Origin of the sequence: Synechococcus sp. UW86, assembly GCF_900474085.1 — a bacterium.
Classification (GTDB): Bacteria; Cyanobacteriota; Cyanobacteriia; order PCC-6307; family Cyanobiaceae; genus Parasynechococcus.
The window spans coordinates 54,860-163,160 of sequence record NZ_UCNU01000010.1 but is presented as its reverse complement, the minus strand read 5'-3'; the positions used below and the strand labels follow the sequence as shown (position 1 = coordinate 163,160).

The window sequence follows — 108,301 nt, the reverse complement described above, 5'->3', positions numbered from 1 at the left end:
CACGGAAATCACGCCACGGGCCTCCAGCAGGTTGAAGGTGTGGCTGCACTTCAAAACGAAATCCAAGGCCGGTGCCGGCAGCTGCTTCTCGATCAGATCTGCCGCTTCTGCTTCATAGATGGCGAACAACTGCTTGAGCCGCTCGGGGTTGGAAGCCTCAAAGTTGAAGTGACACTGCCCCTTTTCAAACGGCAGCCAGATCTCGCCATAACTGCGCTCGCTGTTCCAGCTGAGGTCCCAGATGCTTTCCACGTCTTGGAGATACATCGCCAGCCGCTCAAGCCCGTAAGTGATCTCAATCGAAACGGGCTTGCAATCGATGCCGCCGCATTGCTGGAAATAGGTGAACTGGGTCACCTCCATGCCGTCGAGCCACACTTCCCAGCCCACACCCCAGGCGCCGAGGGTTGGGGACTCCCAGTTGTCTTCGACGAAACGGATGTCGTGGTCAGCGGCCTTGATGCCCAGCGCCTCCAGTGACGCCAGGTAGATCTCCTGGATGCCATCTGGGGATGGCTTGATCAGCACCTGGTACTGAAAATAGTGCTGAGCCCGGTTGGGGTTGTCGCCATAACGGCCGTCGGTGGGGCGACGGCAGGGTTCGGGATAGGCCACGGCCCAGGGCTCAGGGCCAATCGCTCGGAGCACCGTGTGGGGGCTCATGGTGCCGGCACCCTTCTCGGTGTCGTAGGGCTGCAGCAACAGACAGCCCTGGTCCGCCCAGAACCGGTTGAGCGTGCTGATGATGTCCTGAAAATGCACTGGGCCGGGGCGTCCTGGGTTCCGATTCTGCCCAGTGGCCGGTCAGCCCTCCAAAGCCAGGCAACGGTGGAGGTGCGCGATGGCGTGATGGCGATGCGGATTGTTGCCGCTTGGACCAATCATTCCGAGCCAGAAACTGCCATCCCCCTGAAAGACCAGGACGGGCTTTGCACCCCCCTTGCCATGGCAATCCAGCAAGGACATGCAGAGTTTTTCAGCCACTTCCGGCCCCTTGGGGCGCTGGCGCAGGCGACGCAACAGTGGGTCCACCTGCGAGAAAGAGACGAAACAGGCGCGGGCGGAGTCGGTGATCAGGATCAGACCATCCAGCCACTGCACTTCCTGAAGCAGCTCTTCGATGCGGGGCAGCAGCTTCGGCAGCGGAAACGCCAAACCGGAACCCCCCTTAACGTTCTCTTCAGCTCTCCTACGTCAGCAGCGGGGTGTGTCGCAAGCGACGCAGGTGAAGATTCATGCCCTAAGCATCAAAACGCCCATCTGCCCGGCCACGAGCGAGCGGTGGTTCGCTTCGGCAAATCCCGCCTGCCGTGCCAGCCGCTCCTGTTCAGGCCCCGCAGGAAAGCGCTGCAGGCTTTTCTCCAGGTAGGCGTACTCCTCCCGTAAACCCACAGAGGCGGCAGCGGGCACCACCAGGCGACGCAGGTAGAAGCGCTGAAACGCAGCCGCCGCGCCGCTTTGGGGCAGACGGTTGAAATCCAGCACACCGGCGCGCCCGCCGGGCTTCAACAGCCGGCGCAGTTCCTTCAGCCCCTGCAGCGGGTCAGCCAGATTGCGCAATCCGTAGGCCATCACGGCACCATCCACGCAGGCTGTGGGCAAGCCGGTTTGCAGAGCATCCCCTTGCTGGAAGGTCACCGGCAACCAGGGCTGCTGGCGCTGGCGCTGGCGGGCGCGCTCCAGGGGAGCAGCGGCGGCATCCAGACCGGTTACCGCACCAGCGGGGCGAACACAGCGGCCCAGTTCTAAGGCCAGGTCCCCTGTTCCGCAGCACAGATCAAGCCAATGCTCGCCAGCCACCGGCTTGAGGGCACGCACCAACTGACGTTTCCACTGGCGATGCAACCCGAAACTGAGCACATCGTTGAGGCGGTCGTAGCGGGGAGCGACAGCGTCAAACAGCTGTTCCACCGCCGCGGGATCACCAGGCTTCATGGACGGATCGTCAGGCCACGTGAAAGCAGATCTTGCTTGATCTCTTCCACGGTGAGGACACCGTCGTGCAGCAACGACGCCAGCAAGGCTGCAGACGCATGGCCTCCCTCGGGACCCACGTCCAACGCCTCAGCGATGTGATCGAGGCAGCCGGCGCCACCGGAGGCGATCACCGGGATGGGGACCGCATTTGAAACGGCCCGTGTCAGGGCGAGGTCGTATCCAGCCTGGGTGCCATCACCATCCATGGAGGTGAGCAGGATCTCTCCAGCACCGAGGCCAGCCACCCGCTGGGCCCACTCCACAACATCGAGGCCCGTGTTCTCGCGGCCTCCCTTCACGTACACATCCCAGCCACCGGCATCCCGCCGCCGGGCATCAATGGCCACGACGATGCACTGGCAGCCGAACTGATCGGCCCCCTCTCGAACCAGCTCAGGCCGCCGCACCGCCGAGGAGTTGAGACTCACCTTGTCGGCACCGGCCCGCAACAACTCGGTAATTCCCTCAACGGTGCTGATCCCACCGCCAACCGTGAAAGGAATCGTGACCGATTCAGCTGTGCGACGCACCATGTCGATCAGGGTGCCGCGCCCCTCATGGCTGGCTGCGATGTCGAGAAACACGAGTTCATCCGCCCCTGCACGGCTGTAACGGCAAGCCAGCTCCACTGGATCACCGGCATCGCGCAGGCCAACGAAATTGACACCTTTCACCACCCGTCCCCGGGCGACATCCAGGCAGGGAATCAGACGCAGAGCAACCATCGATTCGGCGCAAAAGCGACTGTTAAGGTTGCGCCACTCTCCAAGCCTCGCAGGCCATGTCCCAGGCTGACGCCATTTCGATCGGCTCCAAGGTTCGCGTGACCCGCGTGCGTGATCGCATTCCCCAGGCCATGGTTGACCTTCTGAAGAAGGACGCCAACGGCACGGTGAAGGATTTCCGCACCGTCGACGGCAAAGGAATCGGTGTGGTTGTTGAGCTCAGCGATGGCTCCACCAGCTGGTTCTTCGAAGACGAAATCGCCGCCGCCTGAGGACTGTCTCTGTGAGCGACGCGCGTCAGCTGCTTGGGATGAAAGGTGCCTCAGGCACCACCAACATCTGGAAGCTGCGGCTGCAGCTGATGAAACCGGTCACCTGGATCCCCTTGATCTGGGGTGTGATCTGTGGTGCCGCAGCCAGCGGCAACTTCGAATGGCGTGTGGACCATGTGCTCGCCGCCTTCGCTTGCATGTTGATGAGCGGCCCCCTGCTGGCGGGCTTCACTCAGACCATCAACGACTACTACGACCGCGAAATTGACGCGATCAACGAGCCTTACAGGCCGATCCCCTCGGGAGCGATTCCCCTGGGGCAAGTGAAGCTGCAGATCTGGGTGTTGCTGCTCGCCGGTTTGGGAGTGTCCTACGGACTCGACCTATGGGCCGGCCACTCCACGCCTGTGGTTTTTCTGCTGGCCTTGGGAGGCTCGTTTGTGAGCTACATCTACTCAGCCCCGCCGCTGAAGCTCAAGCAGAACGGTTGGCTGGGGAACTACGCCCTGGGTGCCAGCTACATCGCCCTGCCCTGGTGGGCTGGCCAGGCTCTTTTCGGGCAACTGACCTGGGGCACAGCTCTGCTCACCCTGGCCTACAGCCTCGCGGGTCTTGGCATTGCTGTTGTCAACGACTTCAAGAGCGTTGAAGGCGACCGAGAACTTGGACTTCAGTCGTTACCGGTCGTGTTCGGCATCAAACGGGCCAGTTGGATCAGCGCCGCAATGATCGATGTTTTTCAGCTGGCGATGGTTGCCGTCTTGATCGGGATCGGCCAGCATTTTGCAGCGGTTCTGCTGGTTCTCTTGATCGTTCCCCAGATCACCTTCCAGGACATCTGGCTGCTGAGAGACCCCGTGGCCTTTGACGTGAAATATCAGGCCAGTGCCCAGCCCTTCCTGGTGCTCGGCATGCTGGTGACCGCTCTGGCCGTGGGCCATAGCCCCTTGACCCAGGTGATGTGAACCGTTCCCGCCTGCACTGGGCACTGATCGCTGGCACAGCAGCTGCAGTGGGCGTGGGCGCTGCTCTAAGCATGCGCGCCCTGACGGAACTGGTGGATGCCACGCTGCCTGATGCCCGGGGGATAGCCAGCTTCAATCGGCCGGGAACGATCACCCTGCTATCCACCAACAGCAAGGTGATCCAGAAGCTGGGGCCAGCCACGCGGGAGAAGGTGAAACCCGGTGCGATGCCGCCAACGGTGGCTGAGGCCTTTATCGCGGCCGAGGACCGTCGCTTTTATCAGCACGACGGTGTTGATGGCTGGGGCATCGCCAGGGCCATCGTCACCAATGTCCGCCAAGGGGCGGTTCGGGAAGGGGCAAGCACCATCACCCAGCAGCTGGCTCGAACCGTCTTTTTGAGCCAAGACCGCACCATCACGCGAAAACTCAAGGAAGCGGCTCTGGCCATGAAGCTGGAGCGCCAGCTGAGCAAGCAGCAGATCCTCGAGCAGTACCTCAACTACGTCTACCTGGGCTCCGGCGCCTATGGCGTTGCCGATGCGGCCTGGATCTACTTCTCCAAAACCCCGGAGCAGCTCACGGTTCCTGAAGCAGCCATGATCGCTGGGCTGCCGCCGGCGCCATCGTTTTACTCACCCCTGGTGAACCCTGATCTGGCCGAGGAGCGGCGTTCGATCGTTCTGGATCGCATGGCCCAGGCCGGATTCATCTCCGCCAGCGAGGCAGAGCGCGGTCGCAACAGCCCCCTCGGCCTGAAGCCCGCAACACCCAAGTACTTCAACAGTTCAGCGCCTTACTTCACCACCTGGATTGCCCAGGAGCTGCCCAAATTCTTGACGCCCGAACAACTGGAGGTGGGCGGGGTCAAGGTGCGCACCAGCCTGAATCTCGACTGGCAAAAGAAAGCTCAGCAGGTGATTCGAGCCAATGCCCCCTTCGACACCGAAGGCGCGATGGTCTCGATCGATCCCGGCAACGGACTGGTGCGTGTGATGGTGGGCGGCAAGGATTTCTCCAAGAGCCAGTTCAACCGCACCATCCTGGCGCTGCGCTCTCCGGGCTCCACCTTCAAGCTGTTTCCCTACGCCGCGGCCATTGATCGGGGCATGAAGCCCGAAACCAAAGTGTTTGATGCCAAGCGGTGCTGGAACGGCTACTGCCCCAAAAACTTCGGCAACAAGTATTACGGCAACATCTCCCTGGCCGATGCCCTCAAGAACTCACTCAACACGGTGGCGGTTCAACTGCAGGACATCGTTGGATTTGATGCCGTCATTGAGATTGCCAACAACTTCAACATCGGCACCGATCGACCTCTCGGTAAGTACTACCCCATGGCCATCGGGGCCTACGAGCAAACCATCCTCGACATGACCGCCGCCTATGCCGGCATGGCCAACCGCGGCGTGTTCTTCTCACCCAGCCCCTTTGAGGAAATCCGAGGACCGAAGAATGAGCTGCTTTGGAGCCGGCGCCTGAGCGACAACCGAGGCAAGCAAGCGATTGATAGTGATGTGGCGGACACCATGAACTGGATGCTGCAGCGGGTAGTGACCGGCGGCACCGGCATCGCCGCAAAACTCGATGATCGACAGGTGGCCGGCAAAACCGGAACGTCAGAGAACACCCGTGATCTTTGGTTCATCGGCTCGATTCCTCAGCTCACAACGGGCGTCTGGTTCGGATACGACGACGACCGCGCCACCAAGAGCACCAGCGGCGAGGCGGCATGGGCTTGGAAGCAGTTCATGCTCCAGATCAAGGACGAGATCCCCGTCCGCAACTTCCCCGACAAACCGAAGCTGAAACGCAAGGTGCGTTTGGCTGTCGACCCGAAAACGATCGCCAAGCCACCGAAGACCAAACCAGAGCAGGAGAAGGGGAATGGCAGCGGCGATCCTGATGGAGCTCAACCGACGGGGCAGACCGGCCTGCCCGATCTCACGCCCTTGGCGCCTCCGCCTCGCCAGACCCCCTATCTCTGGAGAGATAGCTCGCCAGGCAGAAGCGTTGATCGCCAGGGACGTCGCTGGAACCGGGATTGATCCAAGGCCTTAAGCCCGCTTCAGCACAGCCGAATAGAAGCCATCTCCTCCGCTGGCTTGATCCGGCCAGAGCTGGCTCTCCTGCTCCAGGCAGAGCGATGGATGTCGCTTCAACAACGCCTGGATCTGTTTCTGATTTTCATCGGGATGAATGGTGCAGGTGGCGTACACCAACACGCCTTGGGGAGCCAACAACGGCACAAGCCCGTCCAGGAGAGCTTGTTGTTGGGGCAAAAGACCACGAATGGATTGTGGCGTCACCCGCCAACGGGCATCGGGGTGACGGGCCAAGGTTCCCAGCCCTGAGCAGGGGGCATCGATCAGGATCCGCTGGAAGGATTCACGCCATTGGGGGCGCTGCTCCAAAAGATTGGCAGCATCCGCAGCCAGGGCATTGATGGAGGCGAGGCCAAGCCGGGCGGCATTGGCTGCAACGCGCTTCAGCCGTCCGGCTGAACGGTCCACAGCCCAGATCTCCGCCTGATCTCCCACCAACTCCGCCACATGGGTGGCTTTGCCCCCCGGAGCCGCACAGGCATCCAAGATGCGATCTCCCGGCTGGGGATCGAGCAGAGGTGCAATCGATTGCGCCGAACAATCCTGCACACACCAATGGCCCTCGGCATAACCAGGCCAGTGGCGCAGATCGCCGCTGTGGTCTGAGATGCGCAGGCCGTCGGGACAACCAACGATGGGCTCGCTGTTGATGCCAGCGGCAGCCAGATCCTTCTGCACCTGCGAAGGGCTCGATCGCAACCGGTTCACCCGCAAATCCAGGTCCGGCACACGGTTGCAGGCGCTGGCCACCGCCGCGGCCCCCTCCGCCCCGCGCCACTCGATCAACAACTGGGTGAACCAATCCGGCAGGGAATGGGCCTGGGCGAGCTGAGCCGGCAAATCGTTGGGCAATGGCAGGGTTTCGCCGGCCTCACGCGTCCGCAGCGCCGCCCGAAGAACCCCGTTCACCACAGGGGCCAGCCGGGCCAATCCCTTGCTGGTTTTGGCCAATTCCACAGCGGTGTTCACCGCTGCTGAATCTGGAATCCGCTCCATCAACAGCAGTTGATAGAGCCCCACATGCAACAGCCAGCGCAGCTTGGGCGGTTGCTTCTCGGCCGGCACCTTGCCCAACCGATCCAACCAGGCATCGAGGGTGCGCCGTTGGCGGATCGCGCCATAGGCCAGCTCGGTCACCAATCCCCGATCAGAAGGCTTGAGGTCCCGCTCCCGCAGCACCCGCTCCAGCGCCACATCGGCATAGGCCCCAGCCGCAACCGCCTGCAACACATCCCAGGCGAGACGGCGCGGCAGCAGTCCAATCGGAGCCGAATCAGACAAGAGCGACACGCATCAGTCCCCAGCATGGGCGTCCGGGAGCCAGAGGAACTGACGCAGCGGCAAGCGTCCTTCCTCATCCACCGGAATGCCCTCAGCCAGCAGAAGATCCCGCTGGATCCAGTCACTGCCCTCACGGCTGAGGCTCATCGAAATCCGGCCCTGAGCGTTCACCACGCGGTGCCAGGGAACGCTGGACGGGAGCTTGAGCCGCCGCAAGGCCCAACCCACCTGACGCGCACAACCAAAGGCACCGATCAAATCAGCGATCTGGCCGTAGGTCGCCAACCGGCCGTAGGGAATACGGGCCACCTGGCTCCAGACACGCTGATCAAACGTGCCGCCGGAGACGTACGGTTCAACGGAGGGATCCTTGGGCGGGATCTGGATGGCCACGGAAGCGCTGACTTCTTGATTGTCGTTCCAGACCCCAAAGCATGGAAGGACCCCACCTGTTGCTCTCTCCCGACTGACCGCCCATGCCCCTGCTGCCGCGACGGTTTGAGCGGCTGAAATCCGTGCTCAACCACCGCATGGCGGATCTCACGGTGCTGCTCGAACACGTGGAGAAACCGCACAACCTCTCCGCCATCCTGCGCAGCTGTGATGCCGTTGGCGCGCTGGAGGCCCACGCGGTGAGTTTTGACGGGCGACCACGCACGTTCAACAGCACGGCCCAGGGCAGCCAGAAATGGGTGCCTCTGCACGACCATCCCGACACCGAAACAGCCATCCGCCATCTCAAAGCGAAAGGGTTCCGGCTCTACGGAACCCATCTCGGGGTGGATGCCAAGGACTACCGGGAGTGCGACTTCACCGGCCCCACCGCCTTCGTGCTCGGGGCCGAGAAATGGGGGCTGACCGATCAGGCCCGGGACCTGATGGATGAAGCGCTGTTCATCCCGATGCGCGGCATGGTTCAGTCCCTGAACGTTTCGGTCGCCACCGCAACCCTGCTGTTTGAGGCGCTGCGCCAACGCCAGGTGGCCGGACTCGCTCCAACCCAGGGCGAAGGTCTGAAGCCAGAGCAGTACCAACAGTTGCTGTTTGAGTGGTCCTACCCCGAGGTAGCCCGCTGGTGCCGGGAGCAGGAACAGCCCTACCCCGCCTTGAGTGAGGAAGGAGAGCTGATGGAGGAGTTGCCGCGAACTGTGAAGCTGCGCTGCTGATCCAAGGGAAGACTTGTATCTCTGTGAACCCTGGGCCATAACCAAAGCAGCGGATTGTCAGCAATGGACAACAAACAGCTGCACCAGTACGCGGTCACCTACCACTGCGGCAACGAATGGGGCGAAGAAATGCTCCAGTCAGACGATCTCAGCCATGCCGTGGAAGCGGCCCACGCCATCTTCCCCAGCTCCTGCCGGATTTCGATCCGTGAGGTGAAGGCACCGAAACCAGCCTGAGATCAGCGCGGTCGCCGCGGCACTCCAGGCAACTGAACCGCGGCGATCAACACCGCCGTTTCCAGTAGCAGATTTCGGCTGACCAGCACCACTACCAACATCAAGGTGGTGGCCAGGATCCGCTCGAGCAAGGCGATCACGTCATCGGTGCTGTCGCAGCTTTTTTTCCAGAGCAGCGCGGCCATGCTCAGCAACAGCAAGCTGATCCACCAGGCCATCACACCCGTGCCGATGGGATCAGTCTGACGCGGGTCGGGCTTCTGCGCCGCTCACCCAGGCCTCAATGCCTTCCCCAAGGAAGGACAGCCCCAGCACCAGCACAAACATCGCCAAGCCAGGGAACAGCGCGGTCCACCACACCCCTGTGGGCACTGCGGCAAGAGCCAGGTTGAGATCACCACCCCATTCAGGCACGGTCTCCGGCAGACCCAGGCCGAGAAATCCCAATCCGCCCAGCACCAGCACTGCATCGGCGGCATTGAGGGTGAGCAGCACCGGCACGGAGGTGATCACGTTGCGGAACAGATAGCGCCGCAGGATCCAGAGCGGGCCCGCCCCGAGGCTCTGGGCCGCCTCCACAAACAGCTCGCTCTTCACCTGGGCGGTTTGATTGCGCACCACGCGGAAATACTGCGGCACGTACACCACACAAAGGGCGGCGGCGGCATTGGGAATGCCCTTGCCCAGCAGAAAGGCCAATACCACCGAAAGCAACAACACCGGCAGCGTGTAGAGCGTGTCCATCAGCAGCACCATCAGGCGATCGACGGCGCCGCCGAAATAACCACTCACCATGCCCAGGGGCACACCCACCAGCAGGGCCACACCCACCGCCAGCAACACCACCTGAAGCGCCACTCCACTGCCGGCCATGGTGCGCACACACACATCCCGGCCGAGCCGGTCGGTGCCGCACCAATGGGTCCAGCTGGGAGCGGAATAGATCGGGTTCTCCAGGCCGGCATTGGCGTCCGGAAGGACGCCAGCACTAACCAACAACGGCGTGATCAAGGCCACCAGCAGATAGATCCCCACAATCACCAGGCCCCAGCGGGCCATGCGGGTGGAGAGGCTGCGGGTCACAGGCAGGTTGGCCTCAGGCAGATGCATTGTCTCCCGAACCGCGGAAGAATGAAGCCATGGCGTCTCGCTACCGCTAGCGACAACAGCTGCTTGGCAGCCTGCAAGGGCAGCTGCAGCTGGCCACCTATCTGGTGGTCTTCCTCGGCTTCAACGGGGCCTCATCGGTGGGGCAGTTGATCGGTCAGCGCCAACTGCTGGCCAACGACCAGCAGTTGGCTCGCCAAAGCATCGCGCTCTGCGACAAAGCCATCCGTGGCCTGCAAGACGACATCAGTTAAATCTGCAGATAGGAATGGAGGGAGGGGATCAGCTCCCCCCTCCATCGTTGAGTTTGAGCACCGCCATGAAGGCCTCCTGGGGCACATCCACCTTGCCCATGGCCTTCATCCGTTTCTTGCCCTTGGCCTGCTTCTTCAGCAGTTTCTTCTTGCGTGAGATATCGCCGCCGTAGCACTTAGCGAGCACATCTTTACGGATGGCACTGATGCTGGTGGAAGCAATGATCCGGCTACCGATGGAGGCCTGAATCGGAATCTTGAACTGCTGGCGAGGAATCAGCTCCTTGAGTTTTTCCACCAACGCTTTACCCACGTTGTAGGCCTTGTCTTGGTGAACGATCGTGGTGAGGGCATCGGCCCGCTCGCCGTTGATCAACACGTCCAGGCGCACCAACTGGTTCTTGCGATACCCAATCAGGCTGTATTCCATCGAGGCATAGCCCTGGGTGCGCGTCTTCATCTGATCGAAGAAGTCGGTCACCACCTCCGCCAGCGGCAATTCATAGATCAACGTCACCCGATCAGTGGTGATGTATTTCATATCGATGTAATCCCCGCGCCGTTCCTGGCAGAGGCCCATCAAGGCGCCGTTGTAGTCGTTCGGCGCGTAGATCTCCATGCGCACATAGGGCTCTTCGATCGACTCGCGCTTCTGTGGATCCGGAAGTGTGGCGGGGTTGTCCACCATCACCTCTGAGCCATCGATCATGTTCACCTTGTAAATCACCGATGGAGCGGTGACGATCAGATCGAGGTCGTACTCGCGCTCGAGCCGCTCCTGCACGATCTCCATGTGCAGCAGGCCAAGGAAGCCACAGCGGAAGCCAAAGCCCATGGCGCTGCTGGTTTCCGGCTCATACTTCAACGCGGCATCGGAAAGCTGCAGCTTGTCGAGGGCATCGCGCAGATCCGGATACTGGTCAGCCTCGGTGGGGAACAGGCCGCAGAACACCATCGGCTTGGCCTCGGTGTAACCGGGCAAAGGCTCATCCGCGGGTGCATTCACCAGGGTGATGGTGTCACCCACACGGGCATCAGCCACGGCCTTGATCGATGCCGCTAGGTAGCCCACCTCGCCGGCGTGGAGCTCATCCACCTTCTTCTGATCCGGCGCCATGATCCCGATTTCATCGAGCTCATAGGTCTTCTTGCTGGCCATCAACAGCACCTTGTCTTTGCAGTTGATCCGGCCGCTCATCACCCGGAAGTAAACGATCACGCCCCGGTAAGGGTCGTAATAGGAGTCGAAAATCAGGGCCTTGGTGGGTTCCTCTACCGCATCCTTCGGCGGGGGCACGCGGTCCACCACGGCCTGCAGGATCTCGGGCACACCCATGCCGGTCTTGGCCGAACAGGGAATGGCATTGCTGCAATCAAGGCCGATGATCGCCTCCACTTCCTCTTTGATCCGATCCGGATCCGCACCGGGCAGGTCGATCTTGTTGAGCACTGGAATGATCTCGAGATCGTTGTCCAGCGCCAGATACACGTTGGCCAGGGTCTGGGCTTCCACGCCCTGGCTGGCATCCACCACCAGCAGCGCCCCCTCACAGGCCTGAAGGCTGCGGCTCACCTCATAGGAGAAATCGACGTGGCCAGGAGTATCGATCAGGTTGAGGACGTACTCCTCCCCATCAGCCGCCGTGTAGTTCATCCGGGCGGCCTGGAGCTTGATGGTGATCCCCCGCTCCCGCTCCAGGTCCATGTTGTCCAGGAACTGGTCCTGCATGTCCCGGTTGGCCACGGTGCCCGTGTCCTGCAGCAAACGGTCGGCCAGGGTCGACTTGCCGTGGTCGATGTGGGCAATGATGCAGAAGTTGCGGATCCGTGAGACGGGGGCGTCGGTCATGCAGCGGCGGAATCCCGTCTCGGGTCCAGAAAGCGTCGTTGCCACAATCCTAAGGAGCGGCACCAGTGGTCATGAGCAATCCCTGGACCCTGCTGCTGCTGGCGATCAGCGCTGAGGTGATCGGCACCTCCTGCCTGCGCTTGTCGGAGGGCATGACCCGACCGCTGCCCACTCTGCTGGTGTTCAGCGCCTACGCCCTTGCGATGGCTCTGCTCTCCAAGGTGGTGCTGAGCATTCCGTTAGGAATCACCTATGCCCTCTGGAGCGGCATCGGCACTGTTGTGATCGTGCTGGTGGGCCGGTTTGCCTACAGCCAGATGCTGCAGCCCACCCAGTTGATCGGCATCGCTCTGATCACCGCCGGAGTGGTGTTGGTGAACCTGGGGGAATGACGCTCAGGCGGCGAGCCCCAGCAGGGCATCGCTGCGTTCCCGCATCCGGTTCAGCACCTGCGGATCCTGCTGCGGGTCTTCATGGATGCTCGGCAACAGCGCCTGCAACCGCTGCTGCCAGGCGTCGCTGTCGAGCCGTTGCTTGAAGCAGCGCTGCAACACCTCCAACATGATCGTCACCGCTGTGCTCGCTCCCGGGGAGGCCCCCAGCAGCGCCGCCAGGGAGCCATCTCCGGAAGCCACCACCTCGGTTCCCAGCTGCAGCCGTCCGCCCTGCTTGCTGCGTTTGATGATCTGCACCCGCTGGCCCGCCACCGAGAGGGTCCAGTCGTCGGCGCGGGCGGTAGGCATGAACTGCTGCAGCGCTTCATGCCGCTCGGCTGGGCTCTGGCGCAGCTGATTGATCAGGTACTGCACCAATTCGAAATTGGTGGCCCCCACCTGCAGCATCGGCAGCAAATTGGTGGCCCTCACAGAAGCAGGGAGGTCCAACAGGGAACCCTGCTTGAGGAACTTGCTGCTGAAACCGGCAAAGGGGCCGAACAGCAGCGAGCGTTTGCCATCGATCCAGCGGGTGTCGAGGTGTGGCACCGACATCGGAGGGGCTCCCACAGCCGCCTTGCCATACACCTTGGCCCGCTGACGATCCGCCAGTTGGGCATCACCGCAGACCAACCAGAGGCCGCTCACCGGGAAGCCCGCGAAATCAGCGGCCTCCGGAATCCCGGAGCGTTGCAGCAGCGGCAGGGCCCCACCCCCGGCACCAAGGAAGACAAAGGGTGCACGCACTTCTTTTTTGCCGGAGGGCCCTTTAAGCACCACGCGCCAGTCGGCCTCAGTCATGTCGCTGTGGCGCAGGCGTTTGAGGTCTTGAACCTGGGTGCCGTACTCCACGCAGAGCGCTCCGCTCTGCTGCAACGGCATCAGATAGGCCCGGGTGAGGGTGCCGAAATCCACATCCGTGCCCCGATCAATCCGGGTGGCCGCCACCGGCTGCTTGAGATCGCGGCCCGCCATCACCAAAGGCATCCATTCGGTGAGCTCGGCCTGGTCTTCGCTCCAGCGCATCCGCGCAAAGGCCGGTAGGTCTTTCAGTTGGCCAAAGCGCTGACGCAGAAAGGCGATGTTCTCCGGCGTCCACACGGCGCTGATGTGTGCCGCCTGGTGGAGGAAGCTGCTGGTGTCCAGATCGCCCCGCTCCTGCAGCGAGCTCCAGAACTCCAGGCTGCGTTCAAACGAGGCATTGATGGCCACCGCTTTGGCCGTCGCGACGGTGCCATCCGCCTGGATCGGGGTGTAGTTCAGCTCACAGTTGGCGGCATGGCCGGTGCCGGCATTGTTCACCGCTGCGCTGCTCTCCAAAGCAGGCGCTTCAAGGCGCTCCACCAGAAGAATTCGCAGCTGCGGGTCGAGTTCGTGCAGCAGTGCCGCGAGCGTGGCACTCATGATTCCGGCGCCCACCAGCACGGCGTCGTAACGGGCCTCTGCGTTGAACGAACCGTCGTGCTGCACCGGAGCTGGAGGGTTAACCGCTCTCGTCACCCTATGGGGCCACTCCGTAACCTTGAGCCTTGATGTCTGGTTCATCCCGATGAGCACTGAAACCATGGCCCTCACGCTTGAGAACGTGGAGAAGGTGCTGGATGAGCTGCGCCCCTTCCTGATGGCCGACGGCGGCAACGTTGAAGTGGTGGAACTGGACGGACCAATCGTGAAGGTGCGTCTGCAGGGAGCCTGCGGCAGCTGCCCCAGCAGCACGATGACCTTGAAGATGGGCATCGAACGCAAGATGCGCGAGTCGATCCCCGAAGTGAGTGAAGTGGTGCAGGTGCTCTGAAGCGCCTCTTCGTCTACGGATCACTCAAAAGCAACGGCAGCGCCCATCACTTGCTGAAGGGCGCCAAACGAGACAGCGACGGCATCGTTGACGGCTTCATCGAGATCCAGCACCGGGGCTACCCGATGCTGCAGCAAGGCAATGGGGCCATTTCAGGAGAGGTGTATTGGGTGCCCGAGCCCTGCTGGCCCGCACTGGATGATTGGGAGGACGTGCCTGATGTGTATCACCGCAGCAGCGTGACCCTCAGGGATGGCCGCAGCGTGTGGCTCTATGAAGCAGCCCCAAAAAATTAATTAATCCAGAAAATTAAAATCAATAAAGCGAAATTTTTCGCACTGCACATTTACAGAAAATAAAAAATTCATGCCTTAGACCATTGGCATGCCTAGCGAGGCAAGCCAATGCAGGCAGCGCCCAAGCCAATCAATGAAGCAGCCAGGCTGAGGTCCCTCAGTGAATATCGGATTCTGGGAACAAAGCCTGAGAAAGCCTTTGACAACATCACTCGGATGGCATCAGAGATCTGCCAGTCACCGATTGCCCTGATCTCTCTGGTGGATGAAAAGCGTCAATGGTTCAAATCGAAGGTGGGCCTTGAAGCCAGCGAAACCGACAGGGACATTTCCTTTTGCGCCCACACGATTCTCGATTCCAAGCCTCTGGTGGTGGAGGACGCGCTGTTTCACGAGAAATTCCGCGACAACCCCCTCGTTCAGGAAGAACCCCACATCCGGCTTTATGCGGGCTTCCCCCTGAAAACAGACATCAACCACCGCATTGGAACGCTTTGCGTGATTGATCGCATTCCCAAATCGCTCACCAATTCGCAATACAAGGTGATGGAAGGCCTGGCGGAACAGGCCACCACTCTGTTGGAACTCAGACGCCGATCCCTGGCTCTGATGGATGAGTTCTGCCAAATGCATCACGCTCAAGGCTTAATCAGCACCTGCAGCTACTGCAAGTCGATCCGCGACAGCGAGGGGTTCTGGCAGCCGATCGAACGATTCCTGATGCAGCACAGCACGCTGAATTTCAGCCATGGCATCTGCCCCGAATGCATGAACGAGCACTTTCCCGACGTGCAAAGCAGTCGAGCGGAGACGTCGAACAATCAGCGGTGAGGCAATTGGAACTGGGCACTTGATTCAGCGCCATCACAGACTTGACATCGCCGGAAAATAAAAGGTAGTTCCAGTAATGCGTCATGCGAATTGCAGATTTTCTGTATCGCAAGCTCGGGCTGAATATCTTCAAGGCCGCACCACACCTGAGGACACAAACACCTGAGGTTCCAGCCCCCGCCGAGGATGAGCCGGAACTTCTGGAGCAACCAACCCCAATCAATGCATCAAGCACCGATGTGATTCACATCGGGCCACGGGGTGGTCGCTACAAGGTGGATGCCAATGGCCGCAAGGTCTACCTCAAAGCCAGTTGATGTCGTCCAAACCGACAGATTGGACGACAAGCTGAGTTGAAATACTGATCAATTTGGTTCGGTAGCAAACACAACCACCATCGGTTGAACCCCTACGACAAGGTTGAATCAAATGGGGAGCGCGAGATGAATGCTGGTCCTGCTTGCCCCATCCGGTTTGGCAGCACGCACAATCAAAACGAATCCCTTGCGGATCAATGTCTGACGGCCGCAGAAATCGAATGGCGACGTTGGTCGGGCTGGCAGATGGAACGAACAGCGGCAAAACAGTTCAGAAAAAAGTGGGTCTGAGTCGTTGACCAAGAAGCGAAGACCCTGAAAAACAACGCAGCCTTGCCAACGTGGTGGAACCGATCCTTTGGCTCACGCCATTGCCGTGACCATGCGCGACCTCTGCCCTGCCCTGGAGAACAAGACCTACTTCAACTAGGACGCACTACTCATTGCACAAGCTCAGATCGCATGCAGCGCAATGGTTTTCAAAGAGGAGACAAGAAAGCTTTAGTCACACCTTTAGTCACGGAATTGGTCGACACAGTCAGCCGACAACACCCTGAGCCATGACACAAAAAAGTAACAAACAATACATAATTCGAGAGGGAACGTAACCGCACGAACACGTTCACTGGGTTACAAAGAGGCTGCTATTGGCTCTTCTGTCATGTTCGAAAAGCTTGTTGTCATTCAGCTTGGCGCTCTTCTCTTCGCCAACACTCATGATCACGGCACGGAATGGGTGAAGTGGGGAGGCATCGTGGTTTCTATTGCGACTGTTGTTGTGGGGGTAGCCACTGGAGGCTGATCAACAATTGATCGACCAATCCTGAACAAGAGCGCTAGGCCGTCTCTTCCACCTAGGAGGGGCGGCCCTCCTTTATGGCCCTTGTGCAGCAGGCAGCTGGCACTGCAATCGAAGCTGGGTTGGCTTGGAAGAATGCTGGTACAGCGACTGAGCCACTACCCAGTCCTGCGAAATTTCAAAAACAGGAGGGGCATGGGGAGCTTTCAGGTCCATGCCAGTACGTAGACGGGCCTCAGAAATTTCTGCTGGAGTTTGGACGGGGTGGCGAGACGATTGAGGCGTCTTCAACTTGGTAAACGCTGATCTCATGACTCACATCTGCACGAGGATCTGAACCGCTGGCGTCATTGCCACAACGGTTGGGACAAATGTCACTCCGGAAGAGCTTTGACTCGTTCGCACCGCAGCACAAGCTGTGGGATGCAGAAGAGGCATATGAGCAGAACGTGAGTGACCTGAAGAGGGAGATGGATTTCCTATTCCGGAAGGTTGAGCATTACCGGCACTGCCTCTATGCAAGCAAGTCATTGGAGGAGTATCTGGAATATTCCGCAGCTTCTGCTGATAGGCGTTGCCCCAAGCCTGCTTGGGTCTGATTTGAACGCTGGCGCCGTATCAAATGACGTCACCCGGGCCTGATAACGCCGTTAGCTTCATCGGCATGAAACCTCCTATCTCCTACATCGCTGGCAGCGTGATCGTCGCGATCATGTTCTTGGCTGTTTTTGTTGGAGGCGCCAACGCTGTTGACTGCACTCGTGGCCAGTCAGCTGAGCTATTCGCTGCGAAAGGCCACCACTGAGCCTGATCCTGCCAAGGGTCAGAATTGCTACCGCTGACATCCTTACCTCCGGCCTTAATGAGCCAATGAGAAGGCGACACTGGATTCCCTCAGCTCTGCTTGTTGTCGCGGGTGGCCTAGGAGCTCGGGCTTACTACAGCCATGCAGAGGCGTTCCTCTCACCAAAGTCGGCTAGAGATGATGCTGCTTCTTCTGCTCTAACCGACAAGCAGGGGAAAGCCCACTTTGATTTCAAAAGTGCAGGGATCATCTCTGACTTCAAGAGGTGCGACTGGACTCGTGTCCAACTCAACAAGGCTGAACCGGGAATAGGAGACAAACATTTCAAATGCGAAGAGCTCAAGGCTTATGTGGAGCCTGCTGAAAGGTTGGAAGCCGCTTCCCGTCAGCGCTTGGTTCAAAACTGTGAGCAGGCAATCAAAGCTGCTCTCTGGGATCCAGGGAGCTATGTCTTCGTAGATCACCTGTACTTCGCCAACGACATCAACGGTGTCGATGTTCGTTTGACCTACTTGGAAAACAACGGTTATGGCGGTCTTGATCAGTGGCAAACAACCTGCAGCTACCAACTGTGATCCAACGTCGATCAAGTTGGGCATTACGCACTCCAACTGATCTGGCGACCCACTTCCTTCCCCGCTGCGTAGTACAGAAGTAAATGGGCTGGGCGCCAGAAGCGAGATCAAGGCACAATCAGAGGTATGAAGAGACTTCTGCTGCTTCTGCCACTGCTGTTGCTAGCTGCTTGTAAACCCGCGGAACCGACAGCCGCTCAGGTGGCAGAGAAGCTTCAAGGGCAAATCAACGAGCTTCTCGAAGAAGTGGACGAGAGCCTCGAGGAGGTCGCAGACCTTGACCTCGATGGGCTGTGCGCCAACAGCGGAAGGATCACTGCAGGGATGGACTTGCTTGTTCCTCGATACCGAGCATTTGCAGTCTTGATGGAGGAACTAGGAGATATGCAGCAAGCCTTACTCGCAGGGGGAGCAGCCAATCAGTTTGCAGTGGATGTCCAAAAAATCAGACGCGACTGCGCCACCAGGGTCGCAGCCCCTTCAACTCAACCTGAGTCTTCAGTAAGTCAAGCGACGGATAAACCGGTCTCAGAGGTAGAGGACATGGCCTCTGAGACAAGTACTGAGGAGAACCCTCCAGAACAGTCTTCAGCTTCTGACCCAACCTCGCGCCGTACATCAGGTCAATCTCAATTTTGACGTCAACCCGCCTCAGGAACGCAGAATTCAGGCTCTCGGAACAATGTGGGTAACGAGGTCAGCGTTAACCCAGTTAATGAAGCCTGTTTAGCTGGTTTCCCAAGTCACGATGACCGCCATGGCGGCGAAGAAAAGGAACGTCAACCAGTTACCGCCAGCAGCGGTTACAAACATTGCCGCAATGAGCACCGCACTCATTGCGACCTTCAAGCGGTCGTCCATACAAAGCTGATTCCTTATCTCAGTTTCGCGTGTGGCATTGGGCCAGTAGGCGTTAGAAGGACATACGACGACTTTCTGTAGCCATCGCGACCTGCTTATCGGAGCTTCACGGAAGAAATTCTTGATCCCAAAATTCTCCGAAAAATGGTGTGCAGCACCACTGGAGACTCCCTATCAATGGTTCCTGCGACATCTCCTCTTACGGCTGAGTGAGCCATCGCAGCAGCACGGGAGAGCGACCCGTGGCTGGCAGATAATCCAGCCCCCATCCCACGGCAACTGTGGATGGGGCTGGCTTTCTGCGCTCAACCCCGTCTTCCAATAACGGGAAAGATTCAGTGCATTGCACTTGATTGCACAACTGCTCGCCAGCGTTAGGGAACGGACCGCATCGCTCGGGGCGAACATCTTTCTCCTCGCGGTTCCGTAGTCCCGCATCTTTAATTCGGCAACGGCTGTTGGAAGTCAGCCCCGCCGATAGAGGGGACTGACTTCACGCAATTAATCAGACATCACTAGGGTCTTGTCCCGCAGAGCTGCGGATTCTCTGGACTGCATCATCAGGAGAAAAAGACGGATGAGGCAGGGGGTGAGAACCCTGCCTTTTTATTGCGAGGGCTCATCCCACCTCAGGAACCCAGCCCATCTGCTTTTGCTACGACGGAGCCCAGAGCTTGTACTTCTCCTTCGTGGGCTCGCCTCACGGGCGTAGCCCTCTACGCGAGTGAATTCGTGGTGCCCCTTATGACCAGCTTGCTCGTGCTTTTCGCAAACCATCCACATCTCATCCACCTGGGAGGGGCGGCCTCCCTCCTTGTCCTCTTTGCTGCGATGCAGGACGAAATCACATAACCGCGACCGGTGCCAGCTCTGGTGCAGATGGAGCCGGGGGGATGCAGACCCCTCGGGCTTTACCTTCGTGCCCTGAATCGCTACCTTCCACTGAGACTATAAAGCCATGTTGTTGCGATGAAAATTTTTCTAACTTTATTTGCCGTATTTGGGATTTCAACATTCACACCCACATCAGCTCAATCAGAACAAAAAACAAGTGAAAACGATACTTTCAATTCGTTTTGGTCTGGGGCTTCGCAAGCCGGTGCAGGAGTGATTTGTCACGCATATAAGAAAGGAATGATTGAGGTAGATCAAGCTCTAGATTTGATATTTAATGAATATCTTGTCGCATACAATTTCGAGATGGATTCATGGGATCCAGGAATTGACTGGAAAGGTCAAAGCTTGGGCAGCTCTTTTGTGGCTTCTTTTCGCAAGGAGCTTGATAGGGCTGGATGCGAATCTCTGAATGCTCCTAACTATCTTTTTGCTACTGATGGGGACAGCAATGCAGTCACTAAATCTATTCAAAAATCAGCTGAAAGACGTGCTGGAGGCTTCTAAGGGGTCCTTTGGATAGAAATGCTTGCGGGTCACCCGAAGTCGTGTTGTTTGCCTAGGCAGGACCGTTTGAAATTTGTTTGGTCGGGATTAGTGGCTATTACGCGGTGCTACCTCTACCCCATTCACTTAAGCGGTCATTGAGAAGAGCAAAACTCAATTTAAGTAGCAAGTGATACGCAGGGTGCTGGGTCTCCAAAGTTATGACATCGGTGCTCCAGTTGATTTGCACCTCTGAGAGCGGCGATATCACCTCTGTGTAGGCGGTGGTTTCGCTTGTCAAAAGCTGTGATTCAACATGCAGTGGGTGACGCTGCGGCACGTGATTGAGCTGGCTGAGGACAGCTAACGCCTGCGTCGCACTTTGGCTTTTAAGGCTCGCTTGTTGCGCCATACGGCGAGATAACCGCCGAGCCCTAATCCGACCAGCAGGAGAAGAGGACTCATGCGTGCTCAGAGAGCATTAACCACCATCTACCTGACAGCCGACCATTGCTCCTGCTGCAGCTCCAACAGGGACTCCCACCCAACGGCCTTTGTCCCTGGACAGAGCCGCGCCTAATCCTGCTCCAAGCAATCCACCAATCACACTCCCTTGGCTGCAGTCGTTGTTGTCGACATCGACTTCTTGGGATTTCTGCGTAGAGGCCTGAGTCGAGCTGCCAGAGCAGGCAATCTCTACCTTTTCAGTCCAATTCCGTACGTATCCAGGCCTGTCTTTTGTACCAGGTACGTATTCCTCCCTGTACTCGTCCCGAAAACACTTCGTACTACGCGAATAACCAGGCTGGGAAACGGTTTGGGCTTCTACGCCTACAACGCCAACGAGCGGCGTAGCCGCTGTGCCAATCAGCAGAGACACAAGGAAAGGTTGGAGCGAGGGCATCTTGATTGTTCCTCTATAGAAAAGCTACTCCCATAGAGACGCCAAGCGCAGCTGATTGGAAGACACCGAAATGGGAAGTTATGGAACGCCAATGAGCCAAGTGAAGAAAGCTACCGAGCGCCTTTCTCATCAACCTTCAGGTCTCGACTACTAAACCCAAACGGGATTAAATATTATTTCACCAAATCACTCAAGTGATGTTGCTGGGCTGGCGAACTGCAGCGCTGATGCGCCAAAGACTTGTAGGCGCTCTTCTCAACCCTACTCAATGATCTCCATCTCCCCTGGTCTAACCATTCTCTTAAAGCCACATCGACGCAGCTTTTATATCCTTCGTCGCTGTCAAACCTCTCCCAAGCAAAAGCTGAGGGAGCCGAAATGAGCAGAACAGAAAGGAGCACCGGCAATCGTTTCACGTAAAACCCTCGAACCACAGTTCAATATGGCTTGAAATATCCTAGGCCGCAAAAGGATCGCAACTTTCACTAAGCGCCATACAATACCAAGAGTTGAAGAGCGGCTGAACTCCGAGCATAAGAAAAAGCTATGTCACTTTGTGTCGAACACAGCAAAGGTGTACGAGCAATGGATAGACATCAGGGACTACAGCTTGGTTCTGTCCCGCCCAATTCATGTCAAGGTGATCCGCTGCAGCTCATAGAGCAGATCACCTGAGCCAAGACCGCCATTTTCCTGGCCATCTCGTCTCACTTGCATTCATAGCAATGAATCGTGAATCGCGTCTACAACACTGGCCGGAGACGCAGCTCTGCATCCGCAAGCCTGAGAAGATCAATCATATAGATGGAGAAATGGGCGCTACTACAGAACCAATTGATCCTTCTGGCCAAGAGGAGGTCCAGAATGAGTGATAACAAAGTGATCCGAAAACGCCGATGACGAGTAGTAGGGCCAAAAAATGGGACTGGCGAACGAACAGCAAAGAAATGCTGTCCTGGATTGCCGAGGCTGTCGTTGGTAGTTCATCAGCGTGGGACGAAACTGATGACGACGAGATCGACCCCATCGCAGTTATGGGGAGAACGGATACTCGGTCTGACTGGGTTGGTGCAACTACACCAAAAGGGAACCGTGGAACAAGATCGCCCCAGCGGCCCGATCTGGCACGGCGCTACTTCATCAGCCGTGAACAATCACCTGTAGGCAACTTCTTCGAGAAAAAGAAACCAGAGTGGACGCGCGAACAGCAGATTGATGCATACCGCGACTACGTCTGGGATGAGTGGCTCCAGAAAGGGAACATGCCCGACGGGGCTGACCGTTGGTTACGTGCGCGTGCTGCAGAGGTAATTGCAGGCAAAACCATCGACTTGATTTCCGACTCCCGCGAGTTCAGCCGAAAAAATGGAGGGGGCTTCATCGGAGAAGGAGCTCCTTATGACTGCCACGGCCATGTCGTCCGAGCCTTAATCCTGATCAAGGCAGGACGGATCACGAAAGAGGATTACTTCGCTAGCCAGGCTGAATATCTCCTGAAGATGGAAGGCGATCCGATTGGATTGGCCTGGAAGCAGGAGGCCAAGGAAATCATCGCGGCACGTGAGGCGGCCCAAGAGGAATCCAAATCGGACCCATGGTCTGAGTAAAGCTGCTCTCAAATGATCTTTGTCGGGGCTTACTCGATACGGTTGAGCCCGTTAAGCCGTCCAAGGTTTTGTGACGAACCGAACGTTCTGTCTCTGTCTACTCAGTCAAGACTAATCCTGCTGCCTAGTTATTGGGTCAGCTGGAACCCATGACATGAGAGCAACCAAACTCACCACCGCTCCACAAGGCTTCGAGTACTACAGGGTCTGCGACAAAGAAGGTGTATGCCGCGTAGTCCGTGGGGTGTGGGCAGCCCAGCACCTCATAGAGGACATGCCTCACTTAACCGCCACCAAGACAAAACTCTTTCCAGTGGACTGGAGTTAGCGCTCAAGCAAAGCAACGTGGCATTAGCTAGTGGGTAGAGGCCGTTGCATCCAAAGCCAATTCCCCTTAAAAAGTGATCCACAGCTTCTGAGTCGCAATGGCCCGGGTCAAGTGGGACCAGATGACTGACGAAAGTCAGGCCATGGTTAAGAAGGTCGGACTGATCAGCCTTGGTGGAGTCATCCTGTTGGCCTTCAGCAAGATGATTTTTCCCCTAGTCCTGCTTGGTGGCGGCAGCTATGTCGCCTGGCGAGCCCTATTCAAGAAGTAGGTCATGGCTGATTCCCTGACCTGCTTGCTGAGGGACTGAGCCAAATTTATTGCATTATACAAATAGCAATTACATATTCACTTAGATTCGGGTTGGGAGGTGTTGCCGCAGGCTCCGCCTGTAGCACTCACTCCGCAAACACGAATCAAATGAATACTCCATAGAGGACGATTTCACTTGAGTTCATGGTGGTGCCGCTGTGTTAGGGCGTCACGCTGACGGGATCAGATAACGGGTGCTACTACAAGCTGCCTGAAGGCTTGTTCTCCCTGGCATCTGACAACGCGGATGACGACTTACTCCCGAAGGTATTCAGAGTCACCCATTTCTTTTACGTGGATTCCAATCCACGAGTTTTTCAATCATCTTTTCTTTGATGATGGTGGAAAGCACTGAGCTGTTCCCCGTTACAATGTCCGATTACTCAGAGGCCCCTGGAAGCGCCTACAACAAGAGATAAGCGCCGCATGATGAATTGATCATTTGACCAAGAATAGAGGCCTTAGAGGAGCTTTACGGCGCGTTTCAGCTCACTCCATGGCGCAGCGCCATAGGAAATTGAAATTGAATTGGGTGTATGCCCAAGCAATGAAACGACAACCGCTTCATTCATATTATTGGACCGCAATACTGTTGCAGCACGGTCTCTAAAACCTTTAGGAGTAATTCCAATTATTTTTCTACATGGCTTTGAAAGGTTGACACCCCAACGCTGATTTAAATCCTGATACTGACCTGGCCATAAATGTCCCTCCTTCTCACGAAGCTCTACAGCCAAAGACTTAAGCCTTGGATGAATCGGAATAGATCGTTCAGAGGATGAGGTTTTAAGAGGTCTCAACACGTTTGGGCGAATAAGAATCCGATCTTCAAGCAAGTCCTCCGCTTGCAATCCAGCAATCTCGGCAAGCCGAGCACCCGTAAAAAACAAGAACTGAAAAATCTCCATCTGTTCTCCTGTCCCCAACCACTGCGATGGATCGATGATGGTGATGTCAGGCTTTCTAGCCTTGACGACCTTGATTCGTTTATTCAGACCTCGAAAGACATGCGTGGAATCAGGCCGCAACTCACAAAGAACTGACCAAAGACCGCTCAGAAAGGCGAGTTGCGTTTTGACAGTTGAAGGATTGAGGCGTTCCAGCAACCAGGATCGATAGGCAATGGCGTGTTGCTTGGTGGCAGCGGTTGGGTGAGTGACCCCTGCGTGTTTCAAGAAACCGTCTAAAGCACTCTTCCAACTCATCTCGGTCCGCGCTGCAGGCGACTTAAGGGCCTTGGCCTGCTGGATCAACTCGTCCTTCGAGAGGTGTTGTCGAGGCGGCTCCTCCCCCCTCAGCACAGCTCTGTACCTGCTCTCTTGCTGGGGAGTGATCAGGCCTTCATCGACGGCGACACCAGAGCCTTCAAGCAACAGATCGACAATTTCAAACTCTTTGAGGTCAAACCGTTGAGGCAGCGAATCAATCAGCTCCTCACCCGTGAGCAACACCTCATTTCGGGCCTCAGCAATGAGCCGATCGGTCTTGGCCGCAAAAGCTGGCGAGAGACGCTGGGCGACCCGATAGGTCGACCCCGCAGCTTCAACCCAAATCGTTTTGCCTATGACTGGCTGAACGTCCTTCGGGACGCCACGCTGCAACTGGTACCCATTGCGTGCTTTGCGCACGTATGTCGGATGCTTCCGAAAGGGCACCTTTAGTCACAGCTTTAGTCACACACTAGCCAGCCAAAAACCAGATGGGCACAAACGAGTTGCGATCACTGTGTCCTGCCCTGCAGAACAAGACCTACTTCAACTACGGCGGCCAAGGTCCTTTGCCCGCTCCATCTCTGGAGGCGATCACAGCAAGCTGGGCGCGCATTCAGGAGTTGGGGCCATTCACAGCAGATGTTTGGCCCTACATCGCCAAGGAGGTGAACAGCACCCGCCGCCTTCTGGCCCAGTGCTGCGGTGTTCCGCCCCATCGGCTTGCCCTCACCGAGAACGTCACCAGCGGCTGCGTGCTGCCGCTCTTGGGGTTGCCCTTTACCGAAGGGGACCGGCTACTGATCGGCGACTGCGAACACCCAGGTGTTGTGAGTGCCTGTGTGGAACTGGCCCGGCGCCAGAACCTCGCCATCGATGTGCTGCCGGTGAAGCACTTGCGGGGTGATCAGACCCAATGCGATGCCGCCGTGGTCGAGGCGATTGACCGAACCCTCACCCCCCGCACCCGTCTGGTGGTGCTGAGCCATCTGCTCTGGAACACCGGTCAGGTGATGCCGATAGTCGCCGTCGCCAAGCAACTCCATCAGCACCCCCAACAACCTTTTCTGTTGGTGGATGCAGCCCAAAGCTTTGGACAGATCCCCGTCGAAGATGCCGCTGCAGCAGCGGACATCTACGCCTTCACCGGGCACAAGTGGGCCTGTGGACCGGAAGGCCTGGGGGGCGTGGCGCTTTCAGAGCGTGTGGTGGCCGAGGCGTCTCCAACAGTGATCGGTTGGCGCAGCCTGCGTGATGAAAGCAAGGTGGATCTGAGCAGCACTGATCTGTTTCATCACGACAGCCGCCGCTTCGAAGTGGCCACCAGCTGCGTTCCCCTGATGGCCGGCCTGCGCTGTTCACTGCAGCTACTGGAGAAAGCAGGATCAACCCAGCAACGCTGGGACCACATCCGAGCCCTCAGCGGCAAGCTCTGGCAAGCACTCCAGGGGCTGGAGGCCGTCAAGCCCCTGCTGGATGTGCCGCCCGCCAGCGGACTTGTGAGCTTTCAGATCATTAGCGATATGACCCCTGCAGAGCATGTGAAGCAGCTGGGGGGCCAGGGGTTGTGGATTCGCGATCTGGCGGACCCCAGTTGCTTGAGGGCCTGCACCCACATCACCACAACAGACGACGACATCAACTCCCTGGTGGCCGCGATCAGCGCACTTTGATCGGCTCAGATCAATCGCGATAGAGCACTTGTCTCAAGACAACCTCAAGCGCAAAGCGCGTTCCGCTTCCTCGCGATCGTCGAAGTGCACCTTTTCGGTGCCAAGAATCTGGTAGTCCTCATGCCCCTTACCGGCCACCAGCACCAGATCGTTCGGCTCTGCTTCGGCAATAGCTGAGGCAATCGCCTTTGCTCGATCAGCCTCCACAAGCAAATCGCTACCCGCCGGAATCCCCGCCACCACGTCATCCAGGATCTGCTGAGGATCCTCGGTTCGGGGGTTGTCGGAGGTGACCACCACGCGGTCAGCCAGGCGTGCTGCAATCGCCGCCATCTGCGGACGCTTGCCCCGATCCCGATCACCACCGCAACCGAACACACAGATCAGCCGCCCGGTGCAGAACGGACGCGCTGCAGAAAGCGCGTTGTCCAGGCCATCGGGAGTGTGGGCGTAATCCACCAGCACCGGCGGCAAATTCGCTGCATCCACTCCGTTCAGGATCACCCGCTCCATCCGGCCGGGCACTCCGCCGAAACGGCCGATGGCCTCCAGCAACACTGACAAGGGCAGCTGCTGCTGAAGCAGCACCCCCACCGCCTGCAGCAGGTTCATCAGGTTGAAGCGACCCAACAAGGGCGAACGGAAACGACCCTCGCCCACAGGACTGATCAAGCGACCCTCCACCCCAGCAGCCGTCATCTGCAGGTCGCTCATGTGCAACTCCGCCGATGGATCTTCAAGAGAGCAGCGCCAACAGGCGGCCCCGAGCCGTTCGGCCAGGCGCGACCCCCAGGGGTCATCGCTGTTGACCACCGATCGCACGCCATCGGCAAGCAGCAGAGGATCCGCAAACAGCGACGCCTTGGCCTCGAAGTAGTCCTCCATCGAGGCGTGGTAGTCGAGGTGGTCCTGCGTGAGGTTGGTGAAAACTGCGCCCGCGAAGCAACAGCCCGCCACCCGCTGCTGCGCCAAGGCATGGGAACTCACCTCCATCGCAGCAAGGCCACAGCCGGCGGATGCGGCTTCGGCAAGTTGCCCCTGCAGAAGATCGGCAAAGGCCGTGGTGTGGGTGGCCGTGATGCTGTGGCCCGGCCAGCGGTTCACCAACGTGCCGAACAAGCCCACCGATTGGCCTGCTGAAGCGGCCAGATGCTCGATCAAATGGGTGGTGGTGGTTTTGCCATTGGTGCCGGTCACACCAATCAGGGCCATGCGCCTGCAGGGGTGATCCCAGTACGCCGCGGCGATCTCACCGATCCGACGCGCCACCGGCTCCTGGATCACCACCACAGGGTCGTCAGCAGCTGGCGGGTGCGCAGCTGCGGCTTCAGCTCCAATCACGGCAGCGGCGGCCCCAGCCTCAAGGGCTTGAGCCCAGAAGCTGCCTCCATCCACCCGTTCGCCCGGGAGACCGAGAAACAAGGTTCCAGGGCCGACGCGACGGGAATCGGTGGTGATCGCCTCCAACCCAGGGTTCACCAGGCCCGGCGGCACTGCGATGCCTGCGTCACTCAACAGGGCATGCAACGCCTGCGTCATCCCATCACCCCTGTGCTTGGGGGAGTTTTAAGCCGTTCAGAGCGCTGTGGACAGACAGCGTTGCAACCAATTCAACAGTCCCTCACCCGTGAGACGCGGGGAAACCCGCGGAAGTTCAGACCCATCGAGCGCGAGTACGGGCACCTCAAGGTCGTAGCGGGCCTTCAGCTCCTGGGGGGTGCCTTGCGCATCGATATCAATTACCGCCAGCTCGATCGAAAGCCCCAACAGATCGAGGTCGCGCAAGCGGGATTCCAAACCTTCACAGAGGCAGCAACCAGAGCGGCTGTAGAGGGTGAGCTGCTTCATCAATCGGGCACCGGGTCACATCCGCAGGGCGTGAAGGGATGACAGCGCAGCAGCCGTTTCACAGTGAGCCACCCCCCCTTCCACGGTCCATGCTTCTGGATGGCCTCCAGGCCATAGGCGCTGCAGGTGGGCGTGAAGCGGCAGCGAGGCCCGATCATCGGGGAGATGAAACGCCGATAAAACCCAATCCCTGCCAGGAGAACAGCCGCCAGAGCCTGGTTCAATGCCTGTCGCAGCTTGGCCATCGGGCCGCCAGATACAGTGGCTGATTCGTGCATCGCGGCAGATGACTGGAGCTGTTTCGGTTCCAGCATGGCCAACAACAGCACGAACTCAACACACACCTTCCCACCTATGTCTCGTTACCGCGGCCCTCGCCTGAGGATCACGCGGCGCTTGGGAGACCTCCCCGGTCTCACCCGGAAGGCCGCCAAACGGTCCTATCCCCCCGGTCAGCACGGCCAAGCCCGTCGCAAGCGCTCTGAATACGCGATCCGTCTCGAAGAGAAGCAGAAGCTTCGCTTCAACTACGGCGTCTCCGAGCGTCAGCTCGTGCGCTACGTGAAGAAAGCGCGCGCCCAGGAAGGTTCCACCGGAACCAACCTGCTCAAGCTGCTCGAGAACCGTCTCGACAATGTTTGTTTCCGCCTCGGCTTCGGTCCCACCGTGCCCGGCGCCCGTCAACTGGTGAACCACGGCCACGTCACCGTGAACGGTCGTGTGACCGACATCGCCAGCTACCAGTGCAAGCCTGGCGATGTGATCGCCATCCGCGAGCGCAAGTGCAGCAAGAAGCTGGCTGAAGCCAACCTCGAGTTCCCCGGTCTGGCCAACGTGCCCAGCCACCTCGAGCTGGACAAGTCCAAGCTGAGCGCCAAGGTCACCGCCCGTTGCGAACGCGAGTGGGTTGCCCTGGAGATCAACGAACTGCTGGTGGTGGAGTACTACTCCCGCAAGGTCTGATCCAGATCCGCAGTTCACAACCCCACGATGCGCAACCCTGGGTTCAGGGTTGCGTTTTTTTTTGGCTGATCCCCAGGCACTGCAGTCGCTCACCGGCCACGACTGGCTGGGATTGATCCACCCCGTGCTGATGATCCTGTTCGTCTACCCGGTGGTGGGCGCCACGATCCGGCTGGGAATCCTGGCGCGAGAAAAGCGGCTCAAGATCAACCCAATCGCCGACACGGTGCCGGTGGAGCATGCGCAGCATGGCGCCTGGGTGACCGGCGGAGTGCTGGTGGCGGTGCTGATCGGCCTGAGCCACAGCCTCTGGAGCAGCCATCCCCTGGGTCTGATCGTTACCGGCAGCGCTGTGCTGTTCAGCTTCGGGCGCCTGCTAACGACCCGGCTGGTCTGGCAGCGCTTTCTCTGGGCTATCGCCAGTGCCTGCGGCCTGCTTCTGCTGGGGCTGCATCCGGCCGTGGAGCGGTTCAGCGATGTTCCCTGGAGCCCCCTGTTCTGGCAGTCCCATTTCTGGATGGGAATGTTGCTCACCGCCCTGTTGCTGAGCTCAACGGCGCTGCAGCCCTTGATTGGTCATTCCGTGCAGGCCAGGCGCATTCACATCAGCAGCAATCTGCTGGTGGCTTTGCTGCTGGCCATGCAAGCGATCTCGGGAACGCGAAATCTGCTGCTGCACTAAGCCAACGCTGAAAGCTGCTGACGCAACCAGGGAAGGCTCAGGCCGATCACGTTGGAATAACAGCCATCCAAGCCATCGATGCAGAGGCCGCCGCGGCCCTCGAGGGCAAAACCACCAGCGCATTGCAGCGGTTCTCCACTGGCCACATAGGCCTCGATCTCGGCCTGGCTGAGCGGGGCAAAGCGCACCACCGTGTCCACGCAAGCCAACAGCTCAGGTTGTCCGCGACGGATCAGGCAATGGCCCGTCAGCAGAGATCCGCAGCCGCCAGCCATCCGCTGCCAACGCTCGATCGCTTCGCCTGGCCCTGAGGGCTTGCCGAACACCTGCCCTTCAAAACTGAGCACCGAATCACAGCCCAGCACAGCAGTGATCTCGGCATCGCCCACCCGATCAAGCGTCTGGGCGACAGCTGTGGCCTTGGCCTGAGCCAGCAGTTTCACCAGCTCTGCGGGCTCCGCATGCTGGATCTGATCTTCATCCACACCGCTGACGCGCACCTGATGCGGGATTCCCGCTTGCTCCAGCAAACGGCGACGCGCCGGCGAGGCGGAAGCAAGCATGAGCACGGGAACACACCGCAGAACAACGCTCCGTAGGCTGCCAGGGACGGAAGGCTTCGCCATCGCTCACCCCACCGACCTGCTGGATCGACGCAGCCGTGACCGGGCCTGCCGGGCCATGGGATGCCTGCCCTTCTCTGAAGCGCTCTATCGGGATCTTCAGCAGCAAGGCTTGGATGCCGGCGACCTCTGGAGCGAACCCAGCCGCTACGGCCGCAAAACACGCTGGTTCCGCAACAGCGAAGCCCTCGAAGACGACCTGCGTTGGCTGATCAGCGTGGGCGTGCTGCGCCGGGAAGTGGATGGGCAAGGGCTGACCAGCCGTTTCAGGCTCACGCCCCTGGGTCGCCAGCTGCTCGATGACGACCCCGCACTCCTGCAGCGTTCGATTCCGGTGTTGGAGCGTCTGCGTCACGGCCTGCGTCGGCACTGGCCGCTGTGACCGGCACCACGCCGCGCCCCCTGATGGTGCTGGGCACCTCCAGCGGTGCCGGCAAATCGCTGATGACTGCGGCGCTGTGCCGGGTGCTCCAACGCCGTGGGGAACAGGCGCTGCCCTTCAAGGGGCAGAACATGAGCAACAACGCCTGGGTGGATGCCGATGGCGGCGAGATGGCCTACTCCCAGGCCATGCAAGCCTGGGCGGCGGGCCTTGAGCCCTGCTGCGCCATGAATCCCGTGCTGCTGAAACCACGGGGAGACAGCACCAGTGAGGTGATCCATGGGGGCCAGAGCGTGGGGATCGCCCGCGCCGAGCACTACTACCGCGACTGGTTCCGCCCCGGTTGGCAGGCGATCCGCACCGGCCTGATGCAGCTCCAGCAGCAATGGCCTCAAGGCCGGCTGGTGCTGGAGGGGGCGGGAAGCCCGGTGGAAGTGAACCTGCAACGCCGCGACCTCACCAACCTGCGCCTGGCCCAGTACCTGCGGGCCAACTGCCTGCTGGTGGCCGACATTGAGCGCGGCGGTGTCTTCGCCCAGATCGTTGGGACGCTCGCTTTGCTGCGCCCGGTGGAGCGCCCGCTGATCAAAGGCATCCTGATCAACCGCTTCCGCGGCCGTAGGGAGCTGTTTGATGAGGGTCGCCAATGGCTGGAAGCCAACACCGGGGTACCGGTGCTGGGGGTGATGCCCTGGCTCAACGAGCTGTTTCCACCCGAAGATTCCCTCGATCTGCTGGAACGCAAACCCACCCACGGGGCCACCGATCTGGAGATCGCTGTGCTGCGGTTGCCCTCCTTGAGCAACTTCTCCGATCTCGATCCGCTCGAAGCCGAAGCCAGCCTGAAGCTGCGCTGGATTCAACCCGGGGAACCCCTGGGTGAGCCGGATGCGGTGATTCTTCCGGGAAGCAAGCAGACGCTGCGGGATCTCGAAGCGTTGAACAGCTGTGGACTGGCCGATCAACTCAGGGCCTACGCCCAGGCTGGGGGGTCCGTCCTGGGCATCTGCGGCGGCATGCAGATGCTGGGCAAAACGTTGGACGATCCGGAGGGACTGGAGGGCACCGATCAGCGGGGACCCCAGAGCGGCTTGGGCCTCCTGCCCCTGGAAACCACCTTCAGCGGAACGAAACGGCTGAGCCAGCGCAGCATCTATGGCCTCTGGCCCATGGAAACACCGCTGAACGGTTTTGAACTGCACTACGGCACCACCACCCCAGATCCCGGTCTTCAGCCGCTAAGCAGCGACCCTGGTTTGGGGTGGTGGGCTCCCGGGCCCAAGGGTTCGAGCGTGGTGGGCACCTACCTGCACGGCTTGCTCGACAACGGCCCCTGGCGACGGGCCTGGCTCAACCGGCTTCGCGAGCAACGGGGATTGCAACCGCTGGCCAACGATCCCAAGAACCACAGCGCCCACCGTGATCTGTTGCTCGATCGCCTCGCCGATGCCTTCGAGCAACATGTGAACCTTGCTCCATTGCTCCAGCCATGACGTCGATTCCTGTGCGCTGGCCCGATGGGCGCATCACCCACGAAACCATCGGCGAGGACTGGTTGGTGGCCGCCAGTGGAGCGGGCATCAGCATTCCCACCGGCTGCCTGGGGGGCAGCTGCGGGGCCTGCGAGATCGACGTCAACGGCAAGACGGTGCGCGCCTGCATCAGCACCGTTCCGGCGTCGAAATCAGCAAAACTCAGCGTTGAATTCGCCACCGACCCGCACTGGTGACTCGCCTTCGCCTCAGCCTGATGGCCCTGCTCACCGGCACCCTGAGCGGCGCCGGTGTGGCGGTTGTGATGGGCTGGATCGGCGCCTTGAGCCAGCTGCTCTGGGGAGATCCGGTGCTCGAGGGCTTGGATCGCGGCCTTCCCCTGGGCTGGTCGCTGCTGATCTGCGGCGGCAGCGGCTTGACCCTCTCGCTGCTGCATCGCCCCGGCCCCACCACGTTGCTACCGGAACTGCGGGACACCCTCAGTGATCTGCGTGATCCAGACCAGGCTCCAAAACGCGATGAAGCTCGCGGCCTTCTCGGAGCGACGCTGGCCCAGGTCGGGGGAGGCTGCATCGGGCCTGAAGCCCTGATGAGCCGAATGGCAGCCCTGATCAGTCAACGGATCTGGCGTGGTCGTGACCAGAAGCTGCAGGAGGCAACAGTGGCAGGAAGCCTTGCCTTTTTCGGAGCTCCACTGCTGGGGGGTGCTGTGGTGGGCGAGGTCTCTCACCCAAAAAGCCGCAAGCAGACCTTCCTCGACCGCTGGTTGCCCGGCAGCCTTGGCGGTGTTGCCGGGTTTGCTGCCTTCAATGGCCTGGGAACCGCCAGCGGTGGATCGCTGCAACGGCTCCCCTACATCTGGCCCAGCACCCTGGGGGAAGACCTCGGCAGCCTGAGCGCAGGGGTGCTTGGAGGAGCCATTGGCTGCGGCCTCGGCTGGTTGTTGCTGCAGTGGCGAGGCTGGCTGGAGCAGCGCCAATTCCTGGCCCGATGGCCCTGGTGGCCGCTGCTGACCGGCCTGCTGTTAGGGGCCTGCATGCACTGGTTGCCGTTGGTTCCCTTCGCCGGAGAAGACCAGCTGAGGCCCCTGCTGGAAGGCCAGAACTCAAGTGAGGCCTGGGTTCTGCTGCTCTCCGCGATCGTGAAACTGCTGATGCTCGGCCTTTGCCTGGAAACCGGCTGGCGCGGAGGGGTGTTCTTCCCCTTGTTCCTGGTGGCCTGCGCGCTTGGGATGGGACTACACCTGCTGTTGCCCGATCTGGGCAGCCTGGGCAGCTGGTGCGGCTCCCTCACAGGTGCGTTGTACCGCTTCATGCTTCCTGCACCCTTGGCAGTTCTGGTGCTCGGGGTTGCCCTCCTGCAAGGCCACGGAGCCGCTGGCCTGCTGGTGGGCCTCGCCATGGCCCACCTGATCAGGTCTCGTGCTGAGCGGGATGGTGGCCCTCCACTTCGCCCTTGAACACACGGCTGGCCAGGATGTCTGCCGCCTCAATCGTGGTGAGATCCTGTTTGGTGAGGGCTTCCCCCATCCGCGAAAACAACCGGTTGGCCTGACGCAGACGGGCCCGGTCCAACGCATTGCGAACCGATCGCGCATTGGCGAAGAAAGGCAGCTGCCGCCGGCGCGAGACGTAGTCGGAGAACGCCGTCTCGGCCTCGGCACTGAACTGGTAGTGCTGGGCCTCGAGGAGCAGGCCTGCAATCGCCATCAGCTCGTCGTCGCTGTAGTCGGGGAAATCGAGATGGTGCGCCACCCTTGAGGACAGGCCTGGATTGGAGCTGTAGAAGGTCTCCATCCGATCTCTGTAGCCGGCAAAGATCACCACAACGTCGCTGCGCCGGCTCTCCATCTCCTGCAGAAGAATCTCAATCGCTTCGGCGCCGTAATCGCGTTCGTTGTCTGGCTTGTAGAGGTAGTAGGCCTCATCGATGAACAGCACGCCACCCTGGGCACGCTTGAGCATCTCCTTGGTTTTTGGGGCGGTGTGACCCACGTACTGACCCACGAGATCGTCGCGGGTGGCCGTCACCACATGGCCTTTGCGGAGGTAACCCAGGCGATGCAGGATTTGCGACATCCGCTGCGCCACGGTGGTCTTACCCGTACCGGGATGGCCGGTGAACGACATGTGCAAACTGGGCGCGGTGCTGGGCAACTCCAGTTGCTGCCGCGCCTGATCCACCAGAAGAAGCGCTGCAATCTCCCGGATCCGCGTCTTCACCGGCGCCAGGCCGATCAGTTCACGGTCCAGTTGGTCCAACACCTCAGCCACACCGGAATCGGCGTAGGCCGAAGCCAGATCAACTGAGGAGGGCATCGATCTCTGCGGCAAAGGCGCGATCGGCTTCGCTCAGCTGGGCCTCAGGGCCGTCATCCTCCGGCCGGATCGTGATGTTCACGTAAGTGCGCCCAAAGCTGATGTCGGGAAAGCGCTGGGTCGCCTCGCTGTGGTCGCCGAGCTTGTCGAGAAAATCCCTGGTGGCGTCGTAGCTCTCGAACTCGAAACGACACTCGAGGCATACGGGTCGTTTCCGCTCCTGCCACTGATTCATCAGAGTCCCCGTTCAGCCTGAACCTGCTGAAAACCTAGAGGAGCGCCACCCGCTGGCAGCCCATCAAGCGCCCAGACCAGGCCTCGGCGTAGGCCCGATTGGCGGCCTGCTGCTCGGGGTCATCGGTGTCCAGCGGATGCGGCATCGTGCCGGCGATGGCGGCATTGGTGACGCAGAACATTGACTTCTGGAAGCTGACGCAGATCTGCACGTGCACATCCGTTTGGCCACGACCGTTGTCGTCGTACCAGAGGCTCAGTTCCTCGGGCAGGTGGCGGTACATGTCCTGCATGCAGAGGCTGGGGGGAATGCCCGCACCCATGCTCGGAATCGGGTCGGCGTAAAGGGCGCCGTACTTGAAATCACTGATGTCCGGTGAGATCTGCCGGGCCTGGGCGTTGTACGACACCGTTCCAAGGAAAGGCATGCCGCGAAAGAAAACGGCCTCCACGTAGGGCACTGCCACATCCACCAGGAACGTGAGACCCGCCTCGGGGGGAAGCACCCAGATGTCTTCACCACCGATCGTCACCTTGTATTCAATCGGGCTTCCGGCAGCCGCCACCAAGCCATCGCGGATGTGATGCACAACATCGTTGACGCAGGTGACTTCCTTGATCGCGTAGCGGCGGGCCAAGTCGACAAAGATGTCGCTCATCACACGCCAGAACAAGCCGAGGCAGTAGATGGTGGTGAGCGAACGGATGGCCTCAGGGGCGAAATCGGGATAGAGGCGGTTGTTGAGGGCCAAGAGAGGATCCCGCGCCGACTTGCGCTTGATGATCCGTTGGCAGGCCTCGGCGAATTCAGGCGTGTCGAGGTAGGCATCCAGCCCGCCGGTGCCATGCCAGAACATCGCCTTCTGGCAGTACTCGGCGTACTCGAAGTTGATGCGATCCCCCATCAGATGGGTCCAGAGGCGCTTGAAGCTGAAGCCCTCGTGGAAAAAGCGGAACACCGGAAAGGGATTCAGCATCTGCTGCTCGCCCTGATCCACCAGGTTCTTGCTGTAGGCATCGAGAACAAGCCCATAGCTCTCGAGCACATTCACCACCTGCAGCAGATGGTCGGGGGTGTCCTTGAGCAGCGGCGTATCGCTGAGCAAACGACGGATCAACTCCTCCTGATCAGGAAGCACCGGGGGTTGAACGGGGGATGCGGATGTCGGGGTCATGACAGATCTCCAGTGATCAGGCTGAGGCCCGTGGTGGCCGCCTCACTGAGGTTCGAAAGCAGCTCCGGAGCAAGGCCAAGCACCAGCACACCGAGGCTGAGGGCGATGGCTGGAGCCTGCTCCCGCAGCGCCACGCGGTTGAGGATATGGGGATTCACCACCTCGCCGGGGGCGATCGCCAGGCGACCGAAGAAAGCGCGGTTCACCAACAGCAGGAAGTACACCGCCGTCAGTCCCGATCCCACCATGGAAAGCAGCGTGGCCAAGGGGAAGGGCTGCAGGCTGCCGCGGAAGATCAGGAATTCAGAAATGAAGCCGGCCATGCCGGGAATTCCGGCACTGGCCATCACCCCGATGATCATCAAAGATCCGGTGAGCGGCAGGCCGCGCTGGGGGTTGAGAAGGCCACGCAAGACGTTGAGGTCGCGGGTGCCGGTCTGGGCGTAAACGACACCCACCACCAGGAACAGCACCCCGGAGATCAGGCCATGGCTCACCATCTGGAACAGGGCTCCCATCAACCCGAGCGGCGTGGCGGCGGCGGCGGCCAGCAGCACGTAGCCCATGTGGCCCACCGAGCTGTAGGCCACCATGCGCTTCATGTCGGTCTGGGCAATCGCCGCAAGTGATCCGTAGAGCACTGAGATTGCAGCCCAGCCAGCCAGCCATGGAGACGCCAGCTGCCAGGCATCGGGGAACAAACCAAGGCAGAAACGCAGCAGGCCGTAGGTGCCCAGCTTGAGCAGCACACCTGCCAGAAGAACCGACACCGGTGTGGAGGCCTCGGTGTGGGCATCCGGCAGCCAGGTGTGGAAGGGGAAAAGGGGGATCTTGATGCCAAAGCCGATCAACAGAGCACCCATCAGCAGAAGCTGGGCAGTCATGCCCAGTTCACCGGCAAGGATCGGGCGCAGGCTGAAGTCCATGGTTCCGGTGACCAGGGCAATACCAAGGAAGGCACCCAGGATCAGCACGCCAGAGACGGCGGTGACGATCAGAAACTTCGTGGCGGCGTAGGCCCGGTTGGCACCACCCCATACAGCGATCAGCATCCAGAGGGGGATGAGCTCCAGTTCGTAGAACAGGAAGAAGAGCAGAAGGTTCTGGGCCAGGAAGGCACCATTCACCGCTCCGGAAATCACCAGCAACAGGGCGAAGTAGACCCGGGGGCGGTTTTCGATCGTGCGCGACGCGATGGCCGCCACCAGGCAGAGCACCCCATTCATCAACACCAGCGGCAACGACAAACCGTCCAGCGCCAAGGCGTAATCCAGGCCGATGGCATGCACCCAGCGGGCCTGTTCCACCAACTGCAAACCTGCGTCGGCGGCATCGAAGGGCAGCAGCAGGGCGAAGCTCGCCAAGCACTGCACCACCAGCAGCACGATGGACACATCGCGCAGGCGTGCACTGGACGGGGATCCCGGCCAAAGGATCAGAGCCAGAGCCCCGAGGAAGGGAATCAGAAGCAGGAGGGAAAGAAGCATCTCGGGGCGATCAGGTGAGGAACCAGCTCACCGCGGTGAGGAAAAGAACGATGGCCAGGAGCACCGTCAGCACGTACGACTGGCTCTGGCCGCTGACGCTGAGCTTGAGGCTGTCGGCACTGGCCAGGGAGAAGCGCGCCACTCCATTGAGAAGACCATCCACCACATTTCGGTCGAACCAGGAGGCCAGGCGAGAGAAGCCAGCCACCACGTTGACGATGGTGAGGCGATAGAAGCGCTCGGTGTAGAAGTCGTAGGCAAGCAGGTCCTGCCACCAGCGCAGCACAGGATTCAGCGAGCGGGACCAGGCCTTGCTCAGGGGGAGAACGGCGCCAGCGAGCAGGCCCAACAGTCCGCTTCCCACCACCAGAGCTGCTGCCCAGAGGGGGAAGGCCAACAAACCATCGAGCGACTCAAGCCGCACCAGCAACAGCGGAGTGATCAGCACGATCACGGTGAGCGCCACCATCGGGAACGCCATCTGCCAGTTCACCTCGGCAGCCCGGCGGGACTTGATCAGGGAATTCCCCATGAACACATGGCGGAACACCCGCACCAGACCCATGGCGGTGAGTGCGTTGGTGAGCAGGAACACCGCCATGAACGGCACCGAGCGCACGCTCAGCAGCTCAATCGACTGGGCCAGGGCCAGGAAGCCACCCAGGGGCAGGAAGCCCACCAGACCAGCACCACCCACAAGAAACGCCGTGGTGGTAGCCGGCATGCGGCTGCCCAATCCCCCCAGCTCGGTGATGTCCTGACAGTTGGTGGAGGCAATCACGCCGCCAATGCTCATCGACAGCAGCGCCTTGGACACGGCATGGGTGAACAGCAGCAACAAGGCCAGAACAGGGATCTGCAGCGCAATGGCGATGAAGACAAGGCCCATGTGGGCCGTTGTGGAATACGACAGCGTGCGTTTGATGTCCACCTGAGCCAGGGCCACCAAAGAGCCACCGATCGCACTGATGCTGCCGATCACAAGCATCACGCCGATGGCGATGGGCGAGAGCTGAAGGATCGGCATCACCTTCAGCAGCACGATGGCGCCGCAGGTCACCACCACCGAGTTCCTCAGAATCGAAGCAGGGTTCGGACCCTCCATGGCTTCGTCCAGCCAGAGGTGCATGGGGAACTGGGCGCATTTGCCCGTTGGGCCTGCAACCAGGCCCAAACCCAACAGCGTTGCCGCCAAGGGAGAGAGGGTGTCTTGAGCCGCCCAGGCGTAGAGGTCGTTGAACCCCATCACCCCGGAATAGCTGCAGAGCGCCACCACACCCATCAGCAGCAGCACATCACCAACGCGCTTGGTGAGGAAGGCATCCCGGGCTGCTGTGACCACCAGGGGTTGGGCATACCAGAAACCCACCAATAAATAAGTGGAGAGCGTCAGCATCTCCAGCAGGAAATAGCTCTGGAACAGGGAGTCGCTGAGCACGACGCCACTCATCGCACCCTCGAAAAAACCAAGCAGGGCAAAGAAGCGGGCCAACGCCCATTCCTTGTCCATGTAGCCCAAGGAATACACCTGCGACAGCAAGCTGAGGCCCGTGATCAGTTCCAGGGCCACCAGGTTGGTGAGCGACAGGCTAAAGCTGATGTTCAGCTCCAGATCAGCCACGCTGAGCCAGGGGAAGGCCAGATCCACCGGCCCTGATTGGTACACCTCCTGCAGGATCAGGCTTCCGTGGGCGAAGGCCAGCAGGGTGAGAAGAATGTTGAGGTAGGCCGCCGGTCGATGGGCATCTCGGCGGAACCAGCCACAGGCCCAAGGGAGAGAAACCAGCATCCCGATGAACCCATAGAGCGGGATCAACCAGGCGGTCTGGATGGGAAGCGAAAGCTCCGGGGTCAAAACGGCGAGCGGGATGGTGATCGAGCTGGTCGCTGGTTGGCCGGCGAATCTAGGAGCCGGTCAGGAGCAAAAGGGCTCTTTGTGAACGGCTGTGAGGAGGCTTTTATGCAATCAGCTGCGGCGAGCTGCACCACTGCCGGCCAACACCGGCTCCACCTCTTTATGAGGACGGGCAATGATGTGAGCAGCGACGAGGCCGTCGCCCACGCGCTCGCAGGCATCGGCACCGGCACGCACAGCGGCATTCACTGCACCGGTTTCGCCACGCACCATCACCGTGACGTAGCCACCACCCACGTACTCACGGCAGATCAGGCTCACCTCAGCAGCCTTGGTCATCGCATCGGCTGCCTCAATGGCAGGAACCATGCCGCGGGTTTCGATCATGCCCAATGCCACACCGGGAACGATGGGGGAAGGGGTGGCAGCGGGCTTGGTCACGGCTGAGCCGCCTCCGGATCCGGTGTTGGAAGCGCTGCTGCGACGCGTTGTGGTGGACGCGCGACGGGTGGTTGAAGCAGGAGCTGCCTTGGCGGGAGTCGACGCGGGAGCAGGAGTGCTGGCCACAGGCTTCACGTCCACAGTCTTGTTCGCCGCGGCGGTGCTGCGGGTGGTGCGACGACGGGGGGTGGGGGAAGGAGTGGCCATGGATTGGTAGGTGTGGAAGCGGAACGGAAACGGCGGAGGGAAGTGAAGGATCCCTATCCGTCCGGATTCCAGAAATCGATGATGCCACCGATGGTGAGATCGGTGAGAACGGTGTTGTCAGGGCAGGCATGCCGGGCAGCCGAACCGCTGGCGGTGAACACCCAGTTGCCCTCACGGGCACCCACGGGATCAACAGCCACCAGCTTCTTGCCCTTGTTGTTCTTGAGAATGCGCAGGTGCATGTGATCCAGACCGGCAACCCGGTAGGAGCAGACCAGCGTTCCCATCACCTGCATGATCTCCATCAGCTGGCCTTGCCTCCCGCGGGTTTGCTGGGGCTGGGGGATGAAGAGGGGGCGGAGGTCTTCGGGGGGTCGGGTTCCCAGTGGTCAATGATCCCCACGATCGTGAGGTCACTGGGATACGACTTGCTGCCGGCGGCTTCACGGGCGGCCGAGCTGCTGACGCAGATCACCCAGTCTCCAGGTTTCGCACCCACCGCATCGACGGCCACCTTCTTGGTGCTGCCATCCAGAACCACCTGGAGGTGTTTGTGCTCGAAATCGGGAATCCGGTTGGTGGAAACGAGCGGCTTGACGACCTTGACGATGAGCATGATCAGTGAGCCTCCGGAAGTTGCGGGTCGAGCGTGGAACCGACGACCTCGGCCGGAGCCGTTTGGTTGCGGTCGCGAATGGTGAGACAAGTGTGGAGCAGACCCTCATCAACGAGAGCTGCGTAGCGATCAGCGATGGCCTGGTTCACCCGTTGGCAATCAGCGATGGCCCGTTCCCGAGCACCGGGCACGCGGCCGGAATAGTCGAAACGCACCACAACCGGAATCGGCAGATCCCGGGACACATTCAGACCCTTGAAAATTTTCACGCCCACATCGAGATCGGGGGCGCCCTCCTCGACGGTGTCGAGGTGAGCGAAATACGTGAGGTTGCGCAGATGCACCTCTTTAAAACCAATGCCAACGCCAATGAAACGCTCGGCGTGCCCGGCATCCGGGTAGGTGCCCCCGTGAAGATCCTGCACGTAGTCGATCTGGGAGAAGTTATTGGCGAGCAAACGGGTCAGGAACGACACCATCCCGGCATCCATGGGGCCAGGAGCAGAGCTCTCAACGGCTTCAGCAATCTGTGCCATGGCTTGATCGGCACTCATCGATGCCGTGGCGGCATGCAGTTCCCTGGCGCAGAGCCAACGGTCGAGCACCATTTCGCTGTCACGGCTTGGGGGATGCACCCGGATGGCATCGGTGTCGGTGTCGAGGCCGATCAGCAGAAGATCAACGGAGGCACCGCAACAGAAGCTGTTTTCCACCGACTCACGGAAATCGAGCAGGCGTTGATGACCCGCCGCTGCCGCCAGTTCGTCATTGCTGCCATGGGCAGCGCAGCCCTGATGGGAGGGATCGAGAGAACTGAAGTGGTACGTCACCACCTTCAGGTAACGGGTCGGTTCCGTGGAGGGATTGGGTGAACCTTCGCGGTAGCGACGGTGCTCGGTTTTGACCCAGCGGTTCACCGTGTTCTCCACATCGAACATGGCGCCAGCGTGGGAACGGCGACGCACAGCGCTGAAGGGAATGCGCAGGGCATAGGCCACGGTATGAGCCAACCGACCATCGGCACAGGGCGTCAGGTCGAGCAGATGGATCCCACAGTCGAGCAGGAACTGTTCGAACTCCCGGGAGGCAGCACTGCCCGTACCGGCATCCAGAGGATCGTCCTGGAAGAAGCGGTCACTGAACAGTCGGTGGCTTTCGAACACACACCATGCGAACAGGGCGCGCATGTCGAGGGGGCGAACCCAGGCCCGCTGCAGGATGTGATCCGGCAGATCAAAGCCGAGTTCGGCCCGGCACAACCGCTGGGCCTGGGGAATGAAATCGGTTTCGTGCTGAAGCGCTGAAACCTGCTGCAGCAGGGGAACAATCCGATCAAAGCGCCCCTTGATCTCCTGCTCATAGGCCTGAAGACGGGCATTCGACGCTGCATCCGTCAACGGATGGCGCCGGTGGGTGATCGGGAGAGAGCTGCGGCTCAGATTGACAGGAACCGCCCGGGTGGCTGCCTTTTCACGGCGGACCCAGCCTGGCTGAGTGGGAGCGGGACGCTGAACGTCCTTGCTGGAGCGAATCCGACCACCACCAACCGGGGCGCCGCCCAGTTGAGCGGCCTTGCCCGCGGTGGTGAGGGCACGGCGCCGATCCAGAGCGGCCTTGCGGGTGGAGGACTCCACGTCAGACGTGGTCTGAATGGAATCAGACGTTGTAGCCAGCTGTTGAAGCTGACGACGGGTGGGTGCCGAGGGGGCCTGAGGTCGCCCGCCACGGAGAGGCTTGGAGCGAACCATCAATGGATCAGCCCCGTGCGCCGCCGGAGACGGTGATCAGGGAACCTTTCGCGGTGTTGCCGCTGGAACCGGTCACACGGCTCACAGGCCATTCGTTCTCCTCGTTGCGCTTGCGCTCGAAGGGAGACATGGCACTCATTGGGCCAGGACGGCTGGGATTACGACGGCGGGCCGAAGCACCCTCAGTACCGGTCACGTGTTCACCACGATCCCAGTCATCACCAGTGATCTTGGTGGAGGAGCCCTCGCCGGTCACCCGGGATGCAGGCTTCTCGGAAGGCTCGCTGACCACAGCCACGGTGGGCTGGAACTGGCGCTGCTGACGGTTCTGGAACTCGCGGTTGTCGAAGCGGAACTGCTCGGTACCGGTCACCTTGCCGCCAGCCATGTCAAAAGGGCCGGTGATGCGATTCCCCTGCTCATAGGAGGTACCCGTCACACCGGACGCGGCCTCACGTTGCTGCTGAGCAGCACGGGCTGGAGACACCACGCTGAAGCGGGTCCAGGCGGCACCCTCAGGAGCTTGGCCGTGGGTGTCGGTGCCAGCAGGAGCGTCAGCGCCGCAGGCAGCGGCCAACTGATCAGCACCCACGTAAGGCGTGCCGGTGACGGCTTCACAAGCACCACGCTTGTCGCCGGTCATCACACCACCCACACCAGGCTGGATGCCGGTCATGGCAGCGGAAGGGGTGCCGACACGCACAGGCGTGCGCTCACGGATGGCCTGAACTGCAGGGGTGCCGCAGTGCTGGCCGGCCTGCTCAAGACCTGCATAGGGGGTGCCGGTAACAGCCTGGCAGCTGCCGGGCTCATCGCCAGTCACGTTCTCTGAACGGCCCGTACGGGTGCCGCTCACAACCTGGTTGCGGTTGGTGACGCTGAAACCCACTTTGGCTGCTTCGGGTTCGGGCTTGGAACCACAGAAGGCATTCACCTGCTCGGCACTGATGTATTGATCACCCGTCACGCGGTGGCAGGAGCCGAACTCATCGCCGGTTACCTGAGCCGAACGGCCCACCATGGTGCCGGTCACACCAGTGCCGGAGAGAGTTCCGGAAAGGCCCACCTTGGCGGCAGGACGACCTTCGGACAGGGGATCTGAGCCGAGGTACTGATCGCCGGTGAGGCTGCGGTTGGCACCGGCTTCATCGCCAGTGACGCTGGCGGAGCGACCCACCATCACACCACTCACAGGACGGCCCTGTTCGGTGAGGCTGTGGCCCACCTTGCGCGGGGAGGTCAGCCCACCACCGCAGTAGGCAGCGGACTGGTTGGCGGAGATGTACTCGGTGCCGGTCACGCTCTTGCAGGTGCCGGGCTCATCGCCGGTGACCTTTTCGGAACGGCCGACTTCATTGCCGGTGACGCGGTTGCCGTGGCTGGTGGCGGTGACGCGCACCTTGGCCGGAGTGGTGGCAGCGGGAGCGGTCTGGCAGAAGGTCTGGAAGACTTCGGCGCCCAGGTACTCGGTACCGGTGATCGAACGGCAGGTGCTGGCCTCGTTACCGGTGGTTTTCACCGAGCGGTTGGCCTGGGTGCCGGTCACGGTCTGGCCGCTTGTGGTGGTGCTTTCACCCACCTTCCAGTGGGCATCAGCGGCAGCGGCTTGCTTGGCGCCGTGGCGGTTGGGACCGGTGGGGCGAGTCACACCAGCGCTTTGCTTGTTGCGAGCACCGGCCTTGGTGCGCAGCTCACGCACCTGTTGGGCCAACTCACGGCTGGTGAGGTCAGGGTTGGCCTGACGGGCAACGGCTGCTGCGCTGGTGGGTTGCTTGCCAGCGGTTTTGCCGTGCTTCGACATGGCATCACGACGGGCCAACACCAGCGCGCGGCTGGGGTTCTCGATGGCACGACGCTTGGGAGTGGCCGAACGGCGCTCGGTGCGGGCAGACAACTTGGGAGCCGGTGCACTGAGGGAAGCCTTTTCAGCGGCACGCTTACCACCGCAGCCACAGCTCTTTGTGGTTTCAGCACGTGCAGCTGCAGGAGCAGCGGCCTGGGTCTGACGGGCAACATCAGCGCGGTTGCGATCGCGGCTGGTGTCGGCGGTCTTACCGCGGCGGGACAGGGCATCACGACGGGCGAGCACCAATTCGCGGCTTGGATCGCGATGCGGCTTGACCTGGGAGCTGCGGTTTGCAGGAGCAGCTGTGAAGGATGTGGCCCGCTGCGGAGCTACAGCAGCGGGGGTGGCAGGTGCAGAGGCAGGCTCAGCAGCTGCGGCCGCGTTGGTGCGGGTGGGACGGGCATCAGCAACGGTGCGAACACGGTTGGCGCCATCACCAGCCGCTACCGAGGACTTCTTACCGGAAGTGGTCAGCGCCTTGCGGCGTTCAAGTGCGAGTTCGCGACTGGAGAGTCTTGCCATGTCCGCCCGAGGATGTCGTCGTGAAGTGGAAGGGCACTTGCCCCTCCGGAAAAAGCTGGAGCCCTGATCAGGTCAGGGCTCGGAACCAAGGGTTCGAAGGATCAGCGTCCTTCGAAGACCACGAAGCAGGCACCCTGGCTCTGGGTGTAGGCGTCGTAACCGACGATGCGCACGTGGTGGTCGGGGTATGCGCGGTGGCAAGCCTCGAGCTCACTGACAACGACGTTCAGATCCTTCTCACCGAAGAAGGGGAGCTTCCAATACGACCAGTAGGTGGCCATGGAGTTGCTGGGGTGGACGTGCTCGACGAGCGGGCTCCAACCCTGGGCAATGATGTAGGCGATCTGGTCGTAGATCTCGTCCTGGGTCATCGGCGGGAGGAAGCCGAAGGTCTCCAGGGTGGCGACTGTTTGATAGTCACCCACGGTGCTCTGGAAAGGCATGGGGATCCTGGGTGTAAGAAAAAGGGGTGGCCGGTTGCATCAACCGGCCGTTGAGACGATCAGTTCTGGACGTCGAGCTTGTCGACGGTGTCGAACTCGAACTTGATCTCCTTCCAGGTCTCGAGGGCGATGGCCAGCTCGGGGCTGTGCTTCGCGGCTTCCGTGAGGATGTCGCGGCTCTCTTTCTCGAGATGACGGCCGGCGTTGCGTGCCTTGACGCAGGCCTCGAGGGCCACACGGTTGGCAGCAGCACCTGCAGCGGAGCCCCAGGGGTGACCGTGGGTACCACCACCGAACTGAAGAACGGAGTCGTCGCCGAAGATGGTGACCAGGGCGGGCATGTGCCACACGTGGATACCGCCGGAAGCAACGGCGAACACGCCAGGCATGGAACCCCAGTCCTGATCGAAGAAGTTGCCGCGGCTGCGGTCTTCGGGCACGAAGGATTCGCGCAGCTGGTCGATGTAGCCGAGGGTGGTCTGACGATCACCTTCCAGCTTGCCGACCACGGTGCCGGTGTGGAGCTGGTCACCACCGGACAGACGCAGACACTTGGCGAGAACGCGGAAGTGGATGCCGTGCTTGGGGTGACGGTCGATCACCGCGTGCATGGCGCGGTGGATGTGCAGCAACATGCCGTTCTTGCGGCACCACTTCGACAGACCGGTGTTGGCCGTGAAGCCACCGGTGATGAAGTCGTGCATGATGATCGGCATGCCGAGTTCCTTGGCGAACTCAGCGCGCTCGTACATCTCCTCGGGAGTGTTGGCGGTCACGTTGAGGTAGTGACCCTTGCGCTCGCCGGTCTCCTGCTCGGACAGCTTGATGGCTTCCGCAACGAATTCGAAGCGGTTCTGCCAACGCTGGAAGGGCTGGGAGTTGATGTTCTCGTCGTCCTTGGTGAAGTCCAGACCGCCGCGCAGGCACTCATAGACAACACGGCCGTAGTTCTTACCGCTCAGGCCGAGCTTCGGCTTGATGGTGCAACCCAGCAGAGGACGGCCGTACTTGTTCATCCGGTCGCGCTCGACCTGGATGCCGTTCGGCGGGCCGTAGCAGCTCTTGATGAACGCCATCGGGAAGCGGATGTCTTCCAGACGGAGGTGGCGCAGAGCCTTGAAACCAAACACGTTGCCGACCAGGGAGGTCAGAACGTTGGTGATGGAACCCTCTTCGAACAGGTCGAGGGGGTAGGCGATGAAGGCATAGAAAGACTCCTTGTCCCCAGGGACGTCTTCGATGCGGTAGCAACGGCCCTTGTAGAAGTCGAGATCGGTGAGGAGCTCGGACCACACAGTGGACCAGGTGCCGGTGGAGGATTCAGCAGCCACAGCAGCGGCAACTTCTTCCTTGGGCACACCTTCTTGGCCAGTGCACTTGAAGCAGGCCAGCAGGTCGGTGTCGAGGGGGACGTAATCAGGAGTCCAGTAGGTATCCCTGTACTCCTTGACCCCAGCGTCGTACTTCTTGCTCATGGGAAAACTCCGTTAGGTCGGTGAAGAGATTGAGACGTTCGCGTGCCTCGTCAGAGGCTCAGCGGAAGATCTCAGTCCTTCTGACCAAGGAAGTTGCCGTTGCCCAGTGCAGGCTCCACTTCGCGGTGGGGGCGGGCAATGATGTGAGCGGCGACCAGGCCGTCACCGACGCGCTCGCAAGCGTCAGCGCCAGCGCGCACAGCAGCGTTGACAGCGCCAGTTTCGCCGCGAACCAGAACGGTGACGTAGCCGCCGCCGACGAACTCACGACCGATCAGGCGCACTTCGGCAGCCTTGGTCATGGCATCAGCTGCCTCGATGGCGGGGACCAGACCGCGGGTCTCGATCATGCCGAGGGCGATGCCCATGGTTTCGTTAGCCATTGCCTACCGGGAGAAGGGATGGAATGTTCGCTGGGGACATTGCTTCGCCAGAACCCTTCCCGTCAAGCGATTTGGACGACTTTCTCGATCACTGTCCATAGTGAACCAAATAAGCCGGGCTTATCACCCTGTGCCTCACTGTTCCGGTCTGCTGTGGTGGTACGTGTGATCACATCCCCACAAGACGTTGTCGGCACCGGTGAAGCTCCATAGATTCACATTGCGTCACCTTCCCAAAGCCTTGCTGCGGGGTGGAATGTTCAACCCAAATGGGTGTCGCTGGGTCGAATTCAGAGATTGTTAGCTCCTAGCCCCAACCAGCCCGCACAATGGAAGCCCTCTTTTGATAGCCCTCCTTGGCGCTTCAGCTCACCATTGCCACGGGCAACCCGATCAAGGTTGCCGAAATCGAGGCCATGCTGGGACCGCTTCCTCTGGACGTGCAGCGTCAACCTGCCGATCTGGACGTTGAAGAGACGGGAAGCACCTACCGCGATAACGCTGAGCTGAAAGCCAGCGCTGCAGCCCTGCGCACCGGTTGCTGGGCCTTGGCCGACGATTCAGGGCTTGAGGTGGATGCCCTTCAAGGGGCACCGGGTCTGTATTCCGCCCGCTACGCCGAGGGAAACGACGCCAAGGTGCAGCGGATCCTGGAGGAGCTGGTGGGATCGCCTTATCGGAGTGCCTGTTTCCGCAGCACGATGGTGTTGTGTGATCCCTCCGGCAGCTGTCGTGCCGCCGCGGAGGGCATTTGCTGGGGCGAACTCCTGAGTGCCCCGGCCTACGCCGGCGGCGGATTCGAATCCCTGCTTTGGGTGCGGGAAGCCCGTTGCACCTACGGCGAACTGAATGCGGCTCAGCTCAGCCGCCTCGGCAGCCGCGGGAAGGCAGCGCGAGCTCTGGCACCCCAGATGCGTGAGCTGCTGAACCTGAGCTAACCCGAACTGATCTGAGCGCTCAGCGCAGCCTTGCGTTGCTGTTGATGTGGTCGATGGCGCGCATCGCCGCCGCGGCCGCTTCTTCCACATCACCTTCCCGTCCCGCCAGGGTGAGACGTCCGAAAGCACCCACCGCTTTCACGTCCACCAAGGTGATGTTGGAGGCTTTTTCTGCTTCGTTGGCAGCGATCAAGACGTATCCGGCCGGCTCCGTCTCCAGAATGAACATGCTCATCCCGGCTTCAATCATTGAGCCGCGTCGGTTCTGCCGGTTGATCAGCACGGCATGGTCGGGCGTAATCGCCCGGATCACCTCCGTCCAGCTCACATCAGCTGGAGAACGCTGATCGATGGTGCTCCCGATCGCTTCCAGCACCACATCTCCGGAATGGAGCACCGTGCTCTGGTCGCGGTGATAGAGGGCCATCGAGCCGAACGCCCGCTCCACCACCATCTGGCCGAGACGAACGTTGCTTGCCTTCAGGGCGATGTCCGTCACCCGGTGCACCGCCATGCCCGGTGACACCTCCATCCAGAGGCAGGCATCTCCTGGGATGGGCAGAAATCCCTGGCTCACCGAACCCATGTAGGCCGCGAGTTGCGGCTGTAGCGAGTCGATGAAGACGTGGGTGCGCAGTTCGATCGACTGCACATGGCTGTTCTGCCGCAACAGCCTGGGCGACTCCGAATCCGTTGTGACAACACAGCTCGCCCCCCCCTGCTGGGGGGTCACCTCAGTGCCGGTGACGAGAGCACTACCGCCGCGTCGCCGCTCCCGAGCATCGAAGCTGGCAAAACGGGTCATGGCGGGGAGTGTACCGGACGAATTCAGCTCAAACGGGCCAATAAAGAGTTAGAGCCTGCGGTCTTGCGCCTTGAAAAACAGCCGATAACTTCCGGAGAACCCCTCTAGAGATCTTGCAATGACTGAGCAGTCTTCTTTAAAGCCAGTGGATCTCAACGCTGATCAAGCCCTTGGGATGGTGAGCTTCGGCCTGATGCAACGGCTTGCGCAGGATGGCCAGGTGGATCTGCCCTGGCTGGAGGCATCAGGAAACGCAGACAGTGAGCGTCTGCGCCAGCTGCGTCAACGGCTGGAACTGACGTCGTTGGCCATCGAAACCGGTGCGCCCCTCACCACCGCGGAGGTGAGCATGCTGTTGGGGGCCCGCCCTGGAACGGAAAAGGTGGAACGCGGTGGCCTTATCGCCCGCCGGGTCAGCCGCAACGTCTGGCGCTTGAGCAAAGCAGAGGAGAGCGATCGCTCCGATCGCTACGACGGATTCCGCCGCCGCCTTTGAACTCAAGCCAGGGCCTGCCTGGCCGGAGCGATCCCAAAGAGTTTGAGCGACATTTCCACTCCTCAGCGGATTTTTTCGCAGCTTGGAGAGGTTGATCATCAAGGGAGCGGCCGATGGCCGGGCCAACGCTGCTGAAGGAGTCGGGGCCGCGCGAGGTGTTCTGCGGCCTCACCTCGATTGTGTGGCTGCATCGGCGCATGCCCGATGCCTTTTTTCTTGTGGTTGGGTCACGCACCTGCGCCCATCTGATCCAGAGCGCCGCAGGGGTGATGATTTTTGCCGAGCCCCGTTTCGGCACAGCCATTCTCAGCGAGCGGGATCTGGCTGGCCTCGCCGATGCCCACGACGAACTCGACCGGGTCTGCAGGGAACTGCTGCAACGCCGCCCCGAGATCCGCACGCTGTTTCTGGTGGGGTCCTGCCCCAGCGAAGTGATCAAGCTGGATTTGGCCCGGGCCGCCGAACGACTCAACGACGAGCTGTCCGGCCGAGTGCGGGTGGTGAACTACTCCGGCAGCGGCATTGAAACCACGTTCACCCAGGGGGAAGACGGGGCGCTGGCGGCCTTGGTGCCCCTGCTCCCCGCCAGCGATGAGCGTCAGTTGCTGCTGGTGGGAACCCTCGCTGATGCTGTTGAAGACAGGCAGATGCACCTGTTCCAGCGGATGGGCATCGAGACGATTCGGAGCCTGCCGCCACGGCAATCGACCGACCTGCCCGCCGTGGGACCGGGAACCACGGTGCTGCTGACCCAACCCTTTCTCACGGAAACTGCGCGCCTGCTCAGCGACCGCGGTGCGACGGTGCTCACGGCTCCCTTCCCGCTGGGGGCCGAGGGAAGTCGCCGCTGGATGGAGGCTGCTGCTGCTGCCTTCCATCTGCCTGATGAACGGGTCGCTGCTGTGCTCGATCCGTTGATGGAGCGCGCCCAGAGCGCCCTGGCCCGCCATCGCGCCGTGCTGGAGGGCAAGCGGATCTTCCTGCTTCCCGAATCCCAGCTGGAACTGCCCCTGGCCCGGTTTCTGCAACGGGAATGCGGCATGGAACTGGTGGAGGTGGGCACGCCTTATCTGAACCGCGAACAGATGGCTGCCGAGCTGGCCTTGCTCCCCGATGACGTCCCCGTGATGGAGGGGCAACACGTGGAGCAGCAACTGGACCGGGTTCGCGCCAGCCAGCCCGACCTGGTGGTGTGCGGGATGGGCCTGGCCAATCCGCTGGAGGCCGAAGGCATCGCCACCAAATGGTCGATCGAACTGGTGTTCAGCCCGATCCACGGCATCGACCAGGCCGGCGACCTAGCGGAACTGTTTTCGCGGCCGTTGCGTCGCCGGCAACTGATTCGACCTGGCCTCCACCCCAGCAGCCCCGACCCAACCGTGCACGCCTGATCCCATGCAACTCACGCTCTGGACCTACGAAGGGCCACCCCATGTGGGGGCCATGCGCATTGCCGCCTCCATGCGCGGCGTTCATTACGTGCTCCATGCCCCCCAGGGGGACACCTATGCCGATCTGCTGTTCACGATGATTGAGCGGCGCGGACAGCGTCCGCCCGTCACCTACACCACCTTTCAGGCCCGGGATCTCGGCGGGGACACCGCCGAACTGGTGAAACGGCATGTGCGTGAAGCGGTGGATCGCTTCCAACCCGATGCCCTGCTGGTGGGGGAAAGCTGCACCGCGGAGTTGATTCAGGATCAGCCCGGTGCCCTGGCCCAGGGCATGGGGCTCACCATGCCGGTGGTGAGTCTGGAGCTGCCGGCCTACAGCAAAAAGGAGAACTGGGGAGCCGCAGAAACCTTCTACCAACTGGTGCGCAACCTGCTGAAGGAGCAGGCGCCAGCCAACAGCCAGCACGACCCCAGGGCATGGCAACACCAGGGCCGCCGGCCCCGGGTGAACCTGTTGGGCCCCTCCCTGCTGGGCTTCCGCTGCCGGGACGATGTGCTGGAGGTGCAGAAACTGCTCACCCTGCACGGCATCGATGTAGGCGTGGTGGCACCGCTAGGGGCAGGCGTGGAGGATCTGCAGCGGATCCCCGATGCCGATCTCAACGTCTGCCTCTATCCGGAAGTGGCTCAATCCAGCTGCAGCTGGCTGGAGCGCAATTTCGGCATGCCCTTCAGCCGAACGGTGCCGATTGGCGTGGGTGCCACCCACGATTTCCTCGTCGAAGTGCACGAAATGCTGGGGATGGAGCCCCCCGCCTCCGACGAGGGCTACCGGCGCTCACGCCTGCCCTGGTATTCGGAATCCGTGGACTCCACGTACCTCACGGGCAAGCGGGTGTTCATCTTTGGCGACGGCAGTCACGCCCTCGCCGCAGCCAGGATCTGCAGCGAGGAACTGGGTTTCACGGTGGTGGGGCTAGGCACCTACAGCCGTGAAATGGCCCGGCCCGTGCGGGCCGCCGCCAAAGCCCTGGGCCTGGAGGCCCTGATCAGTGACGACTACCTGGCAGTGGAAGCGGCCATGGCCGAAGCGGCACCGGAACTGGTGCTGGGAACCCAGATGGAGCGCCACAGCGCCAAGCGGCTGGGGATTCCCTGCGCGGTGATCAGCACGCCAATGCACGTGCAGGACGTGCCCGCCCGAATGAGCCCCCAGATGGGCTGGGAAGGGGCCAACGTGATCTTCGACGACTGGGTGCACCCGCTGATGATGGGCCTGGAGGAACACCTGATCGGCATGTTCCGCCACGACTTCGAATTCGTGGATGGGCACCAGAGCCACCTGGGCCATGCCGGTGGTGCCGGCGCCGCCGACAGTTCCGGCTTAAGTGATGTTCCAGGGGAGGGCGATGGCGCTCTGCAGTGGACGGCCGATGGGGAAGCCGAGCTGAAGAAGATCCCCTTCTTCGTACGGGGAAAGGTGCGACGCAACACGGAGGCTTACGCCCGCGACGTGGGCTGCAGAGAGATCAGCAGTGAAACGCTGTATGACGCTAAAGCCCACTTCAAGGCATGAGCATTTGCACTCATTTCTTTTTATTTAGTTGAAAGAAATTCTGCTTTTGCGCCTCAGTCCAGAGTCAGATCTTTCATTTCTTGGTGAAAACCAACCACTGCACATCTGCTGCTGTTGAATGAAATCGACTTCTCTCGCACAGGTCGCTGCATGACCACAACTCTGACGCGACCGGCGGACGGCGAAGGCAGCGTGCAGGTCCACCAGGACCCGGCACTTAACATCCAGGAAGAGACCCTGGTGATCGCCGTTTATGGCAAAGGAGGGATCGGCAAATCGACCACCTCCTCGAACCTTTCAGCCGCCTTCTCCAAGCTGGGCAAGCGGGTGCTGCAGATCGGTTGCGACCCCAAGCACGACAGCACCTTCACCCTGACCCACAAGATGGTGCCGACGGTGATCGACATCCTCGAGGAGGTGGACTTCCACAGCGAGGAGCTGCGGCCTGAGGATTTCGTCTTCACCGGCTTCAACGGCGTCCAGTGCGTTGAGAGCGGTGGCCCACCGGCAGGCACGGGCTGCGGTGGCTACGTGACCGGGCAGACCGTGAAGCTGCTCAAGGAGCACCATCTGCTTGAAGACACCGATGTGGTGATCTTCGATGTGCTCGGCGATGTGGTGTGTGGTGGTTTCGCCGCCCCGCTGCAGCACGCCAATTACTGCCTGATCGTGACGGCCAACGATTTCGATTCAATCTTCGCGATGAATCGCATCGTTCAGGCGATTCAAGCCAAGGCCAAAAACTACAAGGTGCGGTTAGGCGGCGTCGTCGCGAACCGATCCGCCGACACAGATCAAATCGACAAGTTCAACGAACGCACCGGCCTGCGCACCATGGCCCACTTCAGGGATGTTGATGCCATCCGGCGTTCTCGACTGAAGAAATGCACCATCTTTGAGATGGATGACGACGATGAAGCCGTCCAAGCTGTGCGGAACGAATATCTGCGGCTGGCCCAGAACATGCTCGACAAGGTGGAGCCGCTCGAGGCCACATCCCTCAAAGACCGCGAAATCTTCGACCTGCTGGGATTCGATTGATCCTCACTTGATCAACAAAGCCATCAACAAAGTCCTGGCCGCTGCCACCGGGGCCTTGTTGTGATGAGCTCAGCTCAAAGGCCAACGAGTTTCATCGACAGCTCCCACACCCGGCGGGCTGTTTCTGGATCAGTGGCCTTGTCGGAGAGTTCCTGGCTGAACTGCTGTCCATCCTTCTTCTGGCGGTTGCCCCAGCTCCAGTGCACCCCGGATTCGGCGAAGTCGGGATTGGCCACCACATCAGCCACCCGTTCCCCCGCCAGGGCCTGGGAGACGTAGCCGCCGGTGATGTTTTTCTGAAACCAGGGGAAGATCGTCTGGAAGGCCTTGGGGGTGTTGCGGAACAACGGTGTGTCCGCCACACAGCCCGGGTAGAGCGACGTGAAGGTGATCCCCGTGTCCCCGTGAAGACGGCGATGCAGCTCCTGGGTGGTGATCATGTTGCAGAGCTTGCTGTCTTTGTAGGCCTTGCCGGGCTTGAACGGCTTGCCACTGGCCATGGTGACGGGGTCTTTGAACCCGGCTTCAAAACCAGAAAGGTCCCCCAGATCTGCCGGCGCAGGGATCGGAATCTTGCCCCCCAGCTCTTTGGAGTTCGCCGTCACGGTGCCCAGGATCACCACCCGCTTGGAGGGATGAGTGGAGGCCTTGAGCCGACCCAAGAGCAGCTGCACCAGCAGGAAATGGCCGAAATGGTTGGTGGCCATCGAGATTTCATAGCCCTGGGGCGAACGCTCCGGCTGCTTCAGCTTCGGCTTGTACACGGCTGCATTGCAGACCACGGCATCCACGCGCTCGGGCAAGGCATCCACCGCCCGACGCACACTGTCGAGATCACCCAGATCCATCAACACGTGCTTGAGACGCTCCTTGGGGAGGTCCAACTCGTCGGCAGCCGCCGCGGCCCGCTGCGGGCTGCGGTTCGCCGTGATCACCGTCCAACCCCGCTTCACCAAGGCGCAGGTGGCATTCAGGCCCACACCGGAGGTGGTGCCGGTGATCAGAACGGTGCCGGGCGTGGACATCAAGACAGGGCCAGGAAGGCTGTCAGTCTGCCGGTCAGCACTCAATCCCAACGCCGCTGGTCACGAATCTCAGCGCCAGATCACGCGCAGACGATTGGGGGCGATCCACTGATCCTGCTCGCTGATCAGACGCTTCTCTCCACCGATGCTGAACAGACGATCGAAGCGTTGTTGCAGCGTTTCCAATTTCGCCGACTCAATCGACACGACCGCCGCGATTTCACTGTGGCGATCCATGCGTTCCTGATAGGCCACGGACAGACGGATCAGGCTCACAGCGCCCAACAGAACAAGCCCCGCCTTGGCCGCCAAGGCGAGAAGGCTGCACTGCAGTTCTTGTTGGTCGGTCTGCCGCTGAATCGCCGCAGCCATGCTGGCTGCATCCGTGCGGGGAGCTGATCTTTGAACCTGACTGGCGGTCACCGCATCAGCACGAACATCCGCTTGTAACGCAATCCGTTCGCAGTGCCAAGACCAGCTCTACGCCCGTTGATCTGGGCTGCCTTTGAAATCAGGCCTCGTAAAGGCTGATGGAGAGACGCAGGGCCAGAACAGCGGCATGGGCAGCCACCACGAGGGCAATGAACACCTCAGGTGCAGACAGAACGGTTTCCATGGGAGCCATGCATCAAACGGTCCCATTCTTCTCTGAGGGAAGGTCTGCAGGCCATCATTCGCAAAGGCCTGTCACACCAGCCCATGGATCCGGTTCTGATCGATGCCCCTGCTATCCGCGCCTTGGATCTACGGCCGCTGGAGATCTGGAGCACTCAGCCGCTGGATGCACTGCTGAGCCAGGGACCGGTGCTCGAGCTTCGTTTCGATTGGCCCCGGGCGCAGGATGACCCACGCGAACTGCCGGAATGCCCCGAGCCTCGGCTCTGGGCCCTGCGGGCCGATGCGCGCTACCCCTGGCTGCCGCTCTTGCTTGAACGCGACCAGGGCAGCCTGATTCGCCATGTGGCCCTGGTGGTGCCCCACAGTTTCAGCCGCAGCGAAGGCCTGCGTTTTGACCCGGAAGCCTTGGAGCTCTGGGTGACGCATCGATTGATGCAGTTGGACGACCTCTGTCAGCGAGAGCTCGGACGCCCGATGCGGGGCAACCTCTCCCAGATGGCCGCAGCCCTGGGCTATGAGCTGGATTCGGGATTTTGGAACCTGTTGGGCTGACCAGTCAGCCCAGCCAAAGCTGCAGGGCCCGCCTGGAGCTGTCGATTGCCAGGATGATGGCGAGCCCCCGCAGACAGCGCACCAGCAGGGCCGCATCAAACTGATCGAGCCGGCTGGCCGTCCACTGCGCAGCGATCGCCGCCACAGCCCCCAGCAGCAGGCCCATCAGAGGAACGCCGCGTCCTTCATGCAGGAACTGGAGGGATGCTGCGCTGGCCGAGCAGAGCACCGCCACCGTGCTCAGCCGCACGGCCTGATGAATCGGCACAGACATCGGACCGCTCATCAGGGGCACCATCACCAGCCCCCCGCCCAGGCCCAACATCCCAGCGGTCCAGCCGGCGATGCAGCCCACACCCGCCAACTGCGGAGCGCTGCCGTCATCAACGTCATCATTGGCATCCGCCTCGGGCCGTTCGCGAACGCAGAACGCCAGCACGATGTACATCAGCGTCTGCATCGCCAGCAGAATCCAGCCCGCTGCCAAACCGGCCAAACCACCGAACAGCAGTGCCGAGCCAAAGGCCGCCAAGCCGATGGCGAGTCCAGGCCGGGTCGGCAGCCGGCCCTGGCGCAGATGGGTGATGGTGCCCGCCAAAGCCGTGGGCACAATGGCGAAACTGCTGGTGGCCAGGGCCTGATGGGGCGGGAGATCAAGCCAGAGCAGGAGCGGGGCAAAGATCAAGCCACCGCCGATCCCCAACAGCCCAGCCAAGCCCCCGGCCAGCAGGCCCAGGGCGATCAGGATCGGCACATCCCACCAGGGCACCATGGCGTGCGATCGATGCTTCCCTCCAGCATGCCCGCAACCGGGCGTTTGCTCCCCACCCAGCAAGCGGATGGACACACCCAGATGGCTTTGGATGCCTGGCTTCTGAAGCGCAGCAACGGTCCGGTTCTGCGTTTTTACCGCTGGGATGGGCCCTGGCTCTCGCTCGGACGCCATCAACGCCACTGGCCTGAGCACTGGAATGAGCTGGCCCGCGGGGGCCGCATCAGCCTGGTGCGACGCCCGAGCGGAGGTCGGGCCGTGCTTCACGCCGGCGGTCTCACCTATGCCTTGATCTGGCCGGATGCACCCCGGCGACGCCAGGAGGCTTACCGCCAGGCCTGCCAGTGGTTGATCGATGGCTTCCAGGATCTCGGGCTACCGCTGCACTTCGGTTCCGATCCGGCGGGTGCTGAAGCAAACAACTGTTTCGCCTCGGCAACGGTGGCCGACCTGGTGGATCCGTCCGGCGTCAAACGGGTCGGTAGCGCCCAGCGCTGGCAGAACGGTCGCCTGCTTCAACACGGTGAAATCCTGCTGGATCCCCCTGCTGAGCTCTGGGAGGAGGTGTTTGAGGAAGCGGCTCCAGCGGCGGCTCCAGCCCGGATCAACCGGCTGGAGCTGGATCAGCGACTGCGCCAGAGCCTGGTTCAATCCTGGAGCCATTGCCGGTGGCAGATGCAGCCTCTGAAGGCTGAGGAAGTTCAGGAGTTCGAGGTCGAGCTGGCGTCCGGCTCTGCGCTCTGAGCCTGCATCGACTGCACCATCTGGGGAAGCATCGCCAAACCCAGGGGGTATCCATTGCGCTTGCGCGCCTCGTCGAGGATCGTGGGGGGCAGGGTCACCCCGAGCCGCTTCAGCACCGCATCGCCCACATCCATGCGGTCGAGGGTGCCGGAAGGAAGGCCCGCAGCACTCATTACCAACAGGCGTCCCTGGGAGGCCGCCTCCAGGGCCGGCACCGCCTCCACCAGGGGAGCCGAACTGGCGATGGACGGCAGTTCAGTGAGGGGGCGCAGATGATCCTCGAGGCGCTGTTGGTCCCATTGCTGCACCGGCAGCAGTTTCAAGGGCTGATCATCAATCCAACCCACCCAACGGCCGCTCTTGCAGACGAGCACCCAATCGGCAGGTCCCTCCTCCTCGCTGGCGGTCAGCCGCAGCTGACTGAGGCGCCGCAAAGTTTGATCCGCCTCCAGCACGCGGAAACGCTTGCCGGCCGCAGCCTCCACCTTCAACTCCCGCAGCACCGTCTGCAACTGCAGCATCTGGGTCTGACTGCGGTTGGCACTCAGGCCGAACCAACCGATCAACATCAGCAGGAGGCCGTTGAGCCCCCAGCCCTGCCAGAGCAGAACACCACCCAACAGGATCATCAGCATCGACAAAGCCCGTCCGGACGCCGATGCCACCTGAACGCCTTTCTGCTGACTGCCGCTCAGTTGCCAGACCAAGGCCTTGAGGATCAGCCCGCCATCCAGGGGCAGCCCGGGCAGGAGATTGAACAAGCCGAGCATCAAGTTGAGCAAACCCACCTGGCTCAACAACTGTGTGGCCAAGGGCTGGGTGTCCGAAAGGGATGCAGCCACCGCCAGCATCCCGAAGGCCAACACCAAACTCACGATCGGGCCAGCAGCCGCAATGCGCAGATTGCCCATGGCGGTGGGGCATTCCTTCTCCACCCGCGCGATGCCGCCCAGATGAAACAGGGTGATGCTCAACACCTTCACCCCTTCTCGCAGGGCCATCACGGCATGGCCCAATTCATGCAGCAGCACGGAGCTGAACAGCAACAAGGTGGTCAGCAATCCCAGCCCCCAACTCGCCGTTATCGAGGCCGTGGTCGCGTAGCGGGACTGAAACAACGTGGTGAAGATCGCCACGGCAAACAACCAGCTGGGCTGAAGCCGCAGGGGAATTCCGCCAATCTTGAGCACCTGCCAGCCCTCTCCCACCGCCAATCCTGTCGTGTGCCGCTGCTGCGGACTGTCATCCACGATCCTAGGGAGAGCAACCCATGCAGACCTTGCGTGATCCCCTCCCCACTCCAGACCTCAAGATCTGTGGGATCACCGACCCCGAGCAGGCTCAAGCCATCGCACAGATGGGGGTGCAGGCGATTGGCGTGATCGGCGTTCCCGCCACCCCACGCTTTGTGGAACCAGCCCAGCGCAGGGCCTTGTTCCAGCTGCTGGAACATCAGCACCCCCAGCTGCATCGCGTTTGGGTTGTGGCCGATCCCGACGATGCCGCCCTCGAGGAAGCGCTCAACGGTGCTGGGCAGCCCTCCGTGGTGCAGCTGCACGGCAGCGAGTCAGACGAACGCTGCCAACACCTGAAACAGCGCTACCCCAGGCAGCAGTGGTGGAAAGCATTGCGGGTGCGTGAACCCGACGATCTCAAGCAGCTCGAGCAGTACGCGCCGCATGTGGATGCTCTGCTGCTCGATGCCTGGAACGCGGATCAACTGGGCGGCACCGGGCACCGGATCCCCCTTGATTGGCTGGCCGAAACCGAGGTGTCGGTGCCGTGGTGGCTGGCGGGAGGAGTGAGTGCCGAGTGGGTTCCAGAACTGCTCAGTCGCGTCAGACCTCAGGGACTCGATGCCTCCAGTCGGCTGGAGGAACGACCTGGATGGAAAAACCTCGACAAGGTTCAAGCCCTTGTCGAGGCTGTGAGGTCGAGACTGTGAAATCGAGGAGTTGAGAGAGCGTTGAATCGCGGCTGATCAGGTGCTGAGCAGCGCTTCCTGCTGACGCACCAGCTCAAAGAACTCCTGCTTGAGGCTGGGGTCGTGGCGGAAATCGCCGCGCACAACGGAGTTCACCATGCTGGTTTGGGGCTCTTTCACCCCACGCCACTTCATGCAGTAGTGCTGCGCCTTGATGATGATGCCGAGACCCTGAGGCTCACAGAGCTTCTCGATTTCATCGGCAAGGATCATCACAGCCTCTTCCTGGATGTGAGGGCGGGAGAAGACCCAGTCAGCCACGCGGGTGAATTTGGAGAGACCGATCACCCGGGCACCAGGTTTGATCCCGATCCAGCAGTTGCCCATGATCGGCACCAGGTGGTGTGAACAGGCGGAACGAACCGTGATCGGGCCAACGGTGTAGATCTCATCCAGCTGTTTCACATTGGGGAAGCTGGCCACCTTGGGCTGCTGGTGGTAGCGCCCCTTGAACACCTCCTGGAGGTACATCTTGGCGACGCGCTCCGCCGTCTCATGGGTGTTGTGGTCGTTATCGATATCGATCACGAGGCTGCGCAGCAGGTCGCGAACCTTGTCTGCAACTTCAACCTGAAGCTGATCCAGCTCACCCGGCTGGAGGTGATCAGCGATGTTGTCGTTCGCCAGGAAGGAAGCACCCGCTTCCCTCAGGCGCTCACGGATGCGCGCAGAAATCTGGGGATTCAAGCTGCCATTGCCGTTGCCGTTGGCGACGCCGTTGGAAACGAAAGGGACTGTGGAGGTCATGGTGTTCGTTCAGAAGGCGCCGGCGGCCGGCATAAGGGTGAGGTCTTCGATCAACTGGTTGCTGGGTTGCAACGCCAGATTCGCCAGTGTTTCTGCCGCCTGATCGACAGAGAGCATGGCACGACGATCGAAATCGCTTTGTACGGTTTCCGCGTCCCACAGTGGTGTGTTCACGGCCCCAAGAGTGAGGGTGCAGGCACGAATGCCATTGCTCTGTTCCTCTTCCGCCAGGCAGCGGGTGAAGCTGGCCAAGGCAGCTTTACTGACGCAATACGCCCCCCATTGAGGGAAGGCATTACGGGCGGCGTGGCTGCTGATGTTGATCACCAGTCCGCCGTTCTCACGCATAGCGGGAACAACAGCAGAACAAACCTGCATCACGCTGGTGACATTCAGCTGTAGCAGCCATTGCCAACGCTCAATCGGCATGGCCAATAGATCGCCGGTGTAGGCCGCACCCGCGTTGTTGATCAACACGGAAGGGGTCTCACCCTGCAGCAACAAGCCAGCCATCGCAGCTGCGATGCCATCGGGATGCGTCAGGTCGATGGCGGCAGAGGCCACAGAAACACCTTTGGTGCTGAGCTGAGCACCCAGCTGCTCCAGTTGATCAGCGCTGCGGGCGGTGAGCAGCAAATCCCATCCTTGATGAGCCAGAAGCTCAGCAGTTCGGCGACCTATGCCTCGACTCGCACCTGTGATTAGAGCCGTTGGCAAAAACCGTTAGCAAACCGCGACACTTTAAGCGGCTTTGTCGACATCCTGTGACGTTTTTTCGAGGAACCGTCCCATGGCTCTGAATTTGGAGTAACGGGCCTCGCGCAGTTGCTGTTCCGAAAGGCTCAGCAGTTGGTCGAGGTGACGCTCGATTGCCGCCCGCAGGTTTTCTCCGGCCTCCAATGGTGCCCAGTTGTTGCCGCCGGAGGGCTCCTCTAGCACCTCATCCACCACCCCAAGCTCCAGCAAGTCGCGGCCGGTGATCCTCAAGGCTGCCGCCGCATCAGGCGCTTTGGCCGCATCACGCCAGAGGATGGAGGCGCAGGCCTCAGGGCTGGCCACCGTGTAGACGCTGTGCTCGAACATCAGCAAGCGATCGGCCACCCCGATGCCCAAGGCACCGCCGGATCCCCCTTCACCGATCACGGTGGCGATCACCGGAACACGCAAGCGGAACATCTCCCGCAGGTTGACGGCGATCGCTTCACCCTGGCCCTGCTCTTCAGCCTCAAGGCCGGCATAGGCCCCGGGGGTATCGATGAACGTGAGAATCGGCAAGCGGAAGCGATCGGCATGATCCATCAACCGCATGGCTTTGCGGTATCCACCCGGAGCGGCCATCCCGAAATTGCGGGCGACGTTCTCTTTGGTGTCGCGGCCTTTCTGATGGCCGATCAACATCACGGGTCGATCGCCCACCCGGCCGACACCGCCGATCAAGGCCTGATCGTCATTACCGCGACGATCGCCGTGCAGTTCAACCCAGTCGTCGCAGAACATCTGGATGAAATCCAGCGTGCTTGGACGCTGCGGATGACGGGCGACCTGAATTTTCTGAGCGGGAGTCAGCCCCTGAAAGATCTCCTGACGCCGACGGGCCGCGAGGCTTTCCAGTTGCTGCAGTTGCTGCGAGACGTCGACTTCCGAATCTCTGGCCAGCTGACGGATCTGCTCAATCTGCTGCTCCAGCTCGACGAGCGGTTTTTCGAACTCAAGCAGGGGGCGACGGGGCATGGCTCTAGCTCTTCGAAGGTCAGGCAGCAGTGGCCTGCAGGTTGGGTTGAAGGTTCAAGGTGCTGAACCCATGGCGCACCGATGCCGCACCGATGAAATCCATCTTCTCGAGGGTGATGTTGTTGCGCCCCCAGCTGAAGTTGGTGTGGCAGCGCTCAAACTCGAGCAGCATGGCTTCGGCAAAGCAGGCAAACATCTGGCGCTGCGGCCGCTCCATCTCGGCGATAGCCATCATCGACCAGCCGATGTCACGGCAGAACTCAACGATTCCACCCTTGAGAACGTGGATGCCACCACCGGCAACCTTCGTATCAAGGTTCTTGGGGTAGCCCCCATCAATCATCAGACAGGGCTTCTTGAGGCTGTCTTGATCGATCTCAAGGGTGCGGGGCATGCTTGCCACCCAGACGACCACATCGGCCTCAGGCAAGGCCTCATCGAGGGACAGAATCCGGCCACCGCCCAGTTCCTGCTGAAGATCAAGCAGCGGTTGCTGCTGACGCGCCACCAGCAGGAGCTCACCAACTCCGGTACGTGCCTGCAGCCAACGGCAGACGGCAGAGCCGATATCGCCAGTGGCACCAACGACGGCCACCTTGGCTTTGCTGAGATCGATCCCGAGACTTGGAGCGTTGTTCTCCACCTGACGGCAGATCACCCAGGCCGTGTGGGTGTTTCCGGTGGTGAACCGCTGCCAATCCAGGGTGGTGCTCCGGACTGTCTGGTGCTGGAGCAGGTTGAAATTCTCGAAAATGATCGAGGTGAAGCCACCCAGGGCAGTGATGTTGATGCCCTTCTTCTGGGCGAGTTCCATCGCGTTCAGAACCTTGCGCCGGGCCGTCTTGAAGCGGCTCAGCATCTCGGGCACAAAGCAGGAGTCGATGTAGGCACCCTCAATGGTTGTGCCCACGGGACTGGTGACTTGCACGTGCTCAACGAGCTGCGGGGGTGCACTGCACCACACATCAAGATCACCGTCGGCGATGTGATCGAACCCGAGTTCCATCGCCTTGCGGCGAGCAGCCTCAAAACTCGTTGAATGTCCGATCAGACCAAACATGTCTTACCGCTGACGTCTCAGAGAACACCTCGAACAACCATGCTCCCATGGCAACCGGTATCGACGGCAACGTGCCTGTCGATAAACCGGCGTTGGATCAGGCCCTGAAATGGGTCAGATAGCAAGCGCTGCTGCGGCCATGCGGGCGATGTCGCGGGAAGTGAAACCGATTTCACCCAAAGCTTCCTGGTAGGCGATCAGGAAGTCTTCGATCAGGTCTTCCTTCTCCATGTGAAGGACAGCAGCATCAGCAGCCACGTCTTCCAGCATGGAGCGAATCAGGGGAAGGTTGGCTTTGTTGGCCTCGAACAGCTCGTCCTTGCTGGCCTCGAAGTTGGCCTTCAGCCATTCCTGGCCGTAATTGAGGTGGGTGTATTCGTCCTTCACCACACCCTCGGTGATTTTGCGGGCGAAGGGATCGGCCACAGGGATATAGATGTGATAAGCCGAAATGGCGAATGCCTCGATCAGCAGAGCCTGAATCAGCAGGCAGGTGACCACCTTGCCCTCCTTGAGAGCGGCCTGAAAATTGCCGTGAAGGGGTTCGAAAAACTTCTTGGCGAAGGGAAGATCGGCTTCAACCCCGAGGTTGCGTCCGCAGGAGGTGAAGCCCTTCATATGCTTCATTTCCATCCGTGCCAGACGCTTGAGCTCCTCGGCCTGCTCGGGGATCAACGTGCCCAAAGAAATGTAGTTGTCGTGGGCTTCCTGTTCGCCCTCGATCACGATGGCGTTGATCCGGCTATAGGCGTCTTTGTAGGCCTCAGTTGTGAAATCGGGCAGTGAGTCCTGGCCCTCCAGCACGGGTGCTTCAGGTGCATTGAGGGTCGTCATAGGACGCTGTCCACCACATTCAGTGGGACCGACAATAACCAGTGCCCCAAGAGTTGGTGACACATGCGTCCAAGGTTCAGGACTTGGGCGTGATGTTGGACGGTTGGGAGAGAAGGCTTTGCGTGGGTGGCCAGTCACTGGCCAAAAGGGCTTGAAAACGCTCCTGCCAGTGGTTGATCAAGCGATCTTGCAGGCAACGTCCCAGATCAGCTGAGGCCTGGCGCGCATCCCCGATCACTCCCGTCGCGCTGAGATCGTCGGTGAGCCAAGCGCAGGGCGCCGCCCCTTCGAGACTCCAACCCGCTGGAGGCTCCTGGGCGGAGCCCGGGGCTGGACGTCCATCCACCGGGCGGGCGGATCCAACCAGCTCTGGGGCCATCTGCAGCATCAAGCTGGTTTCGGCTTGGCCGGCATGAAGTCCATGGGCCAACTCCTGCTCAGGCAACAGATCTGCCAGCCCCTCCACGCCACTCCAGAGGAAGCAGGGCAGAACGGCCAACGACGGACAGCGAGCGCGCAGCTGTCGGGCTGCCACCTGCAGCAAACCGATCTGGCCGCCATGGGCGTTGAACAGAACCAGGCGCTGCACCCCCATCTCCGCCAGCTGCGTGCCCACCTGGTCGACCAGATCCAGAAGCAGAGGAGCTGAAAGGCTGAGGGTGCCGGGAAAGTTCTGGTGCTCAGGCGAAAAGCCGATGGCCTGACACGGCAGTCGCCAAATCGGCAGAGCTGGCTCAAGCCCGCGCAACACGGAATCGAGGATGCCCTCAGCAAAAACAGCGTCCGTCGAAAGCGGCAGTTGGGGGCCGTGTTGCTCACAGGCTCCGAACGGCCAGATCACCGTGGCACCAGGTTGGCTGGCAGCACAGCTGGCCTCGGGCCAGGTCAGCTGATCAAATCGCTTGCGGGGCTGGTCCATGGCGTTGCACAGGCACGGGGGTGCTGATCCCAACCCAGCCTGTCAAAATGAGCGATCGACAAGCCCAATGGTCCATGCCCGCAGCCGGCAGCCCGCAGCCCAACCGCCCCAAGGCACCCAAGCCGGCAGCGACGAAACCGCTGCAGGTGATGCAGATCAACCGCCGCGAAGAGCAGGAAAAGCTGGCTCGTGAAGCGGCTGAAGCACGGGCAGCAGCAGAGGCTGCGGCGGAAAAGGCACGCATCCTTGAGGAACGGGCGGGTCTCGCCACCCCGCCGCGACCGGTCCAGCAGGACTCCACCTCGTCTCCAGGCACGGATGACGACGCTCTGTTCGACATGGGCGGCATGGAGGGCATGACGATGGCCGACCTGATGGGCGCGCCGGATCAACAACCCAAGAAGGAGCAGCGCAATCAGCCGCGCAGCGTGGACGACTTCGATTTCGATGAAGAAGCCTTCCTCGCCGCCCTGGACGAGAACGCTCCGGTGGGCACCACCGGTGAGGTGATCAAGGGCACGGTGATCGGCATCGAAAGCGATGGCGTGTACGTGGATATCGGCGGTAAAGCTCCCGGCTACATGCCCAAGAGCGAGGCGGGCCTGGGCGTGGTGACCAACTTCCGGGAGCGCTTCCCCAAGGGCCTGGAGGTTGAAGTTCTGGTGACCCGTGAGCAGAACGCTGATGGGATGGTCACGATCAGCTGTCGCGCCCTTGAGCTGCGCAAGAGCTGGGACCGGGTGAAGGAACTGGAGAAACAGGGGAAAGTGGTTCAAGTCATCGTCAATGGCTTCAACCGCGGCGGTGTCACCTGCGATCTCGAAGGGCTGCGCGGCTTCATTCCCCGCTCTCAACTCCAAAACGGTGAAAATCACCAGGAGCTCGTGGGCAAGACTCTGGGCGTGGCCTTCATCGAGGTGAATTCGGAGACGCGCAAGCTGGTGCTGTCCGAAAAACGAGCCGCCGTCGCCGAACGCTTCCAAGACCTGGAAGTGGGCCAATTGGTGGAAGGGCAGGTTGCTGCGGTGAAGCCCTACGGCCTGTTTATCGACCTTGGTGGCATCAGCGGACTGCTGCACCAATCAGCCATCACCAATGGCAGCCTGCGCTCGATCCGCGAGGTGTTCGACCAGGGCGACCGCGTTTCGGCCCTGATCACGGAACTGGACCCGGGCCGCGGACGGATCGGCCTCAACACAGCCCTGCTGGAGGGGCCTCCTGGAGAGCTGCTGATCGAAAAAGACAAAGTGATGGCTGAAGCCGCCGATCGCGCCAGCCGCGCCCAGAACACCCTGAAACAGCAGGAGCAATCGGCCGGATGAGTACTGCTGCACTGACAGCCGCCGAAGACTGGGAACTCGACTTCTACTCCCGACCAATCCTTGAGGCCGATGGCCGCAAGCGTTGGGAACTTCTGATCACCTCCACCCCCGACGCCACTGGGGATGCAGAGCCATTTCGCTTCGCCAAGGTGTGCCCCTCTGGTGAGGTGAACTCGCTTTGGTTGAGCCAAGCCCTGGCTGAAGCCAAGCAGGTATCCGCCAGCGGGGGCTGGGGTTCGCCCGTGCGCCTGCGCTGCTGGCGCAGTTCGATGCGCACCATGGTGCAGCGCGCCGCAGCCGAACAAGACCTCGAGGTGATTCCAAGTCGCCGCACCTTCGCCCTGCTCGACTGGCTTCAGCAGCGCGAAAGGGAGGTGTATCCCGAGGAGGAGGGCTTCATGGCGGGCCCGCTGGCACCACCGCCGGCGCCTGTTCCCACCCCTCCAGTGCCCCTACCGGAGGAAGTTCAAGGCGACGCCTGGAGCTGGGCCGCCCTGCCGGCGAGCCTCCTGCTGGAGGCATCGGAATGGCCGATGAGTTTCAGCGGGCTGCTGCCGCTGCCCGATGGCATCGACCCCGAGGCCTCTGTGCCGGGTCTGCGCCTGTTCAGCCAGAGCCGCTCCCTCGCCATGGCGGGCTGGTTGGGGGGTCTGGAACCAGTGCGGATGATCGTTGAAGACCGTCAGCTGGTGCTGGAGGCTGGTCAGGATGACCGCTGGTTGGTGAGCGACCTGGAGCCAGGCGTCGCCGCTGAAATCTCCGAGGCCCTGGCCACTTCGCAGCAGCAGGTGCGGGGCCTGCAATTCATCGCCATCCAGTCCAGCCCCGAAGAACAGACCTTCGGCGGCTTCTGGATGCTGCGGGACATCCCCATGGCCTGATTGCAGGGCTGATGAAAGACGGGCCGTTTGATCGACCAGACAGCCGCTTCAATACGTTGAAGGGCTGGACCTGGATCGGTTGTTACGGGGGCTATTACCTCCAGAGCGATCTACTGCATGAGCAGGGGTTCGAGCACGGCTTCTTCACCCGGCTCTGGCACGGCCGTGGTCCTGATGAACTGGCGGGGTACGTCAGCGCCGGCATCAGCGTCCACAGGCCCCAGCAGATCCACAGTGGGATCGTGCTGAACGCCAGCGACGCCCCTCAGGATCCCTGGCCTGAGGCCGATGGCCTGGTGAGTGATCGCGGGGGCCAGAGCCTCTGGGTGTGCGGTGCCGACTGCACACCGGTTCTGATCGCGGATCCCGGCACCGGGCATGCCGCGGCCTGTCATGCCGGTTGGCGGGGGGTGGCGGCTGGAATCCTGATCACGGCCCTGGATCGGTTGGTGGAGCGGGGGGCCCGGCGGGAGGATCTGGTGGTTGCCCTGGGCCCGGCCGTCAGCGGCCCCTGCTACCAGGTGGGCGATGAGGTGGTGAAGGCCGTCAGCGCCGCGGTCCCCAACAAGGCTTCCCTATCCGATGCAGGGGCCCTGCTGCCGGATGAGCAACCGGGGCGGCATCGCCTGGACATTCGAACCGCCGCCAGAGTGCAGCTCCAGGGCGCAGGAATCCCCAGCGAACGGATCGCCCACTGCCCGCTGTGCACCGTCAGTGAGCCCGAGCTGTTCCATTCCTGGCGACGGGATCAGGTGAAAGCCGTTCAGTGGAGCGGAATCGTGGCGCAAGCCCCCGTCTGCAGCTGAAACTCAAACAGGCTTGCTCCCCAGGATCTGAATGGCCAAGGCTTCAGCAGCTCGAATGCCATCGATTCCGGCCGAGAGGATGCCGCCGGCATAGCCCGCCCCTTCACCCGCGGGCACCAGACCCTTCACATTGAGCGATTCCAACGCTTCATCCCTGGGGATCCGCACGGGCGATGACGTGCGGGTTTCCACGCCGGTGAGCACCGCATCGGGGTGGTCATACCCCTTCAGCTTGCAGGCAAAGGCCGGCAACGCCTCCCGCAAGGCCTCAACGATGGCAGCAGGGAGCAGGTCATCCAGATCGGCGGGATGCACACCCGGCTGATACGACGCGGCGATGCCACCCAGACGGGTGGAGGGACGGGCCGCCAGGAAATCCTCCAACCGCTGCGCCGGTGCGGCGTAACTGCTCCCTCCAAGCCTGAAGGCGCGCTCCTCCAGCTCCCGCTGCAGAGCAATCCCCGCCAGCGGATCCCCGGGGAAGCGTTCAAACGGTGCCAGGTCATCGGCGTCCAGAGCCACAACCAAACCGCTGTTGGCGTTGCGCTCGTTGCGGGAGTGCTGGCTCATGCCATTGGTCACCACCCGGCCTTCCTCCGAGGTGGCACCCACCACAAATCCTCCGGGACACATGCAGAAGCTGTAGACGCAGCGGCCGTTTTCAGCATGGTGAACCAGCTTGTACTCGGCGGCCCCGAGACGCGGATGGCCCGCCGCCTCTCCCCAGCGGGCTGCGTCAATCAGATGCTGCGGATGCTCAATCCTCACGCCCACGGAAAACGGTTTGCGCTGCAGCTGCACACCGATCTGCTCCAGCATTTCGAAGCAGTCGCGCGCGGAATGACCGGGAGCCAGCACCAGATGGCGGCAGGGAATCTCCGTTCCATCGGCCAGCACCAAGCCAACGAGTTGATGCGCCTTCCCAGCGCTGCTGTCGCTGAGCTGAAGGCGTGTCACGCGGCTGTTGAAACGCACCTCCCCGCCGAGGGCTTCAATCCGTGCCCTCAGGCCGCGCACCACGGTGGCGAGCTTGAAGGTGCCGATGTGGGGGCGGTGCAGCGTGAGGATCTCCTCGCTGGCACCACAGGCCACCAGCTCCTCCAGCACCTTGCGGCCGTAGTGCTCGGGATCGCTCACCTGGCTGTAGAGCTTGCCGTCCGAGAAGGTGCCGGCTCCGCCCTCACCGAATTGGGCATTGGATTCCGGGTTGAATGGGCTGGTGCCCCGCCAGAAGCCAAAGGTGTCAGCGGTGCGTTGCTTCACGGCCTGACCCCGTTCCAGCAACAGCGGTCGGAACCCCATCTGTGCCAACAGCAGAGCAGCGAAATAACCGCAGGGACCTGCCCCCACCACCACAGGCCGATCGGCCGCATCCAAGGGGAAGCCATCGGGGGCATGACCCACAGACCGGTAGCGGGTGTCTGGAGCCAGACGCACCCGGCCTTTGTTGCCGATGCGCCGTAACAGGGCGGCTTCACCCTTCACCTGCACATCCACGCTGTAAATCAGCTGAATCCGGTCGCGACGTCGCGCATCAACACTGCGCTTCACCAGGGTCTGACCCAGAAGACGATCCGGCGGAATCCTCAAACGCTTGAGCACCGCCTCCTGCAGCGCTTCCTCCCCATGGTCGAGGGGCAGCTTCAGTTCACTCAGGCGCAGCATCTCGAGGTCGTGTCCTCAGACCTCATTCGATCAGACCGGCCATGACCTTCAAGCGCAGACGCTCCTCGCGGCGGCGCTCCTCAAAGGCCTGGCAAATCGGAATGACCTCCGTCTGAGACAACGGCAAGGGTGCTGCATCGGCCAAAGCCAACGTCGCCACTCAGGCTTCGACATGGGATCGGAGGGAGGCAACCCGATCCCCGCAAATTAGGGAGAGGGGTCGGACTCGTCTGGTTTTGTCACAGAGGATTCAGGCCCACCGTCTGAGCCGCCACCCAACTGAGACAACCAACCTGCCAAAAGCAAGCCAGCACCGATGCCGATGGCCAGGGTGCGGTTTTCAGCTGCGGCGCCCTGCCCCCAGGCCGCTGTGGCCAGAAAGGCGCCCCCCAGCAGCAGACAGGGCACCAAGACAATGCCCCGGGCAATGCGGTTATCAGCCATCGCCCCCACAGCTGTTGCTGGCCAAACCCGCTGCAATCAAGCCGGTGCTGAGGTCACGCTCAGCACCGATCGGGGTCACCCTGGCCATCAGCTGCCCCTCGCTGGAGCCGACCGGCCGCAGATTGACCTTGCGACGGCGCGGCAGTTCCTGACGCAGCCATGCGGTGGCCTCGGCCTCCTGGCTTGCATCAACGGCGGAACAGGCCAGGGCAACGGTGTAGGTGCGGTTGTGATCTCCCACCTGCAGCAGGGAACTGCTGCGCACCTGAAGCACCTCTGCGGCCTGCACCGGTACGGCCCAAAGCAGCAGCAGAACGCCGATTAAGACAAGACGAATCAAGAGGTCGGGGCGTTGAGAACCGGCATGGGAGCCGGAAGGCCCACCATTTCAGCATTGCTTTTGCCCGGGGGAACCATCGGATAGCAGTTCTCTCCACGACGCACGTGGATGTCGATCAACATCGGGCCGGGGGCCTTGAGCGCCGCCTCGAGATCACGCTTCAACGAGTCCCGCTCGCGGATGTGCACGCCGTCCACACCGAAGGAGCGGGCGAGAGCCACGAAGTCCGGCATGCCATTGAGCATGTCGGAGGCGGAATAACGCTCCTCGTAGAAGCTCTCCTGCCACTGACGCACCATGCCCTGCCAGTGGTTGTTGACGATCACCACCTTCACCGGAAGGCCATAGGCCGCCAGGGTTCCCAACTCCTGAATGTTCATCAGGATGCTGGCGTCACCCGCGATGCACACCACCTGACGATCGGGGCACGCTACCTGGGCGCCCATGGCGGCCGGCATGCCGAAGCCCATGGTTCCAAGACCGGCACTGCTGATCCAGCCCCGGGGCCCATTGCGCAGGTACTGGGCCGCCCACATCTGGTGCTGACCCACGTCCGTGGTGACGATGGCATTCGGTGCCAGCTCGCGAACGGCCAGCAGCACCTCCTGGGGGAAGAGGGGGCCTTCGGTTGGAGGCACGGTGAGGGGATAGGTCTGTTTCCACTCGGCGATGCGCGCCAACCAAGGAGAAGTGCGGGGTTGCACCTGCTGCTGCAGGCTCAGCTCCACCAAGCGCGCCACGCTCAGGCCCAGATCACCCAGCACCGCCACATCGGGGCGACGGGTCTTGCCGATTTCGGCCGGGTCAATCTCAAAGTGGATCACCCGGGCCCGGGGAGCGAAGGTGTCGAGCTTTCCGGTCACCCGATCGTCAAAACGGGCGCCAACAGCGATCAGCAGATCGCATTCGGTGACGGCGAAGTTGGCATAGGCCGTGCCGTGCATGCCGAGCATGCCCACCGAGAGAGGGTCGTTTTCATCGAAGGCACCCTTCCCCATCAAGGTGGTGGTGACAGGAATCTGATAACGCTCAGCGATCACCCGCAGGCTGTCGTGAGCACCGGCTGAGATCGCACCACCGCCCAAATAAAGCAGCGGACGCTCCGCCTCGGCGATCAGCTCAAGCGCCGAGAGGATCGGTTCATCCCTGGGGGGCTGAGGCTTGCGGAAGCCTTTGGGAACAATCGATCCGGGCTCAACCGGCACGTAATCGAACATCTCCTGTCCAACATCCTTCGGGATGTCGATCAGCACGGGGCCCGGACGACCACTGGCTGCAATCAGGAAGGCCTGGGCAACGATGGAGGCGAGATCAGCCGGATCGCGCACCACCCAGGAATGTTTCACGATCGGCAGGGTGATGCCGAAGATGTCGGTCTCCTGGAATGCATCGGTGCCAATCGCCGGACGCGGCACCTGACCGGTGATCACCACCATGGGCACCGAGTCCATCTGGGCTGTGGCGATGCCGGTTACCAGGTTGGTGGCACCCGGACCAGACGTGCCGAAGCAAACGCCCACCTTGCCGGTGGCACGCGCATAGGCATCGGCCGCGTGGGTGCCGGCCTGCTCATGCCGCACCAGGATGTGCTTCACCCAACCCTCGCTCTCGGCGATGTGGAGTGCGTCGTAGATCGGGAGAATCGCGCCGCCGGGGTAGCCGAAAATCGTGTCGACGCCATGGCGCCGCAACGCATCCATCAAGGCTGTCGCCCCAGACATTCTCTGGCCACCGTGACCGGCCTGCTGCCCAGTGACGGCCGAAGACGCTGAGGTGAGAGTCACAGAGGCGACGGGTCAATGACCCCCAAGGTTAAGGGCCCGCAGCTCCTCTGGCTTGGTCAGAGCAGGCCGAGGGCGTGCAGCGGCCCTTGACCACTGATCAGCTCGAGCAAAAAGGCTGAAAAACCAACCATGGCCAGACGGCCGTTCCAGACCTCGGAACTGTTGTTCCAACCCCATTCCCACTTCTCCTGGGGATAGAGCTTCACCTTGTTGGGCAGCTCCGCCGCCGCATCGAGACTCACCTCAGGGCCCTGCAGGCTGGTGGCCACGAGATCCGCCAATCCCTCGATGAAGGGGGCATAGGTGTCGAGAGCACGCACCCGACGGAAATTCACCACACCAGCTTCGGTGGCCAACTCCCGGTATTCGATGTCGATTTCCTCAAGCGTCTCGATGTGTTCGCTGACGAAGCTGATCGGCACCACCACCAGATCGTTGGTCTTGGCTTGCCCCAATTCCTCAAGGGCCTCCTCGGTGTAGGGCTTGAGCCACTCCACCGGACCCACACGGCTTTGGTAGGCCAGGGTGAAGGGGTTCTCGTGGCCCATCTGAACGGCCAACTCCTTCATGATCAAACCGGTGCAGGTTTCGATCTCCTTTTGATAGGGGTCGCCCGCCTCTTCGACGTAGCTCTTCGGCACACCGTGGGCACTGAAGAAGACGTGGGCCTTCGTAGGGTCGTCGCTGTTGCGGACCTCTGCCGCGATCAGCTCGGCCATGGCCTTCACATAGCCCGGGTGGTCAAACCAGCTGCGGATGCAGCGAATCGGCAACTTCTCAAACGCCGGATCCGCCTGACGCAGGCGCTGCAGCTCACGGAAACTGGATCCACTGGTGCTGATCGAGAAATGGGGGTAGAGGGGGAGCACCACCACCTCATCCATGCCATCGGCCTTGATGTCCGCCACAGCGGATTCGGTGAACGGATGCCAGTAGCGCATGGCCACATAGCTGGTGGCATCGATGCCGCGCTGACGCAGCAAGCTCTGAAGTTCACGGGCCTGCTGCTCGGTGATGCGCCGCAGCGGTGATCCGCCACCGATGGAGCGATAGGCCTCCTGCGACTTGCCACTGCGCAGGGTGCTGATCAGCCAAGCCAGCGGCTTCTGCAGCGCCGGACTGGGAAGCCGAATGATCTCCGGATCGGCGAACAGGTTGTAAAGAAACGGGCCAACGTCCTGGATCCGCTCCGGGCCACCCAGGTTCAGCAGGACGACACCGACGCGAGACATACCGATCAGAACGGTTTTCGGGGGTTGAGCGTAGCCGCCACGGACGCGATCCTTGGTTCCAACGACACATTTATGGAGCTCAAAAGTGCGCTGGAGACCGCCAATGCGCAGCTGGCGGCACAGGGATCGCGCCTGCGCATCGAACAGCGGGGTCGACGTCTGAACCTGCGCGGGTCTCTGCCCTTGCGCGGGGATCCGAGCCGCAACGGCCTGCAACGGATCAGCCTGGGGCTGATGGCCGATGCAGCAGGACTGAATCAGGCCCTCAGCACCGCTGCCCTGGTGCAGTTGCAACTGGAGCAGCGCAGTTTTGATTGGACGCTCTGGTCGGCCTCCACCTCTGCCGCCACGGCCAGAGGCCGTTCGATCGGGATCCAGGCCGCCATCGAGGGCTTCGAAGCAGCCTTTTTTGCCGACCCGCGCCGACGCCGTTCCCCGGCGAGCAGTCGCACCACCTGGACCAGTGCCTATTTGCCCTACCTCCGGCGACTGGCGCGTCAGTGCGGTGATCAGCCGCTGGAGCCAGCGCTGCTGATGCAGACGCTGACCAGTTACGAGGACGGCAGCCGCAGCCGACAGCAATGCGCCACAGCCCTGGCCGCCCTGGCCCGGCACCTGGAGCTGCCCTTGCCGGAGGACTGGCGCCAGGAGGCCGGCGGCTATGGCCTGCACCGGGCCCGCTTCCGCCAGCTGCCCACCGATCCGCAGATCCTCGAGGCCGCAGGCCGCATCCCCAATCCACAGTGGCGCCTGGCCTTTGCCCTGATGGCCACCTACGGTCTGCGCAACCACGAGGTGTTCTTCTGCGATTGCTCCTCCCTGGCAGCGGGCGGAGATCAGGTACTGCGGGTGCTGCCCACCACCAAAACCGGTGAGCACCAAAGCTGGCCGTTCCACCCCGACTGGATCGAGCACTTCGGGTTGCAGGAGCTGGCGGAGAACCCGGCCGCTCTGCCAGCCATCCAGACCGATCTGCGGCGCACCACCCTGCAGCAGGTGGGACGACGGGTGAGTGAGCAGTTCCGCCGCTACGACCTGCCGATTACCCCCTACGACCTGCGCCACGCCTGGGCGGTGCGCACCATTCATGTCGGCCTGCCGGACACCGTCGCCGCCAGGATGATGGGCCACTCGGTGACGATCCACACCCGCACCTATCACCACTGGATCACCCGGCGTGATCAGCAGCAGGCGGTGGATGCAGCCCTGGCCCGGCAACCGGCCTGACAACACCCTGTCTGCTTTTTTTACTTCAACGATGACCTCATTTCTGAGGCCGCTGGCCTACCGCTACCGCTGGATTTACGACACGGTCACGGCGGTGTCGTCGCTGAGTGTTGGCGGGGTGGAGCGCCTGCGGGGCCTCGGGCTCGAGGCTCTGCAGCCCCATCTCAAGCCCGGCGCGACGGTGCTGGATCTCTGCTGCGGCAGTGGCGAAGCAGCGGCCCCCTGGCTGGCGGCGGGATACGCCGTGACGGGGCTGGATGTCTCCCCCCGGGCGCTGGATTTGGCCGCCCAACGCCACCCCAACCTGCAGCGGGTGGAAGGGCTGGCCGAAGATCCGCCCCTGGCCGATGCCAGCTTCAGCGCCATCCAGCTGAGCGTGGCTCTGCACGAATTCCCCCGCAGCGATCGGGAACAGGTGCTCCGCAGTGCCCTGCGGCTGCTGGAACCGGGCGGCTGGTTGGTGCTTGTGGATCTGCATCCCGCCGGACCTTGGCTGAAGCTTCCCCAGCAACTGTTTTGTGCCCTGTTTGAAACCGACACCGCCACCGCCATGCTGGAGGACGACCTCCCCACCGAGCTGGAGCAACTCGGGTTCAGCAGCGTGAGCCAGGAACTGCTGGCAGGTCGGGCCCTGCAACGCATCACCGCCACTCGGCCTCGATAGAACCAACACCCCCTCTCCCCATGAGCACGAACGACCTCGATCAATCCGCCGCGGAACTGGGCATGGGGGGCAAGCTCGCCCCAGAAACCGACGATGCCGGCTATCGCAAACGGATGGAGCGGCGCCAGCAGGTGCAGAAGCAAAGGGTGGAGGAACGCAACAAGGAGAAGGGGCTGGTGCTGGTGTTCACCGGCCAGGGCAAGGGAAAAACCACCGCCGGGCTTGGGCTGGTGCTGCGCACCCTTGGCCATGGCGAGCGGGTGGCGATTGTTCAGTTCATCAAGGGAGGCTGGGAGCCCGGCGAAGCACGAGCACTGCAGGCCTTCGGTGAGCAGGTGAGCTGGCATGCCCTGGGGGAAGGCTTCACCTGGGAAACCCAGAACCGAGAGCGGGATCAGCAACTGGTGGAGGCGGCCTGGCAGACGGCCCTGGGCTATCTACGCGATGGCAGCGTGAAATTGGTGCTGCTCGACGAGCTGAACGTGGCCTTGAAACTGGGCTACATCGAGGCCGGTGCGGTGATCGCCGGATTGAACGAGCGACCGGAGCTCACCCACGTGGCGGTGACCGGCCGGGGTGCACCAGCCGAGCTGGTGGAGCGGGCCGATCTGGTAACAGAGATGACCCTGGTGCACCACCCTTTCCGCGAACAGGGGGTGAAGGCCCAGGCGGGCATCGAGTTTTAAGGGTTGAACCAGCCGGCCTCAGGCCGCTTCAGCCGCCTCGAGATCATCCTGAAGATGACGGGTGGCCGCGGTGAGTACCGACAGCCCGCTCACCAACAGAGCGCGATGCACCACCGGCTCACGCCAGCAGTCGGGATCCTGACTGGCCCGTTCCAGGGCTGAAAGCGTGAGACGGGCCATCACACCGCTTTGGGTGGCATCGGTCTCTGGCATCAAACAGCCGCGGTTTCCCCATCCAAGCGGCGATCAGGGGCTTGTGCCAGTGCTTGCTACTGTCGAAAGGATCTGGACCGTAGATGACCTACACACGCGTCCTGCTGAAACTCAGCGGCGAAGCTCTGATGGGATCTCAGGGCTATGGCATCGACCCCGCCATTGTTCAGTCGATTGCCTCCGATGTGGCCAAGGTGGTGGCCAATGGCACCCAGCTGGCGATCGTCGTGGGCGGCGGCAACATCTTCCGCGGGCTGAAGGGGTCTGCAGCGGGCATGGAGAGAGCCACAGCTGACTACGTCGGCATGTTGGCCACGGTGATGAACGCCATCACCCTCCAGGACGGGCTCGAACGGGCTGGTGTTCCCACCCGGGTACAGACCGCCATCGCCATGCAGGAAGTAGCGGAGCCGTACATCCGTCGCAAGGCGATCCGGCATCTGGAGAAAAACCGGGTGGTGGTGTTCGGCGCCGGTTGCGGCAACCCGTTCTTCACCACCGACACCACGGCTGCCCTGAGGGCCGCCGAAATCAATGCCGATGTGGTGTTCAAAGCCACCAAGGTGGATGGGGTCTACGACAAAGACCCGGCCAAGCACGCCGACGCGGTTAAGCACGCGCAGCTCAGCTATCAAGACGTGCTCAGCGGCGAGCTGGGCGTGATGGACAGCACCGCCATCGCCCTCTGCAAAGACAACAACATCCCGATTGTTGTCTTCAACCTGTTTGAACCTGGCAACATCGGCAGAGCCGTGGCCGGGGAACCGATCGGGTCCCGCATCGGCGACCCCTCCTAAACAACGCCAACCCAGTTCGCACGCCTCTTCCCTCAGCAACCATGTCGACCCAGGACCTCGAAGCCAGCATGCGCAAGTCGGTGGAGGCCACCCAGCGCAACTTCAACACAATCCGTACCGGCCGGGCCAATTCCTCCCTGCTGGATCGCATCAGCGTGGAGTACTACGGCGCTGACACACCGCTGAAGTCGCTGGCGACCCTGTCGACCCCGGACTCCCAGACCATCCAGATCCAACCGTTCGACATCAGCGCCCTGGCCTCGATCGAAAAGGCCATAGCGATGAGTGAGCTGGGCTTCACCCCGAACAACGACGGCAAGATCATCCGCATCAACGTGCCGCCCCTCACCGAGGAGCGCCGCAAGGAGTTCTGCAAGCTGGCATCGAAGTACGCCGAAGAAGGTAAGGTGGCCTTGCGCAACCTGCGCCGCGACGCGATCGACAAGATCAAGAAGCAGGAAAAAGAAGGCGAGTTCTCCGAAGACCAGAGCCGCGATGAGCAGGACGGCGTTCAGAAAACGCTCGACAAGTTCATCGCCGAACTGGAACAGCACCTGGCCACCAAAGAAGCCGACATCCTCAAGGTGTGAGCAACGAATCAGATCGGACCCACGACGTCCTGATCGTCGGGTCCGGGGCCGCTGGCGGTGCAGCGGCAGTTCATCTCGCTTTAGCTGGCCATGACGTTCTGACGCTTGAGCGCGACGCCGAGCCGCGGATCAAACCCTGTGGAGGAGGCATGGCGGCCTCCGTTCAGCAGTGGTTCCCCTTTTCCTTGGAACCGGCGGTGGAGCAGGTGATCCGACAGGTGGATTTCAGTTGGTGCCTGGAGGATCCGGTGGTCGCCGAGCTGCCCGGCGATGCACCGTTCTGGATCGTGCGCCGCGAAACGCTGGATCAACTGCTCTCAGATCAGGCCATTCAGGCTGGGGCAACACGTCTTTCAGGAGTTGAGGTCAATGACATCCGGCGCCATGGAGACGTGTGGCACGTCACGGCAACCGACGGACGCCATTGGCAGGGGCGGGCCGTGGTGATCGCCGATGGTTCGGAATCTCCTTGGCCCCAACGGCTCGGCCTGGGGGCCAAACAGCCCCAGATGGCCACCACAATGTCGGTGCGACTCGAGGGTCAAGGCAACCTCAGCGATGGCACCACCCGTTTTGAATTCGGCCTGGTGAAACAGGGCTTCGCCTGGGCCTTTCCCCTCGCAGGTGGTGTGAACATCGGTGTGGGCAGTTTCATCGGCAAGCAGGACGCCGACCCAGAGCAGGTGCTGGCTCAGCTGTTGCCGGATCTAGGTTTCGCCGCCGATACAGGCATCCGTCAGCGCGGCCAACTGCGGGTGTGGAACGGCCATCACCGTCTGGATGGCGACGGCATTGTGGTGGTGGGCGATGCGGCATCGCTTTGCGACCCCTTTTTGGCGGAAGGGCTACGCCCTGCCCTGATGAGTGGCTGCGAAGCGGCCCGACATCTAAGCCCATGGCTCAAGGGCGACAGCAAGGATCTGCGGGGCTACAGCCGCAGCATGCGGGAGCGTTGGGGTGAGTCGATGGCCTGGGGCCGGCGCATTGCCCAGGTGTTCTATCGCTTCCCCGGTGTGGGCTATCAACTGGGGATCAAGCGGCCCACCGCACCACGGCGAATTGCTCAGATTCTCTCTGGGGAGATGGGCTATGGCGACATCGCCCAACGGGTGATCAAGCGGCTGCTGCTGCAGCGCAACTAAAGACCGAGGCTGAGCTGCTGGCTGCCGTTGTCGGGCTGCTGAGGTTGGCGCCGGCGGCTTCGAGCCGTTGTTGGCTTCAACCCCGCCTTACGTGAGCCATGCTTGCGCTGGATCGCATCGGCATGGCGATCAAAACCGGCCGATCGGCGAATCTCCCAGATGCGATCTTTGGCGTCCTGCATCGATGCGGTGACATCAACGATCGGTGCAGGCATGCCACCACCCAGCATCCAGGGCTCATGGATGTGAATCGTGGGCACATCCTTGAGTTCAGGGCACCACTGACGGATGAACAGCCCCTGAGGGTCGTGATCCATTCCCTGCTTGATCGGGTTGTAGATCCGAATCGTGTTGATCGAGGTGCTGCCCGACTGCATCTGGCACTGGCTCCAGTGAATACCCGGTTCGTAATCCACAAACTGACGAGCCAGATGCAGACCACTGTCTCTCCAGGGCAGCCAGAGGTTGTAGCTGGCAAAAGACATCAACATCGCCCGCATGCGGAAGTTGATCCAGCCATGGGCCCGCAAGGCGCGCATGCAGGCATCCACAAAGGGGACGCCAGTGCGACCTTCGCTCCAGGCCGTCAAGCGCTCGGCATCGGCTGCGCGAATGCCGCGCATGAACGGATGGAAATCGCTGAATTCAATCGCCGGCTGATCCTCCAGCTTCTGAATGAAATGGCAATGCCAGTGCAGCCGTGATTCAAGGCTGCTGACGCCGCGGCCGCGGTGGGTGCGGCTGGTCTGCAGCACTTCCCGCATCGAGAGACAACCCCAGGTGAGATAAGCCGACAGGCGCGAACAACCGGTGAACGCCGTGTTGGGGCTCGACATCGACCGTTGATAACGCGGGGCGCGGTGCTGCAAAAAGTCGTTCAGCTCCCCCAAGCCGATCGAACGCCCTCCGATCTGACGCTGCGGACATGCATCCGAGAGCAGTTCTGAACAGGGGCGCTCCGGGATCACGCCGGGATCAATGCCCTCCAGCGATTGCAATGCGGCCGGCTCGGGTGTGATGGGCTCCGTCATCTGAACCTCCCAGCGTTTGGCCCAGCCATTGCGGCTGCGCATCCGGCGCGTCACCCCGAACTGCGGGATTTCCGTCCAAGCGATGCCGTGCTGACGGGCCCAGGCTCCAACGCGTTTGTCGCGCTGGTACGTCCAGCCATTGCCGGTTTCCTCATGGCTCCACAGCCCATCAATGCCGAACTGACGCCGGGCCCGTTCCAGCACCTGCACCACATCCCCAGCGCGCACCACCAAGGGTTGGCCCCGATCCGCTAAGGCCTGGCGCAACTCCAGCAGCGACTCCCGGCAAAACATCCACTGCCGCTCGGAGGCATCGGGCTGCTGCCACAACTCCGGCTCCACCACATACAGCGGCAGCACGAAACCCCGCTCCGCAGCAGCCTCCAAGGGCTGGTGATCAACGATGCGCAGATCACGCTTGAACCAGACGATCTGCAGCGCTGCCATTCACTGCAATGGAAAGGACCCGGTTCTAGTGGATCCGGAGCTCCCGCCAAGCTTCAATCCACTGCCATTTCCATGACATCGGCAAAGCGGGTTTTCACCGTGTTGCGGAAACCCACCACATCCAAACGGCGCGTCATCAACGCGGCAGCGAGGAAACAAACCATCTGCAGGCCGAACACGCCGCCATAGGCAGCAAACAAATCACCTCCTTTCCAGGCTTTGAGCAAGGTGAGCAGCCCGCCTCCACTGATGGTGACCAGGCCGCAGGAATAGGCATAGCCCGCCCCCCAAACACCAAGCAGAAAGCCGGTGCGGCCGGGCTGCAAAAAGCTGAACATCAAGGTGAGGCAGGCATTCATGCACACCCCCAGTGACAGGCCAAACAAACCAACGGCAGTTCGCAACAGGGGGATGGACTGCCCAGAACCGGCCCAAAGCATCAACAGCAAAGCCAAAGCAGCCAACACCGCACCCACCCGGGCCGTTCTGATGTTGCCGGCACGCTCGATCAACCAGAACCCACTCAGACCCAGACCAGCAAAGAAGCCCAGGGCAATCAACACATTCAGCGATGTGGTGGCACAGACACTCATGCCAAAGACGGCGGCGCCGTAGGGCTCAAGCACCGCATCATTTAGGAACATGCTGAAGGTGAACAGGCACAGCACCCCGAGGAAGCGGCCGGCCTGGGGGATGGTGCGCAGTTGCCACAACAACTGGGGCAAAGCCAACCGCTGGGGGACATCAGGGGAGACTGGCCCGGCAGTCAGCATCAAGCCTGTGGTGCGGCGCTCCACGCCAAAGACCGACACCACCCCAAGCCCCAGCAGCAGCAGCGTCACCAGCGACAGACGTTGCAAACCAGCCAGCACCGCAGTGCGGCTGGCATCAGCCGCACAGGCACTGCCGAACACCTGATTCACCAAAACACTTCCCAGCAACACCCCCAGGAGACGCATCCCCCACACCACCGACAGCACCCGCGGCCGTTCAGTTTCCGTGGTGCGATCGGCGATCAAGGCCGAAAAGGCGGTTCCACCAGCAGCAATCGCGGTGCCGATTCCAATGAAAGCCAGGATCAAGAGACCCATCAGCAGCGCATTCAGCTCACCACCGGAGGCCTCCATGCTGTTGGCCAAGCGCAGCACCAGCTGGCAGGCCACACCGAACAACAGGGCAATCGCGACAGTGCTGCTGATGACGAAGGGCGTGCGCCGCAGCCGGCTGATGGGGATGCGATCGGAACGATGGCCGAACCAGACGCGGGTGCACCCCATCAACTGTTGACCACCCACAGCAACACCCACCAGCACCGCCGGAACCTGGGACTGCTGAATCAACAGACGATTCAGCAGTCCCAGGATCAGGACGCCGAGAATCCCCAGGCTGAGCTGGAACAGCCCCAAACGCAGACCAAGAGCCAGCATGCCCAAGGCAGAATTTCAAAAACCTGGGGCAAGCATCACTGGATATCAAAAAAATCGATCGTGATTTGTTCGCTCAGGTTGCCGCTGAGGCTCGGCAGCATCCCCGCCTGCGCCTGAACCACAATTTCCACCGGGAACAGGATTCGGTTCAGCGCTTCCTCAACGTGCTGCAGCCCGGCACCTATGTGCGGCCCCACCGCCACCGGCGCAACGGTTCCGGCACAGGCTTCGAATGTTTTCTGGTGCTGCAGGGCGCCATCGGACTGCTGCTGTTCAACAGTGAGGGCGAGATCCAGCAGCAGCTCCATCTCAGCGCCAAGGGGCCCACCCACGGCATCGAGATTGCAGAAGATCAGTTCCACACCCTGGTGGCCCTGGAGGCCGACAGCGTGATTTTCGAGCTGAAACAGGGGCCCTACCAGCCCGCTCAAGACAAGGACTTTCTCAACGGCTTCCCCCAGGAGGGCACAACGGAGGCCGCCAGGCAAGAGTCGCAGTGGCGCGACCTTCTTTCAGGATCAGGCCTGACGTGAAGCTTCACGGGAGCGCTGCTTCTCATCCAGCAGTTCGCCTTCCAGTTGCTCGATCAAACGACTCACCAACGCCTGAAATTCCGGCTGACAACCACGAAACGCCGCTTTGTGACGGATCGGCTCGTTGCGCATGCGCAGATCCGTGAGCATCAGCTGCAGCGAATCGATCCGGGCGTTGGAAGTCATGAACTGCGTCGGCGTTCCAGAACGAGGTTATGACGCAGCTGCTTCAAAGCTCCAGCTCCCGCAGCAGACTGTTTTGCGTCTCCCGGCCGAGGACGGCATGGGCCGCCATGGCACCACTCGCAGCGACGGGGGGGATGCCGATCCCGGGGAAGGTGCTGGCACCACAAAGCCAGAAATTGGCCAGGGGCGTCGTCACGCCAGGGAAGAGACCTTCCGCTGCTGACAGGGCAGGGCCATAACTGCCCTGATGAACATTGAGGAAATGGCTGTGGGTCAGCGGCGTTCCCTCCATGATCAGCTCACAGCGGTCGCGGATGTCGGGAATACGGCGTTCCAGCACCCGCCAGAACACAGCACATCGCTCCTGTTTTCTCTGCTGATACGCCGCGCTGTCGCGCTCCAGATCAGCCCAGAGCTCCCAGGGTTCGCTGGCCGGGGTGTAGGCATGCAGCACATGGCGACCGGCCGGCGCCATCGAGGCATCCAACACCGACGGAATCGACAACACCACAGCATTGCGCTCGGCGTCGATCCCACGCTCCCAGTCATCGACCCAGACGGTGTGGATCGGCAGATCCTCCAGCCCCGTGGCATCAAAGCCCAGATGCAGATGCAGGAAGCCGTTGCAGGCCGGTGTGGCCTGACGCTGACGCTGCCACTTCGGCGCCACGGACTCCGGCAGCAGACCAAGGGTGGACCAGATGTCGGCATTGCAGATCACCTGCCGCGCCGCAATCTGCGTTCCATTGGCCAATGTCACACCCACCACACGATCCCCCTCCACCCGCAGCTGCTTCACCGCCGTGCCCGTGTGCAGGCTGCCGCCGTGAGCTTTCAAGCCACGCACCAGGGCCTCAACCACCGCAGCGCTGCCGCCAACGGGGTAGTCGAGATGGGCATCCGGCTCAAACCACTCGTCGAACAGCGTGGCCATCGCTGCGGCATTGGTGTCTCCCATCGGCATGCCGCTGATCAGGAAGGAGAGCAGATCCACCCAATGGAGCAGAAAAGGATCGCTGAGGTGACGATCCACCAGGGGCCCAAAAGAACCGGAGAGGTGACGCATCGCTGCAAGATGCGGCAACAGACGTCCTCCGCGCTTCAACAGTTGCGCCATGCCATCCACCCCAGGCCGCAGGGCCAGCAAGGGCAAAGCATCGGCAGCGGCAGCAATCGGCTGGAGCGCCTCAACAAAACGCCGCCATTCGGCGGCCACCTCGGGGCCGCGCAGACTGCGCACCACAGCCTCAAAATCGTCGTGCCCAACGGCGATGCGCAGATCCCCTTCCGGCAACAGCACATCCCAGCTGCGATAGGGAATCACCTCCACGGTCTGCCCCAGCGCGCGCAGCACCTGGGTCAGGGGATTGCTGCTGGGCCAACGCCCCAGGCCACTCCAGAGGGATGGACCGGATTCGAAGTGATACCCCTGGCGTTGAAAGCCATGGGCGGCTCCACCGGGCTGGTGATGGGCTTCCAGCACCATCACCTCACGGCCGGCGCGGGCACACAAACCTGCGGCACAGAGTCCGCCGATGCCGCTGCCGATCACCAGAACGTCAACGTCGCTTCTGATCATCCGCTCAACATCCGCGTCATCATTGTGGTCATTGGCGCAAGACGATGCGCACTCGACTGCTGCTTCCCCTGCTGATCCTGGCCTTGGTATGGGGGCAGGAGCTGATCGACCAACTGCTTTTTGCGGGGCAGTGGAACCTGCCGATGGGGCCGGATCAACCGTGGTGGGGGGTGATCACAGCGCCATTCAGCCATGCCGGCTTCGGGCATCTGATCTCCAACAGCCTGGCGTTTCTGCCCCTGAGCTGGCTGGTGCTCAGCCGGGGGATGCGCGATTACCTGAGCGTCTGGCTGTCGGTGCTAGTGATCAACATTCCCGTGGCCCTGTTCTGGCCCGCCCGCAGTCATGGACTCTCGGGCGTGGTGTACGGCCTGCTGGGCTACCTGCTGCTGATCGGCTGGCTGGAACGCCGGATCCTCTCCATCGCCCTGGGCCTGGTGGCGTTCTGGCTCTACGGCTCAGCCCTGATCGCCTTGATCCCCGGTGTCTCACCCGCGGGCGTCAGCTGGATCGGCCACAGCGCAGGGTTCATTGGCGGCTTGGTGGCGGCTCTTGCGGTGTATCGCGAGCCCACCAGTCATTGAAGAAAGCCAGTTGAAGGCATCCAATTGAGCTCAGCCCTGGGCCAGAACCTCATCGAGGAACGCCAGGGGGCGTTCCATGGTGGCGGAGTAGCCGAGCAGGCTTTGATCGCGGTGGCAATAGATCACGCTGTCATCGGCGTCGAGCAGCACGGTGGCGCCGCGCTGGGTGATGTAGTCGTCACAGGGCACGTAGGTGCGCCAGTTGCGGAGCACTTCATTCATGTTGCGCAAACGCTTGGTGGCGAGCTCAAACGGTCGCTGGAACCCGGCACCACCGGCCCGGCGGAACAGAGCCCCCCGAAAGCGCGGCAAAGGAAAGGCTTCAACCCACTCCTCGTCATCGAAGATCTGGGCCGCCGAGCGATCTCCGGTGTAACCGCGCAGAACCTCGCGCAGGGTGCCCGGCGAGCCCACGCCGGCGCACATCAGCAGAAAACCAGGCCAGGGCCCACCGGGGAGCTTCAAGCCGGCCTCCAACCCCAGGGCCTGATGCAACTGGGGTGATGGATCGGCGATCAGCTGCTGCAGGGGAAAACCGGTGAAGGCCGCAAAGCGCTCAGCACTGGCGGCGTTGCCGATGCCGAACAGCTGAACCTTGACCCCAAGCGCCGCCAACTGGGGAAGCCTCGGCAGCAGCACCTGGGCGTATTCGATCGAGTCGAAATCCCCCAGCTGGCCCTGCACAACAACAAGGCGCTTACAGCCGCTCTCCATGCCGGCAACTCCGGCAAGCCGTTGCAGCAGTGGGTCGAGTGGGATCATCCCGACAGGTTGACATTTCGCCTCCGAAAACGTGGATGGCGCTTGCGCACCGCCTGAGAGACTCAAATCAAAGGCAAGAAGCAGGTGGGCAAAAAATCTGGCTTCACAAGTGCTGAGATCGAGGAGATCAAGCGTCTGTATCTGCAGGAAGGGCGATCGATCCTGCAGATCCCCAAGATCCTGGGCAAAGGCAGTGAAAACTCCGTGCGCAACGCCCTGCACAAGGCCCGGGTGAAGCATGCGCCGGAGGAACGCACCAAGCTGGAGCGATTCAAGCCAGATCAAGTTTTTGGCAACGTCACCCTTTTAAAGCGACTCAAAAAAGCGAAAAAGCTGAAATTCCATGCCCGCTGCTCCTGTGGCTACGAATTTGATGTGGACCCATTCCGGCTGACGCTGCCGGAACACCACAAAGACAAAATTGCTGCATGCCAGCGCTGCAGCAAAGCGCAAACAGAGGAGCGCTCCAAACCTGAAGCCTGAGAGGATCAATCAAGACACGTTCAACAGAGCACACAAAACCAACAAATATTTCAACTGCTTCACAACAACAAACAGAAAAACCCCACAACTCGAATCACCCCCTTTCTCCTGTCATTACAGGGGTTAAGAGCTGAACTTGTATCGGGCTGACGCAACCTTAACAATGGCTAAAGAGCAAGGTATCAAGCAGAACCTTGCGGCATTCGGGCGACGACGTAGAACTCAAAAAGTTTTTATCCATCCCTATTCACGCCATGGAACTCACTTTCTTGGGCAACAAATATGCAAAGACAGAAGCAGTATCGACGCGGCCAACAATCCAACTGAAATACATGGGCAAAAGCTATCGGACTGAGCAAATCAAATCCGTGCGCAATTGCGTTGCTCTGACCTACCGCGGCGTCTCCTACTCCAAAGTCTGAAGAGGCCTTGAGGCAGGGCACTGAAAACGCAGCCGACGTGACGGCATAACGCTGCAGGATCGGCAAAATTGGCGCGATGAGAGTTCTGATCACAGTCCTGATCGCGTCCAGTGCTTTGGCCTGGCCGGCAAACAGTGCGGAACCGATCCCCCTCGTGGTGGTTCCCTTCGATGCCGCATGGGGGTCGCGACGTCTTCCCGTTCAGCCCGCAGCGTTGTTGCCGCCACCTCCAATCCCTGGTCCGACTCCAGCCAGCAAACCCGACGCTGAACCAAGGCCGCAACGCAAACGCTGGTGCCGGGGCGGCTGCTGAACGGGACCAGCTGCTGAACACTGTCGCTGTCACATGGAAGCGTTCTGTGTAAACCGAAAGGAGAAGCACTCCCTTCGAGCCCTAACGATGCGAAACGCGGCGCTGTTGATGGCCAGCCTCCTTCTGGGATCCATGGCTCTTGCCGGTGGCAAGCGGGCCACAGCTCAAGGGCCGTCCGAGCAGTTCGCCACCGCTGAGGCGATGCGGGTGATCCCGAAAGGGGCAACGATCACCAACACCACCTGCAAGAGCATTGATGTAGGAGCCAGCAGCCGCTATCAGTGCACCATCACCTACAGCCCCTGAGCTGATCGATGAAAGGCTGGCTTGCTGCGTGTTGGAGCCTGATCCTGCTGGGGATCCCGGCTGCGGGGCGCGCCGAATTTGATCAGTGTCGCTTGATCGATCAGGTGCTGAATCGCCTGGGCAACGCCATGGCCATCAACCGTTTGATCATTGCGGAAGGCAAGGACAGCACGGCCGTCGCTGCGGCGAGTGAAGCGCTGGCCGAACAGAACGAGAGCTACCGGCGCACCAAGCGCCAACGCGCCAACGCGCCAAAGCCGGCTGCGATGGCTGGCAACGGGACTGACTGCCTGGGTGCATGACTCACCGGCTCACGCCAGGCAAGCTGGTGAAGCGCTGATCGAGAGGCCTTGGCCGTCACCGTCTGCCAGAACTGCGGAAGCCGCCGGTTTCGTGCCGACCGATCCATGGCCGGGCGGCTGGTCTGTCAGAACTGCGGCCTTGCGGCCGGTAGCCGAGCTGCACGGTCCACACCGCACAGCAGGCGGCGCAGCAACGCAAAACGCTGGCTGGTGATCCTGCTGATCGCGGTGATCGTGCTGGTGGTGGTCACGTCGTAAGCAACTGCACCACCTCAGCGGTGTTCGCCGACAAAGGCTTGGCGGCCAGCTGGTCGATGGCCTGACGCATGACCGTTTGGCGCTCGGGGCCGTAACTGCCGCAGCGACTGAACACCTTGGCCATCCGTGATGCGGTGATCGGATTGCGGGAGTCGACCGCTGCGATCTGCTCCGCCATGAACCGGTAACCACTGCCATCGATGGCATGAAACGCCTGAACATTGGCGGTGAATCCACCGAGAACAGCGCGAAGGGAATTGGGCGCCAGGGGATCAAAGCGCGGGTGCTCCAGCAGCTGTTGAACCCGCTCCAACGCGTTGGACCTGGGGGCCGATGCCTCCATCGCGAACCAGGCATCCAGGATCACGGGCTTGTCTTGCCAACGCTCGTAGAACAGCGCCATCGCCTGCTCACGCTCCGCGCTTTCCTGCGGCAGCAAGGCCCGCAGGGCTCCCCGCGCCAGGGTCATCGAGGGGCCGGAAACAGCAGCCAAGGCCTCCGCTTGAACCGTGGCATCACCAGCCGCGGCAAGCCAGCGCCAGGCCAAGGCGGTCAGGGCCCTGCCGCCCTGTCCCGCCGGCCAAGCCAGGGTCCAGTCAGCCCGGGCCAACTCCAGCAGGCGACGCAGGGACGTCTGCAATTGAACGCCCATCTCCTGGGTCCATGCCCGGAAGGCTTGATCCAGCGCCAGCGGATCCACCGGGGATTGCAACGCCTCCAGTTCCGCCATGCCGGGCAGCGCCAGCAGCGCCGCCAGATCCATGCCATCACCACCGTCGTAGGCGCAGATCCGCTGATCGAGGGCCTGCATCAGCGCCGCTTCCACGGCAGGCTTCGGCTGGTTTTCAGCCCGTGCTAACAGCACCTGGCGTGCCAGGCGCTGGGCCGCATCCCAGCGGCAGAACGGGTCATCATCAGAAGCCAACAGCTGCAGGCACTCCTCCAGCGGCTGCTCCAAACGCACGTGCACCGGGGCCGAAAAGCGGCGCAGCACCGAAAGGGCAGGCGGTGTGTCGCCGGGCTGGCCCTGCAGGGTGATGCTGGCGCGCTCAGCCTCCATCACCAGCAGCTGCTCCTCACCAACACGGCCTTGCTCACCCACCAGGGCCATGGCAACCGGCAGCACCAGGGGCTGTTTGTCCGCCTGCCCCGGCGTCGGAGGCGTCGTCTGGTGCAAGTCCACCGTGAGCTGACCCGATTCGGGGTTCCACTGCCGATCAATGCTGAGTTGCGGAGTTCCTGCCTGGTGGTACCAGCGCCTGAAGCGGTTCAGATCAAAGCCCAGCGGCTCGCCCTGGCTGGTGGCACCATCGGCGATCGCCTGGACGAAGTCTTCCGTTGTTGCTGCCGTGCCATCAAAACGTTGCACGTAAACCTCCATTCCCTTCATGAACCGCTCGGGGCCCAGCAGGGTGCGCAGCATGCGGATCAATTCCGCACCTTTTTCATAAATGGTTGTTGTGTAGAAGTTATCGATCGCCTGGTATTCCGCTGGCTTCACCGGGTGGGCCGTTGGACCAGCATCCTCACGGAATTGGGTGTTGCGCAACATCGCCACATCCTCAATGCGCTTCACCGCTTCCGAATGCAGATCCGCGGTGAAGCACTGATCACGGAACACCGTCAGGCCCTCTTTGAGCGACAGCTGGAACCAATCCCGGCAGGTGATTCGATTTCCGCTCCAGTTGTGGAAGTATTCATGGGCAATCACACTTTCGATGCGTTCAAGTTCTGCATCGGTGGCCGTTTCTGCATCAGCCAAAACAAGCTTTGAGTTGAAAATATTCAGACTCTTGTTCTCCATCGCGCCCATGTTGAAGTGACGGACGGCGACGATGTTGTATTCATCAAGATCGTATTCAAGGTTGTAAACCGATTCATCCCATTGCATGGATCGTTTCAACGAAGCCATGGCATGGGCCGTTAAGGGTTCATCCCCCTCCTCCACATGCAAGCGCAGGGTGACCTGCCGGCCCGACGCCGTTGTGTAGCGATCACGAATCTCCCTTAGGTCTCCGGCCACCAGGGCGAACAGATAGGAGGGCTTGGGGAAGGGGTCATCCCACGTGACCGCATGACGATCAACGCCGACGGATTCCTTCTGAACCGCATTGCCATTGCTCAACAACACAGGGCAGCTGCTGCGGCTGGCCTCAATCCGCACCTGCCAACGGCTCAGCACATCCGGACGATCGGGGTGCAGGCTGATGCGCCGGAACCCCTCGGCCTCGCACTGGGTGCTCAGCAGACCACCACTGGCGTACAGGCCTTCGAGCGAACTGTTGGAGTAGGGATCCAGACGGCAACGGGTTTCCAGCACAAACCGCTGGCCCGGCACGTTGGGGATGGTGAGACGTCCGTCGGCAAAGCTGTACTCCTCTGTCGACAAAGGCGCCTGGTCGATCACCAGGGATTCAATCGCCAGATCAACGCCGCACAGCACCAAGGGCTCTCCAGGCCGACGCGGTTCAAGGCTGAGCCTGGAGGTCACGACGACATGGTCGTCCTGGATGTTCACGTCCAGGACGATGGAAGGGAGTTCAAAAGCCCACGGCGTGTAGTCCGCCAGACGAATCGAAGCAGCTGCAGTCATGGCCAAACCACGCGAGGACCGAACGATCCTGACGGACGACGCTCAGAACCGGGACGTTTCAGCCAAGCTGCCGGCCATCAAGCGAGCAACGGCATCAGAGCAGAGGAGCAGACACATAAAAACGCCTGACCTAAGCAGGCCAGACGTTTTCGATCGTTAGAGCCTAGGAAGATCTTATTTTTTCGAAGGCTTCAACGAAGCAGCAGCCTTTTCAAAGCGTGCTTTTTCTGCAGCGGGAACTGATTTAGGGCAAAACTTCAACGCACCACCAACTATCATGAATCCCGCATTGTTGAGAAATTGCTTCTCAGGCAAGGGGTCTTTGGTGCCGGGAAGCAAACCACCGTGCTTGCCATAAATGACATGCAACTGACCAGCAAGAGCCACGGCCAGAGACATGTTGAAATCGATCTTCTGCGCCCTCGCCTCACAGAAGGTGGCAATCGACATCACGCCGTAGGTGTTGACCTCCATGGCTGTGGCAGGCGTGGGCTTGTCCTTTGAGGCCTGAGCCAGAGCCGTTGCCGGTGACAGCAAGGGGACAGCCAACACGAGAGCTGCGGCAGCGAATGTACGACGAATCACCTTGAGTCCCGGCAGCGTCAAATTTTTCGCAACTTACCGCCCATGCCAAAGCTGGCCGAAGCTCAGGCGCGGTTGTTGAACTGGGACATCAGCACAACGGCGCCGTTGAGTCGTCCTGGATCAATCGTTTTCGATCAGTCGTCCTCGATCAGTGGCAGGGGATCGGACATTCGAATCTCATGGTGGTGCTCAACGATCGAGAGATCACCGTTCTCCCAGCTGTAGATGGCGCGGTAGCGGTAGCGGTCCTGATCGACAAGGCGAATGTGCTCAAGGATGTCCCACTGCTGGTAGTGGGATTCCAGGATGGTTTCGTGCTCGTCCACCTGACGAAGCCGTGTACGCACCGGGTCTCCCGTCAAATAACCGCGACTTCTCTGGAGTTGATGGCCCCACAACGTGGCTTCCATCACGCCACTGCGTTCAAACCAGGGCTTGCGGGCAAAGAATTCGTCGGAATGCTGGTCCTCCTGGTCAGACCACCAGCTGAAGCGGTAGCGGCTCTCACCCACCTCGGGGTGTGCGAACGCCTCCATTTTCAGGTTCATGTCCAAGTGGAGAACCTGGTCGTCACTGAAGGTGTATTGACGCCGGGAACGCCACAAGCCCAGATTGCGGCTGAACCAGCGGCGTAGGTTGCTGTCCACCTGAATCGAAGGCTGGGCAGCCACTCCGCCGGGAACGGTCAGAGGAACACGGTTTTGCGCAGAAAAAAGCGACATGGACCGCGTCAATGACGCAACGGAGTGTTCCTGTTCGTCTTAGCGCTGCTGGCGGTGCAGTCAAAAACCCATAAGGTGAGCGTCGGTTTTGCTGTCTTGCAGTCCGCGTGGTCAAGGACGCTCCCAAGACACGTCAAACCCTGAAGCTTTTGCTGGTGGCTGCTCGCCATCACCTGTCGGGTCAGGACCTCCGATCGCTGGTGCAGTTCCTGGAACGGGAAGACCTGGGCTTCGAAGTCACCCTGCAGGTTGCCGATCCCGCCCAGCAACCCGAACTGCTTGAGCTGCATCGCCTCGTGGTGACGCCAGCGCTGATCAAATTGGCGCCAAACCCCAAGCAGGTGTTCGCGGGAAGCAACATCCTTCAGCAACTCAAAGGATGGGTGCCCCGCTGGAAACAGGATGGGGTTGTGAGCGGCCTTGGCCTCAGCCTCAGGCCCACCGAACTTGATGGCAGTCGCACCCAGAAGGAACTCCAGCTGGAGGATCAGCTGCTGGTGCTACGCCAGGAGAACGAAACGCTGATCGATCGCGTCAGCGCCCAGGAACGCCTGTTGCGCATGGTGGCCCACGAACTGCGCACCCCACTCACGGCAGCGGCCTTGGCCCTGCAAAGCCAGAAGCTGGGCCAGATCGACATGGATCGCTTTCAGGATGTGATCACCCGCCGCCTGCAGGAGATGGAGGCGCTGTCGAAGGATTTGTTGGAGGTGGGCACCACCCGATGGGAGACCCTGTTCAACCCTCAACGGCTTGACCTTGCCAGCGTTTCAGCCGAAGTGATCCTCGAGCTCGAAAAATTGTGGTTGGGGCGCAACGTCGAAATCAAAACCGACATTCCCGCTGACCTGCCCAAGGTTTTCGCTGATCAGCGCCGCATGCGCCAAGTGCTGCTGAATCTGCTCGAAAACGCCCTGAAGTACACCAACGACGGCGGGCACATCTCGCTCACGATGCTGCACCGCACCAGCCAGCGTGTGGAGGTGAGCGTTTGTGACAGCGGCCCGGGCATTCCGGAAACAGAACAGCAGCGAATTTTTCTGGATCGGGTACGGCTGCCGCAAACCTCCGACCAAACCACCGGTTATGGCGTGGGGCTGGCGGTCTGCCGCCGCATCGTTGAAGTGCACGGCGGCAAGATCTGGGTGGTGTCGGACCCTGGCGAAGGCGCCTGCTTCACCTTCACGGTGCCGATCTGGCAAGGACAAGGTGTCGAATGGGGTCAAGCTGTCTTGACGGAGGGTCCGACCAAGCCCTAGTGTTCACAAGTGATCAGGAGCACAGACCGCTCGCTGATTACGGCCTCGCCCCCATCGTCTAGAGGCCTAGGACACCTCCCTTTCACGGAGGCGACAGGGGTTCGAATCCCCTTGGGGGTATGACCTCATCACCTGACCCGTTTTGGTGATGAATTGACTACCAATTCAGGTGTTTTGGTGCTCCAAGCCCCAAATCACCCAATTATTTATTTCGGATTGAATCTGCTGCGCCCTCGCTGCCCGTTCAGCTGTTTCTGCGGTGGGCTTCCTGCACAACGGCGTTGAGGTTGCTGGAGAGATCGTCCCGCAGCCGCTCCTCGATCAAACCGATCGGCATGCCAAGGCAGCCTTGAACCGTCAGCTCATAGAGCAGTGAGCTGCCATCGGGACGCTGACGGATCTGCCAGGACCCTTCAAAACGTCGGAAATCCCCTTTCACCATGAGGAACTGCAGCAATCCGTCCTGGCGGTATTCCGTCAGCTCCAGCTGAACCTGAGCCGAGAAGCGAAGACCAAGCAGCTGCTGACTGCCCACCTGTTGGAGGCGCACCGTCTGACCCTGGCGCTGAATCAGCTCACTGGTGCTGAGGTTGGGAATGAAACGAGACAGGTTCTCGTAGTCCGTCAGCACATCCCAGAGCAGCTGAACAGGCAGTGGAGATTTGAGTTCAGCGGCCAGACGCCGGGTCCCTTGGGGCAGCCGCTCCATGGTCTGCTCGATCGCAGTCCCCGAATCTGTGGAGGTTTCAAGTCCTCGTCCAAACATTGTCTGGGGGAAAACCAAAAGAGACGCCGAGATGAGGAGCCGAACCCGAGGATCTTAATGAGGTCGCCTGGATCACATCAGATTCTGTTCCGAACAGCAACCTTTTTGTGTGAAATCAAAGGCCACGCCTATAGTCGCGCCACCAAAGGCAGGTGATTTCTATGCGGGTGTCCAATGCAGCGACAGAGCACTGCAATGAAGCTCTGTTCACTGTTGTGGCTCGTGGTCCCCAGGTCGGCGCCAAACCGTCCGTGGTTCAGACCTACACCGTTGCAATGAACCAGTTTTCCGCACTTTTCAAACGATTGGGGGCCACGGGCGCCAAGATCGTTTCTGTGAATGGTGCGGGCGAAGAGCGTTCCGCCGCTCCCGCTGTCGCCACCCCGGCACCTGCCAAACAACCCGCCAAAAAAACCGCCAAGAAAGCCGTGACGTCAAGCGCCCCGAAGAAGAAGCCCCACGCCGACGTTCCGGTCAACACCTACAAGCCCAAAACACCGTTCATGGGCACGGTGACGGAGAACTACTCCCTGCTGAAGGACGGTGCGATCGGCCGTGTGCAACACATCACCTTTGATCTGGCAGGCGGCGACCCGCAGCTGAAGTACATCGAAGGCCAGAGCATCGGCATCATTCCCGAAGGGGAAGACGCCAACGGCAAACCCCACAAGCTGCGCCTGTACTCCATCGCCAGCACCCGCCATGGCGACAACCTGGAGGGCAACACCGTCTCCCTCTGCGTTCGCCAGCTCGAGTACAAGAACGACGCCGGTGAGCAGATCTATGGCGTCTGCTCCACCTACCTCTGCGACATCGAACCCGGCACCAAGGTGAAGATCACCGGTCCGGTCGGCAAGGAGATGCTCCTGCCTGACGACGAGGACGCCAACATCATCATGCTGGCGACGGGCACCGGCATCGCTCCAATGCGCACCTACCTGCGTCGCATGTTCGAGCCCCGGGAACAGGAGGCCAACGGCTGGAAATTCCGCGGCAAAGCCTGGCTGTTCATGGGCGCACCCAAAACCGCCAACCTGCTCTACGACGAAGACTTCCTTCACTACGAGAAGGAGTACCCCGACAACTTCCGCTACACCAAGGCGATCAGCCGGGAACAGCAGAACGCCAAGGGCGGCCGGATGTACATCCAAGACCGCGTTCTGGAGCACGCTGAAGAGATCTTCGCGATGATCGAAGACCCCAAGACCCACGTGTACATGTGCGGTCTGCGCGGCATGGAGCCGGGCATCGACGAAGCCATGACCGCCGCCGCGGCCGCCAAGGGGCTCGACTGGGCCGAACTGCGCCCCCAGCTCAAGAAGGCTGACCGCTGGCACGTGGAAACCTATTGATCGATCAAGCGCTGATCCATCAGCCAAAGATCGTTTTCAGTCCACCCCTCGGGGTGGACTTTTTTTTGGGTTGGCAACAAAGGCTGACACCAACACGGAAACAAAGCGGCGAGTCCATGTCTGTTGCCAGTTCCGTGCCTAAACCATCGTCAGAAGCCTGGACACTCCATGGTTGCCACGATGACGAACCCCCTCAGGGTTGGACTGCGTCAGGAGCGCGTGATCGCGCCGCAGTGTCTGGTGATCTTCGGCGCCAGTGGTGATCTGACCCACCGCAAGCTGGTGCCAGCCCTGTTTGAACTGTTCAAGCAACGGCGTCTGCCCAGTGAGTTCGCCCTGCTGGGCTGTGCGCGACGGCCGTGGAGTGATGAGGAGTTCCGCGGAAAGATGGCGGAAGCACTGGCCAGCACGATCGAGGACGATCCCCAGGCCTGGGAGCAGTTCGTGGGCAAGTTGTTCTACGAGCCGGTCGACCTACAGAACACCGATCACATGCTGAGCCTGCACACCAGGCTCGAGCAGATCGATCAACAGTGCGCCACCCGCGGCAACCGCACCTTCTATCTCTCCGTCTCCCCCAAGTTCTATGGCAGTGGCTGCCGTTCACTGGCCGACGCTGGCCTGCTGAAGGACCCCAAACGCAGCCGGGTGGTGATCGAAAAGCCCTTCGGACGCGACTACGGCAGTGCCCAGGCCCTCAATCGCGTGGTGCAGGCCTGCGGTCAGGAGAACCAGATCTTTCGCATCGACCATTACCTGGGCAAGGAAACCGTCCAGAACATCATGGTTCTGCGCTTTGCCAACACGATCTTCGAGCCGATCTGGAACCGCAATTACATCTCCAGTGTTCAAATCACCGCCGCTGAAACGGTTGGCGTGGAGGAAAGGGCCGGGTACTACGAATCGGCCGGTGCCCTGCGGGACATGGTGCAGAACCACCTGACCCAGATGCTGGCGATCACCGCCATGGAACCTCCCGGGCGCTTTGACCCGGAGGCCATCCGCAACGAAAAGGCCAAGGTGCTCCAGGCTGCCCGCCTGGCCGATGAGCTCGAACCCTGGAACTGCTGCATCCGTGGCCAGTACGGACCCGGTGGTTCCGCGGAATCGCCCCTGGCCGGATACCGCCATGAACCCGGCGTGGATCCCAACAGCACCACCGAGACCTACGTGGCGATGAAGCTGTTCATCGACAACTGGCGCTGGCAGGGGGTTCCGTTCTATGTGCGCACCGGCAAACGGCTGGCCAAGCGCACCAGTGAGGTGGTGCTCACCTTCCGTGAAGCACCGGTGCATCTGTTTGATGCAGCCACCGGAGGCCCCACGGCCAATCAGCTGATCCTGCGCATCCAACCGGATGAGGGGGCCGAATTCCGCTTCGAGGTGAAGTCACCCGGATCTGGCATGCGCAGCCGCCCGATCGACATGGAGTTCTCCTACGACGAATCCTTCGGGGAACCCTCCGATGAGGGCTATGTGCGGCTCCTGGCTGACGCCATGCTCAGCGACCCCACCCTGTTCACCCGCAGCGATGAGGTGGAAGCGGCATGGCGGCTCTACACCCCGCTGCTGGAACTGATTGAAGACAGCCCCTGGCAGCTGCCGGTTCATCCCTACGAATCCCGCACCTGGGGACCGGCCGCCGCGGATGCCCTGCTGGCGAAGGACGGACTGCTCTGGCGACGCCCCTGACCGCGCACGTTCACAGCCCTGTTGTTCAGCTCTCCACGTCTCGTTCATCCGTCACCATGTCCCCTCAGCTCACCCTGCAAACCCCGCTCGAACTGGCACCGGCGGAGGTACCCCACTACCTCGAACAGCTCTGGTCCCCCGAGCAGCAGGGCAGCACGGGCACGGGGGCCAACACCTTCTGCCTGCTGATCTGGCAACCCGCCTGGGCCGAACAGCAATTGATCCGCAGTGGTCGTTTATCAGGCCCCATCACGGGACAGCAGTCCGCCCCCTTGATTGCTGCGGGACGTCAGGCGGTGCTGGATGCAGACCTCCCGCTGAGCACGCCGCCCCTGGATGGGGCTGTGGTGAAGGCGGTGGCTGATTTGGAAGGGCAAGCCAACGCCGAAGACCTGCGTGGGCAGTACATCGACCCAGCCCTGAGTGCACTGATGCCCCGGCGCCTGATCACCCTGGCGCCCACCATCGATGCGGCCCAGCCCCTGGAAACACTCGTGGCCGCCTACTGCCCGCTGCCTGAAGAAGGCGGTGGTACCGCCGCCTGCGGCGATGTGGTGGTGCTGCGGGGCGGCCATGGCGCCCTGCATGAGGGCTTTTCGATTCTCGACCCCCTGCTGCCGGAATCGATGCCGGCCTGGGTCTGGTGGAACGGCTGCATCGACGAAGCACCGGAGCTGATGCAACGGCTCACCAGCGCACCACGGCGCCTGATCATCGACACCGCGCTGGGGGATCCACATCAGTGCCTTGAGCTTCTACGTCACCGCGTGGAGAGCGGCCAGGCGGTGAACGATCTCAACTGGCTGCGCCTGCGCAGCTGGCGCGAGACCCTGGCCATGGTGTTCGACCCGCCGCAACGGCGTGATGCCCTGAGCCACATCACCCGTCTCGACATCGATGTTGAGGGCCATCACCCTGCCCAGGGGCTGCTGCTGGCCGCCTGGATCGCCGATCGACTGGGCTGGACGCTGCTCTCGACCGCTGCGGTCGAAAACGGAACCACCGCCCAGTTCAAGCGCTCCGATGGCACCGAGGTGCGCTTCCAACTGATGGCCGTGCCAGTCGCTCAGCCCAACGTGCACGCCGGCCAGATGGTGGGGCTGCGGCTGATCGCTGAACCGGAGAACGGCCAGGGCGTGTGCGTGATTCTCTGCGCTGAATCCGGGGGCTGCATGCGTTTGGAGGGAGGAGGCATGGCCAACCTCGAGCTGCATGAGGAAGTGGTTCCCGTGCAGCACGACACCCCTGAAATGGATGTGGCCCGTCTGCTGGGCGGCGGTCACGACAGCACCAATCCCCTGCTGGCCGCTGCGGCTCCGCTGGCTGCCAGGCTGCTGGGCTGATCCGCATCTGAGCCATGGCCGCTGTCATCGCTGCACCAGCCAGTGGCAGCGGCAAAACCCTGTTGAGCCTGGCGCTGCTGAGCTGGGCCCAGCAGAACGGACGCCGGATCCAGGCCTTCAAGGTGGGACCGGACTACCTCGATGCCCAGCTGCTCAGCCAGGCCTCGGGGCAGGCCTGTCGCAACCTCGATCTCAATCTCTGCGGAGAAACCTGGGTTCGCCAGGCCTTTCACGGTTACGGCGGTGCCTCTGAGCTGACCCTCGTGGAAGGGGTGATGGGGCTCTTCGATGGCATCGGCAGCAGTACAACCGGAAGCACGGCCGACGTGGCCCGCCTGCTGGACCTGCCGGTGGTGCTGGTGCTGGATGCCGGTGGTCAGGCCGCCTCCCTCGGCGCCATCGTGCGCGGATTCCGCGATCACGATCCCCAGCTGCGCATCGCCGGCGTGGTGCTCAACAAGGTCAGCAGCCCCAGGCACCGGGAGCTGCTGGCCGACGTGCTGGAGCGCATGGAGGTGCCGTTGCTGGGCTGCTTGCCGCGCAGCGAAGCCCTGGCCCTGCCGGGCCGGCATCTCGGCTTGGCCCCGGCCCATGAATTGGAGGCCCCCGAGCAGCGACGCCAGGCCTGGGCCGCTCTGGCCAGCCAGCACCTGAACCTGGAACGCCTGGTCCCCCTGCTGCAGGCGCCCCGCCCTGGGCCGCATCCCCTGGCCCACATCCCCGTGGAGCAGGGCCAGCCCCTGCCGGTGGCTCTGGCCAGTGATGCCGCCTTTCACTTCCGCTATCAGGAAACCAGTGAACTGCTGGAGCACATGGGCATGCCCGTGCTCCGCTGGAGCCCCCTGGCCGATGAGGCCATCCCTGCAGACGCCAAGGGCCTGATCCTGCCGGGCGGTTTCCCCGAACAGCACGCCGCCCAGCTCAGCGGCTGCACACGAAGCTTGAGCTCGTTGCGGGCGTTCGTGCAGCAGCGACCGCTCTACGCCGAATGCGGCGGGATGCTTGTGCTCGGAGAGCAGCTGACCGACCTCGATGGCACCAGCCACCCCATGGCGGGCCTGCTTCCCTTCACAGCCCAGCGCGGCCCGCTGCAGGTGGGCTATCGCCGCCTGCAGGCACGACGGGACAGCCCTGTGGTGGAAAGCGGTCAGCAGCTGGTGGGCCATGAATTTCACCGCTGGGAACTGCACACCAACCGGCCGTCCTCCGACAGGTCAGTGCTGTGGGACATTGAGGGATGGAAAGTCCATCGACATTCGGAAGGATGGGTCGATCAGACGGTTCACGCGAGCTGGGTTCACCTGCACTGGGCAAGCTCTACGACGATCTGCTCCCGATGGCGCGCCGCGCTCGAAGCCGGGGAGAAGCGATCGCCAAGCGCTTCGTCAGCCGCCAGCAACCGCCGCGGATCCAACCCTTCGCCGAACGCTGGCGCTGGGTGATCGAAGGCCGCGTTCAGCGTGTGGGGTTCCGCGCCAGCTGCAATCGGCGTGCCCTGGATCTCGGCATCAGCGGATGGGTGCGCAACTTGAGTGATGGCCGTGTGGAAGTGCAGGCCGAGGGGCCACCGCTGGCCTTGTCTGAACTGCGGGCCTGGTGCGAGGTCGGGCCGCCGGGCGCCCGGGTGGTTCGGGTGACCCCCAGCCAGCTCCCGATCACGGGCGACGACTGGTTCGAAGTGCGCTACTGAGACGACGTGCGCTGAGACGAAGTGCGCTGAGACATAGACGCGAAAAAATTGGGAAGGAGGCCTCCACGCTCCGCCCATCTCGCTACGGCTGAAGCAGGACCTTCGCGCCTGCCGCATGCTCCGCTTCGGATTTGTCCTGTTGATCACTGCGCTGCCCCTGCTCGGCATGGAGGCCATGAGCACGCGACGGGAAACCACCAAGCAGGTGTTCGATTCCGCGGCAGAAGCCCTCAACGCCTGTCAAAGCTGGCGGCTCAGGGAAGGACAGTTTTCGACCCTGATTCCCGCCGCTGCACCGGTGTCAACGCAGGCGCGGCCTGTGCAGACCGACATCCGCAGCTGTGAGGCCGATCTGGACCATGCACTGGTGCTGGGGCGCCGCTACAGCGTTGTGCCCGGCGTGCACTACAACAAAACGCTGCGGTCGCTGCACCGCCCGATTCCTCGCACCTTTCCTTACATGGCACAACTGGCGAATAGAGCCCCTGGCATGTCTTGAGCAACTTCCTCGACACCAAATACAAAGCCTTCTGGAGAGCCCTGCTCGGCGTTGTGAGTTTGGGGGTGAGCATCGGCCTGGCGCCCCTGATCCTGCAACTGTGAGCTGCGAGCTCTGAGCACGGCCCATGGCGGAACCCCGGATCTGGACGGAACTGCTGACCTACGGGCTTGGCGTGGCGCTGTCGCCCATCCACATCGTTCTACTGCTGGGGGGCTCGCCGCTGCGGCGCGGTGGCTTGTTTGTGGGCGGCTGGCTGCTGACCAGCGCCCTGGCGGTGATCGGGCTGCTGACGCTGGGCCATGGGCTGCTGCTGGACATGACCCATGGGTCCGACCACCGCACCGGTCTGGACCTGATCGGCGGCGGAGCCTTGATCGCCCTGGGCGGACGTGAACTGATCCGAGGGCTGCTGGATGACGGCGCAGCCCCCGCCTGGAGCGGCGCCGTGGATCGTTTCGCCGCGATGCCGCTTCCCCTGCTGTTGCTGATCAGCAGCGTCACTAAAGTGATCAGTCCCCACGACCTGTTGCTGTTCGCCAAAAGCGCCGCCGTGATCCTGGCTGCGCAACTGCCCCTGCAGGAGGAGATTGCCTGCAGCATCGGCTTCAGCACCGCCGCCACTGCCCTGCTGCTGGTTCCGTTCCTGGCCGTGTTAATCGGACGCGAGCGGGTTCTTCCGCTGCTGCAACACGGCAAAACGGCCCTGCTGCGTCGGGGGGAGCTGGTGGTGGGCAGCCTCAGCTTCGGACTGGGCTCCTATCTGGGCTGGCAGGGCATCAGCGGTTTGATGATCAACTGATTCACTCGGAATCCACCGAGGTGTCGAATTGGCGCTGCCAGGTGGCGCGCAGATCAGGCGACGTCTCGCCGCCGAGCAACCAAACCCCCGTGCGGGCACGGGACACGGCCACGTAACAGAGCTGCTGGCGGATGGCTGGATCGGCCCGGAACACATCCGGTGCCACGAAGACATCCCCGAAACTGCTGCCCTGACTGCGATGCACCGTGAGCACTGCGGCAGGCCCCAGGGAAGCGAAGGCATCGCGAATCAGGAAGTACTGCCGCCAGATCGCGCGACCGTTTTTCTTGCCGGCATCACGGGCCTGCTTGCGCAGCCGCTGCATCACCGCATCAAGCTCCTGACGACCCGGGCTGCCAATCGGCGGCTGCAGGCGCAGGGTGAGCTCCAGATCCCCCGCATTCACCGATGCGGAGAGGGTCTCGATCACCGGCACGGGCCCATCGGCTGAGGAGAGGCCGAAATCCGCCAGGTCACAGGCCTCAGGCTTGACGTCCCGCACCGTGACTTCGCGGTTGGAGCCGAGCACCATGTCGGGTTCTTCACCCGCCTCTTCTCCGTCCCTTGAGGCCGGGGCCATCACCGCGGTGCGACTGATCAACACCTCACCGGGCAGCACCGGCATCTGATCGGCCATTTCCCCATGGATGGCCCGGCGCGCATGGGGCACCAGACGATCCAGGGTGCGGTTCGTGTAGCAGAGGATGCGTGCTGCATCGGGGTTGTCTTGCACCGAGGCGTCGCGCAATGCACGCCTGGCCTGATCCAGCCACTCCCGTTGCACCAGGCTGCGCACCTGCCCCTGCGGGGAACGAATCGGCGGCAGCAGCGGCGGCATCTGGCAGGGCAGGCGCCCCTCCCGCAGCCCCGCCGCCAACTGCAGCACCGGGCCTTGATGCCGCACCACCTGGGTCAAGCTGGCGGAACAGGACCGTTGCATCGCAAACACGGGGCTGTTCGGCTCACCCACCGGGGGCAACTGGGCGGGGTCGCCGACGAACACCAGACGGGTCTTGAACGGATGGGCGCACTGGAGGGCAATGCCCAACAGGGTGCTGTCGACCATCGAGGCTTCGTCGATCAGCACCAGGCCCAGGTTTTCCAGGGCCATGGCCGTCTGCTCGGTGGGTTCGCAGAGTTCAGCGTCGGCGGAGCGCTTGAGCTTCAGCCGCAGCAAGCGATGGATGGTGGAGGGATACCAGGTGGGTTGGAGACCTTCCAACTCCAACGCCTGGCGCAGAACGCCCACCGCTTTATGGGTTGGTGCCACGACGGTCCAGCACAAACCACTGGCCTCCACCTGGCGCAGCAGGCGCATAGAGAGGAAGGTTTTGCCGCTGCCGGCAAAACCACTGAGCACGAAGGGCGTGCCATCCACGGGCTGCTTGAGCCAGGCCGCAAAGGCGTTCGCCGCTTCCTGCTGATCAGCGGTGAGGTCCGCGGCAGCGGTCACCCCAGCCCAGCTCCAAGACCCGACAGCAGATGCAGCGGTGATCCCACAAATTCCAAACCAGGCAGAGCAACGGCGGGACCCATCAGGCTGCCCACCAGCACCTGCAGCCGGCTGTGGCCAAGGCTTTCCTTGAGGGGTTTCTCCGGAGCGTCCGGCCAGAGCGAATCAGGCAGACCATTGACCCGTTCCGCCGTCAGCCCGGCGGCGCGACGAATGCCACTGGCGTCGTACATGACGACGAACGCCACCATCGCCGCAAGGGCGAAGAGGGGGTGATCAAAGCCCAGGGTCCAGCCCACACAGGCCGCCGTACCGGTGACCAGGGCGGAGTGGCTCGACGGCATGCCGCCGGTTTCGATCAGCACCGCCGGACGCCAACGGCGATGCAGGAGCAACTCAAGGAACAATTTCGAGAGCTGGGCGACGCCACAGGCCATCAGGCCCCAGGTGAGCGAACTGTTGTCGAAGAACTCCCGCAGCACCGCATGGGAGGGCGTGGCGTCGATCATCGGTCGCGGCTGGTGATGAAGTCAGCCAAGGCCAGCAGGGGAATCGCCTTCTCAGCCCAGGGTTGAAGTGCCTCTTTCGCTTCATTGACCAACGCATCGGCCCGACGGCGGGACTCGTCGAGCCCGAGAAGCTTGGGATAGGTGGTCTTGTCGGCGATGAGGTCCTTGCCGGCGGTTTTGCCGAGCACCTCGCTGCTGGCGGTGATGTCGAGGATGTCGTCGATGATCTGGAAGGCGAGGCCGATCCCCCTGGCGTAGGTGCGCAGGGCCTTGATCAGCGCCTCATCGGCGCCCCCGATCATCGCCCCGGTGATCACACAGGCACTCAACAGGGCTCCGGTTTTGTGGAGGTGGATGTACTCGAGGGTTTCAAGATCCACCTCCTTGCCTTCGCTTTCCAGATCCACCACCTGGCCGCCCACCAGGCCAGGGGCGCCGGCCACTAACGACAGTTCTCCCACCACCTTGAGCAGACGCTCAGCCGGCACATCCGGACTGCGCAGCGCCACCATTTCAAAGGCGCGGGTCAGCAGGGCATCACCGGCAAGGATGGCCACGGCTTCGCCGTACACCTTGTGGTTGGTGGGACGACCACGCCGCAGGTCGTCGTCATCCATGGCCGGCAGGTCGTCATGGATCAACGACATGGTGTGGATCATTTCCAGCGCCACCGCCGTGGGCAGGGCCTGCGTCGCTTCCCCGCCCGCCAGCTCGCAGGCGGCAAGGCAGAGAATCGGGCGCAGGCGCTTGCCACCGGCAAGCAGCGAATAGCGCATGGCTTCCCTGAGGGACTCCGGACGCTCCGGACCGAGCGATCCATCGAGGGCCGCTTCCACCCGCTCTTTGGCCTTGCCGAGATAGGCCTTGAAATCGAACTCGGCGCTCATGGGTGGACCCTGGCTGGCGGGATTCTCTCAGGCCGAGCCCTTAGCTGCCGAGGGGAACCCAATCCATCGGATGGGGTGTTCGCATCTCGCGTCCCTTGCCCGGCGCCGTGGTGATGGCCAGGTCGTAGGACACCGAATAGCGGGGGCTGCTTCCCTCATAGGGGAGCACCCGATGGCGCAGGTCCGAAGGGAGCAGCAGAAGACGGTGGGGTAACGGCGCAAACACACCACCGGAAACCGCCGCATCGCGGTAGGGAATCGCCATCACATGGCTGAAGTAATCGTCGGGCGCCTCAAATTCCAGCTCCCCGCTCTCGTTCGCAGGATCCATCAACACCTAGAACACCACGCTCAACTGGGCGTTGCGGTGGCTGTGCAGATCCACCGTTCCGCCATTCCTCGCACACACCACAGGCCAGGCCTTCTGGATGTGGGCCACAAGACCGTGCTCCCGGCCCAACAGCGCATGGAGATAGGCCGAAACGTGCTCAGCCAACTGCCCGTTCAGCCACTGGAACGCATCCATGCGATGCAACTGATCGAGGCCGGCATGGCCCAGCAGATCTCCGGTGAGGTTGTTGCGATCGCTGAACTCAGGGTGCTGATACACCTGGGCATCGAACTGCTCCAGCTGCTGCTGCATGGCTGCGGCTGTTGCGGCATCCGGCTCAAGGTCCACCTGCAGAACGGGGGTGGGGAACAGCCAGTGCAGCGCCATGGAACCGATCAGGGCACGAGATCGTCCAAATCATGGTCAAGGTTGTGGCGTCTGCACCAAGCCACAACGGTGTTCACCAGAAGCATCGTCACCGTCATCGGTCCCACACCGCCGGGGACGGGCGAGAGCGCAGCAGCGATCGACTCGACTTCAGCCGCACGAACATCCCCGCACAGTCCGCCTTCCGGCTTGCGGTGGATGCCCACATCCACCACCGCAGCTCCCGGCCGCACGTGCTCGGCCCCGATGAACTCAGGACGGCCTGCTGCCACCACGAGGATGTCGGCTTCGCGGGTGTGGGCCGCCAGATCGGCCGTGCGGGAGTGGGCGATGGTGACGGTGGCGTTGGCGGCCTGCAGCATCAAGGCCATCGGCTGCCCCACGAGAATGCTGCGGCCGATCACCACGGCGCGCTTGCCCGCAGGATCGATGCCATTGCTGCGCAGCATCGCCATCACCCCGGCGGGGGTGCAGCTGCGCGGGCCCGGCTCCCCCTTGAGCAGCCGTCCGAGATTGAGGGTGTGCAGACCATCGGCATCCTTTTCAGGATCAATGGCCATCAGCAGCGGCCCCTCATCGAGGCCAGCAGGAAGGGGCAACTGCAGGAGGATCCCGTCCACTGCAGGGTTGGCATTCAGCCGTTCAATCGTCTGAAGCACCTGCGCTGGAGGCGTGTCGCCGGGGAGGTGATCACCAAAGCTGGCCACCCCGATCCGAGCACAGGCTTTTTCCTTGTTGGCGACGTAAACGGCGCTGGCGGGATCATCACCAACCCGCAGCACCGCCAAGCCCGGCGGTCGCCCCGCCTCGGCCAGACGTCGTTCGATCAGGGTTTGAAGACGATGCTCCACATCCCTTGCCAGCACCTTGCCGTCCAAACGCAGGGCCATGGCATTCCCATGCACTCCCTCCAGCATGCCCTCTGAGGAGAGCTAGCGTTAAGCCGCTACAGGGTCCTTTTTGGTTCGTGTTCCACGGCTGAGCAGCCTTTGGCGGAACTGGGTGCGGCTCGAAGGCCCAGGGCGACGCCTGCTGCGCTGGACGCGACTGCAGACCTTTGTTGTGCTGCTGCTGTGCCTTTCCGTGGCCGCAGCCTCAAGCCTGCCCTGGCTGATCAAGCCAAAACTTCAACCCGGATCGCTGGCCCCGTTTGAAGCCATCGCTCCAAAAGATGCCCTGGTGCAGGACAGCACCGCCCTCGAGCAGCAGCGGGCCTCGCTGGTGGCGCGATCGGTGGTGCAGGTGATCGATCAGGAGCAGACCCAAGCACTCAAACAACGGCTCGAGCAACAACTGCTGCAACTGCAGGAGGTCACCAACACCGGATCCGGAGACCGGATCGGGCCGGTGAACCTGTCTGATCAAGAGAAAAGGTGGCTGGAACGACGCAGCGAATGGGAGCATCTGGCCTGGGATAAAGCGGTGCTCAGCACCGCTGATCGCATGCTCAGCCAAGGGCTTGTGAGCAACCTGGCCATTGAGCAATTGCGCAAGGCCGCCGACCAGCAACTCAAGGCGGTTGCCCTGCAGCCAGAGGCGGCGCGCACCCTGGCCGGCAAGGTGCTCACCAGCGCCATGCGCGGCAGCAGCAACCTGCGCACCGACCCGAACCTGAGCAAACAGCTGATCGAGGAACAGCTGACCAAACAGGCCATCCCCACCATCGAGGTGCGCAAGGGGGATCTGATCACCCGCAAGGGTGAGCTGATCAGTCCCCAGGCCTACGACGTGCTGGATTATTTCGGCCGCGTGCGCCGCGAACCCCAACCGTTGATCTGGTTCCAACGGTTCGTTGAAGCCGCTGCAGCCTGCGCCGTGATGCTGCTGGTGATGCGGCGTGAACGGCCTGGCCTGGAGGTGCGCCACGCGCTGCTGGCGGTGGGCCTGCTGCTGCTGGTGCAGGGAGCCAAGCTCTGGTTCAAAAGCTCCGTGAGCCCTCTGGCCGTGCTGGTGGCACCCACCCTGGTGCTGGCGGAAGGCCTCGGCACCGGCTGCGGCTTGGTCTGGATGGGGGTGGCCGCTCTGCTCTGGCCAGAACCCGTCCAGGGTTTGGGGGACGGTCGCCTGATCGTGGCGGCAACGGTGGCCGCCGCTGGGGCCTTGATCGCAGGTCGTCAGCGCAGCCGCGGCCAGTTGCTGCAACTCACGGTGCTGCTGCCGATTGGCGCCTTTGTGGGGCAGTGGCTGCTGCTGCAGCTGCAACCGATCACCGGCCTGCGGCTCTGGGGAAATCTGAACCCAAGCCTGGATGAACTGGCCACCGATTCCTTTGTGCTCGGTGTTCTGCTGATGTTCAGCCTTCTGCTGATCCCGATGCTCGAGGGCTCCTTTGGCCTGCTCACCCGGGCGCGGCTGCTGGAACTGGCTGATCAGGAGCGCCCCCTGCTGCGCCGCCTCTCCTGCGAAGCCCCGGGAACCTTTGAACACACCCTGATGATCTGCGGCCTGGCGGAGGAAGGGGCGCGGGCAATTGGTGCGGATGTGGATCTAATCCGGACCGGCTCGCTGTACCACGACGTGGGCAAGCTGCATGCACCGGACTGGTTCATTGAGAACCAGAAGGACGGCCCCAATCCCCACGACGCGCTGGATGACCCCCAGGCGAGTGCGGCAGTGCTTCAAGCCCATGTGGATGAGGGCCTGAAGCTGGCGCGGCGCCACCGCCTGCCCCGGCCCATCGCCGATTTCATCCCTGAGCACCAGGGCACCTTGAAAATGGGCTACTTCCTGCACAAGGCCCAGGAGCGCGGCGGAGTCGTTGAGGAGCGCCGCTTCCGTTACCGGGGCCCGGCACCCCGCTCCAAAGAAACGGCGATCCTGATGCTGGCCGACGGCTGTGAAGCGGCGCTTCGATCACTCCCCCCCGACACCTCCGATGCCCAGGCGGTGGACACGGTGCGGCGGATTGTGGAAGCGCGGCAGCGGGATGGACAACTGCGCAAAAGCAGCCTCAACCGCAGCGAAGTGGAACTGGTGATTCGTGCCTTCGTGCAGGTATGGCGGCGGATGCGCCACCGCCGCATCCCCTATCCAATCCCCGCCCGACGCTGATCGCAGCGTCTAGTTCAGCACTCACGAGTTCAGCACTCAGTGACAAAGGGAACCTCCTGCGCGATCAAACGGACACGCACCTGGGTGAAGGGATGGCGAAAGCTCAGGGCCTGGGCATGCAGATGCAAGCGGCAGGACCAGCCGGCATCCCCATAGATGGGATCGCCCACGATGGGGTGACCCCGTTCGGCCAGATGGGCCCGCAGCTGATGGGAGCGCCCCGTGAGCGGACGCAGCCAGAGCCGCGTGCTGCGGGCACCAGCGGCGCGGGCTCTCCAGATCGTCAGCGCCAGACGTCCCTCCGGGTGGCTGCCGTAGCGCGGCGGTTGGCGCGACAGGCGCGCCAACGGGCTGGCGATGCAACCGCGGCCGTGGAGTTCCCCCTCCACATCCGCCTGATACAGCTTGTTGATCCGCCGTTCAGCAAACAGGGCACTGAGGCGGCGCAGGGCGTCAGCGCTTCGGGCCAAGAGCAGCACCCCAGAGGTGTCGCGGTCCAGGCGGTGAACCAGGCGCAGGCTTTGGTCCTGCCGCTGCAGGCGGGTGATCACGGAATCGCTTTGCTCGGGCCCCAGGCCCGGTTGGCTCAGCAGGCCGGCGGGCTTGTCGACCGCCATCAGCCACGGGTCCCGCATCAGCAGCTTCAAGGGGAGAGCCGCTGGGCGCAGTGTTTTTCAAACAAGGCCACCACCTGCTCCGCGGGCAGGGCCTGAATCAGCCGGGCTTCCGCCTCAACGTGATGCTGGCTGGAGTGATACAGCTGCAACTCATGAAAAGGATTGGGCTCCTGCTGGCGGGCCAGCTCCACCTCACGGCTGAGCAAGGCCGCCGGCATCAGGTTGCCGCCATGGCACGACTGCATCACATGGGCTGATTCATGGGCCAGCACCACCCAAACCACGGCGGGATCGTCAGGCAGGTTGTTGCCGCACATCAACAGGGCCTGCTTGCCCTCATGGAAGGCCCCAAGCAAGCCCAAAGGGCAGTCGGGTGCCACCAGGGCCTTCACGCCCGCCCGCTGCAGCAGCCGCAGGTAACTGGCGATGCGATCCCAGTTTGAGGCTTGAACAGCACTGCCCGTGAGCTGCAACACCAGCAGAACCAACAGCGCAGCCCTGAAACGGCGACCCATCAAGCCAGGGACCACAGAACAATCTCATTGGTCTCAAGATCGGCTCAAGCCGGCTTGATTCCCACCGAAGTTCTACAGATTTTCAGTCGTCAAGCAGCTGCTCCACGGACGTGACCTTCTCAGCAAACGACTGCTGCCGATCGGTGCGGGTGTTGAGCTTGAGCGTTGTGTAAAGACGCGGGGCTCCCATGCCGTGCAACTCGGCATGACACGCCCGCACACAGTTCATCACCTCGTCCCACGGGCCTTCGATCGCTGTGCCATTGGGACCCAGCTGGTGGGTCAGGCCCGTGGCGGCGATCACTCGCTCACAGGCGGCGATGTAGGGCGAAAGGCTGACGCCCACACCGATCGGCACCACGCAGAGGTCAACGCTGACCCACATCAGCCCGGCATCGAACTGGATCGGCTCAAGCAACTGACGGGGTAGTCGATGGTGCGCCAACTGCCGCTGTCGGTTCGCACTTCAACCGCAATGCCCTGCTGACCCATGGAACAGCGGGACCCTTGTCCCGTGCACCAATCGCTGGCATCGGCGATGGCCAGTTCCAACGTGTCGTAAGGGGCGTCGAGCACCGGATGCGGCTGACCGTCGAGGCCAACCAACCGGTAGCGGGAGCGATGCTTGGCCATCGCAGTCCAATCCCGGAAGTGTCACCATCTTCCCATGGTCCCGACCCAGCGGCATTCCCACACTGGAGCCAGCAACGGGACGCAAAGGGCATGAGTGAACAGCTGCAGCAGGCCTACAACGCCTTGATGGTGAAGGCTCCGGGGGCAGC

General features: G+C 61.8%; 124 protein-coding genes, 1 tRNA gene and 1 pseudogene (2 of these 126 cut by a window edge). 59 read left to right on the top strand and 67 right to left on the bottom strand.

Annotated elements, in window-relative coordinates:
• The 4 genes from glyQ to hisF all read right to left on the bottom strand — a co-directional run.
• A protein-coding gene (gene glyQ / locus DXY04_RS06120; RefSeq protein ID WP_115161409.1) for a glycine--tRNA ligase subunit alpha crosses the window boundary here: on the bottom strand, window positions 1–762 show its 5' portion. It extends 129 nt beyond the left edge of the window; the window shows 762 of its 891 coding nt (coding positions 1–762); the start codon lies at window positions 760–762; its stop codon lies beyond the left edge, outside the window.
• 42 nt (window positions 763–804) lie between these two features.
• Complete coding sequence (locus tag DXY04_RS06115; RefSeq protein WP_115161408.1) at window positions 805–1,155, bottom strand: hypothetical protein; 351 nt, start codon at window positions 1,153–1,155, stop codon at window positions 805–807.
• Window positions 1,156–1,233: 78 nt separating this feature from the next.
• Window positions 1,234–1,935 carry a bifunctional demethylmenaquinone methyltransferase/2-methoxy-6-polyprenyl-1,4-benzoquinol methylase UbiE gene (gene ubiE / locus DXY04_RS06110; protein WP_115161407.1) on the bottom strand — a complete coding sequence of 234 codons (702 nt, stop codon included), beginning with the start codon at window positions 1,933–1,935 and terminating at the stop codon, window positions 1,234–1,236.
• A complete protein-coding gene (hisF, locus tag DXY04_RS06105) occupies window positions 1,932–2,702 on the bottom strand; it encodes an imidazole glycerol phosphate synthase subunit HisF (protein ID WP_115161406.1) in 771 nt (256 codons plus the stop codon). Before hisF ends, ubiE begins: the two co-directional genes overlap by 4 nt.
• A 56-nt stretch (window positions 2,703–2,758) precedes the next feature.
• Here hisF and DXY04_RS06100 point away from each other — a divergent pair, with 56 nt between their 5' ends.
• The 3 genes from DXY04_RS06100 to DXY04_RS06090 are packed head-to-tail and all read left to right on the top strand — an operon-like array spanning window position 2,759 to window position 5,987.
• A complete protein-coding gene (locus DXY04_RS06100; protein ID WP_114988478.1) occupies window positions 2,759–2,974 on the top strand; it encodes a DUF2862 domain-containing protein in 216 nt (71 codons plus the stop codon).
• Window positions 2,975–2,985: 11 nt separating this feature from the next.
• Window positions 2,986–3,939 carry a chlorophyll synthase ChlG gene (chlG, locus tag DXY04_RS06095; protein WP_115161405.1) on the top strand — a complete coding sequence of 318 codons (954 nt, stop codon included), beginning with the start codon at window positions 2,986–2,988 and terminating at the stop codon, window positions 3,937–3,939.
• Window positions 3,936–5,987 (top strand): transglycosylase domain-containing protein, encoded by a 2,052-nt coding sequence (locus DXY04_RS06090; RefSeq protein WP_115161404.1) that lies wholly within the window; start codon window positions 3,936–3,938, stop codon window positions 5,985–5,987. The genes chlG and DXY04_RS06090 overlap by 4 nt, the downstream gene beginning before the upstream one ends.
• Before the next feature lie 9 nt (window positions 5,988–5,996).
• Here DXY04_RS06090 and DXY04_RS06085 read toward each other — a convergent pair whose 3' ends face one another.
• Both DXY04_RS06085 and DXY04_RS06080 read right to left on the bottom strand, forming a co-directional pair.
• Window positions 5,997–7,334, bottom strand: a complete 1,338-nt coding sequence (locus DXY04_RS06085) for a 16S rRNA (cytosine(967)-C(5))-methyltransferase (protein ID WP_170951354.1) — start codon at window positions 7,332–7,334, stop codon at window positions 5,997–5,999.
• 3 nt (window positions 7,335–7,337) lie between these two features.
• Window positions 7,338–7,718 (bottom strand): MGMT family protein, encoded by a 381-nt coding sequence (locus DXY04_RS06080; protein WP_244278597.1) that lies wholly within the window; start codon window positions 7,716–7,718, stop codon window positions 7,338–7,340.
• Window positions 7,719–7,801: 83 nt separating this feature from the next.
• Here DXY04_RS06080 and trmH point away from each other — a divergent pair, with 83 nt between their 5' ends.
• Together trmH and DXY04_RS12085 are read left to right on the top strand one after the other, a co-directional pair.
• Window positions 7,802–8,491: a tRNA (guanosine(18)-2'-O)-methyltransferase TrmH gene (trmH, locus tag DXY04_RS06075; protein ID WP_115161402.1), complete on the top strand. Its 690-nt coding sequence runs from the start codon at window positions 7,802–7,804 to the stop codon at window positions 8,489–8,491.
• Between the two features lie 63 nt (window positions 8,492–8,554).
• Window positions 8,555–8,728, top strand: coding sequence for a hypothetical protein (locus DXY04_RS12085; RefSeq protein WP_170950570.1), 174 nt, complete (start codon window positions 8,555–8,557; stop codon window positions 8,726–8,728).
• Window positions 8,729–8,730: 2 nt separating this feature from the next.
• Here the strand turns inward: DXY04_RS12085 and DXY04_RS06070 are convergent, their stop codons facing one another.
• Both DXY04_RS06070 and DXY04_RS06065 read right to left on the bottom strand, forming a co-directional pair.
• Complete coding sequence (locus DXY04_RS06070; RefSeq protein ID WP_114988483.1) at window positions 8,731–8,946, bottom strand: hypothetical protein; 216 nt, start codon at window positions 8,944–8,946, stop codon at window positions 8,731–8,733.
• A gap of 19 nt (window positions 8,947–8,965) precedes the next feature.
• Window positions 8,966–9,838, bottom strand: coding sequence for an ABC transporter permease (locus tag DXY04_RS06065; protein ID WP_170950569.1), 873 nt, complete (start codon window positions 9,836–9,838; stop codon window positions 8,966–8,968).
• A gap of 104 nt (window positions 9,839–9,942) precedes the next feature.
• Between DXY04_RS06065 and DXY04_RS12080 the strand changes: the two genes are divergently transcribed.
• Window positions 9,943–10,089: a hypothetical protein gene (locus DXY04_RS12080; protein ID WP_170951353.1), complete on the top strand. Its 147-nt coding sequence runs from the start codon at window positions 9,943–9,945 to the stop codon at window positions 10,087–10,089.
• Between the two features lie 28 nt (window positions 10,090–10,117).
• Here DXY04_RS12080 and lepA read toward each other — a convergent pair whose 3' ends face one another.
• On the bottom strand, window positions 10,118–11,938 hold the full coding sequence (gene lepA / locus DXY04_RS06060) for a translation elongation factor 4 (RefSeq protein WP_114988486.1): 1,821 nt from the start codon (window positions 11,936–11,938) through the stop codon (window positions 10,118–10,120).
• 71 nt (window positions 11,939–12,009) lie between these two features.
• On the opposite strand from lepA, the gene DXY04_RS06055 reads away from it, so the two are divergent.
• Window positions 12,010–12,330, top strand: a complete 321-nt coding sequence (locus DXY04_RS06055) for a multidrug efflux SMR transporter (protein WP_170951352.1) — start codon at window positions 12,010–12,012, stop codon at window positions 12,328–12,330.
• Window positions 12,331–12,333: 3 nt separating this feature from the next.
• Here the strand turns inward: DXY04_RS06055 and DXY04_RS06050 are convergent, their stop codons facing one another.
• Window positions 12,334–13,842, bottom strand: coding sequence for a malate:quinone oxidoreductase (locus tag DXY04_RS06050; RefSeq protein WP_115161400.1), 1,509 nt, complete (start codon window positions 13,840–13,842; stop codon window positions 12,334–12,336).
• A 79-nt stretch (window positions 13,843–13,921) separates the two neighbouring features.
• Between DXY04_RS06050 and DXY04_RS06045 the strand changes: the two genes are divergently transcribed.
• The 6 genes from DXY04_RS06045 to DXY04_RS06010 all read left to right on the top strand — a co-directional run bounded on the left by DXY04_RS06045 (window position 13,922) and on the right by DXY04_RS06010 (window position 17,790).
• Complete coding sequence (locus DXY04_RS06045) at window positions 13,922–14,167, top strand: NifU family protein (RefSeq protein ID WP_011128549.1); 246 nt, start codon at window positions 13,922–13,924, stop codon at window positions 14,165–14,167.
• Entirely contained in the window at window positions 14,164–14,463 is a 300-nt protein-coding gene (locus DXY04_RS06040; RefSeq protein ID WP_115161399.1) for a gamma-glutamylcyclotransferase, read from the top strand. Before DXY04_RS06045 ends, DXY04_RS06040 begins: the two co-directional genes overlap by 4 nt.
• 108 nt (window positions 14,464–14,571) lie before the next feature.
• Window positions 14,572–15,294 carry a GAF domain-containing protein gene (locus tag DXY04_RS06035; protein WP_115161398.1) on the top strand — a complete coding sequence of 241 codons (723 nt, stop codon included), beginning with the start codon at window positions 14,572–14,574 and terminating at the stop codon, window positions 15,292–15,294.
• Window positions 15,295–15,377: 83 nt separating this feature from the next.
• Window positions 15,378–15,611 (top strand): hypothetical protein, encoded by a 234-nt coding sequence (locus DXY04_RS06030; protein ID WP_115161397.1) that lies wholly within the window; start codon window positions 15,378–15,380, stop codon window positions 15,609–15,611.
• Between the two features lie 84 nt (window positions 15,612–15,695).
• Window positions 15,696–15,902: a hypothetical protein gene (locus DXY04_RS06025; protein WP_115161396.1), complete on the top strand. Its 207-nt coding sequence runs from the start codon at window positions 15,696–15,698 to the stop codon at window positions 15,900–15,902.
• A 1,378-nt stretch (window positions 15,903–17,280) separates the two neighbouring features.
• Window positions 17,281–17,790, top strand: coding sequence for a hypothetical protein (locus tag DXY04_RS06010; protein WP_115161393.1), 510 nt, complete (start codon window positions 17,281–17,283; stop codon window positions 17,788–17,790).
• A gap of 726 nt (window positions 17,791–18,516) precedes the next feature.
• Here DXY04_RS06010 and DXY04_RS12535 read toward each other — a convergent pair.
• On the bottom strand, window positions 18,517–18,651 hold the full coding sequence (locus tag DXY04_RS12535; RefSeq protein WP_256377343.1) for a hypothetical protein: 135 nt from the start codon (window positions 18,649–18,651) through the stop codon (window positions 18,517–18,519).
• A 969-nt stretch (window positions 18,652–19,620) separates the two neighbouring features.
• On the opposite strand from DXY04_RS12535, the gene DXY04_RS11800 reads away from it, so the two are divergent.
• Window positions 19,621–20,052 (top strand): hypothetical protein, encoded by a 432-nt coding sequence (locus tag DXY04_RS11800; protein WP_136975375.1) that lies wholly within the window; start codon window positions 19,621–19,623, stop codon window positions 20,050–20,052.
• Between the two features lie 460 nt (window positions 20,053–20,512).
• On the opposite strand, the gene DXY04_RS05995 is transcribed toward DXY04_RS11800, so the two are convergent.
• A complete protein-coding gene (locus DXY04_RS05995; RefSeq protein ID WP_115161390.1) occupies window positions 20,513–20,935 on the bottom strand; it encodes a glycine zipper 2TM domain-containing protein in 423 nt (140 codons plus the stop codon).
• A 947-nt stretch (window positions 20,936–21,882) separates the two neighbouring features.
• On the opposite strand from DXY04_RS05995, the gene DXY04_RS05990 reads away from it, so the two are divergent.
• Together DXY04_RS05990 and DXY04_RS12075 are read left to right on the top strand one after the other, a co-directional pair.
• The gene (locus DXY04_RS05990) at window positions 21,883–22,542 is read left to right on the top strand and encodes a hypothetical protein (protein ID WP_136975374.1); all 660 of its coding nucleotides are present in this window, start codon (window positions 21,883–21,885) and stop codon (window positions 22,540–22,542) included.
• 449 nt (window positions 22,543–22,991) lie between these two features.
• Window positions 22,992–23,141 (top strand): hypothetical protein, encoded by a 150-nt coding sequence (locus DXY04_RS12075; protein ID WP_206749653.1) that lies wholly within the window; start codon window positions 22,992–22,994, stop codon window positions 23,139–23,141.
• Window positions 23,142–23,643: 502 nt separating this feature from the next.
• On the opposite strand, the gene DXY04_RS05985 is transcribed toward DXY04_RS12075, so the two are convergent.
• Window positions 23,644–24,810 carry a phage integrase N-terminal SAM-like domain-containing protein gene (locus DXY04_RS05985; RefSeq protein WP_136975373.1) on the bottom strand — a complete coding sequence of 389 codons (1,167 nt, stop codon included), beginning with the start codon at window positions 24,808–24,810 and terminating at the stop codon, window positions 23,644–23,646.
• Between the two features lie 71 nt (window positions 24,811–24,881).
• Between DXY04_RS05985 and DXY04_RS05980 the strand changes: the two genes are divergently transcribed.
• A complete protein-coding gene (locus DXY04_RS05980) occupies window positions 24,882–26,063 on the top strand; it encodes an aminotransferase class V-fold PLP-dependent enzyme (protein ID WP_115161388.1) in 1,182 nt (393 codons plus the stop codon).
• 33 nt (window positions 26,064–26,096) lie between these two features.
• On the opposite strand, the gene DXY04_RS05975 is transcribed toward DXY04_RS05980, so the two are convergent.
• From DXY04_RS05975 to yidD, 3 genes are read right to left on the bottom strand one after another with little or no spacing between them, the layout of a single operon-like run.
• Window positions 26,097–27,602: a UDP-N-acetylmuramoyl-L-alanyl-D-glutamate--2,6-diaminopimelate ligase gene (locus DXY04_RS05975; RefSeq protein WP_115161387.1), complete on the bottom strand. Its 1,506-nt coding sequence runs from the start codon at window positions 27,600–27,602 to the stop codon at window positions 26,097–26,099.
• A 36-nt stretch (window positions 27,603–27,638) separates the two neighbouring features.
• Window positions 27,639–27,911, bottom strand: coding sequence for a glutaredoxin family protein (locus DXY04_RS05970; protein ID WP_115161386.1), 273 nt, complete (start codon window positions 27,909–27,911; stop codon window positions 27,639–27,641).
• Entirely contained in the window at window positions 27,911–28,189 is a 279-nt protein-coding gene (gene yidD / locus DXY04_RS05965) for a membrane protein insertion efficiency factor YidD (protein ID WP_025362425.1), read from the bottom strand. The genes DXY04_RS05970 and yidD overlap by 1 nt, the downstream gene beginning before the upstream one ends.
• Before the next feature lie 76 nt (window positions 28,190–28,265).
• On the opposite strand from yidD, the gene rpsD reads away from it, so the two are divergent.
• The gene (gene rpsD, locus DXY04_RS05960; RefSeq protein ID WP_011363781.1) at window positions 28,266–28,874 is read left to right on the top strand and encodes a 30S ribosomal protein S4; all 609 of its coding nucleotides are present in this window, start codon (window positions 28,266–28,268) and stop codon (window positions 28,872–28,874) included.
• Between the two features lie 61 nt (window positions 28,875–28,935).
• Complete coding sequence (locus DXY04_RS05955) at window positions 28,936–29,556, top strand: DUF4079 domain-containing protein (RefSeq protein WP_256377342.1); 621 nt, start codon at window positions 28,936–28,938, stop codon at window positions 29,554–29,556.
• Here the strand turns inward: DXY04_RS05955 and DXY04_RS05950 are convergent.
• On the bottom strand, window positions 29,553–30,119 hold the full coding sequence (locus DXY04_RS05950; RefSeq protein ID WP_115161385.1) for a nucleoside triphosphate pyrophosphatase: 567 nt from the start codon (window positions 30,117–30,119) through the stop codon (window positions 29,553–29,555). The two genes, DXY04_RS05955 and DXY04_RS05950, sit on opposite strands and share 4 nt — an antisense overlap.
• On the opposite strand from DXY04_RS05950, the gene DXY04_RS05945 reads away from it, so the two are divergent.
• From DXY04_RS05945 to DXY04_RS05930, 4 genes are read left to right on the top strand one after another with little or no spacing between them, the layout of a single operon-like run.
• Window positions 30,118–30,561, top strand: a complete 444-nt coding sequence (locus DXY04_RS05945) for an Npun_F0494 family protein (RefSeq protein WP_115008711.1) — start codon at window positions 30,118–30,120, stop codon at window positions 30,559–30,561. The two genes, DXY04_RS05950 and DXY04_RS05945, sit on opposite strands and share 2 nt — an antisense overlap.
• Before the next feature lie 23 nt (window positions 30,562–30,584).
• Window positions 30,585–32,054 carry a cobyric acid synthase gene (locus DXY04_RS05940; protein WP_115161476.1) on the top strand — a complete coding sequence of 490 codons (1,470 nt, stop codon included), beginning with the start codon at window positions 30,585–30,587 and terminating at the stop codon, window positions 32,052–32,054.
• Entirely contained in the window at window positions 32,051–32,290 is a 240-nt protein-coding gene (locus DXY04_RS05935; RefSeq protein WP_115008710.1) for a 2Fe-2S iron-sulfur cluster binding domain-containing protein, read from the top strand. The genes DXY04_RS05940 and DXY04_RS05935 overlap by 4 nt, the downstream gene beginning before the upstream one ends.
• Window positions 32,287–33,513, top strand: a complete 1,227-nt coding sequence (locus tag DXY04_RS05930; RefSeq protein WP_115161384.1) for a chloride channel protein — start codon at window positions 32,287–32,289, stop codon at window positions 33,511–33,513. Before DXY04_RS05935 ends, DXY04_RS05930 begins: the two co-directional genes overlap by 4 nt.
• Here the strand turns inward: DXY04_RS05930 and cbbX are convergent.
• The 13 genes from cbbX to DXY04_RS05865 form a co-directional block, all read right to left on the bottom strand.
• Window positions 33,467–34,372, bottom strand: coding sequence for a CbbX protein (gene cbbX / locus DXY04_RS05925; protein WP_115161383.1), 906 nt, complete (start codon window positions 34,370–34,372; stop codon window positions 33,467–33,469). The genes DXY04_RS05930 and cbbX overlap by 47 nt on opposite strands.
• A complete protein-coding gene (locus DXY04_RS05920; RefSeq protein ID WP_115008707.1) occupies window positions 34,356–34,607 on the bottom strand; it encodes a 4a-hydroxytetrahydrobiopterin dehydratase in 252 nt (83 codons plus the stop codon). Before DXY04_RS05920 ends, cbbX begins: the two co-directional genes overlap by 17 nt.
• A 34-nt stretch (window positions 34,608–34,641) precedes the next feature.
• Window positions 34,642–35,781, bottom strand: a complete 1,140-nt coding sequence (locus tag DXY04_RS05915; RefSeq protein ID WP_115161382.1) for a CO2 hydration protein — start codon at window positions 35,779–35,781, stop codon at window positions 34,642–34,644.
• Window positions 35,778–37,268, bottom strand: a complete 1,491-nt coding sequence (locus DXY04_RS05910) for an NADH-quinone oxidoreductase subunit M (protein ID WP_115161381.1) — start codon at window positions 37,266–37,268, stop codon at window positions 35,778–35,780. Before DXY04_RS05910 ends, DXY04_RS05915 begins: the two co-directional genes overlap by 4 nt.
• Window positions 37,269–37,278: 10 nt before the next feature.
• Complete coding sequence (locus DXY04_RS05905; protein WP_115161380.1) at window positions 37,279–39,123, bottom strand: NAD(P)H-quinone oxidoreductase subunit F; 1,845 nt, start codon at window positions 39,121–39,123, stop codon at window positions 37,279–37,281.
• Between the two features lie 111 nt (window positions 39,124–39,234).
• Window positions 39,235–39,771 carry a BMC domain-containing protein gene (locus tag DXY04_RS12600; protein WP_114988511.1) on the bottom strand — a complete coding sequence of 179 codons (537 nt, stop codon included), beginning with the start codon at window positions 39,769–39,771 and terminating at the stop codon, window positions 39,235–39,237.
• A gap of 53 nt (window positions 39,772–39,824) precedes the next feature.
• Window positions 39,825–40,076: a carboxysome peptide B gene (locus tag DXY04_RS05895; RefSeq protein ID WP_011363752.1), complete on the bottom strand. Its 252-nt coding sequence runs from the start codon at window positions 40,074–40,076 to the stop codon at window positions 39,825–39,827.
• A complete protein-coding gene (locus DXY04_RS05890) occupies window positions 40,076–40,387 on the bottom strand; it encodes a carboxysome peptide A (RefSeq protein WP_115161379.1) in 312 nt (103 codons plus the stop codon). The genes DXY04_RS05895 and DXY04_RS05890 overlap by 1 nt, the downstream gene beginning before the upstream one ends.
• Before the next feature lie 2 nt (window positions 40,388–40,389).
• A complete protein-coding gene (locus DXY04_RS05885) occupies window positions 40,390–42,135 on the bottom strand; it encodes a carboxysome shell carbonic anhydrase (protein WP_115161378.1) in 1,746 nt (581 codons plus the stop codon).
• Between the two features lie 7 nt (window positions 42,136–42,142).
• Window positions 42,143–44,503 carry a CsoS2 family carboxysome shell protein gene (locus DXY04_RS05880; RefSeq protein ID WP_115161377.1) on the bottom strand — a complete coding sequence of 787 codons (2,361 nt, stop codon included), beginning with the start codon at window positions 44,501–44,503 and terminating at the stop codon, window positions 42,143–42,145.
• A gap of 101 nt (window positions 44,504–44,604) precedes the next feature.
• Window positions 44,605–44,946 (bottom strand): ribulose bisphosphate carboxylase small subunit, encoded by a 342-nt coding sequence (locus tag DXY04_RS05875; RefSeq protein ID WP_006043651.1) that lies wholly within the window; start codon window positions 44,944–44,946, stop codon window positions 44,605–44,607.
• A 59-nt stretch (window positions 44,947–45,005) separates the two neighbouring features.
• On the bottom strand, window positions 45,006–46,421 hold the full coding sequence (locus DXY04_RS05870; RefSeq protein ID WP_011363747.1) for a form I ribulose bisphosphate carboxylase large subunit: 1,416 nt from the start codon (window positions 46,419–46,421) through the stop codon (window positions 45,006–45,008).
• A 71-nt stretch (window positions 46,422–46,492) separates the two neighbouring features.
• Window positions 46,493–46,804, bottom strand: a complete 312-nt coding sequence (locus tag DXY04_RS05865) for a BMC domain-containing protein (RefSeq protein ID WP_006169870.1) — start codon at window positions 46,802–46,804, stop codon at window positions 46,493–46,495.
• 356 nt (window positions 46,805–47,160) lie between these two features.
• On the opposite strand from DXY04_RS05865, the gene DXY04_RS05860 reads away from it, so the two are divergent.
• Complete coding sequence (locus tag DXY04_RS05860; protein ID WP_115161376.1) at window positions 47,161–47,742, top strand: non-canonical purine NTP pyrophosphatase; 582 nt, start codon at window positions 47,161–47,163, stop codon at window positions 47,740–47,742.
• 19 nt (window positions 47,743–47,761) lie between these two features.
• On the opposite strand, the gene DXY04_RS05855 is transcribed toward DXY04_RS05860, so the two are convergent.
• Entirely contained in the window at window positions 47,762–48,547 is a 786-nt protein-coding gene (locus tag DXY04_RS05855; RefSeq protein ID WP_115008700.1) for a BMC domain-containing protein, read from the bottom strand.
• Between the two features lie 118 nt (window positions 48,548–48,665).
• Between DXY04_RS05855 and DXY04_RS05850 the strand changes: the two genes are divergently transcribed.
• The 4 genes from DXY04_RS05850 (at window position 48,666) to bchL (ending at window position 53,054) form a co-directional block, all read left to right on the top strand.
• Complete coding sequence (locus DXY04_RS05850) at window positions 48,666–49,043, top strand: hypothetical protein (protein ID WP_115161375.1); 378 nt, start codon at window positions 48,666–48,668, stop codon at window positions 49,041–49,043.
• Between the two features lie 113 nt (window positions 49,044–49,156).
• Window positions 49,157–50,434 (top strand): ferredoxin:protochlorophyllide reductase (ATP-dependent) subunit N, encoded by a 1,278-nt coding sequence (locus DXY04_RS05845; RefSeq protein WP_115161374.1) that lies wholly within the window; start codon window positions 49,157–49,159, stop codon window positions 50,432–50,434.
• Window positions 50,435–50,438: 4 nt separating this feature from the next.
• Entirely contained in the window at window positions 50,439–52,013 is a 1,575-nt protein-coding gene (locus DXY04_RS05840) for a ferredoxin:protochlorophyllide reductase (ATP-dependent) subunit B (protein ID WP_115161373.1), read from the top strand.
• A gap of 150 nt (window positions 52,014–52,163) precedes the next feature.
• Complete coding sequence (gene bchL, locus DXY04_RS05835; protein ID WP_115161372.1) at window positions 52,164–53,054, top strand: ferredoxin:protochlorophyllide reductase (ATP-dependent) iron-sulfur ATP-binding protein; 891 nt, start codon at window positions 52,164–52,166, stop codon at window positions 53,052–53,054.
• A 74-nt stretch (window positions 53,055–53,128) separates the two neighbouring features.
• Here the strand turns inward: bchL and DXY04_RS05830 are convergent, their stop codons facing one another.
• The 3 genes from DXY04_RS05830 to psaM all read right to left on the bottom strand — a co-directional run bounded on the left by DXY04_RS05830 (window position 53,129) and on the right by psaM (window position 54,695).
• Window positions 53,129–54,079, bottom strand: a complete 951-nt coding sequence (locus DXY04_RS05830) for a protochlorophyllide reductase (RefSeq protein WP_115161475.1) — start codon at window positions 54,077–54,079, stop codon at window positions 53,129–53,131.
• A 69-nt stretch (window positions 54,080–54,148) separates the two neighbouring features.
• Window positions 54,149–54,451, bottom strand: coding sequence for a hypothetical protein (locus DXY04_RS05825; RefSeq protein ID WP_115161474.1), 303 nt, complete (start codon window positions 54,449–54,451; stop codon window positions 54,149–54,151).
• Between the two features lie 139 nt (window positions 54,452–54,590).
• Window positions 54,591–54,695, bottom strand: a complete 105-nt coding sequence (gene psaM, locus DXY04_RS05820) for a photosystem I reaction center subunit XII (RefSeq protein WP_025362433.1) — start codon at window positions 54,693–54,695, stop codon at window positions 54,591–54,593.
• Between the two features lie 83 nt (window positions 54,696–54,778).
• Between psaM and DXY04_RS05815 the strand changes: the two genes are divergently transcribed.
• Complete coding sequence (locus DXY04_RS05815) at window positions 54,779–55,249, top strand: CRR6 family NdhI maturation factor (RefSeq protein WP_115161371.1); 471 nt, start codon at window positions 54,779–54,781, stop codon at window positions 55,247–55,249.
• Window positions 55,250–55,253: 4 nt separating this feature from the next.
• On the opposite strand, the gene DXY04_RS05810 is transcribed toward DXY04_RS05815, so the two are convergent.
• Window positions 55,254–56,021: a sulfite exporter TauE/SafE family protein gene (locus tag DXY04_RS05810; protein ID WP_115161370.1), complete on the bottom strand. Its 768-nt coding sequence runs from the start codon at window positions 56,019–56,021 to the stop codon at window positions 55,254–55,256.
• A 27-nt stretch (window positions 56,022–56,048) separates the two neighbouring features.
• On the opposite strand from DXY04_RS05810, the gene DXY04_RS05805 reads away from it, so the two are divergent.
• The gene (locus DXY04_RS05805; RefSeq protein ID WP_115161473.1) at window positions 56,049–56,765 is read left to right on the top strand and encodes a lipoate--protein ligase family protein; all 717 of its coding nucleotides are present in this window, start codon (window positions 56,049–56,051) and stop codon (window positions 56,763–56,765) included.
• On the opposite strand, the gene DXY04_RS05800 is transcribed toward DXY04_RS05805, so the two are convergent.
• The gene (locus tag DXY04_RS05800) at window positions 56,723–57,973 is read right to left on the bottom strand and encodes a site-2 protease family protein (RefSeq protein ID WP_115161472.1); all 1,251 of its coding nucleotides are present in this window, start codon (window positions 57,971–57,973) and stop codon (window positions 56,723–56,725) included. The two genes, DXY04_RS05805 and DXY04_RS05800, sit on opposite strands and share 43 nt — an antisense overlap.
• A 62-nt stretch (window positions 57,974–58,035) precedes the next feature.
• Between DXY04_RS05800 and DXY04_RS05795 the strand changes: the two genes are divergently transcribed.
• The gene (locus DXY04_RS05795; RefSeq protein WP_115161369.1) at window positions 58,036–58,710 is read left to right on the top strand and encodes a phosphoribosylanthranilate isomerase; all 675 of its coding nucleotides are present in this window, start codon (window positions 58,036–58,038) and stop codon (window positions 58,708–58,710) included.
• 36 nt (window positions 58,711–58,746) lie between these two features.
• On the opposite strand, the gene folE is transcribed toward DXY04_RS05795, so the two are convergent.
• From folE to DXY04_RS05765, 6 genes are all read right to left on the bottom strand, one after another.
• Window positions 58,747–59,496 carry a GTP cyclohydrolase I gene (gene folE / locus DXY04_RS05790; protein ID WP_011363732.1) on the bottom strand — a complete coding sequence of 250 codons (750 nt, stop codon included), beginning with the start codon at window positions 59,494–59,496 and terminating at the stop codon, window positions 58,747–58,749.
• 9 nt (window positions 59,497–59,505) lie between these two features.
• Window positions 59,506–60,213, bottom strand: a complete 708-nt coding sequence (locus DXY04_RS05785) for an SDR family oxidoreductase (protein WP_115161368.1) — start codon at window positions 60,211–60,213, stop codon at window positions 59,506–59,508.
• Window positions 60,214–60,237: 24 nt separating this feature from the next.
• A complete protein-coding gene (locus DXY04_RS05780; RefSeq protein ID WP_114988525.1) occupies window positions 60,238–61,227 on the bottom strand; it encodes an acetyl-CoA carboxylase carboxyltransferase subunit alpha in 990 nt (329 codons plus the stop codon).
• Window positions 61,228–61,246: 19 nt separating this feature from the next.
• Window positions 61,247–62,287 carry a long-chain acyl-[acyl-carrier-protein] reductase gene (locus DXY04_RS05775; RefSeq protein ID WP_115161367.1) on the bottom strand — a complete coding sequence of 347 codons (1,041 nt, stop codon included), beginning with the start codon at window positions 62,285–62,287 and terminating at the stop codon, window positions 61,247–61,249.
• A gap of 114 nt (window positions 62,288–62,401) precedes the next feature.
• A complete protein-coding gene (locus DXY04_RS05770; RefSeq protein WP_115161366.1) occupies window positions 62,402–63,121 on the bottom strand; it encodes an aldehyde oxygenase (deformylating) in 720 nt (239 codons plus the stop codon).
• Between the two features lie 76 nt (window positions 63,122–63,197).
• Entirely contained in the window at window positions 63,198–64,040 is an 843-nt protein-coding gene (locus DXY04_RS05765) for a creatininase family protein (protein ID WP_115161365.1), read from the bottom strand.
• Window positions 64,041–64,114: 74 nt separating this feature from the next.
• Here DXY04_RS05765 and DXY04_RS05760 point away from each other — a divergent pair, with 74 nt between their 5' ends.
• Genes DXY04_RS05760 through pgeF form a run of 3 tightly spaced genes read left to right on the top strand, consistent with a single transcriptional unit; the run spans window position 64,115 to window position 67,049 of the window.
• Window positions 64,115–65,362 (top strand): S1 RNA-binding domain-containing protein, encoded by a 1,248-nt coding sequence (locus tag DXY04_RS05760; protein ID WP_114988640.1) that lies wholly within the window; start codon window positions 64,115–64,117, stop codon window positions 65,360–65,362.
• A complete protein-coding gene (locus DXY04_RS05755; RefSeq protein ID WP_115161364.1) occupies window positions 65,359–66,243 on the top strand; it encodes a Tab2/Atab2 family RNA-binding protein in 885 nt (294 codons plus the stop codon). Before DXY04_RS05760 ends, DXY04_RS05755 begins: the two co-directional genes overlap by 4 nt.
• Before the next feature lie 11 nt (window positions 66,244–66,254).
• On the top strand, window positions 66,255–67,049 hold the full coding sequence (gene pgeF / locus DXY04_RS05750) for a peptidoglycan editing factor PgeF (protein WP_115161363.1): 795 nt from the start codon (window positions 66,255–66,257) through the stop codon (window positions 67,047–67,049).
• A gap of 3 nt (window positions 67,050–67,052) precedes the next feature.
• Here pgeF and DXY04_RS05745 read toward each other — a convergent pair whose 3' ends face one another.
• The 6 genes from DXY04_RS05745 to hemH are packed head-to-tail and all read right to left on the bottom strand — an operon-like array spanning window position 67,053 to window position 72,514.
• On the bottom strand, window positions 67,053–68,714 hold the full coding sequence (locus tag DXY04_RS05745; protein WP_115161362.1) for an NAD(P)/FAD-dependent oxidoreductase: 1,662 nt from the start codon (window positions 68,712–68,714) through the stop codon (window positions 67,053–67,055).
• 22 nt (window positions 68,715–68,736) lie between these two features.
• Window positions 68,737–68,874 carry a hypothetical protein gene (locus DXY04_RS12060; protein WP_170951349.1) on the bottom strand — a complete coding sequence of 46 codons (138 nt, stop codon included), beginning with the start codon at window positions 68,872–68,874 and terminating at the stop codon, window positions 68,737–68,739.
• 47 nt (window positions 68,875–68,921) lie between these two features.
• Window positions 68,922–69,158, bottom strand: a complete 237-nt coding sequence (locus DXY04_RS05740) for a GIVxVP protein (protein ID WP_114988532.1) — start codon at window positions 69,156–69,158, stop codon at window positions 68,922–68,924.
• Window positions 69,151–69,498, bottom strand: coding sequence for a nuclease (locus DXY04_RS05735; protein WP_115008683.1), 348 nt, complete (start codon window positions 69,496–69,498; stop codon window positions 69,151–69,153). The genes DXY04_RS05740 and DXY04_RS05735 overlap by 8 nt, the downstream gene beginning before the upstream one ends.
• On the bottom strand, window positions 69,495–71,282 hold the full coding sequence (gene ilvB, locus DXY04_RS05730; protein WP_115161361.1) for a biosynthetic-type acetolactate synthase large subunit: 1,788 nt from the start codon (window positions 71,280–71,282) through the stop codon (window positions 69,495–69,497). The genes DXY04_RS05735 and ilvB overlap by 4 nt, the downstream gene beginning before the upstream one ends.
• A 56-nt stretch (window positions 71,283–71,338) precedes the next feature.
• A complete protein-coding gene (hemH, locus tag DXY04_RS05725) occupies window positions 71,339–72,514 on the bottom strand; it encodes a ferrochelatase (protein ID WP_115161360.1) in 1,176 nt (391 codons plus the stop codon).
• 72 nt (window positions 72,515–72,586) lie between these two features.
• Here hemH and DXY04_RS05720 point away from each other — a divergent pair, with 72 nt between their 5' ends.
• Genes DXY04_RS05720 through cobO form a run of 3 tightly spaced genes read left to right on the top strand, consistent with a single transcriptional unit; the run spans window position 72,587 to window position 75,091 of the window.
• A complete protein-coding gene (locus tag DXY04_RS05720) occupies window positions 72,587–73,741 on the top strand; it encodes a site-specific integrase (protein WP_115161359.1) in 1,155 nt (384 codons plus the stop codon).
• 31 nt (window positions 73,742–73,772) lie between these two features.
• Window positions 73,773–74,405: a class I SAM-dependent methyltransferase gene (locus DXY04_RS05715; protein WP_115161358.1), complete on the top strand. Its 633-nt coding sequence runs from the start codon at window positions 73,773–73,775 to the stop codon at window positions 74,403–74,405.
• A 20-nt stretch (window positions 74,406–74,425) separates the two neighbouring features.
• Window positions 74,426–75,091, top strand: coding sequence for a cob(I)yrinic acid a,c-diamide adenosyltransferase (gene cobO, locus DXY04_RS05710; protein WP_115161357.1), 666 nt, complete (start codon window positions 74,426–74,428; stop codon window positions 75,089–75,091).
• Window positions 75,092–75,109: 18 nt separating this feature from the next.
• Here the strand turns inward: cobO and DXY04_RS05705 are convergent, their stop codons facing one another.
• Complete coding sequence (locus DXY04_RS05705) at window positions 75,110–75,304, bottom strand: hypothetical protein (protein WP_114988539.1); 195 nt, start codon at window positions 75,302–75,304, stop codon at window positions 75,110–75,112.
• Between the two features lie 83 nt (window positions 75,305–75,387).
• Between DXY04_RS05705 and pyrH the strand changes: the two genes are divergently transcribed.
• Genes pyrH through DXY04_RS05690 form a run of 3 tightly spaced genes read left to right on the top strand, consistent with a single transcriptional unit; the run spans window position 75,388 to window position 77,833 of the window.
• A complete protein-coding gene (gene pyrH, locus DXY04_RS05700; protein WP_115008677.1) occupies window positions 75,388–76,101 on the top strand; it encodes a UMP kinase in 714 nt (237 codons plus the stop codon).
• Between the two features lie 41 nt (window positions 76,102–76,142).
• On the top strand, window positions 76,143–76,691 hold the full coding sequence (frr, locus tag DXY04_RS05695; protein WP_115008676.1) for a ribosome recycling factor: 549 nt from the start codon (window positions 76,143–76,145) through the stop codon (window positions 76,689–76,691).
• The gene (locus DXY04_RS05690; protein WP_115161356.1) at window positions 76,688–77,833 is read left to right on the top strand and encodes an NAD(P)/FAD-dependent oxidoreductase; all 1,146 of its coding nucleotides are present in this window, start codon (window positions 76,688–76,690) and stop codon (window positions 77,831–77,833) included. The genes frr and DXY04_RS05690 overlap by 4 nt, the downstream gene beginning before the upstream one ends.
• On the opposite strand, the gene DXY04_RS05685 is transcribed toward DXY04_RS05690, so the two are convergent.
• Both DXY04_RS05685 and DXY04_RS05680 read right to left on the bottom strand, forming a co-directional pair.
• Window positions 77,830–79,311: a deoxyribodipyrimidine photo-lyase gene (locus DXY04_RS05685; protein WP_115161355.1), complete on the bottom strand. Its 1,482-nt coding sequence runs from the start codon at window positions 79,309–79,311 to the stop codon at window positions 77,830–77,832. The two genes, DXY04_RS05690 and DXY04_RS05685, sit on opposite strands and share 4 nt — an antisense overlap.
• 53 nt (window positions 79,312–79,364) lie before the next feature.
• The gene (locus DXY04_RS05680) at window positions 79,365–80,738 is read right to left on the bottom strand and encodes an MFS transporter (protein WP_115161354.1); all 1,374 of its coding nucleotides are present in this window, start codon (window positions 80,736–80,738) and stop codon (window positions 79,365–79,367) included.
• A 65-nt stretch (window positions 80,739–80,803) separates the two neighbouring features.
• On the opposite strand from DXY04_RS05680, the gene DXY04_RS05675 reads away from it, so the two are divergent.
• On the top strand, window positions 80,804–81,271 hold the full coding sequence (locus tag DXY04_RS05675) for a WbuC family cupin fold metalloprotein (protein WP_371634522.1): 468 nt from the start codon (window positions 80,804–80,806) through the stop codon (window positions 81,269–81,271).
• Here DXY04_RS05675 and DXY04_RS05670 read toward each other — a convergent pair.
• The gene (locus DXY04_RS05670) at window positions 81,257–81,457 is read right to left on the bottom strand and encodes a hypothetical protein (RefSeq protein ID WP_114988545.1); all 201 of its coding nucleotides are present in this window, start codon (window positions 81,455–81,457) and stop codon (window positions 81,257–81,259) included. The genes DXY04_RS05675 and DXY04_RS05670 overlap by 15 nt on opposite strands.
• A gap of 43 nt (window positions 81,458–81,500) precedes the next feature.
• Window positions 81,501–83,036: an NAD(P)/FAD-dependent oxidoreductase gene (locus DXY04_RS05665; protein WP_115161352.1), complete on the bottom strand. Its 1,536-nt coding sequence runs from the start codon at window positions 83,034–83,036 to the stop codon at window positions 81,501–81,503.
• A 44-nt stretch (window positions 83,037–83,080) separates the two neighbouring features.
• Here DXY04_RS05665 and DXY04_RS05660 point away from each other — a divergent pair, with 44 nt between their 5' ends.
• On the top strand, window positions 83,081–83,620 hold the full coding sequence (locus tag DXY04_RS05660) for a rhomboid family intramembrane serine protease (protein ID WP_115161351.1): 540 nt from the start codon (window positions 83,081–83,083) through the stop codon (window positions 83,618–83,620).
• A 30-nt stretch (window positions 83,621–83,650) separates the two neighbouring features.
• On the opposite strand, the gene DXY04_RS05655 is transcribed toward DXY04_RS05660, so the two are convergent.
• A complete protein-coding gene (locus DXY04_RS05655; protein ID WP_115161350.1) occupies window positions 83,651–84,382 on the bottom strand; it encodes a peroxiredoxin-like family protein in 732 nt (243 codons plus the stop codon).
• 204 nt (window positions 84,383–84,586) lie between these two features.
• Between DXY04_RS05655 and DXY04_RS05650 the strand changes: the two genes are divergently transcribed.
• The 6 genes from DXY04_RS05650 to DXY04_RS05630 all read left to right on the top strand — a co-directional run bounded on the left by DXY04_RS05650 (window position 84,587) and on the right by DXY04_RS05630 (window position 86,466).
• Complete coding sequence (locus DXY04_RS05650; RefSeq protein WP_244278594.1) at window positions 84,587–84,865, top strand: hypothetical protein; 279 nt, start codon at window positions 84,587–84,589, stop codon at window positions 84,863–84,865.
• 254 nt (window positions 84,866–85,119) lie between these two features.
• Window positions 85,120–85,287: a DUF4278 domain-containing protein gene (locus DXY04_RS12630; protein ID WP_371634527.1), complete on the top strand. Its 168-nt coding sequence runs from the start codon at window positions 85,120–85,122 to the stop codon at window positions 85,285–85,287.
• A gap of 76 nt (window positions 85,288–85,363) precedes the next feature.
• Complete coding sequence (locus DXY04_RS11795; protein ID WP_136975372.1) at window positions 85,364–85,600, top strand: hypothetical protein; 237 nt, start codon at window positions 85,364–85,366, stop codon at window positions 85,598–85,600.
• Between the two features lie 108 nt (window positions 85,601–85,708).
• Window positions 85,709–85,906, top strand: a complete 198-nt coding sequence (locus DXY04_RS05640; protein WP_244273020.1) for a hypothetical protein — start codon at window positions 85,709–85,711, stop codon at window positions 85,904–85,906.
• An 8-nt stretch (window positions 85,907–85,914) separates the two neighbouring features.
• Window positions 85,915–86,208, top strand: coding sequence for a hypothetical protein (locus tag DXY04_RS05635; RefSeq protein ID WP_244278593.1), 294 nt, complete (start codon window positions 85,915–85,917; stop codon window positions 86,206–86,208).
• Between the two features lie 48 nt (window positions 86,209–86,256).
• Entirely contained in the window at window positions 86,257–86,466 is a 210-nt protein-coding gene (locus DXY04_RS05630; RefSeq protein WP_115081849.1) for a transcriptional regulator, read from the top strand.
• Here the strand turns inward: DXY04_RS05630 and pepN are convergent.
• The 3 genes from pepN to DXY04_RS05615 form a co-directional block, all read right to left on the bottom strand.
• Entirely contained in the window at window positions 86,456–89,059 is a 2,604-nt protein-coding gene (pepN, locus tag DXY04_RS05625) for an aminopeptidase N (RefSeq protein ID WP_115161471.1), read from the bottom strand. The two genes, DXY04_RS05630 and pepN, sit on opposite strands and share 11 nt — an antisense overlap.
• A 174-nt stretch (window positions 89,060–89,233) precedes the next feature.
• The gene (locus DXY04_RS05620) at window positions 89,234–89,533 is read right to left on the bottom strand and encodes a cAMP phosphodiesterase (RefSeq protein WP_244278592.1); all 300 of its coding nucleotides are present in this window, start codon (window positions 89,531–89,533) and stop codon (window positions 89,234–89,236) included.
• Window positions 89,534–89,778: 245 nt separating this feature from the next.
• Window positions 89,779–90,366 (bottom strand): hypothetical protein, encoded by a 588-nt coding sequence (locus DXY04_RS05615; protein WP_114988554.1) that lies wholly within the window; start codon window positions 90,364–90,366, stop codon window positions 89,779–89,781.
• Window positions 90,367–90,473: 107 nt separating this feature from the next.
• Between DXY04_RS05615 and DXY04_RS05610 the strand changes: the two genes are divergently transcribed.
• Window positions 90,474–91,625, top strand: coding sequence for a histidine kinase (locus tag DXY04_RS05610; RefSeq protein ID WP_115009224.1), 1,152 nt, complete (start codon window positions 90,474–90,476; stop codon window positions 91,623–91,625).
• Window positions 91,626–91,672: 47 nt separating this feature from the next.
• A tRNA-Glu gene (locus DXY04_RS05605) sits at window positions 91,673–91,745 on the top strand.
• Window positions 91,746–91,869: 124 nt separating this feature from the next.
• On the opposite strand, the gene DXY04_RS05600 is transcribed toward DXY04_RS05605, so the two are convergent.
• Window positions 91,870–92,391, bottom strand: coding sequence for an SRPBCC family protein (locus DXY04_RS05600; protein ID WP_115161345.1), 522 nt, complete (start codon window positions 92,389–92,391; stop codon window positions 91,870–91,872).
• A gap of 161 nt (window positions 92,392–92,552) precedes the next feature.
• Here DXY04_RS05600 and DXY04_RS05595 point away from each other — a divergent pair, with 161 nt between their 5' ends.
• From DXY04_RS05595 to DXY04_RS05565, 7 genes are all read left to right on the top strand, one after another.
• The gene (locus DXY04_RS05595) at window positions 92,553–93,743 is read left to right on the top strand and encodes an FAD-binding oxidoreductase (RefSeq protein WP_115008661.1); all 1,191 of its coding nucleotides are present in this window, start codon (window positions 92,553–92,555) and stop codon (window positions 93,741–93,743) included.
• A gap of 168 nt (window positions 93,744–93,911) precedes the next feature.
• On the top strand, window positions 93,912–95,435 hold the full coding sequence (zwf, locus tag DXY04_RS05590; protein ID WP_115161344.1) for a glucose-6-phosphate dehydrogenase: 1,524 nt from the start codon (window positions 93,912–93,914) through the stop codon (window positions 95,433–95,435).
• Window positions 95,436–95,491: 56 nt separating this feature from the next.
• The gene (locus tag DXY04_RS05585; protein WP_115161343.1) at window positions 95,492–96,778 is read left to right on the top strand and encodes a glucose-6-phosphate dehydrogenase assembly protein OpcA; all 1,287 of its coding nucleotides are present in this window, start codon (window positions 95,492–95,494) and stop codon (window positions 96,776–96,778) included.
• 14 nt (window positions 96,779–96,792) lie between these two features.
• Window positions 96,793–98,220 carry a cobyrinate a,c-diamide synthase gene (locus tag DXY04_RS05580; RefSeq protein ID WP_115161342.1) on the top strand — a complete coding sequence of 476 codons (1,428 nt, stop codon included), beginning with the start codon at window positions 96,793–96,795 and terminating at the stop codon, window positions 98,218–98,220.
• Window positions 98,115–98,468, top strand: a complete 354-nt coding sequence (locus DXY04_RS05575; protein ID WP_115161341.1) for an acylphosphatase — start codon at window positions 98,115–98,117, stop codon at window positions 98,466–98,468. The genes DXY04_RS05580 and DXY04_RS05575 overlap by 106 nt, the downstream gene beginning before the upstream one ends.
• A gap of 115 nt (window positions 98,469–98,583) precedes the next feature.
• Window positions 98,584–98,967, top strand: coding sequence for a hypothetical protein (locus tag DXY04_RS05570; protein ID WP_115161340.1), 384 nt, complete (start codon window positions 98,584–98,586; stop codon window positions 98,965–98,967).
• Window positions 98,968–99,094: 127 nt separating this feature from the next.
• Complete coding sequence (locus DXY04_RS05565) at window positions 99,095–99,769, top strand: GAP family protein (RefSeq protein ID WP_115161339.1); 675 nt, start codon at window positions 99,095–99,097, stop codon at window positions 99,767–99,769.
• 1 nt (window position 99,770) lies between these two features.
• Here the strand turns inward: DXY04_RS05565 and DXY04_RS05560 are convergent, their stop codons facing one another.
• The 5 genes and pseudogenes from DXY04_RS05560 to folD form a co-directional block, all read right to left on the bottom strand.
• Window positions 99,771–101,222: an ATP-dependent RecD-like DNA helicase gene (locus tag DXY04_RS05560; RefSeq protein WP_115161338.1), complete on the bottom strand. Its 1,452-nt coding sequence runs from the start codon at window positions 101,220–101,222 to the stop codon at window positions 99,771–99,773.
• The gene (locus tag DXY04_RS05555) at window positions 101,219–101,731 is read right to left on the bottom strand and encodes a divergent PAP2 family protein (RefSeq protein WP_115161337.1); all 513 of its coding nucleotides are present in this window, start codon (window positions 101,729–101,731) and stop codon (window positions 101,219–101,221) included. The genes DXY04_RS05560 and DXY04_RS05555 overlap by 4 nt, the downstream gene beginning before the upstream one ends.
• Window positions 101,728–102,618, bottom strand: a complete 891-nt coding sequence (gene crtE / locus DXY04_RS05550) for a geranylgeranyl diphosphate synthase CrtE (protein WP_115008653.1) — start codon at window positions 102,616–102,618, stop codon at window positions 101,728–101,730. Before crtE ends, DXY04_RS05555 begins: the two co-directional genes overlap by 4 nt.
• A 40-nt stretch (window positions 102,619–102,658) precedes the next feature.
• A pseudogene (locus DXY04_RS05545) lies at window positions 102,659–103,336 on the bottom strand (TIGR02466 family protein).
• A gap of 8 nt (window positions 103,337–103,344) precedes the next feature.
• Complete coding sequence (gene folD / locus DXY04_RS05540) at window positions 103,345–104,226, bottom strand: bifunctional methylenetetrahydrofolate dehydrogenase/methenyltetrahydrofolate cyclohydrolase FolD (protein ID WP_115161470.1); 882 nt, start codon at window positions 104,224–104,226, stop codon at window positions 103,345–103,347.
• 70 nt (window positions 104,227–104,296) lie between these two features.
• On the opposite strand from folD, the gene DXY04_RS05535 reads away from it, so the two are divergent.
• The gene (locus tag DXY04_RS05535; RefSeq protein WP_115161336.1) at window positions 104,297–106,387 is read left to right on the top strand and encodes an HDIG domain-containing metalloprotein; all 2,091 of its coding nucleotides are present in this window, start codon (window positions 104,297–104,299) and stop codon (window positions 106,385–106,387) included.
• A 29-nt stretch (window positions 106,388–106,416) separates the two neighbouring features.
• Here DXY04_RS05535 and DXY04_RS05530 read toward each other — a convergent pair whose 3' ends face one another.
• The 4 genes from DXY04_RS05530 to DXY04_RS05515 form a co-directional block, all read right to left on the bottom strand.
• Window positions 106,417–107,022 (bottom strand): RluA family pseudouridine synthase, encoded by a 606-nt coding sequence (locus DXY04_RS05530; protein WP_244278591.1) that lies wholly within the window; start codon window positions 107,020–107,022, stop codon window positions 106,417–106,419.
• An 8-nt stretch (window positions 107,023–107,030) separates the two neighbouring features.
• Window positions 107,031–107,519 (bottom strand): hypothetical protein, encoded by a 489-nt coding sequence (locus DXY04_RS05525; RefSeq protein WP_115161335.1) that lies wholly within the window; start codon window positions 107,517–107,519, stop codon window positions 107,031–107,033.
• A gap of 82 nt (window positions 107,520–107,601) precedes the next feature.
• Window positions 107,602–107,904, bottom strand: a complete 303-nt coding sequence (locus DXY04_RS05520) for an MTH1187 family thiamine-binding protein (RefSeq protein WP_115161334.1) — start codon at window positions 107,902–107,904, stop codon at window positions 107,602–107,604.
• Window positions 107,904–108,152 (bottom strand): hypothetical protein, encoded by a 249-nt coding sequence (locus DXY04_RS05515; RefSeq protein ID WP_115161333.1) that lies wholly within the window; start codon window positions 108,150–108,152, stop codon window positions 107,904–107,906. The genes DXY04_RS05520 and DXY04_RS05515 overlap by 1 nt, the downstream gene beginning before the upstream one ends.
• A 90-nt stretch (window positions 108,153–108,242) precedes the next feature.
• Between DXY04_RS05515 and DXY04_RS05510 the strand changes: the two genes are divergently transcribed.
• Window positions 108,243–108,301, top strand: the beginning of a protein-coding gene (locus DXY04_RS05510) for a hypothetical protein (protein ID WP_115161332.1). Its footprint extends 388 nt past the window's final position; only the first 59 of its 447 coding nucleotides appear in the window; the start codon lies at window positions 108,243–108,245; the stop codon falls past the right edge of the window.

Bases quoted from the DNA above. Each gene is read 5' to 3' on its own strand.
- folD (WP_115161470.1), bottom strand. From the start codon at position 104,226: ATGGCCCTGCGTTTGGACGGCAAGGTGCTGGCAAGGGATGTGGAGCAT.
- cbbX (WP_115161383.1), bottom strand. From the start codon at position 34,372: ATGCCCTCCTCAGTTGATCTGGCTTCGGCCTACGCCGATTCCGGTGTG.
- psaM (WP_025362433.1), bottom strand. From the start codon at position 54,695: ATGGAAACCGTTCTGTCTGCACCTGAGGTGTTCATTGCCCTCGTGGTG.
- DXY04_RS05840 (WP_115161373.1), top strand. From the start codon at position 50,439: ATGCAACTCACGCTCTGGACCTACGAAGGGCCACCCCATGTGGGGGCC.
- DXY04_RS05585 (WP_115161343.1), top strand. From the start codon at position 95,492: ATGTCCCCTCAGCTCACCCTGCAAACCCCGCTCGAACTGGCACCGGCG.
- DXY04_RS05600 (WP_115161345.1), bottom strand. From the start codon at position 92,391: ATGTTTGGACGAGGACTTGAAACCTCCACAGATTCGGGGACTGCGATC.
- DXY04_RS05920 (WP_115008707.1), bottom strand. From the start codon at position 34,607: ATGAATCAGTGGCAGGAGCGGAAACGACCCGTATGCCTCGAGTGTCGT.
- yidD (WP_025362425.1), bottom strand. From the start codon at position 28,189: ATGCACGAATCAGCCACTGTATCTGGCGGCCCGATGGCCAAGCTGCGA.
- DXY04_RS05525 (WP_115161335.1), bottom strand. From the start codon at position 107,519: ATGGGTCGCCGTTTCAGGGCTGCGCTGTTGGTTCTGCTGGTGTTGCAG.
- DXY04_RS06010 (WP_115161393.1), top strand. From the start codon at position 17,281: ATGAGAAGGCGACACTGGATTCCCTCAGCTCTGCTTGTTGTCGCGGGT.
- DXY04_RS06045 (WP_011128549.1), top strand. From the start codon at position 13,922: ATGAGCACTGAAACCATGGCCCTCACGCTTGAGAACGTGGAGAAGGTG.
- DXY04_RS05760 (WP_114988640.1), top strand. From the start codon at position 64,115: ATGCCCGCAGCCGGCAGCCCGCAGCCCAACCGCCCCAAGGCACCCAAG.
- folE (WP_011363732.1), bottom strand. From the start codon at position 59,496: ATGACCTCCACAGTCCCTTTCGTTTCCAACGGCGTCGCCAACGGCAAC.
- DXY04_RS05515 (WP_115161333.1), bottom strand. From the start codon at position 108,152: ATGGCCAAGCATCGCTCCCGCTACCGGTTGGTTGGCCTCGACGGTCAG.
- DXY04_RS05665 (WP_115161352.1), bottom strand. From the start codon at position 83,036: ATGATCAGAAGCGACGTTGACGTTCTGGTGATCGGCAGCGGCATCGGC.
- DXY04_RS05935 (WP_115008710.1), top strand. From the start codon at position 32,051: ATGACGTCGATTCCTGTGCGCTGGCCCGATGGGCGCATCACCCACGAA.
- DXY04_RS05720 (WP_115161359.1), top strand. From the start codon at position 72,587: ATGGAGCTCAAAAGTGCGCTGGAGACCGCCAATGCGCAGCTGGCGGCA.
- zwf (WP_115161344.1), top strand. From the start codon at position 93,912: ATGGTTGCCACGATGACGAACCCCCTCAGGGTTGGACTGCGTCAGGAG.
- lepA (WP_114988486.1), bottom strand. From the start codon at position 11,938: ATGACCGACGCCCCCGTCTCACGGATCCGCAACTTCTGCATCATTGCC.
- DXY04_RS05845 (WP_115161374.1), top strand. From the start codon at position 49,157: ATGGCCGGGCCAACGCTGCTGAAGGAGTCGGGGCCGCGCGAGGTGTTC.
- DXY04_RS05895 (WP_011363752.1), bottom strand. From the start codon at position 40,076: ATGGAGATCATGCAGGTGATGGGAACGCTGGTCTGCTCCTACCGGGTT.
- DXY04_RS05565 (WP_115161339.1), top strand. From the start codon at position 99,095: ATGGCGGAACCCCGGATCTGGACGGAACTGCTGACCTACGGGCTTGGC.
- DXY04_RS05940 (WP_115161476.1), top strand. From the start codon at position 30,585: ATGGTGCTGGGCACCTCCAGCGGTGCCGGCAAATCGCTGATGACTGCG.
- pepN (WP_115161471.1), bottom strand. From the start codon at position 89,059: ATGACTGCAGCTGCTTCGATTCGTCTGGCGGACTACACGCCGTGGGCT.
- DXY04_RS05850 (WP_115161375.1), top strand. From the start codon at position 48,666: ATGACTGAGCAGTCTTCTTTAAAGCCAGTGGATCTCAACGCTGATCAA.
- DXY04_RS05945 (WP_115008711.1), top strand. From the start codon at position 30,118: ATGAGCACGGGAACACACCGCAGAACAACGCTCCGTAGGCTGCCAGGG.
- hisF (WP_115161406.1), bottom strand. From the start codon at position 2,702: ATGGTTGCTCTGCGTCTGATTCCCTGCCTGGATGTCGCCCGGGGACGG.
- DXY04_RS05520 (WP_115161334.1), bottom strand. From the start codon at position 107,904: ATGTGGGTCAGCGTTGACCTCTGCGTGGTGCCGATCGGTGTGGGCGTC.
- DXY04_RS12075 (WP_206749653.1), top strand. From the start codon at position 22,992: ATGACTGACGAAAGTCAGGCCATGGTTAAGAAGGTCGGACTGATCAGC.
- DXY04_RS05595 (WP_115008661.1), top strand. From the start codon at position 92,553: ATGCGGGTGTCCAATGCAGCGACAGAGCACTGCAATGAAGCTCTGTTC.
- trmH (WP_115161402.1), top strand. From the start codon at position 7,802: ATGCCCCTGCTGCCGCGACGGTTTGAGCGGCTGAAATCCGTGCTCAAC.
- DXY04_RS05775 (WP_115161367.1), bottom strand. From the start codon at position 62,287: ATGTTTGGTCTGATCGGACATTCAACGAGTTTTGAGGCTGCTCGCCGC.
- DXY04_RS12630 (WP_371634527.1), top strand. From the start codon at position 85,120: ATGGAACTCACTTTCTTGGGCAACAAATATGCAAAGACAGAAGCAGTA.
- DXY04_RS05810 (WP_115161370.1), bottom strand. From the start codon at position 56,021: ATGGTGCCCTGGTGGGATGTGCCGATCCTGATCGCCCTGGGCCTGCTG.
- DXY04_RS06065 (WP_170950569.1), bottom strand. From the start codon at position 9,838: ATGCATCTGCCTGAGGCCAACCTGCCTGTGACCCGCAGCCTCTCCACC.
- DXY04_RS05640 (WP_244273020.1), top strand. From the start codon at position 85,709: ATGGCCAGCCTCCTTCTGGGATCCATGGCTCTTGCCGGTGGCAAGCGG.
- DXY04_RS05745 (WP_115161362.1), bottom strand. From the start codon at position 68,714: ATGCTGCGCCTGAGTGAACTGAAGCTGCCCCTCGACCATGGGGAGGAA.
- DXY04_RS12600 (WP_114988511.1), bottom strand. From the start codon at position 39,771: ATGGCCACTCCTTCCCCCACCCCCCGTCGTCGCACCACCCGCAGCACC.
- DXY04_RS05770 (WP_115161366.1), bottom strand. From the start codon at position 63,121: ATGACGACCCTCAATGCACCTGAAGCACCCGTGCTGGAGGGCCAGGAC.
- cobO (WP_115161357.1), top strand. From the start codon at position 74,426: ATGAGCACGAACGACCTCGATCAATCCGCCGCGGAACTGGGCATGGGG.
- DXY04_RS11800 (WP_136975375.1), top strand. From the start codon at position 19,621: ATGAAAATTTTTCTAACTTTATTTGCCGTATTTGGGATTTCAACATTC.
- DXY04_RS05950 (WP_115161385.1), bottom strand. From the start codon at position 30,119: ATGCTTGCTTCCGCCTCGCCGGCGCGTCGCCGTTTGCTGGAGCAAGCG.
- bchL (WP_115161372.1), top strand. From the start codon at position 52,164: ATGACCACAACTCTGACGCGACCGGCGGACGGCGAAGGCAGCGTGCAG.
- DXY04_RS12085 (WP_170950570.1), top strand. From the start codon at position 8,555: ATGGACAACAAACAGCTGCACCAGTACGCGGTCACCTACCACTGCGGC.
- DXY04_RS05995 (WP_115161390.1), bottom strand. From the start codon at position 20,935: ATGCCCTCGCTCCAACCTTTCCTTGTGTCTCTGCTGATTGGCACAGCG.
- DXY04_RS05555 (WP_115161337.1), bottom strand. From the start codon at position 101,731: ATGATCGACGCCACGCCCTCCCATGCGGTGCTGCGGGAGTTCTTCGAC.
- DXY04_RS05885 (WP_115161378.1), bottom strand. From the start codon at position 42,135: ATGGTTCGCTCCAAGCCTCTCCGTGGCGGGCGACCTCAGGCCCCCTCG.
- DXY04_RS05685 (WP_115161355.1), bottom strand. From the start codon at position 79,311: ATGGCAGCGCTGCAGATCGTCTGGTTCAAGCGTGATCTGCGCATCGTT.
- DXY04_RS05990 (WP_136975374.1), top strand. From the start codon at position 21,883: ATGCTGTCCTGGATTGCCGAGGCTGTCGTTGGTAGTTCATCAGCGTGG.
- DXY04_RS05680 (WP_115161354.1), bottom strand. From the start codon at position 80,738: ATGCTGGCTCTTGGTCTGCGTTTGGGGCTGTTCCAGCTCAGCCTGGGG.
- DXY04_RS05705 (WP_114988539.1), bottom strand. From the start codon at position 75,304: ATGCCAGAGACCGATGCCACCCAAAGCGGTGTGATGGCCCGTCTCACG.
- DXY04_RS05970 (WP_115161386.1), bottom strand. From the start codon at position 27,911: ATGAAGCAGCTCACCCTCTACAGCCGCTCTGGTTGCTGCCTCTGTGAA.
- DXY04_RS05910 (WP_115161381.1), bottom strand. From the start codon at position 37,268: ATGCTTCTTTCCCTCCTGCTTCTGATTCCCTTCCTCGGGGCTCTGGCT.
- DXY04_RS06070 (WP_114988483.1), bottom strand. From the start codon at position 8,946: ATGGCCTGGTGGATCAGCTTGCTGTTGCTGAGCATGGCCGCGCTGCTC.
- DXY04_RS06100 (WP_114988478.1), top strand. From the start codon at position 2,759: ATGTCCCAGGCTGACGCCATTTCGATCGGCTCCAAGGTTCGCGTGACC.
- hemH (WP_115161360.1), bottom strand. From the start codon at position 72,514: ATGTCTCGCGTCGGTGTCGTCCTGCTGAACCTGGGTGGCCCGGAGCGG.
- DXY04_RS05740 (WP_114988532.1), bottom strand. From the start codon at position 69,158: ATGGCTGATAACCGCATTGCCCGGGGCATTGTCTTGGTGCCCTGTCTG.
- crtE (WP_115008653.1), bottom strand. From the start codon at position 102,618: ATGAGCGCCGAGTTCGATTTCAAGGCCTATCTCGGCAAGGCCAAAGAG.
- DXY04_RS11795 (WP_136975372.1), top strand. From the start codon at position 85,364: ATGAGAGTTCTGATCACAGTCCTGATCGCGTCCAGTGCTTTGGCCTGG.
- DXY04_RS05795 (WP_115161369.1), top strand. From the start codon at position 58,036: ATGCAGACCTTGCGTGATCCCCTCCCCACTCCAGACCTCAAGATCTGT.
- DXY04_RS05670 (WP_114988545.1), bottom strand. From the start codon at position 81,457: ATGACTTCCAACGCCCGGATCGATTCGCTGCAGCTGATGCTCACGGAT.
- DXY04_RS05815 (WP_115161371.1), top strand. From the start codon at position 54,779: ATGGATCCGGTTCTGATCGATGCCCCTGCTATCCGCGCCTTGGATCTA.
- DXY04_RS05615 (WP_114988554.1), bottom strand. From the start codon at position 90,366: ATGTCGCTTTTTTCTGCGCAAAACCGTGTTCCTCTGACCGTTCCCGGC.
- DXY04_RS05875 (WP_006043651.1), bottom strand. From the start codon at position 44,946: ATGCCTTTCCAGAGCACCGTGGGTGACTATCAAACAGTCGCCACCCTG.
- DXY04_RS05660 (WP_115161351.1), top strand. From the start codon at position 83,081: ATGCGCACTCGACTGCTGCTTCCCCTGCTGATCCTGGCCTTGGTATGG.
- DXY04_RS05635 (WP_244278593.1), top strand. From the start codon at position 85,915: ATGAAAGGCTGGCTTGCTGCGTGTTGGAGCCTGATCCTGCTGGGGATC.
- DXY04_RS05975 (WP_115161387.1), bottom strand. From the start codon at position 27,602: ATGACGCAGGCGTTGCATGCCCTGTTGAGTGACGCAGGCATCGCAGTG.
- DXY04_RS06055 (WP_170951352.1), top strand. From the start codon at position 12,010: ATGAGCAATCCCTGGACCCTGCTGCTGCTGGCGATCAGCGCTGAGGTG.
- DXY04_RS05655 (WP_115161350.1), bottom strand. From the start codon at position 84,382: ATGATCCCACTCGACCCACTGCTGCAACGGCTTGCCGGAGTTGCCGGC.
- DXY04_RS05715 (WP_115161358.1), top strand. From the start codon at position 73,773: ATGACCTCATTTCTGAGGCCGCTGGCCTACCGCTACCGCTGGATTTAC.
- DXY04_RS05570 (WP_115161340.1), top strand. From the start codon at position 98,584: ATGCTCCGCTTCGGATTTGTCCTGTTGATCACTGCGCTGCCCCTGCTC.
- DXY04_RS05575 (WP_115161341.1), top strand. From the start codon at position 98,115: ATGGCGCGCCGCGCTCGAAGCCGGGGAGAAGCGATCGCCAAGCGCTTC.
- DXY04_RS06035 (WP_115161398.1), top strand. From the start codon at position 14,572: ATGCAGGCAGCGCCCAAGCCAATCAATGAAGCAGCCAGGCTGAGGTCC.
- DXY04_RS05780 (WP_114988525.1), bottom strand. From the start codon at position 61,227: ATGCCCCGTCGCCCCCTGCTTGAGTTCGAAAAACCGCTCGTCGAGCTG.
- DXY04_RS05830 (WP_115161475.1), bottom strand. From the start codon at position 54,079: ATGTCCACGCCCGGCACCGTTCTGATCACCGGCACCACCTCCGGTGTG.
- DXY04_RS05755 (WP_115161364.1), top strand. From the start codon at position 65,359: ATGAGTACTGCTGCACTGACAGCCGCCGAAGACTGGGAACTCGACTTC.
- DXY04_RS05880 (WP_115161377.1), bottom strand. From the start codon at position 44,503: ATGGCAAGACTCTCCAGTCGCGAACTCGCACTTGAACGCCGCAAGGCG.
- DXY04_RS05915 (WP_115161382.1), bottom strand. From the start codon at position 35,781: ATGACCCCGACATCCGCATCCCCCGTTCAACCCCCGGTGCTTCCTGAT.
- DXY04_RS12535 (WP_256377343.1), bottom strand. From the start codon at position 18,651: ATGGACGACCGCTTGAAGGTCGCAATGAGTGCGGTGCTCATTGCGGCA.
- DXY04_RS05805 (WP_115161473.1), top strand. From the start codon at position 56,049: ATGCCCGCAACCGGGCGTTTGCTCCCCACCCAGCAAGCGGATGGACAC.
- DXY04_RS05890 (WP_115161379.1), bottom strand. From the start codon at position 40,387: ATGCTCATCGTCAAGGTCGTCAAGCCGCTCGTTTCCACCAACCGGATT.
- ubiE (WP_115161407.1), bottom strand. From the start codon at position 1,935: ATGAAGCCTGGTGATCCCGCGGCGGTGGAACAGCTGTTTGACGCTGTC.
- frr (WP_115008676.1), top strand. From the start codon at position 76,143: ATGTCGACCCAGGACCTCGAAGCCAGCATGCGCAAGTCGGTGGAGGCC.
- rpsD (WP_011363781.1), top strand. From the start codon at position 28,266: ATGTCTCGTTACCGCGGCCCTCGCCTGAGGATCACGCGGCGCTTGGGA.
- DXY04_RS05530 (WP_244278591.1), bottom strand. From the start codon at position 107,022: ATGCGGGACCCGTGGCTGATGGCGGTCGACAAGCCCGCCGGCCTGCTG.
- DXY04_RS05620 (WP_244278592.1), bottom strand. From the start codon at position 89,533: ATGGAGGTCAACACCTACGGCGTGATGTCGATTGCCACCTTCTGTGAG.
- DXY04_RS05865 (WP_006169870.1), bottom strand. From the start codon at position 46,804: ATGGCTAACGAAACCATGGGCATCGCCCTCGGCATGATCGAGACCCGC.
- pyrH (WP_115008677.1), top strand. From the start codon at position 75,388: ATGACCTACACACGCGTCCTGCTGAAACTCAGCGGCGAAGCTCTGATG.
- DXY04_RS05825 (WP_115161474.1), bottom strand. From the start codon at position 54,451: ATGGCTGCGGCGATTCAGCGGCAGACCGACCAACAAGAACTGCAGTGC.
- DXY04_RS05870 (WP_011363747.1), bottom strand. From the start codon at position 46,421: ATGAGCAAGAAGTACGACGCTGGGGTCAAGGAGTACAGGGATACCTAC.
- pgeF (WP_115161363.1), top strand. From the start codon at position 66,255: ATGAAAGACGGGCCGTTTGATCGACCAGACAGCCGCTTCAATACGTTG.
- DXY04_RS05980 (WP_115161388.1), top strand. From the start codon at position 24,882: ATGGGCACAAACGAGTTGCGATCACTGTGTCCTGCCCTGCAGAACAAG.
- DXY04_RS05855 (WP_115008700.1), bottom strand. From the start codon at position 48,547: ATGACCCGTTTTGCCAGCTTCGATGCTCGGGAGCGGCGACGCGGCGGT.
- DXY04_RS05765 (WP_115161365.1), bottom strand. From the start codon at position 64,040: ATGGACCAGCCCCGCAAGCGATTTGATCAGCTGACCTGGCCCGAGGCC.
- DXY04_RS05580 (WP_115161342.1), top strand. From the start codon at position 96,793: ATGGCCGCTGTCATCGCTGCACCAGCCAGTGGCAGCGGCAAAACCCTG.
- DXY04_RS06030 (WP_115161397.1), top strand. From the start codon at position 15,378: ATGCGAATTGCAGATTTTCTGTATCGCAAGCTCGGGCTGAATATCTTC.